This is a genomic window from Pyruvatibacter mobilis (assembly GCF_012848855.1).
In the GTDB taxonomy this organism is placed as follows: Bacteria; Pseudomonadota; Alphaproteobacteria; order CGMCC-115125; family CGMCC-115125; genus Pyruvatibacter; species Pyruvatibacter mobilis.
The window spans coordinates 342,843-456,452 of sequence record NZ_CP051630.1 but is presented as its reverse complement, the minus strand read 5'-3'; the positions used below and the strand labels follow the sequence as shown (position 1 = coordinate 456,452).

105 protein-coding genes, 1 tRNA gene, 1 other RNA gene and 1 pseudogene (2 of these 108 running past the window's edge) are annotated in these 113,610 nt (G+C 63.7%); 44 read left to right on the top strand and 64 right to left on the bottom strand.

Annotated features, from left to right (window positions below):
* A protein-coding gene (locus HG718_RS02120; RefSeq protein WP_160588733.1) for a phosphoserine transaminase crosses the window boundary here: on the bottom strand, nucleotides 1-979 show its 5' portion. The gene continues 215 nt to the left of window position 1, outside the view; the window shows 979 of its 1,194 coding nt (coding positions 1-979); the start codon lies at nucleotides 977-979; its stop codon lies off the left edge, out of view.
* 195 nt (nucleotides 980-1,174) lie between these two features.
* On the opposite strand from HG718_RS02120, the gene HG718_RS02115 reads away from it, so the two are divergent.
* The 3 genes from HG718_RS02115 to HG718_RS02105 all read left to right on the top strand — a co-directional run bounded on the left by HG718_RS02115 (nucleotide 1,175) and on the right by HG718_RS02105 (nucleotide 4,526).
* Complete coding sequence (locus HG718_RS02115) at nucleotides 1,175-1,669, top strand: DUF892 family protein (protein WP_160588734.1); 495 nt, start codon at nucleotides 1,175-1,177, stop codon at nucleotides 1,667-1,669.
* A 203-nt stretch (nucleotides 1,670-1,872) separates the two neighbouring features.
* A complete protein-coding gene (locus HG718_RS02110) occupies nucleotides 1,873-3,444 on the top strand; it encodes a sulfatase family protein (protein ID WP_160588735.1) in 1,572 nt (523 codons plus the stop codon).
* A gap of 131 nt (nucleotides 3,445-3,575) precedes the next feature.
* Entirely contained in the window at nucleotides 3,576-4,526 is a 951-nt protein-coding gene (locus HG718_RS02105) for a DMT family transporter (RefSeq protein ID WP_160588736.1), read from the top strand.
* Here HG718_RS02105 and HG718_RS02100 read toward each other — a convergent pair.
* The gene (locus tag HG718_RS02100) at nucleotides 4,519-5,115 is read right to left on the bottom strand and encodes a LysE family translocator (RefSeq protein WP_160588737.1); all 597 of its coding nucleotides are present in this window, start codon (nucleotides 5,113-5,115) and stop codon (nucleotides 4,519-4,521) included. The two genes, HG718_RS02105 and HG718_RS02100, sit on opposite strands and share 8 nt — an antisense overlap.
* Nucleotides 5,112-5,924: a PhzF family phenazine biosynthesis protein gene (locus HG718_RS02095; RefSeq protein WP_160588738.1), complete on the bottom strand. Its 813-nt coding sequence runs from the start codon at nucleotides 5,922-5,924 to the stop codon at nucleotides 5,112-5,114. The genes HG718_RS02100 and HG718_RS02095 overlap by 4 nt, the downstream gene beginning before the upstream one ends.
* Nucleotides 5,925-6,014: 90 nt before the next feature.
* Here HG718_RS02095 and HG718_RS02090 point away from each other — a divergent pair, with 90 nt between their 5' ends.
* A complete protein-coding gene (locus tag HG718_RS02090) occupies nucleotides 6,015-7,412 on the top strand; it encodes an aminotransferase-like domain-containing protein (protein ID WP_160588739.1) in 1,398 nt (465 codons plus the stop codon).
* Nucleotides 7,413-7,436: 24 nt separating this feature from the next.
* On the opposite strand, the gene thiD is transcribed toward HG718_RS02090, so the two are convergent.
* The 21 genes from thiD to HG718_RS01985 form a co-directional block, all read right to left on the bottom strand.
* Nucleotides 7,437-8,258 (bottom strand): bifunctional hydroxymethylpyrimidine kinase/phosphomethylpyrimidine kinase, encoded by an 822-nt coding sequence (thiD, locus tag HG718_RS02085; RefSeq protein WP_160588740.1) that lies wholly within the window; start codon nucleotides 8,256-8,258, stop codon nucleotides 7,437-7,439.
* On the bottom strand, nucleotides 8,255-9,601 hold the full coding sequence (gene glmM, locus HG718_RS02080; RefSeq protein WP_027844691.1) for a phosphoglucosamine mutase: 1,347 nt from the start codon (nucleotides 9,599-9,601) through the stop codon (nucleotides 8,255-8,257). The genes thiD and glmM overlap by 4 nt, the downstream gene beginning before the upstream one ends.
* 157 nt (nucleotides 9,602-9,758) lie before the next feature.
* Nucleotides 9,759-10,562, bottom strand: a complete 804-nt coding sequence (folP, locus tag HG718_RS02075) for a dihydropteroate synthase (RefSeq protein ID WP_160588741.1) — start codon at nucleotides 10,560-10,562, stop codon at nucleotides 9,759-9,761.
* Nucleotides 10,563-10,647: 85 nt separating this feature from the next.
* Nucleotides 10,648-12,579: an ATP-dependent zinc metalloprotease FtsH gene (ftsH, locus tag HG718_RS02070; protein ID WP_160588742.1), complete on the bottom strand. Its 1,932-nt coding sequence runs from the start codon at nucleotides 12,577-12,579 to the stop codon at nucleotides 10,648-10,650.
* A 174-nt stretch (nucleotides 12,580-12,753) separates the two neighbouring features.
* On the bottom strand, nucleotides 12,754-14,070 hold the full coding sequence (tilS, locus tag HG718_RS02065; protein WP_160588743.1) for a tRNA lysidine(34) synthetase TilS: 1,317 nt from the start codon (nucleotides 14,068-14,070) through the stop codon (nucleotides 12,754-12,756).
* Nucleotides 14,071-14,075: 5 nt separating this feature from the next.
* Entirely contained in the window at nucleotides 14,076-15,089 is a 1,014-nt protein-coding gene (gene ybgF / locus HG718_RS02060) for a tol-pal system protein YbgF (protein ID WP_160588744.1), read from the bottom strand.
* Nucleotides 15,090-15,261: 172 nt separating this feature from the next.
* Nucleotides 15,262-15,747 carry a peptidoglycan-associated lipoprotein Pal gene (pal, locus tag HG718_RS02055; RefSeq protein ID WP_160588811.1) on the bottom strand — a complete coding sequence of 162 codons (486 nt, stop codon included), beginning with the start codon at nucleotides 15,745-15,747 and terminating at the stop codon, nucleotides 15,262-15,264.
* 357 nt (nucleotides 15,748-16,104) lie between these two features.
* Nucleotides 16,105-17,409, bottom strand: coding sequence for a Tol-Pal system beta propeller repeat protein TolB (tolB, locus tag HG718_RS02050; RefSeq protein ID WP_244617795.1), 1,305 nt, complete (start codon nucleotides 17,407-17,409; stop codon nucleotides 16,105-16,107).
* Between the two features lie 72 nt (nucleotides 17,410-17,481).
* Nucleotides 17,482-18,405 carry a cell envelope integrity TolA family protein gene (locus tag HG718_RS02045; RefSeq protein WP_160588746.1) on the bottom strand — a complete coding sequence of 308 codons (924 nt, stop codon included), beginning with the start codon at nucleotides 18,403-18,405 and terminating at the stop codon, nucleotides 17,482-17,484.
* 10 nt (nucleotides 18,406-18,415) lie between these two features.
* Nucleotides 18,416-18,889 (bottom strand): protein TolR, encoded by a 474-nt coding sequence (gene tolR, locus HG718_RS02040; protein WP_160588747.1) that lies wholly within the window; start codon nucleotides 18,887-18,889, stop codon nucleotides 18,416-18,418.
* A 2-nt stretch (nucleotides 18,890-18,891) separates the two neighbouring features.
* Nucleotides 18,892-19,614 carry a protein TolQ gene (gene tolQ / locus HG718_RS02035; RefSeq protein WP_027841023.1) on the bottom strand — a complete coding sequence of 241 codons (723 nt, stop codon included), beginning with the start codon at nucleotides 19,612-19,614 and terminating at the stop codon, nucleotides 18,892-18,894.
* 216 nt (nucleotides 19,615-19,830) lie between these two features.
* The gene (gene ybgC, locus HG718_RS02030; RefSeq protein ID WP_027841022.1) at nucleotides 19,831-20,289 is read right to left on the bottom strand and encodes a tol-pal system-associated acyl-CoA thioesterase; all 459 of its coding nucleotides are present in this window, start codon (nucleotides 20,287-20,289) and stop codon (nucleotides 19,831-19,833) included.
* The gene (ruvB, locus tag HG718_RS02025; RefSeq protein WP_160588748.1) at nucleotides 20,282-21,316 is read right to left on the bottom strand and encodes a Holliday junction branch migration DNA helicase RuvB; all 1,035 of its coding nucleotides are present in this window, start codon (nucleotides 21,314-21,316) and stop codon (nucleotides 20,282-20,284) included. Before ruvB ends, ybgC begins: the two co-directional genes overlap by 8 nt.
* A 22-nt stretch (nucleotides 21,317-21,338) precedes the next feature.
* Complete coding sequence (gene ruvA, locus HG718_RS02020) at nucleotides 21,339-21,974, bottom strand: Holliday junction branch migration protein RuvA (RefSeq protein WP_160588749.1); 636 nt, start codon at nucleotides 21,972-21,974, stop codon at nucleotides 21,339-21,341.
* Nucleotides 21,971-22,516 (bottom strand): crossover junction endodeoxyribonuclease RuvC, encoded by a 546-nt coding sequence (ruvC, locus tag HG718_RS02015; RefSeq protein WP_160588750.1) that lies wholly within the window; start codon nucleotides 22,514-22,516, stop codon nucleotides 21,971-21,973. Before ruvC ends, ruvA begins: the two co-directional genes overlap by 4 nt.
* A gap of 49 nt (nucleotides 22,517-22,565) precedes the next feature.
* The gene (locus tag HG718_RS02010) at nucleotides 22,566-23,312 is read right to left on the bottom strand and encodes a YebC/PmpR family DNA-binding transcriptional regulator (protein WP_027841018.1); all 747 of its coding nucleotides are present in this window, start codon (nucleotides 23,310-23,312) and stop codon (nucleotides 22,566-22,568) included.
* Between the two features lie 84 nt (nucleotides 23,313-23,396).
* Nucleotides 23,397-24,224, bottom strand: coding sequence for a TIGR00282 family metallophosphoesterase (locus HG718_RS02005; RefSeq protein WP_160588751.1), 828 nt, complete (start codon nucleotides 24,222-24,224; stop codon nucleotides 23,397-23,399).
* Between the two features lie 40 nt (nucleotides 24,225-24,264).
* A complete protein-coding gene (locus tag HG718_RS02000; RefSeq protein ID WP_160588752.1) occupies nucleotides 24,265-24,867 on the bottom strand; it encodes a 5-formyltetrahydrofolate cyclo-ligase in 603 nt (200 codons plus the stop codon).
* Between the two features lie 30 nt (nucleotides 24,868-24,897).
* A non-coding RNA gene (gene ssrS, locus HG718_RS01995) (6S RNA) lies at nucleotides 24,898-25,055 on the bottom strand.
* A 17-nt stretch (nucleotides 25,056-25,072) separates the two neighbouring features.
* The gene (locus HG718_RS01990) at nucleotides 25,073-25,432 is read right to left on the bottom strand and encodes a cell division protein ZapA (RefSeq protein ID WP_027841015.1); all 360 of its coding nucleotides are present in this window, start codon (nucleotides 25,430-25,432) and stop codon (nucleotides 25,073-25,075) included.
* Between the two features lie 10 nt (nucleotides 25,433-25,442).
* Nucleotides 25,443-25,706, bottom strand: a complete 264-nt coding sequence (locus HG718_RS01985) for a DUF4164 family protein (RefSeq protein ID WP_027841014.1) — start codon at nucleotides 25,704-25,706, stop codon at nucleotides 25,443-25,445.
* A 384-nt stretch (nucleotides 25,707-26,090) separates the two neighbouring features.
* On the opposite strand from HG718_RS01985, the gene tkt reads away from it, so the two are divergent.
* From tkt to HG718_RS01920, 13 genes are all read left to right on the top strand, one after another.
* The gene (tkt, locus tag HG718_RS01980; RefSeq protein ID WP_160588753.1) at nucleotides 26,091-28,130 is read left to right on the top strand and encodes a transketolase; all 2,040 of its coding nucleotides are present in this window, start codon (nucleotides 26,091-26,093) and stop codon (nucleotides 28,128-28,130) included.
* Between the two features lie 315 nt (nucleotides 28,131-28,445).
* A complete protein-coding gene (gene gap, locus HG718_RS01975) occupies nucleotides 28,446-29,453 on the top strand; it encodes a type I glyceraldehyde-3-phosphate dehydrogenase (protein ID WP_160588754.1) in 1,008 nt (335 codons plus the stop codon).
* 105 nt (nucleotides 29,454-29,558) lie between these two features.
* A complete protein-coding gene (locus tag HG718_RS01970; RefSeq protein ID WP_160588755.1) occupies nucleotides 29,559-30,776 on the top strand; it encodes a phosphoglycerate kinase in 1,218 nt (405 codons plus the stop codon).
* A gap of 45 nt (nucleotides 30,777-30,821) precedes the next feature.
* A complete protein-coding gene (locus HG718_RS01965) occupies nucleotides 30,822-31,856 on the top strand; it encodes a class I fructose-bisphosphate aldolase (RefSeq protein ID WP_160588756.1) in 1,035 nt (344 codons plus the stop codon).
* Nucleotides 31,849-32,523 carry a thiamine phosphate synthase gene (gene thiE, locus HG718_RS01960; RefSeq protein ID WP_160588813.1) on the top strand — a complete coding sequence of 225 codons (675 nt, stop codon included), beginning with the start codon at nucleotides 31,849-31,851 and terminating at the stop codon, nucleotides 32,521-32,523. The genes HG718_RS01965 and thiE overlap by 8 nt, the downstream gene beginning before the upstream one ends.
* Nucleotides 32,524-32,575: 52 nt before the next feature.
* Nucleotides 32,576-33,676 (top strand): SEL1-like repeat protein, encoded by a 1,101-nt coding sequence (locus HG718_RS01955; RefSeq protein ID WP_160588757.1) that lies wholly within the window; start codon nucleotides 32,576-32,578, stop codon nucleotides 33,674-33,676.
* A gap of 164 nt (nucleotides 33,677-33,840) precedes the next feature.
* Nucleotides 33,841-34,407, top strand: coding sequence for an elongation factor P (efp, locus tag HG718_RS01950; RefSeq protein WP_027841007.1), 567 nt, complete (start codon nucleotides 33,841-33,843; stop codon nucleotides 34,405-34,407).
* A 71-nt stretch (nucleotides 34,408-34,478) separates the two neighbouring features.
* Nucleotides 34,479-35,285: an inositol monophosphatase family protein gene (locus tag HG718_RS01945; RefSeq protein ID WP_160588758.1), complete on the top strand. Its 807-nt coding sequence runs from the start codon at nucleotides 34,479-34,481 to the stop codon at nucleotides 35,283-35,285.
* A gap of 145 nt (nucleotides 35,286-35,430) precedes the next feature.
* On the top strand, nucleotides 35,431-36,294 hold the full coding sequence (locus tag HG718_RS15680) for an OmpA family protein (protein ID WP_160588759.1): 864 nt from the start codon (nucleotides 35,431-35,433) through the stop codon (nucleotides 36,292-36,294).
* A gap of 148 nt (nucleotides 36,295-36,442) precedes the next feature.
* A complete protein-coding gene (locus HG718_RS01935) occupies nucleotides 36,443-37,429 on the top strand; it encodes a hypothetical protein (protein ID WP_027841004.1) in 987 nt (328 codons plus the stop codon).
* A gap of 3 nt (nucleotides 37,430-37,432) precedes the next feature.
* Nucleotides 37,433-38,449 (top strand): peptidoglycan -binding protein, encoded by a 1,017-nt coding sequence (locus HG718_RS01930; RefSeq protein ID WP_027841003.1) that lies wholly within the window; start codon nucleotides 37,433-37,435, stop codon nucleotides 38,447-38,449.
* A gap of 91 nt (nucleotides 38,450-38,540) precedes the next feature.
* Nucleotides 38,541-39,179, top strand: a complete 639-nt coding sequence (locus tag HG718_RS01925; RefSeq protein ID WP_160588760.1) for a TetR/AcrR family transcriptional regulator — start codon at nucleotides 38,541-38,543, stop codon at nucleotides 39,177-39,179.
* On the top strand, nucleotides 39,176-40,336 hold the full coding sequence (locus HG718_RS01920) for an alpha/beta fold hydrolase (protein WP_160588761.1): 1,161 nt from the start codon (nucleotides 39,176-39,178) through the stop codon (nucleotides 40,334-40,336). The genes HG718_RS01925 and HG718_RS01920 overlap by 4 nt, the downstream gene beginning before the upstream one ends.
* A 2-nt stretch (nucleotides 40,337-40,338) precedes the next feature.
* Here HG718_RS01920 and HG718_RS01915 read toward each other — a convergent pair whose 3' ends face one another.
* The 3 genes from HG718_RS01915 to HG718_RS01905 all read right to left on the bottom strand — a co-directional run bounded on the left by HG718_RS01915 (nucleotide 40,339) and on the right by HG718_RS01905 (nucleotide 44,514).
* Nucleotides 40,339-41,379, bottom strand: coding sequence for a strictosidine synthase family protein (locus HG718_RS01915; protein WP_160588762.1), 1,041 nt, complete (start codon nucleotides 41,377-41,379; stop codon nucleotides 40,339-40,341).
* An 87-nt stretch (nucleotides 41,380-41,466) separates the two neighbouring features.
* Entirely contained in the window at nucleotides 41,467-42,600 is a 1,134-nt protein-coding gene (locus tag HG718_RS01910) for an SMP-30/gluconolactonase/LRE family protein (RefSeq protein WP_160588763.1), read from the bottom strand.
* 51 nt (nucleotides 42,601-42,651) lie between these two features.
* Nucleotides 42,652-44,514, bottom strand: coding sequence for an ABC transporter transmembrane domain-containing protein (locus HG718_RS01905; RefSeq protein ID WP_244617796.1), 1,863 nt, complete (start codon nucleotides 44,512-44,514; stop codon nucleotides 42,652-42,654).
* 280 nt (nucleotides 44,515-44,794) lie between these two features.
* Here HG718_RS01905 and rpmE point away from each other — a divergent pair, with 280 nt between their 5' ends.
* Nucleotides 44,795-45,013 (top strand): 50S ribosomal protein L31, encoded by a 219-nt coding sequence (rpmE, locus tag HG718_RS01900; RefSeq protein WP_027840999.1) that lies wholly within the window; start codon nucleotides 44,795-44,797, stop codon nucleotides 45,011-45,013.
* 99 nt (nucleotides 45,014-45,112) lie between these two features.
* On the opposite strand, the gene rcdA is transcribed toward rpmE, so the two are convergent.
* Nucleotides 45,113-45,676 (bottom strand): protease adaptor protein RcdA, encoded by a 564-nt coding sequence (gene rcdA / locus HG718_RS01895; protein WP_160588764.1) that lies wholly within the window; start codon nucleotides 45,674-45,676, stop codon nucleotides 45,113-45,115.
* Nucleotides 45,677-46,118: 442 nt separating this feature from the next.
* A complete protein-coding gene (locus HG718_RS01890; protein ID WP_027840998.1) occupies nucleotides 46,119-46,307 on the bottom strand; it encodes a DUF1192 domain-containing protein in 189 nt (62 codons plus the stop codon).
* Between the two features lie 91 nt (nucleotides 46,308-46,398).
* On the opposite strand from HG718_RS01890, the gene HG718_RS01885 reads away from it, so the two are divergent.
* A complete protein-coding gene (locus tag HG718_RS01885; protein ID WP_160588765.1) occupies nucleotides 46,399-47,400 on the top strand; it encodes an NAD(P)H-quinone oxidoreductase in 1,002 nt (333 codons plus the stop codon).
* Between the two features lie 224 nt (nucleotides 47,401-47,624).
* The gene (locus HG718_RS01880; protein ID WP_160588766.1) at nucleotides 47,625-48,404 is read left to right on the top strand and encodes a DUF1013 domain-containing protein; all 780 of its coding nucleotides are present in this window, start codon (nucleotides 47,625-47,627) and stop codon (nucleotides 48,402-48,404) included.
* Nucleotides 48,405-48,426: 22 nt separating this feature from the next.
* On the opposite strand, the gene HG718_RS01875 is transcribed toward HG718_RS01880, so the two are convergent.
* Together HG718_RS01875 and HG718_RS01870 are read right to left on the bottom strand one after the other, a co-directional pair.
* Nucleotides 48,427-49,215: an SDR family NAD(P)-dependent oxidoreductase gene (locus HG718_RS01875; protein ID WP_160588767.1), complete on the bottom strand. Its 789-nt coding sequence runs from the start codon at nucleotides 49,213-49,215 to the stop codon at nucleotides 48,427-48,429.
* Between the two features lie 68 nt (nucleotides 49,216-49,283).
* On the bottom strand, nucleotides 49,284-51,197 hold the full coding sequence (locus HG718_RS01870) for a propionyl-CoA synthetase (RefSeq protein WP_160588768.1): 1,914 nt from the start codon (nucleotides 51,195-51,197) through the stop codon (nucleotides 49,284-49,286).
* A 147-nt stretch (nucleotides 51,198-51,344) separates the two neighbouring features.
* On the opposite strand from HG718_RS01870, the gene HG718_RS01865 reads away from it, so the two are divergent.
* Nucleotides 51,345-52,103: a sulfite exporter TauE/SafE family protein gene (locus tag HG718_RS01865; protein WP_160588769.1), complete on the top strand. Its 759-nt coding sequence runs from the start codon at nucleotides 51,345-51,347 to the stop codon at nucleotides 52,101-52,103.
* 63 nt (nucleotides 52,104-52,166) lie between these two features.
* Here HG718_RS01865 and HG718_RS01860 read toward each other — a convergent pair whose 3' ends face one another.
* The 3 genes from HG718_RS01860 to HG718_RS01850 all read right to left on the bottom strand — a co-directional run bounded on the left by HG718_RS01860 (nucleotide 52,167) and on the right by HG718_RS01850 (nucleotide 54,239).
* Nucleotides 52,167-52,682 (bottom strand): MarR family winged helix-turn-helix transcriptional regulator, encoded by a 516-nt coding sequence (locus tag HG718_RS01860; RefSeq protein WP_160588770.1) that lies wholly within the window; start codon nucleotides 52,680-52,682, stop codon nucleotides 52,167-52,169.
* Nucleotides 52,683-52,700: 18 nt separating this feature from the next.
* A complete protein-coding gene (locus HG718_RS01855) occupies nucleotides 52,701-53,861 on the bottom strand; it encodes an Acg family FMN-binding oxidoreductase (RefSeq protein WP_160588771.1) in 1,161 nt (386 codons plus the stop codon).
* 195 nt (nucleotides 53,862-54,056) lie between these two features.
* Complete coding sequence (locus HG718_RS01850) at nucleotides 54,057-54,239, bottom strand: YdcH family protein (RefSeq protein WP_027840991.1); 183 nt, start codon at nucleotides 54,237-54,239, stop codon at nucleotides 54,057-54,059.
* A 221-nt stretch (nucleotides 54,240-54,460) separates the two neighbouring features.
* Here HG718_RS01850 and HG718_RS01845 point away from each other — a divergent pair, with 221 nt between their 5' ends.
* A complete protein-coding gene (locus HG718_RS01845) occupies nucleotides 54,461-54,688 on the top strand; it encodes a YdcH family protein (RefSeq protein WP_027840990.1) in 228 nt (75 codons plus the stop codon).
* A gap of 19 nt (nucleotides 54,689-54,707) precedes the next feature.
* Here the strand turns inward: HG718_RS01845 and HG718_RS01840 are convergent, their stop codons facing one another.
* Nucleotides 54,708-55,361 carry a GGDEF domain-containing protein gene (locus tag HG718_RS01840; RefSeq protein WP_244624772.1) on the bottom strand — a complete coding sequence of 218 codons (654 nt, stop codon included), beginning with the start codon at nucleotides 55,359-55,361 and terminating at the stop codon, nucleotides 54,708-54,710.
* Between the two features lie 457 nt (nucleotides 55,362-55,818).
* Between HG718_RS01840 and purE the strand changes: the two genes are divergently transcribed.
* The 3 genes from purE to HG718_RS01825 all read left to right on the top strand — a co-directional run bounded on the left by purE (nucleotide 55,819) and on the right by HG718_RS01825 (nucleotide 57,880).
* The gene (gene purE, locus HG718_RS01835) at nucleotides 55,819-56,322 is read left to right on the top strand and encodes a 5-(carboxyamino)imidazole ribonucleotide mutase (protein ID WP_170080176.1); all 504 of its coding nucleotides are present in this window, start codon (nucleotides 55,819-55,821) and stop codon (nucleotides 56,320-56,322) included.
* Nucleotides 56,323-56,324: 2 nt separating this feature from the next.
* Entirely contained in the window at nucleotides 56,325-57,401 is a 1,077-nt protein-coding gene (locus HG718_RS01830) for a 5-(carboxyamino)imidazole ribonucleotide synthase (RefSeq protein ID WP_160588773.1), read from the top strand.
* Between the two features lie 131 nt (nucleotides 57,402-57,532).
* Nucleotides 57,533-57,880, top strand: a complete 348-nt coding sequence (locus tag HG718_RS01825) for a hypothetical protein (RefSeq protein ID WP_160588774.1) — start codon at nucleotides 57,533-57,535, stop codon at nucleotides 57,878-57,880.
* A 6-nt stretch (nucleotides 57,881-57,886) separates the two neighbouring features.
* Here HG718_RS01825 and HG718_RS01820 read toward each other — a convergent pair whose 3' ends face one another.
* Together HG718_RS01820 and def are read right to left on the bottom strand one after the other, a co-directional pair.
* Nucleotides 57,887-58,585 carry a COQ9 family protein gene (locus HG718_RS01820; protein WP_160588775.1) on the bottom strand — a complete coding sequence of 233 codons (699 nt, stop codon included), beginning with the start codon at nucleotides 58,583-58,585 and terminating at the stop codon, nucleotides 57,887-57,889.
* Nucleotides 58,585-59,169 carry a peptide deformylase gene (gene def, locus HG718_RS01815; RefSeq protein WP_160588776.1) on the bottom strand — a complete coding sequence of 195 codons (585 nt, stop codon included), beginning with the start codon at nucleotides 59,167-59,169 and terminating at the stop codon, nucleotides 58,585-58,587. The genes HG718_RS01820 and def overlap by 1 nt, the downstream gene beginning before the upstream one ends.
* A gap of 264 nt (nucleotides 59,170-59,433) precedes the next feature.
* Between def and rpsU the strand changes: the two genes are divergently transcribed.
* Nucleotides 59,434-59,661, top strand: a complete 228-nt coding sequence (gene rpsU / locus HG718_RS01810) for a 30S ribosomal protein S21 (RefSeq protein WP_027840983.1) — start codon at nucleotides 59,434-59,436, stop codon at nucleotides 59,659-59,661.
* 168 nt (nucleotides 59,662-59,829) lie between these two features.
* Here rpsU and HG718_RS01805 read toward each other — a convergent pair whose 3' ends face one another.
* The 8 genes from HG718_RS01805 to HG718_RS15675 all read right to left on the bottom strand — a co-directional run bounded on the left by HG718_RS01805 (nucleotide 59,830) and on the right by HG718_RS15675 (nucleotide 67,989).
* A complete protein-coding gene (locus tag HG718_RS01805; RefSeq protein ID WP_160588777.1) occupies nucleotides 59,830-61,236 on the bottom strand; it encodes an NAD(P)(+) transhydrogenase (Re/Si-specific) subunit beta in 1,407 nt (468 codons plus the stop codon).
* Between the two features lie 14 nt (nucleotides 61,237-61,250).
* Complete coding sequence (locus tag HG718_RS01800) at nucleotides 61,251-61,652, bottom strand: NAD(P) transhydrogenase subunit alpha part 2 (protein WP_373868324.1); 402 nt, start codon at nucleotides 61,650-61,652, stop codon at nucleotides 61,251-61,253.
* Nucleotides 61,568-62,698 carry a Re/Si-specific NAD(P)(+) transhydrogenase subunit alpha gene (locus HG718_RS01795; protein ID WP_160588778.1) on the bottom strand — a complete coding sequence of 377 codons (1,131 nt, stop codon included), beginning with the start codon at nucleotides 62,696-62,698 and terminating at the stop codon, nucleotides 61,568-61,570. The genes HG718_RS01800 and HG718_RS01795 overlap by 85 nt, the downstream gene beginning before the upstream one ends.
* Nucleotides 62,699-62,858: 160 nt before the next feature.
* A complete protein-coding gene (locus tag HG718_RS01790; RefSeq protein WP_244617797.1) occupies nucleotides 62,859-63,020 on the bottom strand; it encodes an aa3-type cytochrome c oxidase subunit IV in 162 nt (53 codons plus the stop codon).
* Between the two features lie 96 nt (nucleotides 63,021-63,116).
* A complete protein-coding gene (locus tag HG718_RS01785; RefSeq protein WP_160588779.1) occupies nucleotides 63,117-63,617 on the bottom strand; it encodes a PaaI family thioesterase in 501 nt (166 codons plus the stop codon).
* Nucleotides 63,618-63,660: 43 nt separating this feature from the next.
* Nucleotides 63,661-65,019: an ABC1 kinase family protein gene (locus tag HG718_RS01780; RefSeq protein ID WP_160588780.1), complete on the bottom strand. Its 1,359-nt coding sequence runs from the start codon at nucleotides 65,017-65,019 to the stop codon at nucleotides 63,661-63,663.
* A gap of 3 nt (nucleotides 65,020-65,022) precedes the next feature.
* Nucleotides 65,023-66,879, bottom strand: a complete 1,857-nt coding sequence (locus HG718_RS01775) for a M3 family oligoendopeptidase (protein ID WP_160588781.1) — start codon at nucleotides 66,877-66,879, stop codon at nucleotides 65,023-65,025.
* 237 nt (nucleotides 66,880-67,116) lie between these two features.
* A complete protein-coding gene (locus HG718_RS15675) occupies nucleotides 67,117-67,989 on the bottom strand; it encodes an OmpA family protein (RefSeq protein WP_280179197.1) in 873 nt (290 codons plus the stop codon).
* 477 nt (nucleotides 67,990-68,466) lie between these two features.
* Between HG718_RS15675 and HG718_RS01765 the strand changes: the two genes are divergently transcribed.
* On the top strand, nucleotides 68,467-70,032 hold the full coding sequence (locus HG718_RS01765; RefSeq protein ID WP_027842270.1) for a sigma-54-dependent transcriptional regulator: 1,566 nt from the start codon (nucleotides 68,467-68,469) through the stop codon (nucleotides 70,030-70,032).
* A gap of 29 nt (nucleotides 70,033-70,061) precedes the next feature.
* Here the strand turns inward: HG718_RS01765 and HG718_RS01760 are convergent, their stop codons facing one another.
* The 4 genes from HG718_RS01760 to HG718_RS01745 form a co-directional block, all read right to left on the bottom strand.
* Nucleotides 70,062-70,310: a DUF2312 domain-containing protein gene (locus HG718_RS01760; RefSeq protein WP_027842269.1), complete on the bottom strand. Its 249-nt coding sequence runs from the start codon at nucleotides 70,308-70,310 to the stop codon at nucleotides 70,062-70,064.
* Nucleotides 70,311-70,453: 143 nt separating this feature from the next.
* A complete protein-coding gene (locus HG718_RS01755) occupies nucleotides 70,454-70,753 on the bottom strand; it encodes a DUF1244 domain-containing protein (protein WP_160588782.1) in 300 nt (99 codons plus the stop codon).
* Nucleotides 70,754-70,812: 59 nt separating this feature from the next.
* Nucleotides 70,813-71,949, bottom strand: coding sequence for a carboxylate-amine ligase (locus HG718_RS01750; RefSeq protein ID WP_160588783.1), 1,137 nt, complete (start codon nucleotides 71,947-71,949; stop codon nucleotides 70,813-70,815).
* 21 nt (nucleotides 71,950-71,970) lie between these two features.
* A complete protein-coding gene (locus HG718_RS01745) occupies nucleotides 71,971-72,789 on the bottom strand; it encodes an N-formylglutamate amidohydrolase (protein WP_160588784.1) in 819 nt (272 codons plus the stop codon).
* 173 nt (nucleotides 72,790-72,962) lie between these two features.
* Between HG718_RS01745 and HG718_RS01740 the strand changes: the two genes are divergently transcribed.
* Together HG718_RS01740 and pyk are read left to right on the top strand one after the other, a co-directional pair.
* A complete protein-coding gene (locus HG718_RS01740; RefSeq protein WP_244617798.1) occupies nucleotides 72,963-73,457 on the top strand; it encodes a DUF1036 domain-containing protein in 495 nt (164 codons plus the stop codon).
* 4 nt (nucleotides 73,458-73,461) lie between these two features.
* Nucleotides 73,462-74,922 (top strand): pyruvate kinase, encoded by a 1,461-nt coding sequence (gene pyk / locus HG718_RS01735; RefSeq protein ID WP_160588786.1) that lies wholly within the window; start codon nucleotides 73,462-73,464, stop codon nucleotides 74,920-74,922.
* Here the strand turns inward: pyk and HG718_RS01730 are convergent.
* From HG718_RS01730 to ykgO, 5 genes are all read right to left on the bottom strand, one after another.
* Nucleotides 74,919-75,926 (bottom strand): alpha/beta fold hydrolase, encoded by a 1,008-nt coding sequence (locus tag HG718_RS01730; RefSeq protein WP_160588787.1) that lies wholly within the window; start codon nucleotides 75,924-75,926, stop codon nucleotides 74,919-74,921. The two genes, pyk and HG718_RS01730, sit on opposite strands and share 4 nt — an antisense overlap.
* A 62-nt stretch (nucleotides 75,927-75,988) precedes the next feature.
* A complete protein-coding gene (locus HG718_RS01725) occupies nucleotides 75,989-76,570 on the bottom strand; it encodes a tetratricopeptide repeat protein (RefSeq protein WP_160588788.1) in 582 nt (193 codons plus the stop codon).
* A 97-nt stretch (nucleotides 76,571-76,667) separates the two neighbouring features.
* Nucleotides 76,668-77,723 (bottom strand): saccharopine dehydrogenase family protein, encoded by a 1,056-nt coding sequence (locus HG718_RS01720; RefSeq protein WP_160588789.1) that lies wholly within the window; start codon nucleotides 77,721-77,723, stop codon nucleotides 76,668-76,670.
* Nucleotides 77,724-77,892: 169 nt separating this feature from the next.
* Nucleotides 77,893-78,537 carry an HAD family hydrolase gene (locus HG718_RS01715; protein WP_160588790.1) on the bottom strand — a complete coding sequence of 215 codons (645 nt, stop codon included), beginning with the start codon at nucleotides 78,535-78,537 and terminating at the stop codon, nucleotides 77,893-77,895.
* A gap of 38 nt (nucleotides 78,538-78,575) precedes the next feature.
* Nucleotides 78,576-78,701 (bottom strand): type B 50S ribosomal protein L36, encoded by a 126-nt coding sequence (ykgO, locus tag HG718_RS01710; protein WP_027842262.1) that lies wholly within the window; start codon nucleotides 78,699-78,701, stop codon nucleotides 78,576-78,578.
* Nucleotides 78,702-79,049: 348 nt separating this feature from the next.
* On the opposite strand from ykgO, the gene HG718_RS01705 reads away from it, so the two are divergent.
* Entirely contained in the window at nucleotides 79,050-80,075 is a 1,026-nt protein-coding gene (locus tag HG718_RS01705; protein ID WP_160588791.1) for an alpha/beta fold hydrolase, read from the top strand.
* Nucleotides 80,076-80,104: 29 nt separating this feature from the next.
* Here the strand turns inward: HG718_RS01705 and HG718_RS01700 are convergent, their stop codons facing one another.
* Nucleotides 80,105-81,421: an MFS transporter gene (locus HG718_RS01700; RefSeq protein ID WP_160588792.1), complete on the bottom strand. Its 1,317-nt coding sequence runs from the start codon at nucleotides 81,419-81,421 to the stop codon at nucleotides 80,105-80,107.
* Nucleotides 81,422-81,521: 100 nt separating this feature from the next.
* On the opposite strand from HG718_RS01700, the gene HG718_RS01695 reads away from it, so the two are divergent.
* Both HG718_RS01695 and HG718_RS01690 read left to right on the top strand, forming a co-directional pair.
* Nucleotides 81,522-82,253, top strand: a complete 732-nt coding sequence (locus tag HG718_RS01695; RefSeq protein ID WP_160588793.1) for an SDR family NAD(P)-dependent oxidoreductase — start codon at nucleotides 81,522-81,524, stop codon at nucleotides 82,251-82,253.
* Nucleotides 82,254-82,260: 7 nt separating this feature from the next.
* Nucleotides 82,261-83,793, top strand: a complete 1,533-nt coding sequence (locus HG718_RS01690) for a cryptochrome/photolyase family protein (RefSeq protein ID WP_244624770.1) — start codon at nucleotides 82,261-82,263, stop codon at nucleotides 83,791-83,793.
* Here the strand turns inward: HG718_RS01690 and HG718_RS01685 are convergent.
* On the bottom strand, nucleotides 83,790-83,933 hold the full coding sequence (locus HG718_RS01685; RefSeq protein ID WP_160588795.1) for a DUF2256 domain-containing protein: 144 nt from the start codon (nucleotides 83,931-83,933) through the stop codon (nucleotides 83,790-83,792). The two genes, HG718_RS01690 and HG718_RS01685, sit on opposite strands and share 4 nt — an antisense overlap.
* Nucleotides 83,934-84,143: 210 nt before the next feature.
* Here HG718_RS01685 and HG718_RS01680 point away from each other — a divergent pair, with 210 nt between their 5' ends.
* On the top strand, nucleotides 84,144-85,376 hold the full coding sequence (locus HG718_RS01680; protein WP_160588796.1) for an acyl-CoA dehydrogenase family protein: 1,233 nt from the start codon (nucleotides 84,144-84,146) through the stop codon (nucleotides 85,374-85,376).
* Nucleotides 85,377-85,424: 48 nt separating this feature from the next.
* Nucleotides 85,425-86,105: a nitroreductase gene (locus HG718_RS01675; protein WP_160588797.1), complete on the top strand. Its 681-nt coding sequence runs from the start codon at nucleotides 85,425-85,427 to the stop codon at nucleotides 86,103-86,105.
* Nucleotides 86,106-86,110: 5 nt separating this feature from the next.
* Here the strand turns inward: HG718_RS01675 and HG718_RS01670 are convergent, their stop codons facing one another.
* Complete coding sequence (locus HG718_RS01670) at nucleotides 86,111-86,482, bottom strand: hypothetical protein (RefSeq protein ID WP_160588798.1); 372 nt, start codon at nucleotides 86,480-86,482, stop codon at nucleotides 86,111-86,113.
* A 188-nt stretch (nucleotides 86,483-86,670) separates the two neighbouring features.
* Here HG718_RS01670 and HG718_RS01665 point away from each other — a divergent pair, with 188 nt between their 5' ends.
* Nucleotides 86,671-87,084 (top strand): Zn-ribbon domain-containing OB-fold protein, encoded by a 414-nt coding sequence (locus HG718_RS01665; protein WP_160588799.1) that lies wholly within the window; start codon nucleotides 86,671-86,673, stop codon nucleotides 87,082-87,084.
* Between the two features lie 14 nt (nucleotides 87,085-87,098).
* A complete protein-coding gene (locus HG718_RS01660) occupies nucleotides 87,099-88,244 on the top strand; it encodes a thiolase C-terminal domain-containing protein (protein WP_027842253.1) in 1,146 nt (381 codons plus the stop codon).
* A gap of 76 nt (nucleotides 88,245-88,320) precedes the next feature.
* Here the strand turns inward: HG718_RS01660 and arsM are convergent, their stop codons facing one another.
* Nucleotides 88,321-89,202 (bottom strand): arsenite methyltransferase, encoded by an 882-nt coding sequence (gene arsM, locus HG718_RS01655; RefSeq protein ID WP_160588800.1) that lies wholly within the window; start codon nucleotides 89,200-89,202, stop codon nucleotides 88,321-88,323.
* A 121-nt stretch (nucleotides 89,203-89,323) separates the two neighbouring features.
* On the opposite strand from arsM, the gene HG718_RS01650 reads away from it, so the two are divergent.
* Entirely contained in the window at nucleotides 89,324-89,935 is a 612-nt protein-coding gene (locus HG718_RS01650; RefSeq protein ID WP_160588801.1) for a glutathione S-transferase family protein, read from the top strand.
* Nucleotides 89,936-89,955: 20 nt separating this feature from the next.
* Here the strand turns inward: HG718_RS01650 and HG718_RS01645 are convergent, their stop codons facing one another.
* From HG718_RS01645 to HG718_RS01635, 3 genes are read right to left on the bottom strand one after another with little or no spacing between them, the layout of a single operon-like run.
* Nucleotides 89,956-91,266 carry an HlyD family type I secretion periplasmic adaptor subunit gene (locus tag HG718_RS01645; protein ID WP_160588802.1) on the bottom strand — a complete coding sequence of 437 codons (1,311 nt, stop codon included), beginning with the start codon at nucleotides 91,264-91,266 and terminating at the stop codon, nucleotides 89,956-89,958.
* Nucleotides 91,267-91,302: 36 nt separating this feature from the next.
* The gene (locus tag HG718_RS01640; protein ID WP_160588803.1) at nucleotides 91,303-93,459 is read right to left on the bottom strand and encodes a peptidase domain-containing ABC transporter; all 2,157 of its coding nucleotides are present in this window, start codon (nucleotides 93,457-93,459) and stop codon (nucleotides 91,303-91,305) included.
* On the bottom strand, nucleotides 93,456-95,234 hold the full coding sequence (locus HG718_RS01635; protein ID WP_160588804.1) for a peptidase domain-containing ABC transporter: 1,779 nt from the start codon (nucleotides 95,232-95,234) through the stop codon (nucleotides 93,456-93,458). Before HG718_RS01635 ends, HG718_RS01640 begins: the two co-directional genes overlap by 4 nt.
* A gap of 303 nt (nucleotides 95,235-95,537) precedes the next feature.
* Here HG718_RS01635 and HG718_RS01630 point away from each other — a divergent pair, with 303 nt between their 5' ends.
* Nucleotides 95,538-104,681, top strand: coding sequence for a cadherin domain-containing protein (locus HG718_RS01630; RefSeq protein ID WP_170080175.1), 9,144 nt, complete (start codon nucleotides 95,538-95,540; stop codon nucleotides 104,679-104,681).
* 73 nt (nucleotides 104,682-104,754) lie between these two features.
* Here the strand turns inward: HG718_RS01630 and HG718_RS01625 are convergent.
* Nucleotides 104,755-104,829, bottom strand: a tRNA-Val gene (locus HG718_RS01625).
* A 133-nt stretch (nucleotides 104,830-104,962) separates the two neighbouring features.
* Nucleotides 104,963-105,322 (bottom strand): cell cycle two-component system response regulator CpdR, encoded by a 360-nt coding sequence (gene cpdR, locus HG718_RS01620; RefSeq protein WP_027838972.1) that lies wholly within the window; start codon nucleotides 105,320-105,322, stop codon nucleotides 104,963-104,965.
* A 258-nt stretch (nucleotides 105,323-105,580) separates the two neighbouring features.
* Here cpdR and HG718_RS01615 point away from each other — a divergent pair, with 258 nt between their 5' ends.
* From HG718_RS01615 to HG718_RS01605, 3 genes are all read left to right on the top strand, one after another.
* Nucleotides 105,581-106,534, top strand: coding sequence for an N-formylglutamate amidohydrolase (locus HG718_RS01615; protein WP_160586756.1), 954 nt, complete (start codon nucleotides 105,581-105,583; stop codon nucleotides 106,532-106,534).
* A gap of 670 nt (nucleotides 106,535-107,204) precedes the next feature.
* Nucleotides 107,205-107,888: a lysozyme family protein gene (locus HG718_RS01610; RefSeq protein WP_160586755.1), complete on the top strand. Its 684-nt coding sequence runs from the start codon at nucleotides 107,205-107,207 to the stop codon at nucleotides 107,886-107,888.
* Nucleotides 107,889-108,109: 221 nt separating this feature from the next.
* On the top strand, nucleotides 108,110-109,702 hold the full coding sequence (locus tag HG718_RS01605) for an FMN-binding glutamate synthase family protein (RefSeq protein WP_160586754.1): 1,593 nt from the start codon (nucleotides 108,110-108,112) through the stop codon (nucleotides 109,700-109,702).
* Between the two features lie 27 nt (nucleotides 109,703-109,729).
* Here the strand turns inward: HG718_RS01605 and HG718_RS01600 are convergent, their stop codons facing one another.
* Nucleotides 109,730-110,623, bottom strand: a complete 894-nt coding sequence (locus tag HG718_RS01600) for a diacylglycerol/lipid kinase family protein (protein WP_160586753.1) — start codon at nucleotides 110,621-110,623, stop codon at nucleotides 109,730-109,732.
* A gap of 393 nt (nucleotides 110,624-111,016) precedes the next feature.
* Between HG718_RS01600 and HG718_RS15610 the strand changes: the two are divergent.
* From HG718_RS15610 to HG718_RS01585, 3 genes and pseudogenes are all read left to right on the top strand, one after another.
* Nucleotides 111,017-111,799: pseudogene (locus tag HG718_RS15610) on the top strand (UDP-2,3-diacylglucosamine diphosphatase); the annotation flags it as partial.
* A 227-nt stretch (nucleotides 111,800-112,026) separates the two neighbouring features.
* Nucleotides 112,027-113,184: a glycosyltransferase family 4 protein gene (locus tag HG718_RS01590; RefSeq protein WP_280521610.1), complete on the top strand. Its 1,158-nt coding sequence runs from the start codon at nucleotides 112,027-112,029 to the stop codon at nucleotides 113,182-113,184.
* Nucleotides 113,185-113,308: 124 nt separating this feature from the next.
* Nucleotides 113,309-113,610: the beginning of a YceI family protein gene (locus tag HG718_RS01585; RefSeq protein ID WP_205345622.1), read on the top strand. 355 nt of this gene lie beyond the right edge of the window; the window shows 302 of its 657 coding nt (coding positions 1-302); its start codon is at nucleotides 113,309-113,311; the stop codon falls past the right edge of the window.

The following is a 113,610-nucleotide window of genomic DNA, read 5'->3' as shown; positions in this document are numbered from 1 at the left end:
CATCCACGATGGTCAGGCACACCGACGTGTTGGAGCGGTTCGCCACATCCTTGCAGAGGAAATCCACCCACGGGGTTTCTTCCACCCACTTGGTGAGAGCAGCCATGTTGGCGTCGGCGCGGGCCATCAGGCCCTTCAGACCGCCGATCGACTTCGACCATTCCAGCGCATCGATATAGTCCTCGACACACAGCATGGACGGCGTGTTGATGGTCTCGCCCTTGAAGATGCCGTCGATCAGCTTGCCGCCCTTGGTGAGGCGGAAGATCTTCGGCATCGGCCAGGCAGGGGTGTAGCTCTCAAGCCGTTCCACCGCCCGCGGGCTCAGGATCAGCATGCCGTGCGCCGCTTCGCCGCCCAGCACCTTCTGCCAGGAATAGGTCACGACATCGAGCTTGGCCCAGTCGAGATCCTGCGCGAAGGCCGCAGAGGTTGCGTCACAGATGGTGAGGCCTTCCCGGTCAGCGGCAATCCAGTCCGCGTTCGGCACACGCACACCGGAGGTGGTGCCGTTCCAGGTGAAGACGACATCATGCGTGGGGTCGACCTGGCTCAGATCCGGCAGCTCGCCGTAGCCCGCCTCGATCTTGCGGGCATCGTCCAGCTTCAGCTGCTTGATGACATCCGTCACCCAGCCGGAGCCGAAGCTTTCCCACGCCAGCATGTCCACCGGACGCGCGCCCAGCAGCGACCACATGGCCATCTCGACAGCACCCGTATCGGACGCCGGCACGATGCCGATCTTGTAGTCGTCGGGAATGCCCAGCACCTCGCGCGTCAGCTCGATCGCGTAAGCGAGCTTGGCCTTGCCCGGCTTGGACCGGTGCGAGCGCCCGAGGCATGCATCTTCGAGGTTGGAAAGGGTCCAGCCGGGGCGCTTTGCGCAGGGGCCGGACGAGAAATTCGGGTTTGCCGGACGAATGCCCGGCTTGTTGGCCGCTGCCGCTGCAGGCGCGCCGCCATTGGTAGTATCTGCCATGGTGTATCTCCCTCCTTGCAGAGGGTCGCGCTTCGTTGGGGAAGCGTGGCCCGCGCCGTACATAGGCGAGCCCCCCTCAAAGGTCAAATGAAGCTTTTGCCGTGCCTACCGGGCCGTTAACTGCCTGCCCGTCGGAACATGTCCGCCCGCCCCCGGTTACTCCCCCAGGCTCACACCAACCGGAAGGAGCACATCATGGCTTTTGCCAGCCTCAAGGACGTCTATATCCACCAGCTGCAGGACCTCTACAGCGCCAACAAGCAGGCGCGGCTTACCACCCAGAAGCTCGCCGCCGCCGCCAAGGATCCTGAACTTCAGAAAGCCCTCGAAGCCGGTGTTATCGGCATCGAAAACGGCATGACCGCCCTCGACGCCATGATCAAGGGTCACGGCGAGTCCCCCACTGCCGAGTTCTGCAAGGGCATGGAAGGCATCGTGAAGGAAGCCCAGGCCCACGCCCTGGATGCCGACTTCACCAATGACGAGGTGCAGGACGCCGTCATCATCACCCAGTATCAGCGCATGGTGCACTACGCGCTTGCCGGCTATGGCTGCGTCAAGACCTTCGCCAAGCGTCTGGGCCATGACGAAGAAGCCCGCGCCCTCGAGGACTGCCTCAAGGAAACCCGCTCCGGCGACCTCACCATGAGCGAACTCGCCATGGGCGGCATCAACAAGAAGGCCGCCTGACCCGCGGGCCCCTGAGGCCACCGACCTGACAAGACCAGCCCGCGGCCGCCCCAAGCGACCGCGGGCTTTTTCCATCGACATCAAATTAATGACACGCATTGTTTCCTTCGGTGGCATGCGCCATTCTCCCGGAAAACCAACAAGAGCCCGGCCGCCCGCAACGCGGGTGGCCCCAGCACACGCTTCCAGGGAGATACCACCGGATGGGACGCAAGATCCTTCTCATCACCACCGACCAGATGCGCTACGACGCGCTGGGCTGCACCGGCGGCAAGGTCGCGCGCACCCCGCGACTTGATGCGCTGGCGCAGTCGGGCATCAACTTCACCCGGGCACACAACCAGTCGGTGGTCTGCATGCCCGCCCGCGCCACCATCGTCACCGGCCAATACCCGGCCTCCCATGGTGTCTGGATGAATGGTGTCGCCCTGCCGGAAGACGCGCCTTCCGTCGCCCATGTGCTGGGCACCGCCGGTTACAAGACCGCCCTGATCGGCAAGGCCCATTTCGAACCCTGGATGGCACCGCCCGGCTTCTATGAAAACGAGATGGCCCGCCGCGGCGAAACCGGTCCCCATCGCGGTTTTGACCGCATGGAACTGGCCAACCACTTCATGACCGGCAACTTCCACTACGACCAATGGATGCAGAAAGAGCACAAGGATCAGATAGGCGGCTTCTACCCCATCGTGTCCGAGACCGGGCAGCAGAACCATATCGGCGGCGCGGATACCGGTGCCATCCAGTGCTGGGTCAACGACATGCCGCGCGAGCTCTACCACACCGACTGGGTGGCCGACCGCGTCATCGCCTTCCTTGATAGTCTGGATACGGAAGAAGACTGGTTCATCTGGATGAGCTTCCCCGATCCGCACCACCCCTGGGATCCGCCCGCATCCGAACTCGGCCGCGTTGACTGGCGCGACCTCGACCTGCCCGAACTCTACGCAGGCAGCCACGAGGAACGCGCCGAACTGCTTGAGCGTAAACCCCGCCACTGGCAAGGCGCCTGGGACGGCAGCCTGCGGACCAATTTCGAGTTCCCGCCCAATTTCCGCCCCTGCGATCTCACCGACGATCAGGTGCGCGAGATCAACGCCATGAACCACATCGAAAACGAGCTGATCGACGAGGCCTGCGGCCGCGTCTTCGATCACATCAGCGCCCGTGGCTGGGACGGCGACACGGACATCTTCTTCACCACCGATCACGGCGAGATGCAGGGCGATTTCGGCCTCATGTTCAAGGGCGCCTTTCATGTGGACGCCCTCATGCGCCTGCCCTTCCTCTGGCGCCCGGCCCCCGACCACGACACCGGCCCGGAAGCCGGCACTCCCCGCGCGGTGCCCAATCCCGTGGGCCATGTGGACCTCGCCCCCACCTTCTGTGCCCTGGCAGGCCTCGACGTGCCGGAATGGATGGAGGGTGCCCCCCTTCCGGCATCCTCCGCCGAAGCGGACGACCAGTCACGCGAGACCGTGCTCACCGGCTGGGACAGCGTGCACCGCAATTCCGGTGACCGGGACAAGGCCGAACACACCCTCGCCCTGCGCACTATCAGCACCCGCACCCATGTGCTGACTGCCTACCGGCCCGGCTCCATCTATGACGGCACCGAGGGCGAGCTCTACGATCTTGAGGACGACCCCTTGCAGCGTATCAACCGCTGGGATGACCCCGCCTGCGCCGCCATCCGCAAGGAATTGATGACCGCCCTGCTGGATGAATGGCCACAGGAGCCGGATGAACGCCTACCCCGCGTCGGCCCTGCTTGAGGAGCATGCCGTCACTGGCAGCAAGATGATTTGATCTTTTGCGCGGTTGACTTGACCCGCTGCGCGCGCGACATCGCGCCCATGCTTCAACGGCCCGCATATCGCTGCCCGCACCGCCCGGCGGTCTCACCTTGAGCGCCCCCCGCAGCACCGCTGCCTGGGTCGATCTCGGCCTGCTTACCTTGTGCTGGGCGTCGGGCTTCACCTTCACGGCCATCGCCCTTGAAGGCTTTGCGCCGCAATGGGTGGTGGTATTCCGCCAGCTTGTCGCCACGCTGGTGCTGATCCCGCTGGCCTTTGCCTTCGGCCGTATCGCGCCCATCCCGCGCCGCATGTGGCTGTGGCTCATCGCCCTCGCCATCATGGGCGACATGGCGCCCTTCTATGTCATCAGCTGGGGACAGCAGGAGGTTGAATCCGGTCTCGCCTCGATCCTCGTCACCACCATGCCGCTGATGACCCTGGCCCTTGCCCATGTCTTCGTGCCCGGCGAACGCATGACGCCGCGCCGCCTCGCGGGCTTCGTTATCGGTCTCAGCGGCGTGGCCCTCATTGTCGGCCCCGAAGCGCTCCTTGATGTCGGCGTCAGTGACATCGAGATCCTGTCCCAGCTGGCGATCCTGCTGGGCGCGGTCATGTTCGCGGCAAACGCCATCATCGCCCGCAACATGCCGCAGATGGATGTCTGGCAGCGGGCCATGATGGTCAACGGCCTGTCCTGCCTCATCGCCTTTCCGCTGGCCCTGTCGCTGATGCCCCTCCACGAGGCGCCGTCGCTTGATGCCCTGCCCGGCTGGTGGCCCATCTTCGGCGTCGTCGGCACCGGCATCTTTGCCAGCGGCCTCGCCACGGTGATCTATTTCCGCCTGATCGACGAGGCAGGTCCCACCTTCATGTCGATCACCAATTACCTGGTGCCGCCGGTGGCCCTCATTGCCGGCATCGTGCTGCTTGATGAAAGCCCCAACATGTGGGCGTTCGCGGGCCTCGTCCTCATCCTGGCCGGCATCGCCGTGGCCGAACTCCGCCGTGCGCCCAAGCACGCAGCCGGGCCCGCACCCCAGGACACGGACATCAGCTGAGCAGCATCGGCACGCCGACCGAGGCCACCATGGCCACCGCCAGCCCCCGCCGCAGCACTGCCGCATAGCGCGCCTGCGTCAGCCAGTGGCGCAGCACATCTCCGCCCAGCGTCCAGCTCGTGGTGCAGAAGACCATCACCAGCGCCAGCGTCACACCCGTCATCACCGCCTGCAGGCCATAGGCCATGCCCGGCGCCGTGAAACTCGCGAAGGCCGTCACATTCATCACATAGGCCTTGGGGTTGATCGGGTGCAGCACCGCCCCCGCCCAGAACGACGGCTGCGCAGCCTCCGTACGGCCGCTTCCTGTCATCCCGGCAAGCTGCCAGGCCAGCCAGCAGATGTAGAAGAAGCCCGCAAGCTGCAGCACCCGGTAGATGACAGGCTCCGCCTGCAGCAGGGCACCGACACCGAGCCCCACCAGTGCCGTCACCGCCAGCCCGCCGGCCCAGATTCCCATGAGATAGCGCTGTGACCGGCGGAACCCCACCGTCGCCCCCATTGTCATCAGGCTGAGATTGGCAGGCCCCGGCGTCCCCGCCACCACAAGCCCGAATAGGGCCGCAGCGCCCAGCAGGTCCCAGTTCACGACCGCGGCCCCAGCGTGATGGTGCCGTCGAGATAATCCGCACACATACCTTCCAGCACCACGCGCTCCCCTTCGAGGCGGCACCACACAGTCCCGCCCCGCGGGGAAATCTGCCGCGCAACCAGCTCGGGCTTCTTCAGCTTCTTCGCCCAGTACGGCACGGAGTCGCAATGCGCAGAGCCGGTCACATGATCCTCATTGATGCCGTGAGCCGGGGCAAAGAAGCGCGACACGAAATCAAATCCGGACCCGTCATCCCCCGGCGCCGTCGCGATCAGCCCCTGGTTGCGCGGCCCCAGGCAACGCGCCAGCGGCTCAAATGCCGGGTTAAGCCGTGCCACATCGGCAGCGCTGTCGAACACCGCAATGAGATTGGTACCGGTGAAGACCATGCGGGGCTGCACACCGATCATCGCCCCCAGATCCTTGGGCGCGGGCATGGGGCGCGAGGGCCTTGCCGGAAAATCCATCGCGTAGCGGCCCTCTCGGCCTCGCGTCACCGTCAGCGTGCCCGACCGCGTTTCGAACGACACCGCCTCCCGCTCCGGCGCAAGCCGGCTCAGGATCACATGCGCGGTCGCCAGTGTCGCATGGCCGCACAGATCGACTTCGACCGTGGGGGTGAACCAGCGCAAGCCGTATCCCTCGCCTTCCTGCACGAAGAACGCCGTCTCGGCCAGATTGTTCTCCGCCGCGATCGCCAGCATCTGGTCTTCGCTCAGCCAAGCATCAAGCGGCACCACCGCCGCCGGGTTTCCCTCGAACGGCCGCGCCGCAAACGCATCAACCTGAAAAAGCCTGAACTCCATGACCCGAGCACCCCTTGTTGAAACCGCTTCTATCTGGTGTCCCGGCAATCTATAACCAAATTGCACCCATTCAATTGTTATATTGACACCATGACATTGTTCCCGGCCCATCTCATTCCCCCGTCCGGCCCGCGCTATGTCGCCATTGCGGATGCCATCGAAGCAGCCGTCACCTCAGGGGACCTCCGGCAGGGAGACCGCCTGCCGGCGCACAGGCCCCTTGCCTTCGATCTCGGCGTCACCGTCGGCACCATCAGCCGCGCCTATGAGCTGGCCGCCCGCCGGGGCCTTGTCGAAGGCAGTGTCGGCCGCGGCACCTTCGTGCGCGGCATCGCGGATCCCGGCAGGCAGACGCGCGGGGCGGGCTCGGCTGAGTTTTCCGCGATGCGGGATGTGGGGCTGATCCCCATGCGCACCAACCTGCCCGCCCCCGTCGGCCACAACGGCGCCGTGGCAGCCGCCATGGAAACGCTCCTGCGCGATCCTGCCTTCCGCACCCGCATCGCCGATTATGAAGAACCGGCAGGCTCGGCCTCCCAGCGGGCCGCAATGACATCCTGGCTGTCACTGGACGGGTTTACTCCGGACACGGACAGGCTCGTGCTCACCGCCGGTGCCCAGCAGGCACTCGCCACCGCCATCGCCGTCGCCACAGACCCGGGCGACCTGATCCTCACCGAGGCGCTGACCTACAGGATCATTGCCAGCCAGTGTCAGCTCATGGGCCGCCGCCTCCGCCCTGTGGCCATCGACGGCGAAGGTCTCGTCCCCGATGCACTGGAGGAAGCCGCCCGCACCCACCGCGCCCGCGCCGTCTTCCTGATCCCCACCCTGCACAACCCCACAGGCGCGATCATGGGTGCTGCCCGCCGCAGGGCCATTGCCTCAATCGCCGAGGACCATGACCTTATGATTCTGGAAGACGATACCTACGGCGTATTCACCGATGCGCAATTGCCGATCACGGCCCTGCTCCCAGACCGCAGCTTCTACGTATCCAGCCTGTCGAAATCCGTCGCCCCCGGCCTGCGCATCGGCGCGATGCTGTGCCCGCCGCGCCATGCCGCCCGCGCCCGCGCCGCCCAGCACGCGCTAGGCCAGGGCCTTCCGCCGATGACCGCGGAGTGCGCGCGCCACCTGATCGAAACCGGCGAAGCCCACGACCTGCTGACCCGCCAGAAAGTGGAAATCCGTAAACGGAACAAAATGGCGGCGGACCTCCTCCGCCCATGGCTGCCGGACATCCATCCCCACAGCGCCCATCTCTGGCTGCCGGTGCCGGAGGTTTGGCGCGTGCATGATTTCGTGGAAGCGGCACGCATGCGCGGCGTTGCCATCGCCGCGGACGAGGACTTCGCCATCACCGCCCCGTCGGGCAGAAGGCATGTCCGCATAACCCTCGGCCCGCCCGCCGACATGGCCGAATGCCGCCGCGGCATCAGCATCGTTAAGGATCTTCTGGAGGAAGGGCCGCTCAGCGCCGCCTGATACGCCGCAGCCGCCAAGTGCCGATCAGTCCGTGTCGCGCAGCACCCAGCCATGGTCCAGCGGCCCCGCTCCCTTGCCGATCTTCGGCGCATGGGCGATGGCCATGTGCACATAGTCCCGTGCGGCATCCACTGCGTCGGCAATCTCGCGCCCCTGTCCCAGCAGCGTGGCGATCGCACTGGCCAGCGTGCAACCCGTGCCATGGGTGGATGTGGTCGCAATGCGCGGACTGGTAAAGGTGCGGATCTCCGTCGTCGTCGCCAGCACGTCCACCACCATGTCGCCGCCCAGGTCGCCGCCCGTTACCAGCACGCATTCAGGGCCCGCACTCAGCAGCGCCCGCGCGGCTTCGCGCATGTCCCCGGCCGTCCGCACCGGCATGTCTGCCAGCACCGCGGCCTCATGCACATTGGGCGTCGCCAGGAAGGCAAGCGGCAGCAGCCGTTCGCGCAGGGCGGTTTCCGCGTCCTGCCGCAACAGCCGGTCGCCGGACGTTGCGACCATCACCGGGTCCACCACCAGCGGCGGCACATCCCCCAGCGCGTCGATCGCCTCTGCCACTGTCTCGATGATCTCGGCGGAATGCAGCATGCCGGTCTTCAGCGCATCCGCGCCGATATCCGCCAGCACCACGTCCATCTGTCGCCGCACGAGGTCGGCAGGCAGACCTTCCACGCCGTGAACGCCTGTAGTGTCCTGCACCGTGATGGCGGTGATCGCCGTCGCCGCATAGCCCCCAAGGGCCGTCACTGTCTTGATGTCAGCCTGGATGCCCGCCCCGCCGCCGGAATCGGAGCCGGCAATGATCAGGACGCGCGCAGGCGTTGAAGGGGTAAGCCGGGTCACCCCGCGCGGGCCTCGATGACGGTGCAGATGTCGTTGACCACCCGGGTCACCAGCGCCTCATCGTCGCCCTCGGCCATCACCCGGATCAGCGGCTCGGTGCCGGACTTGCGGATCACCAGACGCCCCGAATTGCCCAGCGCCTGTGTGCCGGTCTCAATGGCGTCCTTCACCTCGTCGTCTTCCAGCGGCGCCCCGTCGCGGAAACGCACATTGCGCAGCAGCTGCGGCAGCGGGTCAAACAGGCGGCAGATCTCGCTCAGCGGCTTTTCTGTTTCCGCCATCACCGCCAACACTTGCAGCGCTGCGATGAGACCATCCCCCGTGGTGGCGAAATCCGACAACACCACATGCCCGGACTGTTCGCCGCCGAGATTGAACCCATGCGCCCGCATATGTTCCACCACATAGCGGTCGCCCACCTTGGTGCGCGCCAGCTTCAGACCCTGGCCTTCGAGATAACGTTCCAGGCCGAGATTGCTCATTACCGTGGCCACGATGCCGCCACCCTGCAGCATGTCCTTGCCGGACCAGGACGTGGCAATGGCCGCCATCACCTGGTCGCCATCCACCACTTCACCATGCTCATCGACGATGATCACGCGATCCGCATCGCCATCAAGCGCAATACCGATATCCGCCCGCAATTCGCGCACCTTGCCCGCCATCATGTCGGTGGAGGTGGAGCCGCAGCCTTCATTGATGTTTGTGCCGTTCGGGTCAACGCCGACAGAAAACACTTCCGCGCCAAGTTCCCACAGCGCCGTGGGGGCCACCTTGTAGGCTGCGCCGTGGGCGCAATCGACAACAATGCGGATGCCTTCAAGGCTGAGGCGGCGCGGGAAAGTGCGCTTGGCAAATTCGATATAGCGGGCCTGCGCGTCCTCGATGCGCTTGGCCCGGCCGATGCGCGACGGTGCGGCCAGCCCGTCCGTCAGGCCATTGTCCATGTGGTGCTCGATTTCCTGCTCCACCTCGTCGGAGAGCTTGAAACCGTCCGGCCCGAACAGCTTGATGCCGTTGTCGCCATAGCTGTTGTGCGAGGCCGAGATCATCACACCCAGATCCGCCCGCAGCGAGCGCGTCAGCATGGCAACAGCCGGCGTCGGCAGCGGACCGAACTGGAACACGTCCATGCCCACCGACGTAAATCCCGCCACCAGCGCATTCTCGATCATGTAGCCGGACAGGCGCGTATCCTTGCCGATCACCACCCGATGGCGGTGCTCCCCACGCGTGAACACGCGGCCCGCCGCCATGCCCACTTTCAGGGCGGTCGCCGCCGTCATCGGTTCCTGGTTGGCCCGGCCACGAATGCCGTCCGTGCCGAAATACTTACGTGACATGTCGTCCCCCGCACGCTCTGAGGCACTCAGGCCGCCTCATCGCGGCGCACTATAGCCGCTGTGCTTGATAAGAAAGTTAACGAATGTTTTCAGCGTGTTACCGGTTAATGCCCTGATCCGCCACCCCCAATGCCATGCGCCGGGGGCATGGCCGGGCTCACTCAGCCTCAAGCGCCGCCATCACCGCCAGGGCATCCCGCAGCGCGCCGGGCGCATGGGTGCGGATGAACACCGCTCCCTGTCGCGTCGCGTGCAGCTCAGCAGCCAGAGTCGCCGGGCCGATATCAGCCACATCCCGCCCCGTCATCGCCCGCAAAAAGCTCTTGCGGGAGACGGAAATCAGCACCGGCAGGCCGTACCGCTCCTCAAGCTTGGCCATCTCGCGCAGCACGGTCAGCGACACATCCGGGTCAGTCCCGAGGAAGAACCCCATCCCCGGATCAAGAATGAGCCGGTCCCGCGCCACCCCTGCCTGCGTCAGCGCCGCGACACGCTCATCGAAGAAGTCAAACAGCCGCCCCCAGATCTCACCGGCCGGTACATCCTGCCGCCGCGCCCGTCCCCGCCCCTGCACCCCGTGCATGACGATCAGCCGCGCATCTGATGCTGCAAGCCGGGGATAGATATCGGCATGCGGAAACCCCTGGATGTCATTGAGATAGGCCACCCCCTGCTCCAGCGCCCAGAGATGCACGTCCGGTTCGAAACTGTCGATCGATACGGGGATACCCGCCCGCACCAGGTCAGGCACCACGGCCTCAAGACGGCGTATCTCTTCCGCAGCGCCTACGTCCTGAGAGTCCGGGTGGCTCGACGCTGCCCCCACATCAAGCCCGTCCGCACCGTCCGCCATCAGCGCCCGCCCATGCGCCAGTGCCGCGGCAGGGTCGAGATAGCGCCCGCCATCGGAAAAGGAATCCGCGGTGATGTTGAGAATGCCGAGAAGCACAGGCGTCGTCATGGAAGGGTCCGGATAATCAAAAGGCCCGGGAGCATATCGCTTCCGGGCCTCATGACCACTCATGTGTTTTGAAAAGACGCGCCCGTCAGGTGCCCTGCGGCTCGGCCCCCGGCGGTACGGAGCCCGGCTCGCTGGAGTGGCGGCGGCCCGCCGTCGGCACGGAGGACGTTGTCCCCTGCTCCGGCGTCGTGTCGTCATCCTCATCGCGCGTCGGCTTCTGGCCGTTGAGCAGTGCCTTGATCTCGTCGCCCGAGAGCGTCTCATATTCAAGCAGCCCCTGCCCGATGATTTCCAGCTGGTCACGCTTCTCGGTGAGAATGCGCGTGGCCTCTTCGTGGCCTTCCTTCACCAGCCGTGTCACCTCGGCATCAATCCGCCGGGCCGTCTCTTCGGACATGTTCTGGTTGCGCGCCACGGAGTGCCCCAGGAACACTTCTTCCTGGTTCTCGCCGAAGGCCAGCGGGCCCAGATCATCCGACATGCCCCAGCGGGTCACCATGTTGCGGGCAAGTTTGGTGGCCTGCTCGATGTCCGAGCCGGCACCGGCCGTCACCGCGTCATGGCCGAACACCACTTCCTCGGCCACGCGGCCACCCATCAGTATCGCCATGCGCGACGCCATTTCCTGGCGGCTCATCGACAGCTTGTCGCTTTCCGGCAGCTGCATCACCATGCCCAGCGCCCGGCCACGCGGAATGATCGTCGCCTTGTGGATCGGGTCGGTGGACGGCACGTTGAGCGCCACAAGTGCGTGGCCGCCTTCGTGATAGGCGGTCAGCTTCTTCTCGTCGTCGGACATCACCATGGTGCGGCGCTCGGCGCCCATCATCACCTTGTCCTTGGCGTCCTCGAACTCGGCCATGGTCACCAGCCGTTTGGCGCGGCGGGCAGCCAGCAGCGCCGCCTCATTGACCAGATTGGCAAGGTCCGCACCGGAAAAGCCCGGCGTACCGCGCGCAATCGTCTTCGGGTTCACATCCGGCGCCAGCGGCACCTTGCGCATATGCACCTTGAGGATCTTCTCGCGGCCCATGATGTCCGGGTTCGGCACCACCACCTGGCGGTCGAAACGGCCCGGACGCAGCAGCGCCGGGTCCAGCACGTCCGGACGGTTGGTAGCGGCAATCAGGATGATGCCTTCATTGGCCTCAAAGCCGTCCATCTCCACCAGCAGCTGGTTGAGGGTCTGCTCGCGCTCGTCATTGCCGCCGCCAAGGCCCGCGCCACGATGGCGGCCCACGGCGTCGATTTCATCGATGAAGATGATGCACGGTGCGTTCTTCTTCGCCTGCTCGAACATGTCGCGCACGCGGGACGCACCGACGCCGACGAACATTTCCACGAAGTCCGACCCGGAGATCGTGAAGAACGGCACATTGGCTTCACCCGCCACGGCACGCGCAATCAGCGTCTTACCGGTGCCCGGAGGGCCAACAAGCAGCGCACCCTTGGGGATGCGGCCGCCCAGGCGCTGGAACTTCTGCGGGTCCTTCAGGAACTCGACGATTTCCTGCAGGTCGTCCTTGGCTTCATCCACGCCTGCAACGTCATCGAACGTCACCCGGCCATGCCGCTCGGTCAGCAGCTTGGCCTTCGACTTGCCGAAGCCCATGGCCTTGCCGCCGCCGCCCTGCATCTGACGCATGAAGAAAATCCACACCGCGATCAGCAGCAGCATCGGGAACCACGACACCAGCACGCTCAGCAGCGTCGGAGAATCCGAATTGCTCGGCCGGGCAGAAATTGTCACACCGCGCTCATAGAGGCGTTCGGTCACATTGGCATTCGGCGGCGCATAGGTAGAGAAGGTCCGGCCATCGGAGTAGGAGCCGGTAATCTTCTCGCCCTGGATCGTCACTTCCGACACCGCCCCGGAATCAGCCTCGGCGAGAAGCTGCGAGAAGGAAATCTCACTGCTGCCACCGGCCTGCTGCGTGGGCGTCTGGAAGAGGTTGAACAGCGCGACCAGCAGGAGAGCAATGATGGCCCAGAGCGCGAAGTTGCGGAAATTGTTCACGGGAAGCTTTGTCCTATTCAGCGCGCCCGGGCACAACTCGCCCTGGCGCTGCAGGTTTCTGGCTATCAGTCAGCATAGTGAAACATAGGCAGCCAATAAAGGATTACCAGTCATTAGAGCTATTCCAATCACGGTTAACCCCCTTTGATCATCAAGGGTTTAGCCCTGTTCCAATCAGGGCTTGGCCTGCCCCGTGGCAATTGGTCCCGCAGCCAGTCCGGCCCGCGCAGGCGCAACGAACAAGGCTCGGGCCGACAGCGCCCCTGCCTCATCCGGTTGAAAAAAACCGGGGATATCCACCAATTCACCCTCCCGGTAGAGCGCCGGCAGGCTGCCGCCGACCATCGCGGGAAGCTGAGGAATCCCGGGCTGATGGCGGATATCCCGCCAGTTTGCCGCGCCCAGCGCCGCTACATGCAGGGAGTCCGCCGCTGCTGCGTCATCCACACTGACTGAAAACCGCCCGTCCCAGTCAAACCGCCCGTCGCGCGTGCCGGCAGGTCCTGCCAGCGCCCGCCCCTCGCGGCACACCAGAACCTCCGCCCCCCGGGCCTGAAACCGCAAGCCCCCGAGCGTCGCCCCCTTGAACCCTGCCTCACGCAGCCGCGCCAGCAGCGATGTCGTATGCGCAAGCCGCGGGCGATAGACCCCGCCGCCGACCCCCCGCACCAGCGCCGCCAGGGCCCTGAGCCCGATATCCTCCGGCACGTCACAGAAGGCCGCCCGGTCCATCACCGCGTGGCCGGTGCCAAAGAAACGGACATTGGCCTTCACATGCGCCCGCATCCACCCATCCAGCGCATCCCGCGCAATTGCCAGCCGCCCGGCCGTTTCCGCAAGCCGCGCCGCCGTCATCCCCTCGGCTGCCAGCGCAGGCATCAGCCGCCGCATCCGCACCCGCGCGTGATGCGTGTCGTCATTTGACGGGTCCTGGATGAAGTCCTGCCCGCGCTCTGCCAGAAAGACCCGCAAGTCCTCCCGCGAGGTCGCAAGCAGCGGCCGCAGGATACGCAAGCCCTCACGGGTCACGTCCCGTGCCATCGACGCCAGCCCGTCCACGCCGCTGCCGCGGCCCAGCCGCAGCAGGAAAGTCTCCGCCTGGTCATCACGGCTATGGGCAACCAGCAGCGCTGCTACCCCTCGTTCACGGCACCATGCGCCCATCAGCCGGTAGCGCAGTCGCCGCGCCCAGGCCTGGATATCCGCAGCCGGCGCGGGCGCGTCAGACGCAAGAATATAGTGTGGAACCCCGAGCGCCGCACACCATGCGGCGACCTGAAGCGCTTCCTCCGCGGCTTCCGGCCTGATGCCATGATCCACCGTCAGCGCCGTCACCTCACGGCCCGTCTGCCGCCCGTGCTCCGCCGCTAGGTGCAGCAGGGCCATCGAGTCCGGCCCGCCGGACACCGCCACCGCAAGCGGCGCCCCGTCCGGCAGATCAACACCCGCCAGAAGCGCCTCGGCTGAGGGAACTGTACCCGCCCCGCGCACCGCCGTCAGACGCAGCCCGCGCGCGAGCGCTCCTGCTCGGCCCGTGCCTTCACGCTCTGCGGTGCATTGGGAAATGTCCGCGGCACCTCAGCCAGGGTGAGGCAGGCATCCTGCGTCTGCCCCAGCGCTGCCAGGGTAATGCCCAGCTTCAGCAGGCTGTCCGGCGCCTTGGGGCTGGACGCATATTGCTGATAGCCGGTGAGAAAGGCCCGCGCGGCATCCTGGTACTGCTCGCGCACATAATAGGTCTCCCCCAGCCAGTATTGGGCATTCCCGGCAAGATTCGTGTCGCCATACTGCTCAAGGAACTGGGAGAATGCCGTTTCCGCCGCCGCATAATCCCGCTGCCGGAGGAAGCTCATGGCATATTTATACGCCTGATCCGGCCCGCCCTCCGGCAGACCGGTCGACGGCGTTGCAAGCTGGCGCGGCGCCGCCCCGGACGTGGAGGCCGCAGCACCGGCTGACACCGCACCCAGCGTCCCGATGCTCGCCTGCTGGGCCGCGCTTAACGGCTTTTCAGTCGGCGGCGGCGTCAGCTGCGGTGTCTGCGTCTGAGCGGCAGCCTGCGGTGCCTGGCTCACTTGCCGCGACCCGCCGCCCGTCCCCTCCAGTTCGCGAAGACGATAATCCGTGTCCGCACGAAAATTCTCCAGCTGCTGGTTTGCCTGCCGCACCTCGAACTGCAGCCGCTCCACCTGCCCGGTCATGTCGCGCAGCGATTGCTCGATCTGGTCAAGCCGCAGGGAAATCCGTGCCGCATCCGTCGCGTTCAAAGACGCACCACTCGGCGCCTGCCCTGCACCGGACGCCAGGCTCTGGGCCTGCCCGCCACCCTGATAGACCGACCGCTGCACATCCTGCAGGTCCCGCTCCAGCCGCAGCAGGCGGTCATAGAGCGCCCGCGTATCGGTAACCGATTGCTGCGCTGCCACGGGCCCCGCGGTCAGCACGCTACCGACGGCAATCGCAGGCAAAAGCCCCGCGGCAAGAAGGAGAACAATGCGGAATTTCGGCATGACGGGTCTCACGGAAGGCAGAAAAGCGGAACGGAAAATATCCCGACAAGCTTGTCGAAATTGAGGCCCGGCGCAAGCACCACCGGCGCGCGCTGAACCACACGGCAAACGAAAAGGGGCGCGCATCCGCCAAGGATGCACGCCCCGTTCCGTTGTCAGGATCGCAGGTGGCTTACGAGCCTGCGCCCTGCGTCACCACGCTCACCGCGCGGCGGTTCTGGGCCCAGCAGCTCTCATCGGAGCAAAGCGCCACCGGGCGCTCCTTGCCGAAGGAGATGGTCTGGACGCGCGACGGCGCGACACCGAGGCTCACCAGGTAGTCCTTGGCCGAGTTGGCGCGGCGGGCGCCCAGCGCAAGGTTGTATTCACGCGTGCCGCGCTCATCCGCATGGCCTTCCAGCGTCACCCGCACATTCGGGTACTGGTTCAGCCAGGCAGCCTGACGCTGCAGCGTGGCGCGGGCATCGGCCCGCAGCGACGACTGGTCAGTGTCGAAGAAGACGCGGTCACCGACATTCACCACCAGGTCCTGCTGCGAACCCGGGGTCGGCCCGGCCGGCGCGGCGGGAGCCGGAGCGGTGGTGGCCTGCACGGTCGGCTGCTCCGGATCGGAGCTGCACGCGGCCAGTGCCAGGGCGGCGAGGCCGGCCAGCGCCATCTTCACGGCGCGGCCCGAAAAGCCAAAGGAAGCGCCCTTGGCCGTCCCCTCGAAAGTCATTGTCCGCGAACGGATCAACGCAGTGGTCATATCAAAAAGTCTCCTGCCAACGCGGGCCGATATAGCCCAACAATCTGGTTGCACCCCGGACCGCAAACCCAAGAACAGGAATGGACTGCGTTCCAAACTTTGCCGCCACCTGCCGCAGCATGTGGCTCGTCCCGCTGTTCTCCGGAACAAGCCTAACCGCGGAATGTGACGAAGGTTTCCAATCATTTCGCCCCGGATGGGACAGATACGCCGGAAACACCCCTAAATGCCCTTGGATCCCAAGGCTGGACGGTAGCCGCAACCACCCTAGCGGATCAAGGGAGACCAAGCCGGGTCCGAGCCGAATCCCGGCGTCGGAACCTGCCTTTCGTTGTAGCCGGTGAGATCCACCGACCAAAGCGACGGCCCGCCCCGCTCCCCCGGTGTCTCGCGGAAGAACATGAGCACGCGGCCATTGGGCGCCCAGGTGGGCCCCTCATTGTGATAGCCCTCGGTCAGAATGCGCTCGCCGGTGCCGTCCGGGCGCATGACCCCGATGAGGAAGCGGCCCTTATACTGCTTGGTGAACGCGATCAGATCTCCGCGCGGCGACCAGATCGGCGTGGAATAGCGTCCCTCGCCGAAACTGATGCGGCGGACATTCGAGCCATCCGCATTCATCACATAAATCTGCTGCGTGCCGCCCCGGTCGCTTTCAAAGGTGATTTCACGCCCCGCCGGCCCGTAGGAGGGCGACGTATCGATCGACGGGGAGTTGGTCAGCCGCCGCGTCGCCCGCGTGCGCAGGTCGAGCTCATAGATATTGGCATTGCCGCCGCGCTGCAGGCTCATGATCACCTTGTCGCCATCCGGCGAGAAGCGCGGCGCGAAGGTCATGCCCGGAAACTCGCCCACCACTTCCTGCTGGCGCGTCTCGATATTGTAGAGATAGACTCGCGGGCTGCCCCCCGCATAGGAGAGGTACGTGATCTCCTGATTGGTCGGAGAGAAGCGCGGCGTCAGGACCAGCGAACTGCCATTGGTCAGGAAGCGCGGATTGTGCCCGTCCTGGTCCATCAGGGTCAGCCGCTTCACCCGCTGGCCCTTCTGGCCTGCTTCCGACACGAACACGATGCGCGTATCGAAATAGCCGGTCTCGCCCGTCAGCCGCTCATAAATGGCGTCAGAAATGATGTGCGACACCCGCCGCCAATTGTCCGGCTTGGTGAAGTACTGCAGGCCGATCAACTGCTCTTCGCCAAACACGTCCCACAGCCGGAACTCGACACGCAGCCGACCGTCCGCTTCCTGGGTCACACCGCCCGTCAGCAGCGCCTGGGCATCAAGAATGCGCCAGTCACCGAAGCGCGGCGCCGTGTTGGGGTCAGAAATCTTTTCGATGAAGGCCGCTTCGCTGATCGGCCGGAACAGGCCCGAGCGCTCGAGATTGGCGCGGATCACACCGGCCATCTTGTCACCCGTTTCAGCGGCCGCCTCATCGCTGCCGACGAAGTCGGTCACCGCCAGTGGCAGCGGCTCGATATTGCCTTGCGTGATGTCGATCTTCAGCTGCGCCAGCGCCGCCCCGGGCATCATCAGCACAGCCAGCACGATAACAGGCACCCACCCCATAAAACGCGTCCCCCGACGTTCCGTGTTGCCAGCGATCATATCCGTCTCCCGGATCATTCGGTTAGATTGACCTTAGCCGCCGAACATGCGGCTGGGGTCAAACGTCAATTCGATTTCGCGCCAGGACGAATACTTTTCTACCGGCAGACGGTAAGGCGCACAGCGCCGAACCGCGCGCAGCGCCGCATCCTGGGCAGCCCGCTGATACGAGGACGGCACCAGCGGTCCGCCCTTCACCTGCGGGGGACGCGCCAGGGAACCGTCCGGGTTCAGCCATATCAGCATGGTGACCACCAAATCAGCCGCATTTGTGGCACCGACCGGCGGTGACCAGCACTGGCTGATCTGTTGCCGGATTGCATCAAGCTCTGAGATCGTCAGCGATGTCTGCGCCCCGATGCGCGGCTGCTGCGGGGTTTCCGGTGCAGGCTGCGGCCGCTGGGGGGCGGGCTTGCGCTCTTCCGGCAGCTTGTCGAGCAGGGCGGCGATGCGGCCGGGATCAAAAGCTGGCTTGCGCTCCTGCACCACGGGCTTGGGTGGCGTGGGGCGCAGGCGCGGCGCAGGCGGTGCGGGCGGCGCCACATTCACTTTTTCTTCCGGCTCCGGCTCAGGCTCAGGCGCAGGTTCGGGCTCAGGCGCGGGAACGGGCTCAGGCTCAGGAGCCGGAGCGGGTTCAGGCTCGGGGGCCGGTGCCGGGGTGGGTTTAGGCGCCGGCGCAGGCTCCGGCTCGGAGACGGGTTCGGGTTCCGGCTGCGGCTCGGGCTCCGGCTCCGGTGCATCCTGCGGCTCCGGTTCGGGCTCAGGTTCCGGCGGGGCCGGTTGAGCTTCAGGTTCCGGCTCCCGGGTGATGCGGGTGAATTCATCGATCTCGACGATCTCGATCGGAATGGGCTGTGCCACATCGACGGGCGCAAGCGACGGCGCAGGCAGGCCCACAATCGCGATCACCACGAGTGCCACATGCAACAGACCGGAGATGAGAACGCCGCCGCGCATCTGCTCCCGGTTACCTCTTGTCCGCGCTGTCAGGTGCGCTCTGTTCGGTCACCATGCCGATGCGCCGGAAACCAGCCGACGACAGCGTGCCCATCACCTGCATGATGTCGCCATAGGCCACGTTCTTGTCGCCGCGCACATAGACGCGCTCTTCGTAGCCGCCCTTGGCGATGGCAAGCAGGCGCGACGACAGCTCGTCGATCTCGACCACGGTTTCCTGCAGATAGATTTCCCCATCCGCGTTCACCGTCACCGTCAGCGGCTCCGTGTCTTCCTGGAGCGGTTGCGACTTCGTCTGCGGCAGATCGATGGGCACCCCCACCGTCAGCAACGGGGCGGCCACCATGAAGACGATGAGCAGCACCAGCATCACGTCCACAAAGGGCGTGACATTGATTTCGCTCATCGGCGCGCGCGGACGGCGGCTGCGGCGGCGTGATGAGCCTCCGCCGCCCCCCGCCGGCTTCATCGGACCGGCTGCCATGGTCAGGCTCCTTCGCGGGTTTCGTCGATCTGACGGGACAGGATGGCGGAGAACTCGTCCGCAAACCCGTCAAGCCGCGTCGCGTAGCGGTTCAGCGAGGTGGAAAAGGCGTTGTAGGCGATCACCGCCGGAATGGCGGCCAAAAGGCCAAGCCCCGTGGCGAACAGCGCTTCGGCAATGCCCGGCGCCACCACGGCAAGGTTCGTGTCGCGCGTCGCGGCAATCGCCTGGAAGGAGTTCATGATACCCCACACCGTGCCGAACAGCCCGATGAAGGGCGCCGTGGCACCAACAGTGGCCAGAAACAGAAGCCCCCGCTCCAGCCGCGCCGTTTCCCGTGCGATCGAGACGGTCATCACCCGGTCGATACGTTCCTGCAGCCCGTGAATGGCCCGCGAACCGATTTCAGCCGACCGCCGCCACTCCCGCATCGCCGCCACGAAAAGCGTCGACATCGGGTGGTCAGGCCGGTGGCCCATATTCTGGTAGATGTCCTCAAGCGACTGGCCCGACCAGAACACCTGCTCGAAGCGCTCGGCCTTACGGTTGACGGTCCGCAGCCGGCCCCATTTCTCGAAGATGATCGCCCAGCTCCAGATCGATGCCGCGAACAGCCCGATCATCACCGCCTTGACCACGATATCCGCCCGCAGAAACAGGCTTATCAGTGAAAAATCCGTCTCGGCGACCTGCGCCGCCGCGTTGGTGATGAGATCCGGCTCCATCGTCACCCCGTCCTGGTCTTGGGTTCGTGTCCTGTTCGCCGCCTCAGGGGCAGCGATTTTCGCCCGCGGCAGAGCTGCCGCGCGGCACAAAGATATTCAGCCGGAAAGTCACGGCATCCCGCCCTTTCCGCCTTGTTCCCGTGATTTTGTGTCGAAACTGCGGCGTGTGCCGCCGCAACGAAGCGCCCCGAAACAGATTGGTCCACATCCAGCGTGTTAACCAACATAGGCGGCAAGCGCGTCGCGCACAAATGCCGGAATTCTGCGGGCCCGGCCCGCTCCATCCAGCACTGCGACTTCCACCTGCGCCTCGAACAGCAACGTCTCCCCGCGCCACACGCTCTGCGCCGCCCGGATGCGCGCGCCCCTCAGTTCCGTGAACCGGGTGCGCACCTCCAGCGCATCATCCAGCCGCGCCGGCGCGTGAAACCGGATGTCCATCTGCCGCACGGCAAAAGCCGTTGAATCCTCGGCATCCATCATCCGCCGGTGGTCCAGCCCCGCGCAGCGCAGCACATCCGTGCGCGCCCGCTCGATGAAGCGCAGATAATTCGCGTGATAGACGATGCCGGACGCATCCGTATCCTCGTAATAGACCCGCACCGGCATCACATGCAGCCCGTCATCGCTCAGGCTGCCCGCCGGGCCCAGCTCGTCCGCCACCCGATCACTCATCTTCAAAAAGCCGCGTCTGAACGCCCTCGAACGTCGCCGGTATGCTCAGTCCCAGATGCTCGAAGGCGGCACCGGTCAGCAGACGCCCGCGCGGCGTCCGCTGCACGAAGCCCTGCTGAATGAGATAGGGCTCAATCACTTCCTCGATCGCGTCCCGCGCTTCCGACAGGGCAGCGGCGATCGTTTCCACGCCCACCGGGCCGCCGCCGAACTTCAGCGCCACGGTCCGCAGATAGCGGTGATCGAGGCTATCAAGCCCGCGATTGTCCACTTCAAGCCGGTTCAGCGCCTTGTCAGCGGTCACGGCGTTGATCTCGGTCGCCCCCGCCACCGCCGCGAAATCACGGACCCGCCGCAAAAGCCGCCCCGCCACCCGCGGCGTCCCGCGCGACCGGCGCGCGATCTCGAGTGCCCCGTCGCGCGTCAGCGGCGCATCCAGGATCGTTGCCGCCCGGCTCACGATCTTCTCAAGCTCGTCGTCGGTATAAAATTCAAGCCGCACCGGAATGCCGAACCGGTCCCTTAGCGGCGTGGTCAGAAGCCCGGCCCGCGTCGTCGCGCCCACCAGCGTGAAAGGCGCAAGGTCGATCTTCACCGACCGCGCCGCCGGTCCCTCGCCGATGATCAGATCAAGCTCGAAATCCTCCATCGCCGGATAAAGAATTTCTTCCACCGCCGGAGACAGACGGTGAATCTCGTCAATGAACAGCACATCCCGCGGTTCGAGATTGGTCAGAAGCGCCGCCAGATCCCCCGCCTTGGCGATCACAGGCCCCGAGGTGGAACGGAAATTGACGCCCAGCTCCCGCGCCACGATCTGCGCCATCGTCGTCTTGCCCAGGCCCGGCGGGCCTGACAGCAGCACATGATCCATCGCTTCATCGCGCGCCCGCGCCGCCTGGATGAAGACAGACAGGTTCTCCTTCGCCCGCGCCTGGCCGACAAAAGCATCCAGCGCCCCGGGACGGATATTCTGGTCCGCCCCGTCCTCGGCCTGGAAATCCGCATGCACCACGCGGTCCGACATCACTTTCCCTTACCTGGCCGGATCACCCGGCCAATTCCTTCAGCCCCATGCGGATCAATTGCTCCGCCCCCGGAGCATCGTCTCCCGCCTTGGTCACAGCCCGCGACACAGCCTGCGCCGCCTGCGCCTGAGCATAGCCGAGATTGACCAGTGCCGAGATAGCGTCCGCTTCGGCGGTGTTGGGGGCCATATCCGGTACGGCAGATGCCTCCTCGCCCGCATCACCCCCGCCGGCCTGGCTGGCCATGGCAAGGGATGCAGGCACCTTGTCCTTGAGTTCGGCCACGATGCGCTCACCCACCTTGGGGCCCACGCCCTGCGCCGTCGCAATGGCCTTGGCGTCCTTGAACGCAATCGCCCGCGCCAGTGCCTGCGGATCAAGCGCCGTCAGAATCGCCAGCGCCGCCTTGGCGCCCACCCGCTGAACGCTGAGCAGCAGCCTGAACCATTCACGCTCCGCTTCAGTCGCAAAGCCGAACAGGCGCAGCTGGTCTTCCCGCACATAGGTTTCGATATGGAGGATGGCAGCCTCCCCAGGCCTGCCGATCTGCCGCAATGTGGTCCCCGAGCATGACGCCAGATAGCACACACCGCCCACGTCGATCAGCGCCCAGTCGAGCCCTGTCTCGTCCACCACACCCTTGAGCTTGCCGATCATGCCCGCCCACCTGCAATGGCAGACGCCACCCGCGCGGCCCCGGCGCTGCCATGGGCGTGGGTGATCGCCACCGCCAGGGCATCCACGGAATGCTCCGAATGCGGATCACATGACGGCAACAGCATCGTTACCATGGTCATCATCTGCCGCTTGTCCGCATGTCCCGCGCCCACGACGGATTTCTTGATGTGGTTGGGCGCATATTCCGCAACCTCCAGCCCCGCCTGCGCGGCTGCGAGGATCGCCACCCCGCGCGCCTGGCCAAGCTTCAGCGTCGCCTGCCCGTCGCGATTGACGAAAACGCTTTCGATGGCTGCTTCCTGCGGGTTGAATTCGCGGATGACGGCCTCCAGCCCGCAATGAATGGCCAACAGGCGCTCAGCCAGACTGTCACGGGCCTGCGAGGTCACCGTACCGTTTGCCACATGCGACAGCCGCGAGCCCTCGACATCCACGACACCCCAGCCCGTGGCCCGCAGGCCCGGATCAAGGCCCAGCAGACGCCGCCGGTGGCCGGAAGTTGTGGGGATGGAAGATGCCATCAAGCCTGCCCTGCCTTCCAAGCAGGCCGCCCTCTGGGGGACCGGTGCCTCAGCTTGTCAGGCTCTCAAGAACCGAATCGGAAATCTCAAAGTTGGCATAGGTTTGCTGAACATCATCATTGTCGTCCAGCGCATCCAGGAGTTTCAGCAGCGTTGAGGCTGCATCCTGATCCACATCCAGCACATTCTGGGGCTTCCACACCAGCGCCGCCTTGCGCGGCTCACCCAGCTGCGCTTCCAGCGCTGTCGACACTTCATTGAGCGCGTCAGCCGCACAGATGATCTCGTGGATGTCATCATCCGACGTCACATCATCGGCACCTGCTTCGATCGCGGCCTCGAACACCGCGTCTGCATCCGCGACGTCAGCGGCATACTCAATCCGCCCCACCTGGTCGAACATGAAGGACACCGACCCCGTTTCACCCAGATTGCCGCCATTCTTTGAAAAGGCAGCACGGACTTCGCCGGCCGTGCGGTTGCGGTTGTCGGTCAGCGCCTCGACGATGATGCCGACGCCGCCGGGGCCGAACCCCTCATACCGGACATTCTCGAAATTCGCGTCGTCACCGCCCTGGCTCTTCTTGATAGCGCGCTCGATATTGTCCTTGGGCATGTTTTCCGCCCGCGCCGCCTGGATGGCGCCGCGCAGGCGCGGGTTCATGGCCGGGTCCGGCATGCCCAGCTTCGCGGCCACGGTGATTTCGCGCGCCAGCTTGGCAAAAATCTTCGACCGCTTCGCGTCCTGCGCGCCCTTGCGGTACATGATGTTCTTAAATTGTGAGTGGCCGGCCATGGGCTCAAGCTCCAGCTGCGTCAGTCATGTCAGGTGAGTGACCGGGGTTATAGAGAATTCCGACCCGAAAAAGCTAGACCGGGCCTACTCCGCCGCCATCAACCCCGGCATCGTCTGCTTCAGCCGCCCGCCAAGCCTGATCGGCTCAACGCGGGTCGCAAGGCCGGTCGCATCGTCCGTCTCCACGAACACACCGCACACGGTCGCATCCCCGTCCGCGGGCTGAAAACGCCCGGAAGAGATCTTGGTGGTGAACCGGTTCAGCGGCTCATCCTTCTGCATGCCGATCACGCTGTCATAGTCGCCACACATTCCTGCATCGGTCTGATACGCCGTCCCGCCGGGCAACAACTGCGCGTCCGCCGTCGGAATATGGCTGTGCGTCCCCACCACCAGCGACGCCCGGCCATCACAGAAATGGCCCATCGCCATCTTCTCGGAAGTTGCTTCCGCATGCATGTCGACGATCACCGCATCCGCCACATCGCCCAGCGGCGCAGCCGCCAGTTCCCGTTCCACGGTGGCAAACGGATCATCCAGCGCATCCATGAACACGCGTCCCAGCACATTCACCAGCAACACACGCCGTCCGCCCCGCGCCTCGAACAGCCCGGCCCCGCGCCCCGGCGTGCCGGAAGGATAATTCGCCGGCCGCAGCAGCCGTTGCTCGCGCTCGATGAACACCAGTGCTTCCCGCTGGTCCCAGGAGTGATTCCCGCCGGAGATCACATCCGCCCCGGCGTCCAGTATCTCGGTGGCGATCTTTTCCGTAATGCCGAACCCGCCGGCGGAGTTCTCGCCGTTCACCACCACGAAATCGAGATCAAGATCGGCACGCAGCCGCGGCAGGGCATCCACAACGGCTTCCCGGCCGGCCCGGCCCACCACGTCACCCAGAAACATCAGTCGCATCAGGACAATTTCCTACTCGCCGACAAGGCCGCTCTCCAAACTACCGTGTCCGGATGACCCGCCTTTCGGTCACAACAAAATCCATCACCGCGTCATGCGGCTCGCGCGCCAGCCTGTCCCCCAGCTGCGCGTCATAGGCAATGCCGACAATGGTCGGCCGTCTGCCGCGCCGCAGGGCCTCAAGCGTCCGGTCATAAAACCCGCCGCCATAGCCCAGCCGCGCACCCTGTCTATCAAACCACACGCCCGGTACCAGCACCAAGCTGGGCGTCACCAGCCGCGCCCCCGCCCCCGGTGCCGGAATACCATATGCCCCCGCCGTCAGCGGCTCGCCGGGCAGCCAGCGGCGAAACAGCAATGGCGCGTTGCGGGCCGCCACCTCAGGCAGGCACAGCCCGTGCCCCATCGCCTTCAGGGCCAGCATCAGAGGCAACGGGTCAGCCTCCGCCCGCACGGGCCAGTAGCCCGCTGCCATCTCGAATGGCCGCAGCGGCACCGCATCCAGCACGTGACGCGCAATCCGGTCACCCGCCGCCTGTCCCAGCCGCCGCGCCTCGCGCTGGCGCACCAGCCCCGCGTGACGCCGCAGCTCAGCCTTGCTGACGGGCTGTGCACCGGCTGTCGGAAAGGAGGGCTCGGTCATTCCGGAGGACTTCGAGGAAGAAGGATACAAGGTAGGGCCGCCTTGGCCGCTGGAGCGGAGATCCCCGGGAACCTACATAAGTAGGTGGGCGCCGTGATGCCCCAGCCCACGGGCCGAGGCAGGGACAGCTCCCTAGGAGACCGTAAGGCCCCGAGCAATATGGCTCCTGGCGCACCAGGCAGCCCTGATCTTGTAGCCGTCTTACTTAGGAAGCCTCAAGGCGTCCGGCAATGTCTTCAAGGCGGCGGGCGGCTGCTTCCAGCACCTCGGCCACCTGGTTTTCCGCGTCCTGGCTCTTGGTCGCAGCTCCCACGCGGTCCTGCTTGAGCGTGGCCACCTCGTCCTTCAGGGCCTGCACCTCGCCCAGCGCCTCGGACAATTCATCCGCCACCAGAAGTCCCGCCATCAGCATCAGCCGCTGGTCGCCCACCTGCCCCACGCCCTGGGCCAATGTGGTCACGTGCTTGTCCAGATAGGCGGCGAGCCCTTCCAGGTGCTCTTCCTCGCCATCGTCACAGGCCAGCGTGTAGCTGCGGCCATTGATCTTCACGGTTACCTGCGGCATCGGCGCGTTCCTATGGCTCCAGCACGGCGCGGATGCCGGCAATGGCTTCTTCCAGCCGGGTCGATACATCACCGGCAGTCTCGTCCAGCTGCCTGGCCTGCGACTTCACCTGGTCCAGCTCGTCGGCCAGCCGCGAGCGGTCCTCGCGCAGCGCTGCGATCTCCCGCTCCGCGGAAGATGCGTTCTGGGACTTGATGCTGCGCCGGTTGATTCCCGCTTCCAGCTGATCGAGAGCGGCGGAGAACCGCTCCATGGCTGAATCAAGCTTGCTCATATGTCAGAGGCCGATCCCGACTCGTAGGAGATACTGAATGAAATACACCGATTAAGGCTGCCGCGCCCCGCCCCGCGAGCGCGGCGAATATGCAACAGGTTTGTGACATAACGTATGCACCGCGCTCAAGGCTGGTCAACGCCACATGAATCCTCGCGCACGGGGTGCCATGGGCATGTTGACGTTGCAAGACCACCTCGTCATTCTCCCGGCCCAATTCGACAGGGTCGCTGAGCTTAGGGACCAGCGCCCCTGCACCTGAACCGATTTGCTTCCCGGCAGACTGGCGTAAGACCGGCATGGGGAGATTTTGAGGCAGCCGTGACATGCGCTTTCAACAGGGGCGCTCACGGGACCAAGGGCAACCCCAAGGGTAACCACGCAATGAGCACAGCAGCAGACACCGCCTCCGCCGGGGCGGACAAACCCGTTTCCACATCTTCAGCCGCCAATGCCGACCACGCGATGATGGCCAACGCCATCCGCGCCCTGGCCATGGATGCGGTCGAGAACGCCAAGTCGGGCCATCCCGGCATGCCCATGGGCATGGCCGACGTGGCCACCGTCCTGTTCACCCGCTTCATGAAGTTCTGCCCGCGTGATCCCAACTGGGCCGACCGTGACCGCTTCGTGCTCTCTGCCGGTCATGGCTCCATGCTGATCTACAGCCTGCTGCATCTCCTCGGCTATGAGGACATGACGATCGACCAGATCAGGAATTTCCGCCAGATGGGCTCCCTCACGCCGGGTCACCCGGAAGTGGATCACACCCCCGGCGTCGAGATGACCACCGGCCCGCTTGGTCAGGGCATCTCCACCTCCGTTGGCATGGCACTGGCCGAGCGCATGCTCAATGCGCGTTTCGGCGACGACCTGGTGAACCACTTCACCTATGTCATCGCCTCCGATGGCGACCTGATGGAAGGCATCAGCCACGAGGCCATTTCCCTGGCCGGCCACCTCAAGCTGTCGCGCATGATCGTCCTGTTCGACGACAATGGCATCACCATCGACGGTGCACTGGACCTGTCTGAATCGGGCGATCAACTCGCCCGTTTCGAAGCCGCCGGCTGGGATACCACCCGCATCGACGGCCATGATCCGGATGCCATCGCCGCTGCCATCGAGCACGCGCAGACAACCGACAAGCCCTCGCTCATCGCCTGCAAGACCAGGATCGGCTTCGGCGCCCCCACCAAGGAAGGCACATCCGGCTCCCACGGCGCCCCGCTCGGTGCCGAGGAGATTGAAGGCACCCGTAAGGCCCTCGGCTGGTCAGCCGCCCCCTTCGAGATCCCGCAGAACGTGCTCGACGCCTGGCGCGTCGCCGGCCTGCGCGCCAGCAAGGCCCGCACTGCCTGGGCCGAGCGCCTGGACGCCGCCCCCGAAGCCCAGCGCCGTGAATTCGAGCGCACCATGGCCGGCTCCCTGCCAAACGAACTGCACGCCGCAGTCAACAAGCTGAAGCGCGCCTTCAGTGACGACAAGCCGTCGGTGGCCACCCGCAAGGCCTCCGAGAATGTGCTCAACGGCCTGGCCGATGTGGTACCGGAGCTGGTAGGCGGCTCCGCCGACCTGACGGGCTCCAACAACACCCGCGCCAAGTCGCAGAAATCCGTCACCGCAGACGATTTCTCCGGCTCCTATATCCATTACGGCATCCGCGAGCACGGCATGGCCGCCGCCATGAACGGCATGGCGCTGCACAAGGGCCTCATTCCCTATGGCGGCACCTTCCTGGTGTTCTCCGACTATTGCCGCCCCTCGGTCCGCCTGTCGGCCCTGATGGAGCGCCGCGCGATCTACGTGTTCAGCCACGATTCGATCGGCCTCGGGGAAGACGGTCCCACCCACCAGCCGGTGGAACACATGGCCGCCCTGCGCGCCATCCCCAATCTCAACGTGTTCCGCCCGGCGGATGCTGTCGAGACCGCAGAAGCCTGGGAACTGGCTCTCAAGGCGCTTGATCGCCCGAGCGTCATCGCCCTGACCCGCCAGAACCTGCCGACCGTGCGCACCAAGCACACCGACGAGAACCTCTCCGCCCGCGGCGGCTACGAGCTCTCCCCGGCCGATGGCGACGCCAAAGCCACCCTCTTCGCTACTGGGTCGGAAGTGGAGATCGCCCTGGCCGCCCAGAAGCAGCTGCAGGCCGAAGGCGTTTCCACCCGCGTGGTGTCGATGCCGTGCCTGGACCTCTTCCTCGAGCAGCCCGCCGCCTACCGGGAGGACATCATCCGCCCCAACACCGTGCGCGTGGCCGTGGAAGCGGGCATCGAGCAGGGCTGGGGCCGCCTCATCGGCGACAGCGGCGGCTTCGTCGGCATGACGGGCTTCGGTGCCAGCGCTCCTTACAAGCAGCTCTATGAGCATTTCGGCATCACGCCGGACGCCGTGGCCCAGGCCGTCCGCGAACGTCTCTAGGACACCCGGCCCGGGGCGGTCTCAAGGCCGCCCCGCATGGCCATCCCAGGGGACACAGCGCAAGGCTGTCCCTGCGGCAATCGGGGAGGGAAAGCGGCACCCGCATCCCTCCCCTATTAACGCTCACTCCCGAAAAATCACCCCGGGCGGTTTGGCGCGCCGGGATTCCTGTCAAGTGGTCCTTTTCACCCGCCGGACCATTCGCTATACCCACGCCCAATCCCGCGCGGAACCAAGCTCCATCACTGGTCAGGCTTCTGGCCCGGCACCTGGATCAGCGCGGCATTCCGCACTCCGTTGAAAGGTGAAAGCATTATGTCCGTGAAGGTCGCGATTAATGGGTTTGGCCGCATTGGCCGTCTGGTTCTCCGGGGCATCATCGAGTCCGGCCGCACGGATATCGAAGTGGTGGCCATCAACGACCTCGGTTCCGCCGAAGCCAACGCCCACCTGCTGCAGTTCGACACCGTCCACGGCCGCTTCCCCGCCGAAGTGACCAACACGGACTCCTCCATCTCCATCAACGGCAAGGAAATCAAGGTCACCGCCGAGCGTGATCCGGCCAAGCTGCCGTGGGGCGATTTGGGCGTCGACATTGCGCTGGAATGCACCGGCATCTTCGCCGACAAGGAAAAGGCCTCCGCGCACCTGACCGCCGGTGCCAAGCGCGTCCTGGTCTCCGCCCCCGCCTCCGGTGCCGACCTCACGGTCGTCTACGGCGTCAACCACCAGGACCTGAAGGCCGAGTACACTGTTGTGTCCAACGCGTCGTGCACCACCAACTGCCTGGCCCCGGTCGCCAAGGTGCTGGACGACACCTTCGGCCTCGAGCGCGGCTACATGACCACGGTGCACGCCTATACGGGTGACCAGCCGACGCTCGATACCCTGCACAAGGACCTGCACCGCGCCCGCGCCGCTGCCAGCAACATCATCCCGACCTCGACCGGTGCCGCCAAGGCCGTCGGCCTCGTGCTGCCGCAGCTCGCCGGCAAGCTCGACGGCACCGCCGTGCGCGTGCCCACCCCCAACGTGTCGATGATCGACCTCGTCTTCACCGCCAACAAGGACCTGTCGGTGGACGCCATCAACGACGCCATGAAGGCAGCGGCCTCCGGCCCGCTCAAGGGTGTGCTGGCCGTCAACGACCGCAAGCTCGTGTCCATGGACTTCAACCACGACCCGGCATCCTCGACCTTCGACCTGACCCAGACCCAGGTCATCGAAGGCAAGATGGGCCGCGTCCTGTCCTGGTACGATAATGAGTGGGGCTTTGCGAACCGCATGTCCGACACCGCGGTCGCGATGGCAAAGCTCATCTGATACCGGCAACGACTACCAGGGGCGGAAGCTGACAAGGCTTCCGCCCCTCTCTGATCCAGACACCCAGAACCACCCCCAAGACCCTCGGAAATTCAGGACCGTGCCATGAGTGAAAAGACGTCGTTTGCAACCCTCGATGATCTTTTCGCCAGCCAGGATGTCACCGGCAAGCGCGTGCTGATGCGCGCCGACCTGAACGTGCCGGTCAAGGATGGCGCCGTCAGCGACGCCACCCGCATCGAACGTATTGTACCGACGATCCGCGACCTCACAGGCAAGGGCGCGATCGTGGTGCTGCTGTCCCATTTCGGCCGCCCCAAGGGCGAACGGAACCCGGAATTCTCCCTCAAGCCCGTAGCCCCCGCCGTCGCTGAAGAAGCCGGTCTTGATGTAGCGTTCGCGGATGACTGCATCGGCCAGTCCGCCGCCGACGTGATCGCCGCCGCAAAGCCCGGCAGCGTCGTGCTTCTGGAAAACACCCGCTTCCACAAGGGCGAGACCGACAATGACGGCGCCTTCGCCGACGAAATCGCCAAGCTGGGCGATATCTACGTCAACGACGCCTTCTCTGCTGCCCACCGCGCCCATGCCTCAACCGAAGCCATCGCTCACCGCCTGCCTGCCTATGCAGGCCGCGCCATGCAGGCCGAGCTGACCGCCCTGGGCCAGGCGCTTGCCACGCCGGAGAAGCCCGTGGTGGCCATTGTCGGTGGCGCCAAGATCTCCACCAAGCTCGACCTTCTCGGCAATCTGGTCAGCAAGGTGGATTACCTCGTCATCGGCGGCGGCATGGCCAACACCTTCCTCGCCGCCCAGGGCATCGACGTGAAAGCCTCCCTCTGCGAACACGACCTCGGCGATACCGCGCGCGACATTCTGGCAAAGGCTGAGACCGCCGGCTGCCAGGTGCTGCTGCCGCGTGACGTTGTCGTGGCCGAGGAGTTCAAGGCCATGGCGCCCTGCAAGACCGTGCCTGCCACCGAAGTGCCCGACGGCCACATGATTCTGGACGTCGGCACCGATACCATCGCAGACTTGGCCGCCCGCTTCGAAGCCGCAAAGACTGCTGTCTGGAACGGCCCGCTGGGCGCCTTTGAGATCGCGCCGTTCGACAACGGCACCAACGCCGCCGCGCGCCATGTGGGCATGCTGACCAAGATGGGTCAGCTCACCTCCGTCGCCGGTGGTGGCGACACGGTGGCCGCCCTAAACAATGCGGGCGCCGCTGACGACTTTTCCTACGTGTCCACCGCGGGTGGCGCCTTTCTCGAATGGCTCGAGGGCAAGGCACTGCCGGGCGTGGAGGCTCTCAGCCGCGCCTGAACCCGCGGCACCCAGACTGGCGATGTATGAGGGGACTGCCCAGCCATGACCGAAACACTCCACGACATCGCGCAGAAGATGGTCGCCACCGGCAAGGGCATCCTTGCCGCCGACGAAAGCACCGGCACCATCAAGAAGCGCTTTGACTCGATCAACACAACCTCGACCGAGGACAGCCGCCGCGACTATCGCGAAATGCTGTTCCGCACCGACGAGGCGATGCACAACTACATTTCCGGCGTGATCCTCTACGACGAGACAATCCGCCAGAAGGCCCAGGACGGCACCCCACTCGTCGAGCTCATCAAGGCCGCAGGCTCAGTACCGGGCATCAAGGTCGATGCAGGTGCCAAGGACCTGGCAGGCAGCCCCGGCGAAAAGGTGACCGAAGGCCTCGACGGCCTGCGCGAGCGCTTTGCCGAATATCACGACCTCGGCGCCCGCTTCGCCAAGTGGCGCGCGGTGATCGACATCTCCCGTGGCGGCGATACCTCCATGCCGTCCCACAACTGCATCCACGCCAATGCCCACGCCTTGGCCCGCTACGCGGCGCTGGCCCAGGAGCGCGGCATCGTTCCGATCGTTGAGCCGGAAGTGCTGATGGACGGCGATCACGACATCGCCCGCTGCGAGGAAGTGACGACCTGGGCCCTCAAGGAGCTTTATCAGGAACTCTACTTCGCCGGCGTCGATCTCGAAGGCACCGTGCTCAAGCCCAACATGATCATCTCCGGCAAGCTCTGCCCCACTCAGGCCAGCGTCGCGGAAGTGGCCGAGCGCACCGTCAAGGTGCTGAAAGCCTGTGTCCCGTCGGCAGTGCCCGGCATCGTCTTTCTGTCGGGCGGCCAGTCCGATGTCGATGCAACGGCCCATCTCAATGCCATGAATGCCGGCTATGATCTTCCGTGGAACCTGTCCTTCTCCTATGGCCGCGCGCTGCAGGCAGCGCCCCTGGCCGCATGGGGCGGCGACAACAACAACTGGTCCAAGGCGCAGGCGGCCTTCCTGCACCGCGCCCGGATGAACGGCCTCGCCGCCACCGGCAACTGGACCGAACAGGTGGAGAAAGAAGCTGCCTAGCGCCTCCAATTGCCGCCTTTATCTGATCACGCCGCCGCGTCTTGATGACGTGGCGGCGTTTTCGCGCGTGTTCGAAGCAGCGCTCAAGGCCGGTGACGTCGCCTGCGTCCAGCTTCGTCTCAAGGATGTGCCCGACGACGAGGTGATTGAAGCCGCCACGGCCCTCATCCCCATCGCGCACGACTATGACGTGGCATTCCTCATCAATGATCGGCCCGACATCGCAAAAAAGGTGGGGGCCGATGGCGTGCATATCGGTCAGGACGACGCCCCCTATTCAGAGGCCCGCAAGCTGCTGGGCCCGGATGCCATCATCGGCGTCACCTGCCATGACAGCCGCCACCTGGCGATGAAGGCCGGCGAGCAAGGGGCGGACTACGTGGCCTTCGGCGCGTTCTACGACACCGCCACCAAGCAGGCCCCGACCCGGGCAACGCCGGAAATCCTCTCCTGGTGGCAGCAGCTCTTCGAAGTGCCCTGTGTCGCCATCGGCGGCATCAATGTCGAAAACGCAGCGCCCCTCGTCGCGGCGGGCGCGGATTTCCTTGCGGTCTCATCTGGCGTATGGTCCTACCCCTCGGACGAAGGGGGTCCGGCCCAAGCCGTCAAGGCGATCAATGAGGTGATCGCCGCGACGCCGATGTCGCTTCTGGAGTTCGATGCGTAAACCAACGCCGATAGTCACCCCCCCTTTCCCACGCTTCCGCCTGCAGACCCGCATGATGCCCGTCATTGCCGGGGCCCTGCTCGCCGCAGCCGTGCTTCCGGCCAGGGCGGAGACGCCTCCTGACATCGCACCGCCCGCAACCGAGCGCGGCGTCAAGACCGTGTCGCCGGAAGTGGCCAACGCCGTCGACGCCCTCAAACAGGGCGAGCCGGCCCGCGCCGCAGCCTTTCTCCGCACCGCCGCAGAAAACGGCGACCCCGCCGCCCAGGCCCTGCTGGGCCAGCTCTATGCCGACGGAAACGGAGTTGAGCGCGACCTGTTCGAGGCAGGCCGGTGGCTCCGCGCAGCCGCCGCCAATGGTGAACCCACAGGGGCCTATGCCCTGGCAACCCTCACCGATGACGGCACCCTTACCCCGCCGGGCATGGACCCCGCCAACCGGGAAGCGCGCGACAGCGAGGCCACCCGCCTCTACCTTGCCGCCGCCAATCACGGCTCGGTCCCCGGGCAGATCGAAACCGGTCTGCGCTATGTCCGCGGCGTCGGCACGGCACAGAACCTGACAGAAGCCGCACGATGGTTCGGCGAAGCGGCGGACGCCGGCAGCCCGGACGCGCAATTCAATCTTGGGGCCCTGCACGCCTCAGGTGCTCTGAATGACGGCACGCCAGACCACGCCACCGCCCGCACATGGTTCACCCGCGCTGCCGAGCTGGGCCATGCGGATGCGCAATACAATCTCGGCCTGATCGCCGCCCAGGGCCTTGGCGGCCCCGTGGACAATGCCGTCGCCGCCAAATGGTTCAAGCGCGCCGCCGACCAGGGTGTCGCCGATGCCCAATCCGGCCTCGCCTACCTCACCTATCAGGGTCTCGGCGTCCAGAAGGATGAGGCAAAGGCCGCAGAACTCTACGCAAAGGCAGCGGATCAGGGCCACCTCGTGGCGCAAAACCGCCTTGCCCGCCTCTACGTGATGGGCCGTGGCGTTGAGGCAGACATGGCAGAAGCCTGGAAATGGCACTCCCTGTCCACCCGCGCAGGCTTCGAGGACAAGGAACTCGACGCCCGCTTCGCCAAGCATCTGACCGCCGATGACCGCGCCACCGGAGATGCGCGCGTCGCCCAATGGCTCGACGGACGCGCCGCACGGTAGAAAGCGTCTTTCTAGCGTCTTTCGGGCTTCTTCACCTTTTAAAGCCCTGCCCCTTGCGCACAATGCGCCAGTGGTGCATGTGAGGCCGCCTGACGGGGCGCCCGCGATACCCAATCCCGCCCCCGTCCCCCAAGATCAAGAATCCGCATGAAGGCCCGCGAGACATGAAGATCAACGGTAACGAAATCCGCCCCGGCAACGTCATCGAGCACAAGGGTGGCCTCTGGGCCGCCGTGAAGGTGCAGAGCGTGAAACCGGGCAAGGGCGGCGCCTATGCCCAGGTCGAACTCAAGAATCTGATCGACGGCACCAAGCTGAACGAGCGCTTCCGCTCGTCAGAATCCGTCGAGCGCGTGCGGGTCGATACCAAGGACTTCCAGTTCCTGTTTCAGTCCGACGACATGCTGACCTTCATGGACAACGAGACCTACGAGCAGATCGAGCTCTCCGCCGAGTTCGTCGGCGAGCGCGCCGCCTTCCTTCAGGACGGCATGGCCGTGACCCTCGAGCTTTACGAGGACAAGCCGATCGGCATCAACCTGCCGGAGCAGGTGACCCTCGAAGTCACCGAGACCGAGCCCACCATCAAGGGCCAGACGGCGGCCTCCTCCTACAAGCCCGCCCTTCTTGAAAACGGCGTGCGCACCATGGTGCCGCCCTTCGTCGGCGTCGGCGAGAAGATTGTGGTCGACACCAACGAAGTCACCTATGTGAAGCGCGCCGAGTCGTAGGACACAGCCGACCAGCCTCACTCAAGTCCGCCCGCATACGACCCGCCCGAACGCCGCAAGCAGATCGCCCCATGCCCCTCAACAGTCCTGTCATCAACGTGATGGTCACGGCCGCCCGCAAGGCGGCCCGCAAACTCGCCCGCGATTTCGGCGAGGTTGAAAATCTCCAGGTGTCCCGCAAAGGCCCCGGCGATTTCGTGTCCGCCGCCGACCTCAGGGCCGAGAAGATCATCTTCGAGGAGCTGTCCAAGGCGCGGCCGGGCTACGGCTTTCTGATGGAGGAATCCGGCACGGTTGAAGGGCCGGACAAGACCCACCGCTGGATCATTGATCCGCTCGACGGCACCACCAATTTCCTGCACGGCATCCCCCACTTCGCGATTTCCATCGCCCTTGAGCGGGATGGCCAGCTGGTCAACGGCGTCATCTACAATCCGGTCACGGATGATCTGTTCGTCACCGAAAAGGGCAATGGCGCCTATCTGAATGATCGCCGCCTGCGCGTCGCCGCGCGCACCCGCCTCGACGACGCGGTGTTTGCCACCGGCATTCCCTTCAAGGGCCTGGACTGGCACGCCAAGTTCACCCGCGAGATCGATCACATCATGCCGCAGGTCGCGGGCATCCGCCGCTTCGGCGCAGCCTCCCTTGACCTGGCCTGGGTCGCAGCAGGCCGCTTCGACGGCTTTTGGGAACACGGCCTGCAGCCCTGGGACATCGCTGCGGGCGTGCTGATGGTCAAGGAGGCTGGCGGGTTTGTCAGCGACATCAACGGCGCTGACAAGAAGATGGATACCAACGGCATCATCGCCGCCAATGCCGACCTGCTGCCGCACCTGCAGGCAATGATCAAGAAGGCAGGCCGTGCCGCCGGCTGACGCGCGCCCGGCACACAGCCCCCGCAGGCTGCCGGGGCTTTACGCACGCCGCGCAACCGGTTAACCCCTTAGCACCATGATTTAAAGGAATGCCGCGCTCAGCGGGGCATTCTCCCCTCTTCAGGTGCTCTTGCGCGTGCCCGGCATGATCAGTTTTTTCTCCCGCACTCTTCTTCCCTGCCTGGCTGTCGCCCTGTCGCTTGCGGCAACTGCAGCGACCGCACAGAGCATTGACGGGGATGTCGACGTCAATCTTGATGCCCTCGGCCTGCGCGGCAGCCAGCCGGAACAGCCGCGCCTGATTCTGCGCTATCCGGGGTCGGACACGGCAACGCGGGAAGTCCCCACGCTGCGCTACCCGGACGTACCGGAGCCAAGCCCGCGCCCGACCCCACGCGCCGCCGCAAAGCCCAGGCCGGAACCGGACACCAACAAGGCGTCAGCCAAGCCTGCCCCGGCAAAGCCGGCCACGCAGCCCAAGGCTGCCGCCGCAGCGCCTGCAGCACCAAAGCCTGAAGCGACACCGGCTGTGAACCAGGCCGCCGCCACGCCGGCCGCCTCCTCCACCCCCGAACCGGCCCCTGCGCAGACGCTGGCTCCTGTTGAAACCAAGGCCCCGCCGACGGAAAGCGCCGCTTTGGCCGCACCGACCGCACCGCAGCCAGCCCCGGCGGCAGCACCCCCCCTGCCCCAGCCGGACCCGGCCATTGCCCGCATCCTGTTTGACCCCGGCAGTGTCGCCATTCTCGGCGAGGCCCGGTCGGAACTTGAGTCCATCGGCCAGTCCCTGCGTTATGACCGCCGCCGGATCGAGCTGCGCGCTTACGCGGGTGAGCCGGGCGACAAGGCCAGCGATGCGCGCCGCCAGTCCCTCCGCCGCGGCCTTGCGGTCCACGGCTATCTGATTGATCTGGGCATCGACAAGAGCCGCATCGACGTGCGGGCTCTGGGCGGGGTCACCGACACGGGCCCCGCCGACCGGGTGGACGTAACCTTCTCCGGCAGCTAATCCCCACCAATCACGCAAGCCACTGCCGTCACACTGCTGCCCCAAACCATGGCACACTGCGGGGCACGCGGACGGGGAGACCGTGCGCGGCACACAGCGAGGGGACCGGGCCTAAGACGCGCCCGGACTGTGGATCAGGAGACAACCCATGGCCAAAAGCGGCGCCGACACGCTCAGCCTCACTCAGCCGAGCAGGCACATCTCGCGCATGCTCACCTTTCTGGTGATCGTGGGCCTCGTGCTGGCGGTCCTCTGGCCACAGCTTCAGGAAGCCTTCCTGGCCAATGTCGCGCTTAACGGGCTGATTGCGGGCGTCCTTCTGATCGGTGTGCTCTACGCCTTCCGCCAGGTCATGGTCCTCAGCCCCGAGATCAAGTGGGTAAACGCCTTCCGCCGGGCCGACCCCGGCCTCACCCTGCCGCCGCCGCCCCGTCTGCTGGCACCGATGGCAACCCTCCTGGGCGAGCGCAAGGGCCGGGTCGCCATCTCCGCCCCTGCCATGCGGTCAATTCTCGATTCCATCGCCTCACGCCTTGATGAGGCCCGGGACATCTCCCGCTACATGATCGGCCTGCTGATCTTTCTCGGCCTGCTCGGCACCTTCTGGGGCCTGCTGGATACGGTCTCGTCCATCGCTGAAACCATCCGCACCCTGTCACCGGCCGGCGGCGGCGCGGGCGATGTCTTCGAGGAGTTGCGCGCAGGCCTTGAGGCGCCGCTTACCGGCATGGGCACGGCTTTCTCGTCCTCCCTGCTCGGCCTCGGTGGTTCCCTCATTGTCGGCTTCCTCGACCTGCAGGCCGGCCAGGCCCAGAACCGTTTCTACAACGAGCTTGAGGAATGGCTGTCCACCGTCACCCGGCTGGATGCGGCCGGCGGCGAGGAAAGTCCGCTGCTCGGTGAGCTGTCGCGCCGCCTTGATGAAATGCAGCGGGACCTCGGCTCTTCATCCGGTGAGCGCTCCGCCACCACGGCGTCCCTCATGGCCCTCACCGAGCGGCTGTCGATGCTGACCGACCAGATGCGCGCTGAAAGCGACCTCCTGAAACAGGTGGCCAGCAACCAGGCGGACCTCCGCCCTGTCCTTGAACAGATCGCCCAACTGGCCGCCCGCAACCAGCAGGACCGGAGCTAGACCATGGCGCTCGCCTCCCGCCGCCTGCGCCAGGGCAGCGCCGATTACTGGCCCGGCTTTGTCGATGCCATGGCCACGCTGCTGCTGGTCATCATCTTCCTGCTCTCCATCTTCATGCTGGCGCAGTTCTATCTGAGCCAGGCAATCACCGGCCGTGATGAGGCCCTGCAATCCATGCAGGCGCAAATCGCACAGCTGACGGACCTTCTGGCCCTCGAAAAAGGCCGCAGCGCCGACCTTGAAAGCTCCCTTGCGTCCCTCTCGGCCTCCCTGGCGACCGCGGAACAGGAAAACACCCGCCTGTCCGGCCTTCTGGCTGATGCCGAAGCCGGCGGTGAGGAAGCCGCAGGGCTTCGCGCGGCCCTGTCGGAACAGGAAGAGCTGACAGCGGAGGCCCAGGCGCAGGTCGAACTCTTCAACCAGCAATTGGCCGCGCTCCGCAGCCAGCTCGCGAGCCTCGAAGCAGCTCTCGAGGCCGCCGAAGCCAAGGATAAGGAAAGCCAGGCGCAGATCGCCGATCTGGGCCGCCGCCTCAACTCCGCCCTGGCCCAGAAGGTCCAGGAACTCGCCCGCGCCCGGTCAGAATTCTTCGGCCGCCTCCGGCAGGCCCTCGGCAACCGCGACGACATTCAGGTCGTCGGCGACCGCTTCGTCTTTCAGTCCGAGATCTTTTTCGATTCAGGCTCCGCGGCCCTCAACCCGGCCGGTGAAGCAGAACTCCGCAAGATCGCCACCGCCATCAAGGAAATCGCCAAGGACGTGCCGTCGGACATCAACTGGGTGCTGCGCATCGACGGCCATTCGGACAGCCAGCCGATCTCGACCCCGGAATTCCCCTCCAACTGGCACCTGTCCGCCGGCCGCGCCATCTCCGTGGTCCGCTTCCTCACCGATGAGGGCGTCGCCCCCAACCGGCTGCTGGCCGCAGGCTTCGGCGAGTATCAGCCTCTCGCCGCAGGCGAAAACCCGGACGCCCTGCGCCGCAACCGCCGCATCGAGTTCAAGCTAACAGAACGCTAGGACCTCCCACCCGTCATCAGCCGCACCGCGTCAGGCCCGAAACTAAAACAAACGTTTGATTTAATTTCGGGTTCTAGCGTACGCTCTGAGCATGAAAAAAGACACCAAGACCAGACTGCTGGACGCAGCTGAGCGGCTCTACGCGGCCAACGGCATCTCGGCGACATCAGTTCGACAGATCACCGACACGGCAAAGGCCAACGTGGCGGCTGTGAGCTTTCACTTCGGCGGCAAGTCGGGCCTTACCCGAGCCGTCTTCCTGCGACGCCTTGCACCACTCACCTCAGAACGCCTGGCAAGGCTCTACGCCCTGCAGCAGGGAGGACAACCCAGCCTTGCCCATTTGCTCGACGCGTTCATTGATCCACTCGTGGAACTGGCGCGCCAGGGCCCGGGCCCACAGCGCTTCCTCCAGCTCTTCGGCCGCACTCTCACCGATCCGACACCGGAAATCGGAGAGATATTTGCGACTGACCTGAGAGACTATTCCCTGGCCTTCTTCGGAGCACTGCACAACTGCCTGCCCCATCTCAGCGCGGCGGAAGCGTCCGTAAGACTGACATTCGTCATCGGCGCCCTGGGCCACGCTCTCAGCGATCCCGTCCGCCGCAACCTGTCGCGAGACATCCTCGCAGAGGACACCCCGATTCCGGACGACGCAATCGTCGCACAGCTCAAGACATTCGCAACCGCAGGCTTGAGCGCCCCAACGCTGGGAGACATCAAATGAAGGCCTTTCCAACGCGGTACTATGATCTGCACCCTGACGAAGCTCTGAACTACGCCCTCAACCGCTGGCTTCCCTACTGGAACCTCGAAGAGACACGCACGCTCTCATCCCAGATTTCAGGATATGACGACTGGGTGCCAGTCATGCTCGACGCCGCGAACAAGGCGCGCCCTGCCGGCGAGGGAGAAGCTACAGCGTTCTATTTTCGCGCCGCCGAGTTCTTCATGAGCTGGTCCGATGACAGGCGCCACAAATCCTATGAGGCCTATCTGGACAACTTTTACAAAGCCAATGCGTCCATCCCACACACACGTCATCAGGTCCCTTATGACGAGGGCGCCATGCCCGCCACCCTGCTGGGAGCAGAAACCCCAGCACGGGGCACACTGGTGATCCATGGTGGGTTCGACAGCTCGATGGAAGAGTTCTTCCACATGGCCGACGCACTGCGGCGCGATGGATATGACGTGATCCTATTTGACGGGCCGGGCCAGGGAGGTGCCCTTGCAGGGCACGGGCTGACGATGCCCCATGATTGGGAACGCCCGGTCGCAGCGGTGCTGGACCACTTTAAGATCGAATGCTGCGCCCTTATAGGCATATCTCTCGGCGGCTATCTCGCTTTGCGTGCTGCCGCCTTCGAACCGCGCATCTCCGGCGTCATTCAGTGTGACGTCATGGAGGACTTCCGGGAATGCATGTTGGCGCGGCTGCCCAATCGCATGCAGAAAATCGTGAACCGCCTATGCGAATGGCAGGCACGCACCCTGGTAAATGGCTTGTTCAGCCTCGCCGCACGCCGGGAACCATTCACCCGTTGGGCATTGGAACACGCATACAACGTGTCGGGCGCTCCAGATGCATATGCCCTTCTCAGCTGGATGGAGAACTTCAACACCCGAACCTTTTCACACCTGGTAACCCAGCCGGTTTTGACAATGGCTGGTACGGAAGACCATCTCGTCCCGTTCCACCAACTCAACAGGCAGGTTGAGCACCTGAAACGTGCGAGCTCCGTGACCGCACGTGTGTTTTCGCGCCAGGAACAGGCCCACAATCACTGCCAGGTTGGCAATCTCGGCTGCCTCATCGACGAGCTCCGGGCATGGCTTGCCCTTCATTACGCCCCGGTTCAACGGTCGAATTCAGCGGCCTGACCTCAAGTCTCCATCGGGCAGACAAGGACATGCCCCTGGAAGACAGCGCCGACCACAAGATGCCCCGCCCCCGCGGCCCCGACGCTCGAAGCTGAGATTGCACCGTCCAGATCAACGAACACGCTGGTCACGTCGCCGCTTGGCACATCAAGCCGCACTACTTCCGACGGCGCGACGGCGCCGGGGTCTTCCGCATGGGCCAGAAAATCGAAAATGCGCGGATGGCCGGCGATGAGCAGGGAGCCGTCTTCATCCACGTCGATATTGTCCGGGTTGGTGCCGACCTTGTGCGCCCGCACGAAGGTGAGATCACCGGAGACAGCATCGCGGTCATAGATGCTCACCTGCCGCCCGAGGACTTCCGCCACATACAGCGATGCCCCATCGGCACTCACATTGATGCCATTCGCATAGATCAGCTGGTCCGCAACCATCCGCCCGTCCGTGCCATCCCAATAGGCGACGCTGGTGAGCGGCAAACCGAAATAGGGCTCGACTGCGCGCACGAAACCGCCCATGCGCGCCCGGTCGTTGGACACGTAGAACTGCTCGGGCCCGACGCCCACCACATCATTGGGGAAATACATGGCGTCAAACGACACCGTGCGCACATGGCTCAGGACACCGCCATCACCGATATCGAATATCTCAACCGCATGACCGCCGGCTGCGGGGTGATTGATCGCGAACAGCCGGGCCGCCCCGTCCTCACCGCGCCACAGTGAAATCCCGTGCGGCCGGAAGTCGTCCGGCGCATCCTGTGAAACCAGCTGGGCTGATCCCATGGTGGCGAGGTCAAAGACATGAATGCCGCCGGACGGTTGTTCGGGCGACCTGCGGTCGGAAGCAGAAACGAAAACCAGGCCGGTCTGCCGGTCCACCTGCACATCTTCAGTGCCCGGCGCCACTTCAACACGGCTGCAGGTCTCCACCCGCTTTGCTTCAAGCGATGCAAACGCCCCGGACGCAGGCACGACGACCCATAAGAGCCGCCCGGCCGCCGCCAGCAGCAACAGAACGAAAATCAGCAGAATGCCGCGCATAACCAAGTCCCCCCATGCTCTTCCCCCGGAAGATGACGGCGAGACCATAGCTAAAGGCGTGGCCCGTGTCAGATGCTGTGAGCGGATCTATTCGGCGTCCGGCGCGGGCGTCGCAGGCGCCGCGGTAACAGAACCGCCCATCTCGCACACCAGCACCGCAGGGTCGAACACGGCACCGATCACCAGCCGCTGCCTGTAGGTCGCCCCGACTGAAGACGCAGACAGCTCCGCTCCCTTGTCGAGATAGGCCGTGGAGCCGACACCCCCGCCACCGTCATTCTCACGCACCACCACGATGTGGCTCGGGCTGAGATTGGCAGGGTCAGACGCATGGTCGAGGAAAGTCGCAAGCTTGGGGTGCGCGCCGATCCACAGCGCCCCGTCCCTGGCCACGTCGATATTATCAAGGCCGGTTCCCAGGAAGACCCGGTCCGTCTCCTCAAGGTCACCCGTGGCAACGTCGCGGGCGTAGATCCGGAGCCTGCGCCCCAGCGTCTCCGTCACATAGACCTTGCCGCCATCATTCGAGACCGCCACGCCATTGGCCAGCGCAAGCCCATCGGCCACCGTCCTCGTCGTCTCGCCGTCATGATAGGCAACGCTCGTAATCTCCGAGGCAAAGAGCGCAGCCATGGTCCGGCCGTCCTGGCTCGGACGGTCATGGTCATTGGTCACGTAGAACGCGTCATGAGATACCGCCGCCACATCATTGGGCGACATGATGAGCGGGTCCGTCACGGTCTTGCGGTGGGTCAGCACATTGTCCGCACCAAGATCGAAGATCTCGACCGTGTGCTCGCTGCCGCCCGGATGGTTGACCACCATCAGTGTGCGGCGCCCGTCGTCCCCCTTGAACAGCGAAATGCCGTGCGGGCGGAACCGGTCAGGCAGGATCGGCGTGATCGGCCGCATGAACAGCCCCTCAGCCGGCGCATTGAGATCCATGATGTAGATGCCGCCGCGCACGGCACCGGCACCCGGGTCATCACTCGCCGCAAGGCGGCGGTCATAGGCCGAGATATAGGCAATGCCGCGCTCACGGTCGATCGCGATATCCTCCGGCCCCGGAACACCCTGCACCCTTGTGCAGCTCTCACCGGTGAAGTAGCGGTTGATGGACGTGAACTCGCCCATCCAGGTCATGGTCCGCACGTAAAACACGCTGGCGATCACCACCACGAGGCCGGCAACAATCAGCAAGATTTTCAGTGTCCGGCTCATGCCCGGCTCCCCTCTCCTCAAGTCCCAATCAGGATGCGCCCGTTCGGGGCGTCATCCGGCCTTATGGCCGGCAGCGGCAATGGCCGCAGTCTCTTCCGTTTCCGGGGTAGTCATATCCGCCGCATCCGGCAGCCTGTCCACATCAAATTGCAGTTTTGCCAGGCGGCCATAAAGCCCGCCCTCCTGCACCAGCGATGCATGGGTGCCCTGGGCCACAATGCCGCCCTTGTCCATCACGATGATCCGGTCTGCCTTTGTCACTGTCGCCAGCCGGTGCGCGATCACCAGCACCGTACGCCCGGCCATCAGGCGCTCCAGCGCGTCCTGCACCAGCGCTTCGCTCTCTGAATCAAGCGCACTCGTTGCTTCGTCAAGCAGCAGGATGGGTGCATCCCGCAACAGCGCCCGGGCAATCACCAGCCGCTGGCGCTGCCCGCCGGAAAGCGTAACCCCTCGCTCCCCAAGCAGCGTGTCGTAGCCATCCGGCATCTGCGAAATGAATTCATGCGCGTGGGCCGCCTCGGCAGCCGCCCTGATGTCAGCCTCGCTGGCATCAGGCCGCCCATAGGCGATGTTCTCCCGCACCGATGTGCCGAACACCACGGTCTCCTGAGGCACAAAGGCAATCCGGCGGCGGAAATCATCCGGGTCCGCATCCTTGAGGTCGACGCCGTCAACGCACACGCGCCCTGCCTGCGGATCATAGAACCGCAGCAGGAGCTGGAAGACGGTGCTCTTGCCCGCCCCCGACGGGCCCACAAGCGCCACCGTTTCCCCCGGCGCCACATCAAGCGAGAACCGGTCGAGTGCGGAAGCCTCCGGCCGCAGTGGATACCGGAAATCCACACCCTCAAACCGCACTTCGCCACGCGGCGGCACAGGCAATGCCACCGGCTGCGCCCGCACGGCAATCTCGGAACGGGCAAACAGCAACTCCGACAGCCGCTCCGCCGCCCCCGCCGCCATCTGGAACTCGCCCCACACTTCGCTCAGAGCCGCCAGGCTGGTCGCACAGATCACCGCATAGATGACGAACTGGCTCAGCGTGCCGCCGGTCATGTCACCGGCAATCACCGCCCGCGCGCCCATCCACAGCACGCCCACAATGCTTGCAAAGGCCAGGGTAATAATGATCGCCGTCATGAAGGCCCGGGCCGTCACATGCTTGCGCGCAGCCACATAGGCGCGCTCGACAACGCCCCGGTAGCGCTGCCGGTCATGGCCTTCATGATTGAAGCTCTGCACCACCTTGATCGCCTGCAGCGCCTCCGACGCAAAGGCGCCTGTATCCGCAAGGCGGTCCTGGGAGGCGCGGGACAGCCCGCGCACCAGCCGTCCGAAACCGATCAGCGGCAGTACGATCAGCGGAACCGCCAAAAGCACCATGGCGCTCAGATCCGGCGCCGTCAGCGCCGCCATCACGGCAGCCCCCAGAAACAGGAACGTATTGCGCAGAGCCACCGACAAGCTCGACGTCAGCACCACCCGCACAAGCGTCGTATCCGCCGTCAGCCGCGACAGGATCTCGCCCGTCCTGACCGTCTCGAAGAACTGGGGCGACAACATCAGCAGATTGCCGAAAACGCCGGTACGCAGATCAGCCGTCACCCGCTCACCCAGCCGCGTCACGAAGAAGTAGCGCGTGGCGGACGCAACCCCCATGGCAACCGCCAGGATCATCAGCAGCAGGAATGCATCATCCACCGAACTGGCATTGTCGGCTGAAAACCCGTCATCCAGCATCACACGGACGCCCATGGGGATGGCCAGGGTAGCAACCGTCGCGGCCACCAGCGCGATCAATGCACCGGCCAATTGGCCCGGATAACGCAGCAGCAGCGGCATCAGCGACACCAGCGGTCGCAGGCCCCGGCCCCGCGGCCGGCTTTCGGGAGTGGCAGACAGATCGCTCAAAAGGCGCTCCCCAGGGCAGTAGAGTAGCAGTGACGCGGCATCAAACGGACCGCAGACCGGCAGCGGTGCCGCCGGAGAGGAGGCGCAGTCTTATCAAAGACCCACCCCGGGCAACATGGGGCCGCAGGCCGCAACCGGCAACAAAATGGCCACCCTATTGCTTTTCCCTGCCTGAGCCGGTATATCGCCCGTCTTCAAGAGACATGTCGGACGTGCCGCGACGGGCAAGATCGAGGCCCTGGCGCGGATTTTTGAGACACTTCTAAGAGAGATCAGGGCCATGAAGGCAGATATCCATCCGGACTACCACATGATCACCGTCGTCATGAACGACGGCACCGAGTACCAGACCCGTTCGACCTATGGTCAGGAAGGCGACAAGCTGGTGCTGGACATTGATCCGTCGACCCATCCGGCCTGGACCGGCGGCGAGCAGCGCCTGCTGGACCGCGGCGGCCGCCTGTCGCGCTTCAAGGACAAGTTCAAGGGCTTCGTTTAAGCCCGGGCACCTGCCCCATCGGGGCAGCAGCAGCCACACAGACAAAAGGCCGGTGCGTCACTGCACCGGCCTTTTTCGTGTTCCGATTGTCGGAGTGGGTCAGTGGAGCTGCCCGTCCAGGCGCATCTGGCGGAACGCGCTTTCGATCTTGGAGAGCTGCCGGGCCACCGCCGTCTTCGGTTCGGTTTCCGACGCATCGCCGTGCATCATCTTGTCCAGCCGGTCGATGCGGGCATAAAGCCGGCGCGACTGCGAAATCATGTCAGCCAGCTCCGCCGGAAGCTCATCCGCGCCCTCGATCGGCCGGGCGTAGCAAAGTTCCTTGGCCCCCAGGCGGTACTTGTCGGAGGCAGCCTCTGCCACCGTCATCTCGCCGCGCGCCACCGCACGCTGCACCAGCAGCCAGGACGCAACCTGCATCAGCCGCGTCGTCAGGCGCATGCTTTCAGCCGCATAGGCCAGCGCACCCTTGCGCGACAATGTCTTTGAATGGTCCCGGCCCGGGCCGTCGAGATAGGACGCAGCCTCCTCGACCATTCCCATGCCGTCCTTGAACATCTGCTCGAACTGTGCTGACCCGGCGAAGCTGCGCACGGAAAACTCCTGCCCTGCCTCGATATCGCCGCCCGCAACGCCGCCGAAGGTGTCGTCAACCGTGCCCATGAAAAGCCCCACTGTCTCGTTCTTAAACCCGTTTCGGCACATCCCGTCAGCGGAACGCGCCCATGCCGGTGGAATTTCAAGAACGATGCCAGTCCGCCCCCAAAGCGTCTGGCAAACCCCAAGACATCCAGGGGCCGAAGCCTAGGGCAGAACGGCCCTGACCGCAAAAATTGGGAAAAAGGCAGAAAAAAAGAGCCGCGAGAGAGCGCGGCTCTTGGAGTTCAACAGGGAGGCGTCAAATGGGTATGGCGGCAGCCACCCCAAAACCCGGGCAAACCGGATTACGCAAATACACTGTACGAATCGGACACTAACAAATGGTTAACGCCTGTTAATCCTGTTCCGGTCATTTCAGGCGTTCCGGCCCCGTCCAGTGTCATTTCGGGTCAAACCAGTCCCGCAGCCGTCCCGTTTCCCACAAATGGCGCAAGGCAGAGGGGTCTCATCCCTTGCCGAACACAGCTTCGGCTGCGGACTTGCTGTCCTGCTTCTGCGCAATGACGGCCCGCACGCGCTCAATCTCGGCTTCAAGCGCCCCGATGCGGGCTTCAAGCTCACCAACGGACAGGTCCTCGATCTCGGCCTTCGACAGGCTCAGGATCGCTTCCGGCGCCACGTCATCCTCATCCATCATCGGCCTCCCGTCTTGAACGCTCCGGCAACCCTTGCCAGTTTCCAGTCACCAGGAAATTGCATTCCCAGAACAATAAGGCATCCAGACCATGAGCACATACCCCGCCACCATGTCCGCCGTCGAAATCTCCGAGTTCGGCGGGCCGGAGGTCCTCAAGCTCGTGGAACGGCCCACGCCCGAGCCCGGCCAGGGCGAAGTGCTGATCAAGGTTGCCGCCGCCGGGGTTAATCGCGGCGACTGTGTCCAGCGCATCGGCTTTTACCCGGCCCCTCCCGGCGCGTCCGACCTGCCGGGCCTCGAGGTCTCCGGCACAATTGTCGCCACCGGACCGGGCGCCAGCCTGTGGAAGGAAGGAGACGAGGTCTGCGCCCTCATGGCCGGCGGCGGCTATGCCGCCTACGCCACAGTCCATGAAGGCAGCGTCCTGCCCCGCCCCGCCAATGTCTCCCTCGTGGAAGCCGCCGCACTGCCGGAGACCGTTCTCACAGTATGGACCAATGTCTTCGAGGACGGGCAGCTGCGGCCGGGCGAGACCCTGCTGGTCCATGGCGGGTCCTCCGGCATCGGCACCACCCTCATCCAGCTTGCCGCCACCCTTGGCGTGAAGGTGCTCGCCACCGCCGGCAGTGCGGACAAGTGCAAGGCCTGTGAAGAGCTCGGCGCTGCACGCGCCATCAACTACCGCGAGGAGGATTTCGTTGAGGTGGTGAAGGAGGAGACCGGCGGCAAGGGAGCCGACGTGATCCTCGACATGGTCGGCGGCGACTATGTGGCCCGCAACATCCAGGCCGCCGCCCGCATGGGCCGCATCGTCAACATCGCCTACATGTCCGGCTCCAAGGTCGAGGTCGACCTGCTCCCGGTCATGCTCAAGCGTCTCACCCTGCGCGGCTCGACCCTGCGTGCCCGCGATCTCAACGAGAAGGCCCGCCTGACCGCCGAAGTCCGCCTGCACGCCTGGCCGCTCGTGGAACAGGGCCGTGTCCGCCCGGTGGTCGACACCACATTCCCCCTCAAGGACGCAGCCAGGGCCCATGAGCGCATGGAAGGCTCCGGCCATATCGGCAAGATCCTTCTCACCATTGACTAGGCTGGCCCGGTAGCCCGGTGACCATCATTTGGGCACCGGGCTGCTAGCGGTTTGAAAAAACGGGACTTTCCACCGGGCGCCGAAGCGCCTATAAGAAGGCTAATCCCTTCAACCAATTGGATGATCAGGGGCTGCATGAGACCTATGCGGCGCGCAGCGCTCCCTTTTGCCTGTACCAGCACGGGCGCTGCTCCATCCACGCCCCAGCGAAGGATCAAACGGAAATGACTGCACCGCTTATGCCCAAGGCCACCGCCGTCTGGCTCGTGGACAACACCTCCCTCACCTTCGACCAGATCGCGGAGTTCTGCGGCCTGCATGCGCTCGAAGTGAAGGGCATTGCCGATGGCGATGTCGCCATGGGCATCAAGGGCCAGGACCCGGTCACTGCCGGCCAGCTGTCGCGCGACGAAATCAAGCGCGGCGAAGCGGATGCCGGCTACAAGCTGCAGATCTCCAAGCCCAAGCACGAGCTGCCGGAACCGAAGAAGACCGGCCGAAAGGGCCCGCGCTACACGCCGCTGTCGCGCCGGCAGGACCGCCCGGGCGCCATCGCCTGGCTCGTCCGCTACCATCCGGAACTCACCGACGGCCAGATCGGCAAGCTTGTGGGCACCACCAAGCCGACCATTCAGTCGATCCGCGACCGCAGCCACTGGAACATGGCCAACATCACGCCGGTCGATCCGGTGACCCTCGGCCTGTGCACCCAGCTTGAGCTCGATGCCGCCGTGCAGAAGGCCGCGCGCCGCCGTGAGCGCGAAGCCAAGAAGGCAGGCAAGTCCGTTGAGGATATGGGCACGCTGGCCCCCGCCACCCAGGCGCTGGCCGATGCCGCTGCCGGCAAAACCACCCTGTCTGACGATTTCGGCCAGGTCATGGATGACGACGACCGTCAGGACCGGGATCGCCGCGACGGGGCCAGCCCGGACGTGGACTCGGTCTTCTCCAGCCTCGGCGGCAGCTCCGTCGCCAACAACGAAGACGAAGACGACAAGTACTGAGCGGCAGCTCAGCCGAACATGGTCAGGTCTGGCTCTCGACCGTCAGGTTGAGGGCCAGCCTGCCGCCATCGGCATAAATGCACTGGCCGGTGATGTAGCTTGCGTCATCTGACGCCAGGAACGCCGCCACCCCGGCAATCTCGTCCGGTGACCCGATGCGGCCCATGGGCGTCCGGGACATCAGCCGCGCCCGCCCCTCATCATCAGCATTGACGGCCTTCAGCATGCCCGTGGACACCGATCCCGGGCCGATGGCATTCACCCGAACACCATAGCGCGCCAGCGCCACCGCCATCACGCGGGTAAGCTGGTTGATGCCGCCCTTGGCCACCACGTAAGGCACCTGGTCGGGGATAGCCACTTCGGCGTTGACCGACGACATGTTGATGATCACGCCGTTGCGGCCGTCCTCCTCGAATTGCCGCTTCATCTCCCGCGCCACCGCCTGCCCGGCCAGAAATGCCCCGGTGAGATTGACCCGCATCACCCGGTCGAAATCCGCTTCCGACAGCTCGAGAAAATCCGCTGCATGAACTGTCGCCGCGTTGTTCACCAGCACATCCACCCGCTCATAGGCTTCCAGTGTCGCTGCGACGAGATTGTGGATATCCAGGCGCTCCGCCACGTCACAGGCGACGAATTGCGCATTGCCGCCCGCATCGCGGATCACGTCCGCAGCCTCCGCACCAGCATCCTCGTCCACGTCGGCCAGCATCACGCGGGCGCCCTCGCGGGCATAGCGGGACGCGATGGCATACCCGATACCCCGCGCCGCGCCGGTCACGATGGCAACCTTGTCCCCCAGTTCCATGGCTTCGTCCTGTTCCGCCTCTTGGCATCCGCAGGCATCACCACGTGGTGACGCCTTTCTTGATGACCCTACTGATTTCGCCCTGACGCATATCCCCGCTCAGTCACCGCCGCGGTGATTTCATCGAGGATGGCCGGGTCGTCGATGGTGGCCGGCATCTTCCACTCTTCATTGTCGCAGATCTTGCTCATGGTCCCCCGCAGGATCTTGCCCGAGCGCGTCTTCGGCAGCCGCTTGACGACCACCACCGTCTTGAACGCCGCCACGGGGCCAATCTCATGCCGCACCAGCGCCACGCATTCCCGCTCGATTTCGTCCGCGGCCCGGTCAGCGCCGGCCTTCAGCACCACGAAGCCCAACGGCAACTGACCCTTGAGATCGTCGGCCACACCAATCACCGCACATTCGGCAACATCCTTGTGCGCGGCCAGCACTTCTTCCATGCCGCCCGTGGACAGCCGGTGACCCGCCACATTGATGATGTCATCCGTGCGCGCCATGATGAACAGGTAGCCGTCTTCATCCCTGAACCCCGCATCCGCCGTCTTGTAGTAGCCGGGGAACTCATCGAGATAGGCCTCGCGGAACCGCGCATCATTTTCCCAAAGGGTCGGCAGGCATCCCGGCGGCAGCGGCAGCTTGACGGCAATGGACCCCGTCTCCCCCGACGCAACCTCATGCCCCGCATCGTCCAGCACATGCACGTCGTAACCAGGCATGGGCACGGTGGGGGAGCCATGTTTGACCGGCAGCAGGCCCAGCCCCGCCGGATTTGCAGCAATGGCCCACCCCGTTTCCGTCTGCCACCAGTGGTCGATGACGGGCACGCCGAGTCTATCCTCCGCCCACTGAACAGTGGGCGGGTCCGCTCGCTCACCGGCGAGGAAGAGCATCTTGAACGCACTCAGGTCATACTTGCCGACAAGATCCCCGTCCGGGTCCTGCTGCTTGATCGCGCGGAACGCGGTCGGCGCAGTGAACAGCACCCTCACATCATAGTCCGAAATCATCCGCCAGAAGGCACCCGCGTCGGGAGTACCCACGGGCTTGCCTTCGTAGAGAACCGTCGTGCACCCGGCCAGGAGCGGCCCGTAAACGATGTAGGAATGGCCCACGACCCAGCCCACATCAGACGCCGCCCAGAAGACATCGCCCGCATCCACGCCATAAACGGCCTTCATCGACCAGTTAAGCGCAACCATGTGACCGCCATTGTCGCGCACGACACCCTTGGGCTGCCCGGTCGTCCCGGACGTATAGAGGATGTAAAGCGGGTCGGTCGCCTTCACGGATACGCAATCCGCCTTGCGCAGGGACGTGCGGGCCGTATCGATGCAGGCGGCCCAATCAAGGTCCCGCGCCGTCATCTCCGCCTGCTCCATCTCACGCTGCAGAACAAGACACCGGTCCGGCTTGTGCCCCGCCTGCGCGATGGCCTCATCAACCAGAGGCTTGTAGGCGACTACCCGTCCGGGCTCGATGCCGCAGGACGCAAGCAGAATGGCCTTCGGCTTTGCGTCATCAATGCGTGTCGCCAGTTCATGCGCCGCGAAACCGCCAAACACCACCGAATGAATGACCCCGATCCGCGCACAGGCCAGCATGGCCATCGCGGCTTCCGGGATCATCGGCATATAGATGATTGCCCGGTCGCCCGCTGAAAGGCCCATGTCCTCCAGCACGGCCGCCAGGGTAGCGACTTCGTCGCGAAGCTCCGCATACGTATAGGTCTTGCTGCTGCCGGTGACGGGGCTGTCATAGATCAGCGCGGGCTGGTCCCCGCGTCCGCCATCCACATGGCGGTCGAGGCAGTTATAGGCGGTGTTGCACATGGCACCCGCGAACCACTGGCCGTTCGGGTAAGTGCTCGTGTCCAGCACTGTGTCCCATTCCTTGTCCCAGGAAATCTCCTTCGCCTGGTCCGCCCAGAACCCCTCCGGGTCACGCCGCCATGCCTCATATGTCTCGTGATACTCACTCATCGCGGTTCGTCGTCTCCACCCGGTCCATTGCCTTGAATCACTCAGCGTCTTTGCGCTTTTTCCGCCGGTAGCCTATAGCGGCGGCACGTATTTTCCCACAGCCTGCCGGCATACCGGCCGCAGCTCCCCAAAGACGCAGCCGCTGACATGATCGAAGATCCCTGGTTCTACGCCGCCGCCATTCCTGCCGTGCTGATCGTCGGCATATCCAAGGGCGGGTTTGCAGCGGGATTCGGCATCCTGGGCGTGCCGCTCATGGCGTTGGTGATCTCGCCGCTTCAGGCAGCAGCGATCCTCCTGCCGATCCTGTTGCTGATGGATGTGGTGGGTCTCTGGGCCTATCGCCGCCAGTTCGACATGCCCAACCTCAGGATCCTCGTACCGGCCGCTGCCATCGGCATCCTGATCGGCTGGCTGACCGCGAGCCTGGTGCGCGAGGAGCACGTGGCGCTCATTGTCGGCATCGTCGCGCTGGCCTTCGCCGCGGATTTCTGGACCGGTCAGAAGCGTGAGGGGGCACCAGGGCGCTCGATCCCCAAGGGCGGCTTCTGGGGCATGGTGGCGGGCTTCACGAGCTTTGTAGCCCATGCGGGCGGGCCACCCTTCCAGGTCTACATGCTGCCGCAGCGGCTGGATAAAACCCTCTATGTGGGCACCAGCGTCGTTTTCTTCTGGGCGGTGAACCTCATCAAGGTGCCGCCATACCTGGCGCTGGGCCAGTTCGACACCACCAATCTCACAACGGCCCTCGTCCTGATGCCGCTGGCCCCCATCGGCATCATGCTCGGCGTGCGGCTCCACCACATGATCCCGGAAGAGCCCTTCTACCGGCTGTGCTATGCGGGTGTGACCCTCGTCGGCATCAAGCTCGTCTACGACGCAGTAAGCAGCATGATCGCCGGATAGGCAGGCAACCCTCGCAGGCTGCACGGTGCCCACGCGGATTTGCCTACGCGTCCTGAACAGATTTCAGATGTTGTACCGGGTGGCGATCTCGTCAGCGAGTTCGCGGCTGTTGTCCAGCTCCGACCGCACGTCCTGCAACACCGGAATGAGGTTGGCGAGAGACGCAAGGTCAAACCGCTGGGACAATTCCATCAGCAGCGGACCAAGACCGCCAATGGCCTGCTCCCGCATCACGCGGCCTTCATCGGTAATGTCGATTTTTTTCGACCGCCCGTCTTCCGGGTCACGCTCCGCCACGATGTAGCCCGCCTGGCTCAAGCGCTTCAGCGTATTGGTCATCGTCGCCCGGCTCACCTGGAAGGAACTTGCAAGCTGCGCCGGCGTACGCGGGCCGCCGAGACGGACGAAGTGATTGAGCACCGCGAACTGCGGAACCGTCATGCCGCGCGGCAACACACGCTCGAACGCATTGCGTGCGAGCTGGTCGATGATGCCGATCTCGTTGAAGAAGGTGAAGAGAACGGGATCGTCCGGATCATCGGACGGACTTATGTCGTGGGAAGTATCCTGCAAACTCATGGTACTCGGAAATAGACGTCATAAAATCAGCTTATGCTTCAGATCCCAGCGTGGACTGGGAGAAACAGCGGGCCCGTAGCCAACGCGCGCTAACATTTGCACGCGCCTGCCCCTTTGGCCAAGCATTTCATGCACATCATCCAGCTTGGCATGCATTTCTTTGTACTCCTGCAATGCCTGGCTGAGCGGATGCACGCAAATCCCTTGCTGCACTGCCGAAAGATTGATCCGTACCCAGTCACGTCCGGCCGCGATTTGTTCCGTTCTCGAATTATTTTGGGTACTGACGAAGACATACCCCATGGCCGAATGGATGATCCGCCGGTAGAGCTCAACCCCCTGTTGGTATGAACTAGAGGTCATATTCGAAAGGCTCTTACGCGTAAGAATCCCGGCATGGTTGAGTGCCTCGAGCAACGGCCCACCCATGTCGATGCCATCGGGAGACGCTTCAATCTCCGCCTTGCCGAAGCGCATCACCTCCACGCTCTCAAGATAAGTGCGGGGAGTCTCGACTTCGATCATGTGCGCCTGCCATGTCAGCTCACGCATGGCCGCAATTTCATCCGCGTGCTGAAGGGTTCCCACAGCAACCCCATCCCCGGCCACCGCTTCCAATTGCGCGAAAATTTCCCGCGCAACGGGTCGTGACGTATCGAACGCTTCCTTGGTTGACCGCCGGTCAAATAGATGGGCGAAGAGCGGATCAGGGGCCACATCCCCATCCCGCATGAGACGCACTCTGGCGACCGGCCGCCCGTCCAGCAGCGGTTCCGGCTCGCCGTCCGGGAACAGCTGGATGTCGGCCCGCAGCCCCTCCGCCGCCGCAGCCATGCGCATGATCTCGAGAAAACACCCCAGCCCGATGACGATCTGCCGGTTGAACGGATCTGTCTCCGGCAGCATGCGGTCCAGGTCATAAAGCAGCGTGAAGCCGTCATCCCCGTCCAACTGCACCATCCACGGCTGCATGTTGTGGGGATTCGGGGCGAGAATCGCATAAGAAAGCGCCCGCAACCGCGGATCGTCATAGGCTTGGCCGGCGGTCTCCCACGGGGCCAGGGCTTTGTCAGGACGGCGGGTCGCAACAAACGCAGCCCCGCCCCCGATGGCCGTTGCAGCCAGCACCAGCCCTGAGGTTCCGGCGATACGAAGAAATCTGCGGCGTGTCTGTGGCATCGGGCGCCCTCCATATAATTTGATATCCAATCATGTGGAGGAACGCCCAAACTAATTCAATATCAAATTACAAGACTCCACAGACAAAAAGCGCCAGACAGTGCCTGGCGCTTTTCCGGTCTTCTGACCTGCACGGCCTGCACTCCCTTTGGGCAGGAAGCAGGCTGCATCTGAATGTGGGGGTGTGGCTGGGTCTCAGGCGGCCCGGGTCAGGTCCGCTTCCAGCCGTTCGATTTCTTCCTTGAGGCGCAGTTTGCGCTTCTTCAGTTCCGCGATGGCAAGATCATCACCCGATGGGCTCAGGATCTCACGATCGATTTCCGCCTCTAATTGCCGGTGCCGCTCGTGAAGTTCGTGGATATGGACTTCAAGTGACATGCGTCAGGCCTCCCTTATCGGTGTTGACGGACTTGGAAGTCTGACTCCTTTTCACACCCCTGTTAAGGAAAATCGGCATCTCTTTTCCCCATGGTTTCCATGACCTTGCGGCCCCTTGGGCAGCGCGCTAGAAGGCGAATCCCGGATCGGCGGCTTTCCGTGCCGAACAGGCAGCGCAGCCCGGAATCGGATCACCGGCGACGCACAGCGCAAGAGGCGGCATGGCTGAGGATACTCCCGACGGCACTGACACGGATGAAGAAGGCCTGCGCGACAAGCTGGCCCGGCTGCGTCAGCAGCACCGCGATCTTGATGCCGCCATCGATGCCCTGGAAATGAGCGGGGCCGCAGACCCGCTGCGCATCCGCCGCCTGAAAAAGATGAAGCTCGCCATCAAGGACGAGATCGGCTTCATCGAGGACCAGCTCGTCCCCGACATCATCGCCTGAAGCCCGAGCCCTGCGTGGCTCAGCTGGAGCCTTCGCTGTCCTTGCGCCGCCGCTTGGCCTGGTACATGGCCTCATCCGCGCGCGCCAGCGCGGTCGCCGCATCCTCGCCGGGCTCAAAGGCCACAGCCCCCGGTGACACCGAAACGGGGATCTTCTTGTCCATGATCTCCAGCGGAGTATCCGCGATGAGATGCATCAGCCGCTCGGCCTTCTCCCGTGCATCTTCCTCATTGGCCTGCGCCAGGATCACGGCGAATTCATCACCGCCTATGCGGCCGACAATGTCGGATTCGCGAACATGCTCGACAAGCGTGCTTGCCACATATTCAAGCACCGCATCCCCCGCCGCATGGCCGTAGGTGTCATTCACCTGCTTGAAATTGTTGAGATCGATGAACACCACGCTCGCAGGCGTCTTGTAGCGTTCGGAGAACGAGATCATCCGCGACATCTCGCGCACGAATGCACGGCGGTTGAGCACCGGCACCAGCGAATCCGTATCGGCTTCCTGCTGCACCGCTTCCAGGCGGCCCTTCATGGTGGTCAGTTCCCGCCGCAGCGCGTCCACTTCCGACATCAACGTCATCAGCGCGTCGCGCACCTTCGGCGTCAATTCGGCCTCGGGGACGCCCATGATGGACGCCGTATCAGCGATCTGGCGTGTACCGGTCACGGAGCCGGCTGCGCCCGCAGCCGACGCCCGGGCCGCCGGGCTTGCTGCGCGAACGGACGAAACTGTGCCCGGCCGCCGCGGTCCTTGAACCTTCATGGTGCTCCCCGTCGCTTCAAGCCCTAACGGACCCCATCCTGGGTTCCGGGCACCATCACCCGGTTTCAGGTATTTGACGGCAAAAGTCTTGAAATTCTGCCTATTGCCACATGGTTTCTGTAGGCCAACAGCCTTAACAAACTATTGAAAATGACCAAAGTCCGCCACAACCCGGCCCAATCCGGGACAGAAGCAAAGACCCGCGGCACCTGAACCCGCCGCTTGCCATTGCGCCGCCCCTGCATATACTTCCGCGCTTTCCCGCCCGGGCCCGTCCCGGGCGCCTTGTTTTGGCGCCTTTCCACCTTGTCTGAAGGCGGTGAGCGCCGGATCGCCCCGGGAGCAGCTGAAACGGCCACTCATGAGCGACACCACCACTGAAAATGCCCCCGTCGTCGGCATCATCATGGGCAGCCGGTCCGACTGGCCGACCATGACCCATGCGGCCGAAGCACTGGATCAGCTCGGCGTTCCCTACGAGGCAAAGGTCGTGTCCGCGCACCGCACGCCCCAGCGGCTCTATGACTATGCCGCCAGCGCCAAATCGCGCGGCCTCAAGGTCATCATTGCCGGCGCAGGCGGGGCCGCACACCTGCCCGGCATGGCCGCCAGCATGACGCCGCTGCCGGTCTTGGGCGTGCCGGTGGAAAGCGCCGCCCTCAAGGGCCAGGATTCGCTGCTGTCGATCGTCCAGATGCCCGGCGGCATACCGGTCGGCACCCTGGCCATCGGCAAGGCCGGCGCCAGGAATGCGGGCCTGCTCGCGGCAGCCATTCTCGCAACGAGTGATGACGCCCTTGCCGCCCGGCTCGACGCCTTCCGCGCAGCCCAGACCGACGGCGTGCCCGAGGCAGTCGAAGACTGAGCATGGCGCCCCTCCCCCCCGGCAGCACCATCGGCATTCTCGGCGGCGGCCAGCTCGGCCGCATGCTCGCCATGGCCGGCGCCCGCCTCGGCCTAAAAAGCCACATCTACTGCCCCGACGCAGACAGCCCGGCCTTCCAGGTCGCCGATGGCCACACCATCGCAGCCTATGAAGATCAAGCAGCGCTTGAAGCCTTTGCCGCATCGGTCGATGCCGTCACCTATGAATTCGAAAATGTCCCGGCCACAACGGCGGAGATCCTCGCCCGCCACAAGCCGCTGCGCCCCGGTGCCCGCGCTCTGGCCGTGTCTCAGGACCGTCTGACCGAAAAGACCTTCATGCGCGATCTCGGCATCGCCACGGCCCCCTTCGCGGATGTGGCATCGCTTGAGGACCTCAAAGCGGCGCTCTCGGACATCGGCACGCCCTCGATCCTCAAGACCCGCCGCTTCGGCTATGACGGCAAGGGTCAGACGCGCATCGACACGGCAGACGACGCAGCTGCCGCCTGGCAGGCCGTCGGCGAGACGCCCTCAATCCTCGAAGGCTTTGTCGATTTCGAAGCCGAGATCTCCGTCATCGTCGCCCGCGACACCGATGGGCATGTGGCGGCCTATGACCCGGCCCGCAACGCCCACCGCAACCACATCCTCGACACGTCCACCGTCCCGTCCGGCTATGACGCCACGGTGGAGGCTGAAGCCCGCACCCTGGCTGAGAAGATCGCTACAGAGCTCGATTATGTCGGCGTGATGGGGGTCGAGCTGTTCGTCACATCCACGGCCCGCAAGCTGGTGGTCAACGAGATCGCCCCGCGCGTCCACAATTCCGGTCACTGGACGACGGAAGCCTGTGCCGTGAGCCAGTTCGAACAGCACATGCGGGCAGTGGCAGGCTGGCCGCTGGCCTCACCGGCCCGGCACTCCGATGCCGTGATGACAAACCTCATCGGCGACGACGTGACCGACTGGCTATCCCTGGCGCGCGAGCCGCAGGCGGGCCTGCATCTCTACGGCAAGGGCGACGCGCGCCCCGGCCGCAAGATGGGTCATATCACCCGCATTTCCCCCAAGGCCTGATCCAGCCTGTCCTGATTGACTGACCTCAGGGGTAATTGCTGCCCTTCCCTCCTGCGCCCATTCTCTGGCGCACGGCTTGATACCGACCCGTGCCATTTCCGGCCGGGCTGCCAACAAGAGGGAATGAACCCATGCAAGCTTTCCGGATCTATCTCGTCCTGCTGATCGTCGTGCTGTTCAGCTACACGGCCGTCGTCGCCGTCAATCACGGCCTCGGGCTCTATCAGATTTTCTTCGGCGACATTGCCGCCATGGGCTGGCCCGGCCAGTTCAACCTGGATTTTCTGATGTTCCTGACCCTGTCCGGCCTGTGGCTCGCCTGGCGGCACCACTTCTCACCGGGCGGCATCGTGCTGGGGATCATCGGCACCCTGTTCGGCATGGCCATTCTCGCGCCTTACCTGCTGTGGGCAAGCATCAAGGCCAATGGCGACATCAAGGTACTGTTTCTGGGCGAACAAAGGGCGGCGGCGTCCTGACCCCGCCTAGCGGCCCAGCGGATAGCGCAGCCGCGCCATGAGACCCAGAGGTGACGGCAAGGCGCTGAGGACTTTCTCCGCCTTGCCCTTCACCTTTTCGATCTGCATCACATCTTCGATGCGCCGGTCGAGAAAGGCCCAGGTCTTCTCGAAGCCGTCGGTATCATCACCGAACCAAACCGCGGCCGTGCTCGTGTAGACGCCCGAGAGAATGAGCCGCTTGGTGTAGAAATTGTAATCCGTGGACGTATCACCCGCTGCCCGCCAGATGGCGTCCACCGTGCCGTAAAGCGCCCGCGGTGCCGCGGTGCCCGATGTCGGCAGCGCCAGATATGCCGTCGCCCGCCGAAGCGCCTCGCGGTTGTGCTCATCCACTTCCAGCCGCGTCCGCACCGCGAAAGTGATGCGCTCCCGCACCTTCATCGCGGGCAGGTCATGCTTGGCAAGTTCCAGCGCCATGCGCCGGTCACCATCGGCAATGAAATAGCGGACGAGATCCACCGTCCCTCCCGGCAGCGCCAGCCGCGCCAACCCGGATTCGACACCGGCCTTCTTCGCAGCCTCGCGCATGCTTTTGCCGGTCCAGCCGTCAAACGGCACATCAGGCAGCGCGGCATCGAGAATCTGCGCACGCACGTCTTCGTAGTGATCTTCGGCACTCATGGGTTTCCTGGCCTTCTGCTGGCGGGGGGCAGATTTGGACATCAGGCAGTCTCCGCTTCCGACGGGCGGGCGCTGCCCCAATGGCGCGCCTCGGTCTCGAAAATCAGGTCCTGCAGATTATCCATCCGCTGGGGATAAAGAATTCCTTCCAGATGGTCACATTCATGGCAGGTCACGCGGGCATGAAAACCGCGCGCCTCCCTTTCTATACGGTCGCCACTGAGGTCCAGACCTGTGTAGCGGATATGGGTCGGCCGCGGCACCAATCCGCGCAGTCCGGGCACCGACAGGCACCCCTCCCACCCATAGGCCCGGTCCTCGGTCAGAACCTCGATCTCCGGATTGATCAGCACCGTCAGCGGAGCCGTGTGGTCAAAGGCTTCCTCAGCAGCACCGTCTTGGGCCTCCACCTCCACCGGCACCCGCTCAGGCGGCGCCTGAAAGACCACCACCCGCAACGGCACATGCACCTGCGGTGCGGCGAGCCCGGCCCCATTGGCATCAATCATGGTTTCCACCATGTCGGCCACAAGCTGGCGGATTTCCGGCCTCGTGGGATCGTCCACGGCCTTCGCCTTTTGCACCAGCACCGGGTGACCCATACGGGCAATCTTGAGAATGCTCATAGCTCCTATATGGACTGCCCTGAGCGCGCGGAAAACCCGTCACTTCTGCGACATAAGGTGGACAAGCCGGTGTTCATTTGGTACACACCGGCCCTCTGGAATGCCTGACGGCATATCCGGCCATGGTTTTTGCGCGCTTTGCCATGTGGGCAGAGCGCCGCGTTTTCCGCCGGAAACCGTCAAATCCAAACCGATTCATACCCATTTGCGCAGCTCAATCTGGCGCGCTGGGGTCAACTTTTTAGCTCGAAGGGAGCTGATTGCGTGCAAGTACTGGTCCGCGACAACAATGTTGATCAAGCCCTCCGGGCGCTCAAGAAGAAGCTTCAGCGCGAAGGTGTCTTCCGCGAGATGAAGCTGCGGAACTACTACGAAAAGCCGTCTGAGAAGCGTGCCCGCGAGAAGGCCGAGGCCGTCCGCCGCGCCCGCAAGCTGGCTCGCAAGCGCGCTCAGCGCGAAGGCCTTCTGCCGAAGAAGGGCCGCAAGCGCTAAATCGCGTTTCGCACCTACCGACACAGAAAAACGCCTCCGGTTTTCCGGGGGCGTTTTTTGTTGCGCCACGTGCCTGCCCCACGGACCTTGGACAAGCCATCAGCCAACAAAAAAGGCCGGAGCGCGCAATGGCTCCGGCCTTGATTGGGTGATGCTGCGGGGTGGCGCTTAGCCGAGACCCTTCACAATCTCTTCCACCATCTTCTTGGCGTCCGAGAACAGCATCATCGTGTTGTCGCGGAAGAACAACTCGTTCTCCACACCGGCATAGCCGGAACCCATGCCGCGCTTGATGAACAGCACCGTGCCCGCCTTTTCCACGTCGAGAATCGGCATCCCGAAAATCGGGCTGGCCGGATCCGTCTTCGCGGACGGGTTGGTCACATCATTGGCGCCGATCACGAAGGCAACGTCCGCCTGCGAGAACTCCGAGTTGATGTCCTCAAGCTCGAACACTTCGTCATACGGCACATTGGCTTCAGCCAGCAGCACGTTCATGTGCCCCGGCATGCGGCCGGCCACCGGGTGGATCGCGTACTTCACGTCCACACCTTCGGCCTTCAGCATGTCGGCCATTTCACGCAGCGCGTGCTGGGCCTGCGCCACGGCCATGCCATAGCCCGGCACGATGATGACGGTGCCGGCATTCTTCATGATGAAGGCAGCGTCATCAGCCGAGCCCTGCTTCACCGGACGGGTTTCGACCTCGCCGGAAGCAGTAGCCGTCTCGCCGCCAAAGCCGCCAAGGATCACCGAGATGAAGGAGCGGTTCATGCCCTTACACATGATGTAGGACAGGATCGCACCCGACGAACCAACAAGCGCACCGGTGATGATCAGCGCGGTGTTCTCCAGCGTGAAGCCCAGCGCCGCCGCGGCCCAGCCCGAATACGAGTTGAGCATCGACACCACCACCGGCATGTCCGCCCCGCCGATCGGGATGATCAGCAGGAAACCGATGACGAAGGAGAGCGCCGTGATGATCAGGAAGGCCTCGATCGTCTGGTTGGCCGGATCGATGCACAGCCACACCACACCACCAATAATGGCGGCAGCCAGCAGGATGTTGATCAGGTGACGGCCCGGCAGGATGATCGGCGCACCGGACATCGTGCCCTGCAGCTTGGCAAAGGCGATGACCGAGCCCGAGAAGGTGATGGCACCAATGGCCACACCCAGCCCCATCTCGATGATCGACGCCATCTTGATGTTGCCGGCCACACCGATGCCGAAGGCTTCCGGCGACATGAAAGCCGCCCAGGCGACAAGCACGGCGGCCAGACCAACCAGCGAGTGGAACGCGGCCACCAGCTGCGGCATCGCCGTCATGGCGATGCGGTTGGCGATGATGGCACCAATGCCGCCGCCGATGATCACGCCCACGGCGATGAAGGTCCACACGGTGGGATCGGTGATGTCCTGACGGATGAGGGTCGTCCCCACGGCAATGGCCATGCCGACCATGCCGAAGAGGTTACCCTGGCGGGACGTTTCGGGGCTTGAAAGCCCGCGAAGCGCCATGATGAAAAGCACGCCCGATGCAAGATAGGCGAGCGCTGCGAGGTTTGCAGACATGATTCAGCGGCCCCCTATTTCCGGTCTTTTTTCTTGTACATGGCCAGCATGCGCTGGGTGACGAGGAACCCGCCAAAGATGTTGACGCTCGCAAGCACCACACCGCCAAGTCCGAGCCAGCGCGACATGCCGGCGGTTTCGCTGCTGCCGAGATCGACAGCCACGGCGATGAGCGCACCAACGATGATCACCGACGACACGGCGTTGGTCACCGACATCAGCGGCGTATGCAGGGCAGGCGTCACGCTCCACACAACGTAGTAGCCGACGAAAATCGCGAGCACGAAAATCGAGAGCCGGAAGATAAAGGGATCGATAGCTGCGGCTTCCATTACGCGGCTCCTTCCTTGAGTGCCGGGTGCACCACCTGCCCATCCTTGGAGATGAGCGTGCCGGTGATGATTTCGTCTTCCCAGTCAATGGCCAGCGCACCCGTCTCTTTGTCGACGAGCGGCGTGATGAAGTTGAGCAGGTTCTTGGCGTAGAGGTTGGAGGCATCCACCGCCACGCGGCCCGGCACATTGCGGTAGCCGACGATCCTCACGCCGTCCACGTCAACGATCTCGCCCGGTTTGGAGAGCGGGCAGTTGCCCCCCTGCTCCACGGCGAGGTCAACGATCACCGAACCTGGCTTCATGCTGCGGACCATTTCTTCGGTCACCAGCACCGGTGCCGGACGGCCCGGGATCAGCGCGGTCGTGATCACGACGTCCTGCTTGGCGATGGTCTCCGCAACAAGCGCTGCCTGGCGCTTCTTGTAGTCCTCGCTCATTTCCTTGGCATAGCCGCCGGCCGTCTCGCCGGTGTCGCCTTCATCGGGCTCCACCATCACGAACTTGCCGCCCAGGCTTTCCACCTGCTCGGCCGCCGCCGCACGCACGTCGGTTGCCGACACGATGGCACCGAGGCGCTTGGCCGTGGCGATGGCCTGCAGGCCCGCCACACCGGCGCCCATCACGAAGACGCGGGCCGGCGGCACGGTGCCGGCAGCCGTCATCATCATCGGGAAGGCGCGGGTGAACAGTTCAGCCGCATCGATCACCGCCTTGTAACCGGCGAGGTTCGACTGCGACGAAAGCACGTCCATGGACTGCGCACGCGTGATGCGCGGCATGAATTCCATGGCAAACGACGTGATGCCGGCCTGCGCCAGCGCATCCACCGTTTCCTTGCTCTGATAGGGGTTCAGCATGGCGGCCAGAACGGCACCGCGCTTCATCTGGCTGATTTCTTCGGTCTCCGGACCGCGCACCTTGAAGACGATGTCGGCATCACCCAGCACATTGCTGCTGACCGTCGCACCGGCTTCCTGATACTGCGCATCCGGAATGGATGACTTGAGACCCGCACCGGTTTCGACCACCACGTCGAACCCCAGCTGGGTCAGCTTCTTCACCGTTTCCGGCGAGGCGGCAACGCGCGGTTCGTCGTCGCGCCGCTCCTTGGGAATAGCAAGCTTCATATTTCTCCGCCCTGTTGGATGGGGCTTTCGTTCAGCCCCGCTAGACCGCATGGCGGCTGCGGGACCCCTTGAGCCGTTTTTCAGGGCAGGAGAAATGATCATGTCCACCGTCCGCGCCCTGTCGGCCCGGCCGGCACCCCTGCCCCGGTTTTTTCTGCCGCTAGAGCAGGAAAATGCCCATGAAGACAAGGATCAGGACGACGGCAATCGTGCCGTACTTGGTGAGGGCCATGAAGCCATCCCACGTGCCCAGATGTTCCTCCGGGTCCATCTCCTTGCCCCAGCGCTCTACTTCAAAGGCTTCAACCTTGCCTTCAGACATGCGCGCAATCTCCTTCTTGGTGTTGCCAATTGCTAAGGATGCGTAAAGTTGACGCGGACTATAGGCGGCAAGCGCCCTCGCGGGCAAGCAGCCGTCTTACAACGCTTTTTGCGGTTTCGCTTGTACGTCCAGAGGTGATTGACCCGGCCGTTCCCCCAGCATTTTGAACAGCCCCGTGCCGGTCATGATGGTGCGCGCGCCTGCCATCTGGGGGCTGTTTCCACCCGTCCAGATATGGCCGCGTACGGTCACGAAATCGTCCTCGGTGCCGGTAATCACCGCGTTGCCCTGCACGAACTCGCCAAGCTGCGCCGACGAGACAAAATCAGTCACCAGCCGCACCGTCACCCAGAACCGGTGCAGCTCGTAGGTCACGACTGACCCGAAGGCCATGTCCGCAAAGGCCATCAGCATGCCGCCATGGCAGTTCTGGAAGCCGTTCGTGTGCTTGTCGGTAACGAGAAATCCTCGCGCCCAGGTACCGTCGGCGCTGAACCGCTGATAGATGGGCCCCACCTGGTTGCCGAAGCCGCCCCGCCAGGTCGTGACCTCGAAATCCGCCGGTACACCGGTTTCGGGTGCAACACTGTCAGGCATCTCATCTCTCTCGGCATGGCGTGGCATTGAGCCCCGCCGTGAATCAGGGCGCCAACTCTAGCCCATTTGCCTCGAGCGCTTCCAACTGCCGGGCAGCAAGATCCTCAATATTGAACTTGTCGATTTCAGCGTTGAACAGGTCGTGGAAATTCAACTCCGCGGCCAGATGCAGGAACACGCCCCCAAGCCCAACGGCCGCCCGGTCCATGAAGACGAACTCCTTGGGCGGCGTTACCGGGCCATGGGACTTGAGCGCTGCATGGACCTTCGCAGCCTCCTGCCGGCCATATTTGCCGGGCGAAATCCCGTCCGCGATCGTGCGCACCCGGTCGTCCAGCAACGGGCCGTAGATGAAGGTCGCCCAGATGTTGAGGATGTCCACAAGGTCGTTGGTGAGGTTCTCAAACCCCCAGCTCTCATAGGCAGCCACCACCCTGTCGCGGTCGTCGGTCTGCAGCCCCCGATAAAGCTCGACCACGCCGGCCACAAAGGCAGGCGGGAACTTCCGGATGCAGCCATAGTCCAGCAGATTGATGCCGTGGTCTTCCCGCACCGTGTAATTGCCGAGATGCGGGTCCCCATGGATTGCGCCGAAATGGCTGAACGGGTGCCACCACGCGCGAAACATTGCGCTGGCGATGTCATTGCGCACCTCAAGCGGCGCCTGCCGGAAATCAAGCAGCGGCGCACCGTCGAGCCAGGTCATGGTCAGCAGCCGTTTGGTCGACAGATCATCAATCACCTCAGGCACACGAATGGTGGCATCATCAGCCAGCATGTCCTGGTAGAGCCCGATATGCCGCGCCTCAAGCGTGTAATCCAGTTCCTCCCGCAGCCGCGCACCGATCTCATTGGCCATCTGCCGTGTATCGATGAACCCGTCCACCCGCCGCTGAATGGCGAAAACCACTTCCAGCTGGGTGAGGTCGGCTTCAACGGCCGACTGCATGTCCGGATATTGCAGCTTGCAAGCCACCGGCACACCATCATGGGTCACCGCCCGATGCACCTGCCCCAGCGAGGCCGCCGCCGCTGCATCGCGCTCGAACGAGCCGAACTTCTTCTGCCATCCAGCGCCGAGCTCCGAGGCCATGCGCCGCTTCACGAACGGCCATCCCATGGGCGGCGCATTTGCCTGAAGCTGCGCAAGCTCCATGGCATAGTCTTCCGGCAGCACATCGGGGATCGTGGCCAGCATCTGGGCCACTTTCATGATCGGCCCCTTCATGCCGCCAAGCGCGTCCTTCAGCTCCGCTGCGACCTTGGCATCATCGATCTCGAGCCCGAATAGCCGCGCACCGGCCATCTTCGCGGCAATGCCACCGACACCCCCGCCGACGCGGGCATAGCGCCGCGCCCGGCCGCTGAGTCTGTTTTCTTCCGTCTTCGGACCATCTGCCATGGATCAGGCCACCAGCCCTTCAAGCTCGTCTATCAGTCCCTCGATGACCGACAGCCCACCCGCCCAGAATGCCGGGTCCCGCGCATCAAGGCCGAAGGGCGCAAGAAGGTCCGAGTGATGCTTGGTGCCGCCCGCCCGCAACATGTCGAGATAGGCCTCGGCAAACCCCACATGACCGCCCTCATAGACACGGTAGAGCGAGTTCACCAGGCAATCACCGAAAGCGTAGGCATAGACGTAGAACGGTGAATGAATGAAATGCGGGATGTAGCACCAGAAGGTCTCATATCCCTCATTGAGTGTGATGGCAGGGCCCAGGCTTTGCGTCTGCACGTCGAGCCAGATGCGGCCGAGATCCTCCGCAGTCAGTTCGCCCTCGCGGCGGGCAAGATGAACCTTGCGCTCGAACATATAAAACGCGGTCTGCCGCACGACCGTGTTGATCATGTCCTCGACCTTCGACGCCAGCATGGCGCGCCGCGCGGTCGCGTCCGGCGCCTGCTTGAGCAGGGCCTGGAAGGTGAGCATTTCGCCGAAGACCGACGCCGTCTCCGCAAGCGTCAGCGGCGTCTGAGACAACAACTGCCCCTGCGGTCCCGCCAGCACCTGGTGCACGCCATGGCCGAGCTCATGGGCAAGCGTCATCACATCCCGCAATTTGCCCTGGTAGTTGAGAAGGACGTAAGGGTGCGCGCTCGGGACCGTCGGATGCGAGAACGCACCCGGTGACTTCCCGGCGCGCAGCTGCGCATCGATCCACCCGGAGCCGAAGAAGCGCCCGGCGATGTCCGCCATGTCCGGAGCAAAGCCCCGATAGGCATCCAGCACGGTCCGCTGCGCCTCGTTCCAGCTCAGCCGCCTGTCATCACTGTCAGGCAGCGGAGCATTGCGGTCCCAGAAATTGAGGCGTTCCTGCCCCATCATCCGCGCCTTCAACGCGTAGTACCGATGGGACACGCTTTCGAATTTCGATTCGACCGCCGACGACAGGGCCGCCACGACCTCGGGTTCGACCTGGTTCGACAGGTGCCGCGACTGGGCAACATCCTCATATCCGCGCCAGCGGTCCTCGATTTCCTTGTCCTTGGCCAGCGTATTGGTGATCAGCGTGAAGGTGCCGATGGAGGCCTTGAAGGTTTCAGCCAGGGCCTTCCCGCCGGCCTCACGCGTGGCCGGGTCCTTGGAACTGAGCGTGTTCAGCGCCGGCTCGATTGCCAGCTTCTCGCCATCCAGCTCGAAGCGCAGACCCGCCATGGTTTCATCGAACAGGCGGTTCCATGCCGATGCGCCGGACACGCGCTTTTCAAGCAGCAGCTTCTCCAGATCATCCGTGAGCTGATAGGGCCGCCACGCCCGCGCCGCAGTCAGCCACGAGCGGTATCGGGCGAGGTCAGGATGCTGTCCATAGGCCCTCTCAAGCGCCTCTTCCTCGAGCCGGTTGATATCCAGGGTAAAGAACAGGATCGTGCTGCCGATTGCCGTCAGCTTCTCCTGCACATCGCCGTAGAACTTGGCATAGGCGGGCCGCGTCGTATCCGTTGCGTAGATGAGCCCCGCAAAAGAGGCGACCCGGCCCATGCGTTCATCGAGCGCCTCATAGGCCTTGATCGCTTCTGCCAGCAGTGCGCCGCCGGCCGGGTCCGGCAGCGCGTCAGCAATCCGGCCCGCATAGGCTTCCGCAAACCGGCCGGCTTCCGCCGCCGCCACGGCCAGATCGGCAAGCGCTGCTGCGCGGCCGGCAAATCCCCCCTCCGCTTCATCTTCAGCCCTAGCGGGATAGAGATCCGACAGGTCCCAGGCAGGAAGGTCTTCGCTGGTATCGGATGTCAGGGAGAGGGCGCCATCTGGAGAGGCAATCATGCAGGATACTCGAATGCTGTAAGTGGCCCGGTGAGGCCGGAATGGGCGGGCGATCAGCTGCCATCATGGCACGATGCCTGTGGCTAGATATTGGCGGTCACGCCGCTGCAATCAAATGTTCAATCGCCGCATCCGGCAGCACGGCTCCATCGGCGCAAAAGAAAAGGGCCCGGTGAAACACCGGGCCCTTCAATTCTCGTTGGGGCGACTGGTTCAGTCGCTCCTGACCTTGTCCGATTAGCGGACTTCGATCACAGCGCGGCGGTTGAGCGGCTCGCGCACACCGTCACCGGTCGGCACAGCCGGCTCGCTCTCACCAACGGCGCCGACATTGCCCACGGTCACGCCCTGAGAGGCGAGAGCATTGGCGACAGCATTGGCACGACGCTGGGACAGGCCCTGGTTGTAAGCAACCGAACCGGAGGTATCGGTGTGGCCCACAACGTTAACCGTCGGGTTGTTGAACTCCTTCGTGTAAGCAGCAACCTCGTCGATCACTGCCATGGCAGCGGAAGTGAGGTTGAACTTGTCGAAGCCGAAGTAGATCACGAAGTCCTGATCGGCCGCAGCGGCTTCACATTCTTCGATGGCTTCGTAGAAGGCGACCTTTTCAGAGGCAACGCGCGCCGGCTGCACCGGACCACCGCGACCGCCGAAGAAGGCACCGTCAACACCGAGTTCGTTATCGGAAGCCTGCTCGACCCAGCCGTCATAGTACCGCTGTGCCTTGGCGCAGGCGCAACCGCGGTCGTCACGACCGCCATTGTCCAGAGCCGTCATCAGGCGCGTGCGAGCTTCCTGAAGCTCCGTCAGCTCGCTGTCCAGGACCTTGCGGCCCCAGGGAACGTTGGCCGGATCAAACGGCTCAACCGGACCGCCGGCAAGCGCCGCGCGACCCTTTTCTGCAAACAGAACCGAGTGACGCCATTCGCAGTCTACATAGACTTCCGAAGTCGCACGATCCTGATACTCGGCCGCGAGGCACGAGTAGAAGTCGTCACCAGAAATTTCCTGGTCCAGGAAGCTTTCCACATGGAAAGTCCCACCGAGGCCGCAGCCTGCAAGACCAAAAAACGCCCCCACCGCAATAAGCCGGGATAGCATGTTCATCCCACTCTCCGTCATTCGAAATTTGCCTTCGCACCCCCCGAAACCGACGGGTGGCCGGGACCCGCCCGGGAACTACCAAGTCCGCGTATCCGCGACTCTCATCGCACACAGACCTGCACTGAGCAACCAAATTCCCGGCAGATAGTTCCCTTGAGCAACAGGAGTCACGTTTGCGCAACACCCCGGCAAACCGTCATTTTTTGTTTACCATAAGGCTCAATTTCCCTGTCTGGCACACTGCACGCCCCCATTTACCGCCAGCAATGCACCGGCTCTAAAAACCTCCTTAACCGGCGGCGGACCATAGTGCCCCTCATCGACGGCGCGGATCGCGCTGCCCGGGGCCATCGTTCGTAAAATGTTCCTTGCTCCCCGGCGCTTGAAGGTCAGGTGTCACCCACCCGGCCCGCAGGCGCGCCTGCCGTCCAGTGTATCTGCGTTCGCGCCTGTATCGGGCATTGGTTTCGGGGAGCCGGCATGGCCAAGACTATTCTCATTGTGGACGACGATCCGGCCCAGCTGCGGCTGATTTCCGCCGTTGTCGAGCGCGATGGCCACCGGATTCTCACCGCCTCCGGCGGCAATGAAGCCATCGCCACCCTTGAGGGAAACCGCGGCGGCGAGGTTGACCTCGTGGTGCTTGATCTCGTGATGCCCGAAACCGACGGCTGGGCAGTGCTTGAGCGCGTCCATTCCGGCCGCCCCGACCTTCCCTTCATCGTGCTCACCGGCCATGGCGGCATTGATACAGTGGTGAAGGCAATGCAGGCTGGCGCCCGTGATTTCGTGGTCAAGCCGGCAAGCCCCGAGCGGCTGCAGGTCTCCATCGCCAACGCCCTCAAGCTCGAGGCCCTCGGCAAGGAAATCACGCGCCTCAAGAAGCATTCGACCGGGCAGCTCACCTTCGACGACCTGATCGCCGCGAGCCCCGCCATGCGCAAGGTCGGCAAGATCGCCGAGCGCGCGGCCCAGTCTAACATCCCGATTCTCATCGAAGGCGAGTCGGGCGTCGGCAAGGAAATGATCGCCCGCGCCATTCAGGGCTCCAGCGATCGCGCCGGACGCCCCTTCGTCACCGTCAATTGCGGTGCCATTCCCGAAAACCTCGTGGAATCAATCCTCTTCGGCCACGAAAAGGGTGCCTTCACCGGCGCCACAGAGAAGCACGCCGGCAAGTTCCAGGAGGCCCATGGGGGCACGCTGTTCCTGGACGAAATCGGCGAACTGCCGCTCGAGATGCAGGTCAAGCTGCTGCGCGCCCTGCAGGAAGGTGAAGTCGACCCGGTCGGGGCCAAGAAGCCCGTCAAGGTGGATATCCGGCTGATTTCGGCCACCAATCGCGACCTCATCCAGGCCGTGCAGGACGGCACCTTCCGGGAAGACCTGTATTACCGCCTCAACGTGTTCCCCGTGGCGGTCCCGCCCCTGCGCGAACGCCGCGAGGACATCGCACCGCTCACGGACCATTTCATTGCCCGCTTCTCGACCGAGGAAGGCAAGCCCATCAGCGGTGTGGATGCGGATGCCCGCGCCCTGCTTGAGGGGTTCACCTGGCCGGGCAATGTCCGCCAGCTTGAAAACGCGGTCTTCCGCGCTGTCGTGCTGTGCGACAGTGGCGTGTTGAGCTTTGAGGATTTCCCGCAGATTGCGAGCCTCGCCGGCGCTCAGGCCCGGCCGAAACCGCGCCTGCCGGACATCCAGCCTGCCGTCCTCGGCGCCGACATGCCCGCCCCGGCCGGCCATGCGGTCGCCAGCCACGGGGCTGCCTATGCGGCCGCGCCTCAGGGGTCGCCCTTTGCGGATGCAGCAGCCCTTGGTGCCGTCCACAGCGATGACGCACCCTATGCCAGCCTGCCGGGGGATATCTCGGCGCTGGATGAAAGCGGCAACCTGAAAAAACTCGAGGACATCGAAGCCGACATGATCCGCCTGGCCATCGAAAAATACGAAGGCCATATGTCGGAAGTCGCCCGCCGCCTCGGCATTGGCCGGTCAACGCTGTACCGCAAGGTCCGCGATCTCGGCATCCAGGTACGCGACTAGGCTGTCAGCCTGGTCTGAAGACGGCCTGCTCAGACCTCGAGACCAAGCGCGTGGCGATACAGATCGATGATCGCCTCCTGCTCCTGGAACTCTGCCCGATCCAGCTTGCGCTCGCGCACCACGCGGCGCAGGGCCTTCACGTCATAGCCATTGCCCTTTGCCTCGGCATAGACGTCGCGGATGTCGGCCGCCAGTGCCGCCTTTTCCTCTTCGAGACGCTCAACACGCTCGACGATGGATTTGAGCTGGTCACGTGCAATGCCGCCGGTGTCCGCCATGGGAGTCCTCACGAAAGCTGGATGATGATGTCTAGGGCCCGGCCCCGACATGGCAATACCATGCGAGCCGGAAGGGCGCGGACATTAACCAACCTGCCCGCAGCCCTCAACCGCTTTCAGGTGACGGCGCGCCTGCCCCAGCGTCAGCCGTGCTGCTTGGACGCCTCGCTGAATGCCGCCTTCTGTTCTGCCGACGCTTCGGTCTGATATTTCGACTTCCACTCCGCATAGGGCATCCCGTAGACGTGCTCGCGGGCCGCGTCCTTGCTGACATCCACGCCCCGCGCTTCCGCTTCCTCCGCATACCAGCGCGACAGGCAATTGCGGCAGAAGCCCGCGAGGTTCATCAGATCGATGTTCTGCACATCGGTCCGCTCCTGAAGATGCGCCACCAGGCGGCGAAACGCGGCGGCTTCGAGGTCGGTTTGTGTAGTGTCAGCCATAACTAGCTCCAATCGATGAGATGCTGAACGGCGGCCGATACATCGGCCCGGAATAGGTGTCAGGATTTGACCTCATACATGGTGGCGTCGATCAGATAGTCCACCACCATCCGCAAGGCTTCATCATGATCCGCTCCTGCCGCGCGTGCCTCCTCGTAGGCCTGCCGCTGTGCCTGGGATGATGTGCCCCGGCGGGCAATCTGCGGCACATGGAGAAGTTCCTCGATGCAGCCAAGCTGGCTAGCTTCTTCCTTGAGCAGGCCAACCAGTTCATCAGCGAGATCGCCCATGGGCACCATCGTTCCCTTGCCGAAATCGGCAAGATCGCGCGTGGCGCCGTAACGCTGGGCCCGCCAGCGGTTTTCTTCGGTCAAAACGCGCGGATAGACCCGCCAGCGCTGGTTCTTCTCACGCAGCGTGAACAGCATCGACAACAGGCACTGATAGAGCGCAGACAACGCCACCGCGTCTTCCATCCGTGTACAGACATCTGCCACGCGAGCCTCGAGCGTCGGCCAGCGCACGGACGGCCGGATATCCCACCAGATCTTGCTCGCGTCCTCGATCGCGCCCACATCCGTCAGCCGCGATACAACGCGCTGATACTCCTGCCAGCTGTCAAAGGAATCCGGGATGCCGGTGCGCGGCAGGGCGTCGAACACCGTCAGCCTGTAAGAGGCCATGCCCGTGTCCTCCCCCTGCCAATAGGGAGAAGACGCCGACAGCGCCAGCATGTGCGGCAGGAAGTAGGTTACCTGGTTCATCAGGTCGATGCGCAGATCATCATCCTCGATGCCGCAATGAATATGCATGCCGCAGATCACCATGCGCCGCACTGCTGCTGCCAGGTCGCGCGCAATCTGGTCATAGCGCGCCTTCTGCGTGTGATGCTGCTCCGTCCAGCGGGCGAACGGGTGTGTGCTGGCCGCAATGAAGCCGTAGCCATAGCCTGAGACGACGTCCGCAACCGCGCCGCGCAGGCGTTTCAGTTCCTTCCGCACTTCTGCAGGCGTCGCACAGACCGATGTCCCGATCTCAACCTGGCTCTTGAGGAACTCGGGTGAGACCTGCATGCCGATAGCCTCGGACAAAGTGGGCATCAGGTCCGCGGGCGGCTCGGCCACCAGATCGCGACTCTCCCGATCCACCAGCAGATATTCTTCCTCAACCCCAAGCGTGAAGGCAGGACGGTTCATCCCCGGCGCCCCTTTCTGGCTCTAGCTGTCCGTAGTGGACCCGAAATGCTCCACCGCCGCCAGGTCCGGATGGGCGGCGAGCAGCTGCGCAATTATGGAGGCCAGCCGGCCGGCCCATTCCGCAGCCCCGTGATGGGTATCAATAAGGTCCTGACGGATTTCCACCAGCGCATGCGGGAGGCCGCGCTGGGTGCCGTTGCGGTACATCGTGTCGCCCTTCAGGCGCCCCACATAGGGCTCATTGTCGCCGATCACGAGCCCCTGCTCCTGCCGCAGCGCGCCGATGAGTGCGTGGGCCAGACGCGGATCCTTGTCCCAGAGAATGCCCGCATGCCAGGGCCGCGGCCTGCCGCGCCACACCGGCGTGAAACTGTGGATCGAGATGATGAGCGGCACCTCGCCGGATGCCGTGGCCGCGTCAATCACTCCGGCGATCGCATCCTGATAGGGCTGCCAGAAAGCAGCCCGCCGCGCGGCCACTTCCTCGGCGTCGACATCCCTGTTGCCCGGGATGACCGCGCCATCAGACAGTTTCATCACCAGTGTCGGATCATCCGCGCCCCGGTTGGGGTCGATCAGCAGGCGGGAAAACCCCGAAAGAACTGCCGGGCAGTCGAGCGCCTCGGCCAGCCGCCGCGTCACCTCCCCGGCCCCGATATCCCAGCCGATATGCCGGTCCAGCTCCGCCCGTGGCAGCCCCAGCGTGCCATAGGCCTCGGGAATGGCATTGGAGGCATGGTCGCACAGCAGGATCACATGCCCGCGCCCGGCCGGATTGACGAGTTCGAACGGACGGAACCCGTCCGCCATGCCGGGGGATGACGCAACAGCCTGAGACATGCCCCGACTATAAGGCCTCACCTGCCCTGTTCCAGAGAGCTAGCCTGCAAAATCGTCACAACCAACCGACTGACAGTCACCGTCCCCGATGGTAGATTGCCGTCTGATTTGTTTTTGAGGGATTGGGGGCCGACCGGTCCCTGCCCGCCCGCCCGATACACTGCCGCCCCGGCATGGGAGCCTGCCTTTTGCTGACAAGATATCCGGCCACTTTCCTGTTTGCAGCACTGGCAGGATTCACCGGCCTTACGGCCCTTGCATCACCGGCCTCCGCCAGCCTGGATGTGTGCAATGAGTCGGCAAGCCGCGTGGGCATCGCACTCGGCTATTACAAGGCGGATACATGGGTCTCCGAAGGCTGGTGGCACCTGGAAGGCGGCCAATGCGCGCCAGTCATCGAGAGTGATCTCAACGCCCGCTTCTACTACCTCTTCGCCATCGATTTTGACGCAGGCGGCGGCTGGTCCGGCTATTCCACCCTGTGTGTGGCCCCCGGCGAATTCACAATTCCCGGCCGCACGGACTGCGAAGCACGCGGCCACCACACGGCAGGCTTCATGGAAGTCGACACCCACAATTCGCCCAACTGGATCGTCCGGCTGGACGAAGCCACCCGCAAGCGCGACCCGCGCCCCAATCTGAGCAGCCTCATCGAGGGAGCCCGCTAGCCCCGTGCGTCATCGCAATGTCCGGATCCTCGCCACCCTCGGTCCCGCCTCCGATACCTACGAGCAGGTGTCAGCACTGCATGAGGCCGGCGCGGATGCCTTCCGCCTCAATATGAGCCATTCCGATCATGCCAATCTCGCCCGCCGGGTGCGCATGATCCGCGAGCTCGAGGCCAGCGCCGGTCGCCCCATCTCCATTCTCGTGGACCTGCAGGGCCCGAAACTGCGCGTAGGCGACATGGGCGAAGACGGGGTTGAGCTTGCCGACGGATCGAGCTTCGTCCTCGATCTCAGCAAGGCGCCGGGTGATACCAGCCGCGCCCCGCTGCCCCACCCGGAAATCTTCAAGGTCGCCGAACCGGGGCATCACCTGTTGCTGGACGATGGCAAGATCAATCTGCGGGTGGAGGAGAACTCCGCCGAGGAAATCGTCACCACCGTCGTCGCCGGCGGCCGGCTGACTTCGCGCAAGGGCGTCAACATCCCGGACGCTGTGCTGCCCATCCCCGCCCTCACCGCCAAGGATCACAGTGATCTCGAAGCGGCCCTCAATCTCGATGTGGACTGGATTGCACTGTCCTTCGTGCAGTCGGCGCAGGATGTCGCCGAATGCAAGAAGATCGCGCGCGGCCGTGCCGCCGTGATGGCAAAGATCGAAAAGCCCTCGGCTATCAAGGACCTGGACGCCATCCTCGAGATGGCCGACGGCCTCATGGTTGCCCGCGGCGATCTCGGTGTCGAATGCCCGGTGGAAACCGTGCCCGGCCTGCAGAAGCGCATCACCCGCGCCGCCCGCAAGGCAGGCAAGCCCGTGGTCGTGGCCACCCAGATGCTCGAGAGCATGATCGAAAACCCGGTGCCGACCCGCGCGGAAGTCTCCGACGTGGCCACCGCCGTCTTCGAAGGCGCGGATGCGGTCATGCTCTCTGCGGAATCCGCTGCGGGCAAACACCCCATCGATGCGGTTGCCGTGATGAACCGGATCGCGGAATCGGTCGAGACCGACCCCAACTATGCGCAGATCATCAACGCCCAGCGGTCCGAGCCCGAACCGACAGGTCCGGATGCCCTCAGCAATGCAGCGCGCAGCGTGGCCGAGACCCTCAATGCCGCCTGCATCATCTGTTACACCACATCCGGCTCCACAGGCCTCAGGGCGGCGCGCGAACGCAGCCGCCTGCCGGTGCTGGCACTGACACCCGAGCCGAAGACGGCCCGCCGCCTGTCCCTCGTCTGGGGCCTTGTCTGCGTCCTGACGGAGGATGCAAAAGACCTGGACGACATGGTTGAGCGCGCAGGCCGGATTGCCTTCCAGCAGGGCATGGCCCGGGTGGGTGACCGCATCGTCATCATGGCCGGCGTGCCGCTGGGGACGCCCGGTGCCACGAACATGCTGCGTGTCGCCTTTGTCGCTGAGAGGTCAGCCGACCAGCCCTTCTACGACCATTTGGCCAACGGCGATTAGTCCGCGGCGGCGACCTGAAGCGGTGCGCCCTTTTCCACAACCGTAATGCCGGACCGGGGTGCCTCGCCGCGGGCAAGCCGGCCAATCGCGTCCAGCACATGCTCAGGCGCCGCGTAATGCGGCATGTGACCCGTGCCGCGCAACCGGATCAATTCTGATCCCGCAATCGCCTCATGCAGCGGCACCGAGTGCAGCTTGAAGCTCACGGACCGGTCGCCGCCGCCGTGAATGATAATCGTCGGCACGTCAACGTCGCCATATCGCTCGGACTGGCGGGCCAGCGCCGCCTTCAGGTTTCGGACGTCCTGCGAATTGGCGGCAAAGGTGGTCGGCCTGAAAAGCAGGTCCAGCCCGATGGCATCCGCAAATCCCTCCGGCGCCTCGTCGGGCGCAAAATTGCCGACGACACCCGCACCCTTGAGCTGCTGCCCCACAGGAACCATCAGTGTACGGAGAAAGAACCCGCCGACCACAGGCGTGTGGACAAGATCATGATACCAGGCAACGCCGCCGGGCCACGGATGCGTCGCGCCTGACATGGGAACTAGACCGATGAGGTCATCCGGATAATCCAGCGCATAGGCCATGGCCACCGCACCGCCCCAGGAATGCCCCACGAGCACGTGCCGCCCGACACCCAGCTTGCGGACGGCGGCATTGATCAGCCGTGCCTGAACGGCCGGGTCATGGATGTCGTCGATGCCTGAGCGCTCGCTCCAGCCATGTCCCGGCCGGTCGAACGCAATGACCCGGTGGGTCCGCGCCAGATCATCCAATATGGAGTTGGCATAGTCGCGCATGTTACCGCTCGCCCCGTGCACCAGCACGACAGGCACGCCCTCTCCCTTGTCGACATAGTGCAGACGCGTGCCTTCAACCTCCACGAAGGCGCCGAGAGGCGGGTAGCGCTCTTCGGTCTGGTTCACGAACCACAGGGTGTAAGCGTAAAGGCCGCCGAATGCCGCCGCGAGCACGAGAAGCGTGATGCCCATGATACGTCCCATCTCCTGGGGTCTCCGGTGTGATGACAAATGTTTGGTGGCTTAGTGCCGGTCGCGTGGAAGTGCTAGATGCCCCGTCCCTCGACTTCCACCTCGAGCCGCTTGATGGCCTCATGCGCATCGTCGAGCTGCGGATTGATCGCGACAGCCTGCCGATAGGCGGTCAGGGCCGCGTCCTTTCTGTCCAGATCATCCATCATCACCGCAAGGCCCATCAGCGCCGCCCAATGGCGCGGCTCCCGGACAAGCACCTGAGAGATGTCGGAAATTGCCGCTTCATAGTCATCAATGACGTAATAAAGCGTCGCACGCTTGTTCCAGCCCTCCGGGTAATCCGGCGCCAGCTCCACCGCCATGGAAAACAGATCAAGCGCCACGGCATAGTCCTGTGACCGCAGCGCTTCCGTCCCCCGGGCCACCATGAGATCCACCGTGGCACTGCCGGACTTGAGCCAGAGCCGCCAGATCTCGTTCTCGATCAGGTCGGCTTCCGCCGGGCTCTCCGCTTCGGCCAGCTTGTCGAACAAGCCGTCGAGATCGGATGTGCCCTGCGCATGGGCACTGCCCGCTGCCAGCAGGGGCACGAGCAGTGCCACTGCCGGAAGCAGCCTCAAAGGCGCGAACAGTCGGGTCAACCAGAGTGCCATACTCAACTATATGACCCGGATTGCGGCCATGGCGAGGCCCTTCCACCACACGACTGCGTGACGGTCAGAAGCGGGCCCGGCCGCGCCCGGTCCGGTATCAGATGTTGAGATCTTCGCGCCGCACGCCGTCGAATTCTGTGATGAAATCCGCACCATAAGCGCGCGATGGTGTCTGGAAACCGGGCGTCATCTCGCCGGACGCAGCCCGCTGCGCAATCTCGAGACCCGTTTCTGCCGTCAGCGTGTAGCCCTCAGGCGTCTCCAGCCGGGACCGCATGACATTCCCAGCGCCGTCGGTCACTTCACCGATAAGGATTGCCTTTGCTGCGGCGCGTTCAGCGTCATTCGGCCCCTCGGGCAGCTTGTCGATCTGCTTTTTCAGGAAGCGTTGCACCGGCCCCGTCCCCATGACCCAGCGTGCCACGGACCCGAGTCCCGCCATCCGCTCCATGTCCTTGGAGGCCTCGAAATAGATGGTGATGTCCGGAATGTCAGTCGAGTGATAGGCGGTCGACACATCCCCCCACCCAACAGCGATGGAAGCGCTCTCGCCCTGCCCGTAGTCTATGGTGCGGCGCGGCGGCTTCTTGAGTGAAATAATCCGGCCGCCCCGCCGCACCCGCGTGCCTTCGCTGATGCTTTCAACCATCGTCTTGGCCGTGCCATGGGAGAGATTGGAAAGCCCTGCAATGCCCATCTCAAGGCGTTGCGCTTCCGGCATGCGGCGCTTCATGTGGGCGGCAAGGCAGTCGCTTGGCACGACATCAAAGCCCACGCCCGGCAGCACCATGATGCCGGCCTCGCGCGCGTCCTTGTCCCGCGCGGCACAGGCCTCGAACACGCCGATCTCACCGGTAATGTCCAGATAATGGGTCCGCGTCCGCAGGCACGCATCCAGCATCGGTTTGGACGTGGCTGAAAATGGTCCGGCGATATGCAGGACCGCATCAACGTCCTGCAATGCCTTGTCCAGTGCATTGGGCCGGTCGAGGGACACCGCGCACCATTCAAGCCCCAGAGGCTCAGCGACCTTCTGAAGTTTCTGGGCATTGCGCCCCGCCAGAACAGGCTTGAGGCCCTTTTCCGCTGCCACCCGTGCGGTCAGCTTGCCCGTATAGCCGGTGGCGCCATAGATCATGAATTTGCCGGACATGGTTCCCCTTCTCCCCATCTGCGAAGGCAACAACGTGCCGTGCCGCAGCGACATGCTGTGGAGCCCCGCCCTGCACCCGAACAGGATCAGCCCCTTGTTTGTGACGCGATGGTGACGATTCCCGCTCCGCGCGGCAAGCGCTCAAACCGGTCATATGCGTGGCTTCAGGCTAGAGCAGCCCAAGCCGTTCAAGATGCCCCTGCAAATGCCCTGCGGACAGGAACTGGTGGCCCACAAGACCGGCCTCGTCTGCCGCACGCGTATTGGTGGCCAGGTCGTCGACAAACAGCGCCTCGCCCGGTCCAACGCCGAACCGCGTCATGGCCAGCCGGTAGATGGCAGGGTCCGGCTTGGCGAGCTTCTCCTGGCCGGACACGACAATATCTCTGAAATGCCCCAGGAACCCGAAGACATCGTCCGCCCCGGACGGCGTCATTCCCTCAGCCATGCGAGGCGGCCATGTCTGGGCCGGCCAGTTGGTCAGCGCGAATACGGGCACATTGCGCGCCACCAGCGCGTCCAGCACGGAAACGGTTTCCGGTATCGGGCCCATGATGGCGCGGTCCCAGTGATGCGCCATGGCATCAAGAGCGTCGGTGTAGTGGGGATGGCTGTCGCGCCAGACCGCAAGTGTCTGCTCGAAGGGCGCGTCGCTGTCATGACAGGCCTTGTGCGCCTGCCAGAAGACATCCGCCATGAACGCCTCCATCACCCCATGGGTGGCGAAGTGCTCCTGGAAGATGAGGCGCGGGTTCCAATCAATCAGAACCCCGCCAAGATCGAAGATGACTGCTCTGACGCTTTGATCTGCCATGGTAGATCCCCGGCAGCCGCATCAGGGCCGGATCGGGTTCAGCCCTGACGCGCCTTGAAGCGCGGGTTCACCTTGTTGATCACGTAAAGGCGGCCCTTGCGGCGCACGATACGGCAGTTCTTGTCACGCTTGGCCAGCGACTTGAGAGAATTGCGAACTTTCATCGGTCTCGACCGTCATTCCTGTCGGCGTCGCCAGCCGCCGGAAAGTGGCGCGGGCTGCCCATAAAACACGGAAAGGCCGGGAGCTCGCCCGGCCAATTGGGCGCGGAATGTAGCAGTCCCCGCCCCCATGTCAACTTTAGATGTCGGGCCCGTCCGGCCCACTCCGCCGGGAGCCCGGACAACCACGCCGGGCGGCTCCCCGGAGTGCTTGCTTAAGTGCTCCGGGCCCGTAAATCCCATCTAGCCTTGCCCCCCGCGCTTCGGCTAATGGTGACGCCCAGTCATTTATGAATGTGTCCCCCAGGGCTGCGACCGCGCAGCCGGTATTGCAAAGAGTACATACGTCCCATGACCTATGAAGAGCGCCCCCAGAACAAGAACAAGCCCGAAGGCCCGCCCCAGAACGCCCCCCTGGAAGAGCCGCTCATCGAGATCACGGAGCGTCCGCTCTGGTACACCCGCGCCCTCGCCGCCCCGCATGAGAGCCGCTATGTGACCGTGGACGGCACCCCGATCCACTACCTGCTCTGGGGTGCCCCCGCACAGGGCGAAGCGCCCAAGCCCGGCATTGTTTTCGTGCATGGCAACGGCGCGCATGCCCGCTGGTTCGCCCATATTGCACCGTTCCTCACCCACGATTTCCAGGTCGCCTCGATGGATCTTGGCGGCATGGGCGAAAGCGGCTGGCGCCCGGACCGGTACACGCGCGAAAGCTATGCCAAGGAAATCTTCGCCGTCACCCAGGATGCCGCCATGGCCCCGGGTTATGTCGTGGGCCATTCATTCGGCGGCTTCGTGTCCCTCGTCGCAGGGTCGGAATATGGCGACAAGCTCGGCGGCCTTGTGCTTGTGGATTTCGGTGTCCGGCCGCCGGAAGACCATGAGGAATGGTTCGAAGACAATCCTCCGCCCCGCCCGACCCGTGTCTACCCGGATCTGGAGACAGCCTTGGCACGCTTCCGGCTTGCCCCGGATCAGCCACTGGCCAACCGGTTCATCTTCGACACCATCGCGCGTGAGAGCCTGCGCGAAGCAACGCCCGAGCCGGACGAGCTCGGCCGGACGGCAGGCGGTACCGGATGGACCTGGAAATTTGATCCCAAGATCTATTACGGGCTGACCCTTGGCCGCGATCTCAACGAGCGCTTCCACGACATGCCCTGCCGCAAGGCTGTGGTCATGGGCGGCCTGTCATGGAACGGGCAGCAGGAGGTGATGGACCACCACCGCAAGCTCGGCGGCCCGACAACACCCGTCTTCTCAATTCCCGAAGCCCGCCACCATGTGATGCTCGATCAGCCCCACGCCTTCACAATGGCCATCCACGGCCTGCTTGGTGCATGGGAAGCGGAGCGTCTGCGGGCCAGTCGCTGACACTAGGTCTCCTCCCTACAGCGGCGAGATCAGCCTTTCGGCACCGTGTGACCGTCGTGGTCATCATCGTCATCCACCCCGGAGCGCACGCTTGAAACCAGTGGATGCAGGACGATGAAGACACCCATGACGGCCATCAGGACCGCCGCCAGAATGAACGGCGCCTCCGGCATGATCTGGTAAAGCGGCAAGGCGATAAACGGGTTGACCACATGCCCCATGGCAGCCGTGGACCCGATGAAGCCGGCAATCGCTCCCTGCTCGTCCGGCTCGACGCTCAGGGACGCCGCAGCCGAAAGACCCGGCCGCAGCAGGCCGAACCCCAGCCCCGCCGCCACCAGTGCCATCACGAGCGTCGCGTAATTGCCGCCGGCGATCATAAGCGCGAAGGCAACCAGCATCACCACCGTGCCCGAGCGCAGCATCATCTGAACCGACAGGTTGAACCGTCGGATCAGGACAAGCTGCGCAAACAGCGTCGCCATGGCCATGGCCATCATCCCGATACCCACCATCTGGGCAGCATCCTCGACGCTCAAAGACAGCGTATCCTGGAAATAGAAGGCCGACACCTGAACGACGATGGATTGACCCATGGCCGTCAGCACACCGACGGTCAGGAACGGCCACACACGCGTATCCATGACCTTGAGGCGCTTCTTCTTGTCCTCGCGCTCCCGCGGCCGCGTGCGCTCCGGCAGCAGGAACCAGATCGCCAGCGCGCTGAGAAAGGCCAGCGACCCGACAGTGAAGAACGGCGCAAGCAGCCCGAACACGATCAGGGCCGCGGCCACGCCCGGCCCGATGACCGTCCCCATGCCGAAGGCAGCGCCGATCGTCGCAACGCCCGACGCGCGTTCCGCCCGCGTTGTCCGGTCCGCCACGTAGGCCTGCGCGGCGGGCATGGTGCCGGAGCCGAATGTCCCGAAAATCGCACGCACACCCACCAGCATGGGGAACAGCAGGGCGATGCTCACCATTCCGTTCATCCCCATCCAGATGAAGATGGCAAACCCGATGGTCGATACACCGAATCCCGCGAGACCGATGAGGATGACCTTCTTCCGGCCAATCACATCACTCGTTCGGCCCCAATAGGGGCTGGACAGCACCCAAAGCAGGGCCGACAGCGAAAAGATCGCGCCCACCTGTACTTCGGAAAGACCGAGATCACGCGCAATCGGCGGCAGAATGGCGAAAAACAGCGACTGCCCCATTCCAACGCACAACAGGCAAAAGAACAAAATCCCGAAGGCGCGCTTGCGCTCTTCGGGGCTGGTCTGCTGCAGACCTGGCAGGTCGTCGCCCTTGGGCGCGCCCGGATTCTTGTCGCTATTTGGGGTCATGTGCCTTGCCGAATGGGGCCAGATACATAGCTCACGTCAGGAGCACCGGTCCATACGGCGCTTTTGCATGGCATGGTTTCACAAAGCTGCAGGAGGCTGCATGAGCGCCCCCATCCTCATTTTCGGAGCAACCGGAGGCGTCGGCAGCGCCCTTGCCCGCAGGCTTGCCGAAGCGGGCCACAGCCTCGCCCTGAGCGGCCGCAACGAAGACGCCCTGCACAGCCTTGCGGATGATCTGGGCGCCACAGCCCATCCCGGCGACGTGCTGGACGATGACGCTCGCGCGGGCATCATCGATGCCGCCTGCAGCGATGACGGCGGCCTCGCGGGGCTTGCCTTCTGCGTCGGTTCGATAGACCTGAAACCCCTCAAGCGGGTCGGGGCGGACGACCTGCTGAATGCCTTCCGGCTCAATAGCGTGGCAGCCGCCCTCGCCGTGCAGCAGGCCGCCCCCGCCCTCAAGAATGCCAAGGGAAGCGTTGTCCTGTTCTCCACCATTGCGGTGCAGCAGGGTTTCCCGAACCACGCCATCGTCGCAAGCGCCAAGGGCGCTGTGGAAGGCCTCGGTCGGGCCCTCGCCGCGGATCTTGCACCGGACATCCGGGTCAATGTGGTGGCACCGAGCCTGATGAAAACCAACATGGCAGCGCCCATCGTCTCGTCGGACGCGATGGCCGAAGGCATTGCCAAGCTGCATCCGATCCCCCGCCTCGGCGAAGCTGCGGATGCGGCAAACCTTGCGGCCTTCCTGCTGTCGCCGGACAGCCCGTGGATCACCGGCCAGGTCATGCGCGTTGATGGCGGCCGAAGTCACCTGCGCACCAGAGGCTGACCCGCCCGTGACCACTATTCGCCTCATCCTCGGAGACCAGCTCAGCCCCGGCCTGTCGTCCCTCTGTGACATCGACAAGGACACCGACGTGGTGCTGATGGCCGAGGTGATGGCCGAATGCACCTATGTGAAGCACCACAAGAAGAAGATCGCCTTCGTCCTCTCCGCCATGCGTCACTTCGCAGACGAGCTCGAGGCCGACGGCGTGAACGTCGACTACATAAAGCTGAAAGACAGGGGCAATACCGGCACGCTGAAGGGTGAAGCCGAGCGCGCGCTGAAACGCCACAAGGCTGACAAGCTCATCGTCACCCGGCCAGGCGAGTATCGCCTGCAGGAAGACATGGAAAGCTGGTCTCAGGATCTGGGCATCGACGTGGAGTTCCGCGACGATGATCGCTTCATCGCAACCCTCGCCGAGTTCAACGACTGGGCGCAGGACCGCAAGGAATTGCGGATGGAGTATTTCTACCGCGAGATGCGCCGCAAGACCGGCTTTCTGATGACCGATGACGGCGAACCGGAAGGCGGCAAGTGGAACTACGACAAGGACAACCGCAAGTCCCTGCCGGACAAGATAGATTTCCCCGGCCCGTCTCAATTCACCCCCGACGACATCACCGAAGAGGTCCTCGATCTCGTTGAAGCGGAATTCGCCGACCATTTCGGAGATGCCCGCCCGTTCAGCTTCGCCGTCAAACGCCACCAGGCCGAGCATGCCCTGAAGCGCTTCATCGACCACGCCCTGCCCTGTTTCGGCGACTATCAGGACGCGATGACAAACCGCGATCCGCACCTCTTCCACTCCATCCTTGCGGCCTACATCAATGTCGGGTTGCTCGACCCCCACGCGGTGTGTGCGGCAGGGGAAAAAGCCTACGAGGCGGGCAACGCGCCCCTAAATGCGGTCGAAGGGTTCATCCGCCAGATCATCGGCTGGCGCGAATTCGTGCGCGGCGTCTACTGGCATGAAATGCCTGACTACAAGACCCGCAACATCCTGCGTGCCGACCGCCCGCTGCCTGATTTCTTCTGGACCGGCGACACCCGCATGGCCTGCATGGCACAGGCAATTGGCCAGACGAAACAGCATGCCTACGCGCACCACATCCAGCGCCTGATGGTAACAGGCAACTTCGCCCTCTTGGCCGGTCTCGATACCGATGAAGTCAATGACTGGTACATGTGCGTTTACGCCGACGCCTATGAATGGGTGGAGCTTCCCAACACCCATGGCATGGCGTTGTGGGCCGATGGCGGAATCCTCGGTTCCAAGCCTTATGCAGCAAGCGGCAAATACATCGAGCGCATGTCGGACCACTGCAAGGGCTGCGCTTACAACGTCAAGGAACAAGCCACAGAGGACGCCTGCCCCTTCAATGCCCTCTACTGGGATTTCATTGCCCGGCACGAACAACGCTTTGACGGCAACCACCGCATGGGGCTCGTCCTCAATTCCCTGCGCAAGATGGATGGTGGCAAGCTGACTGCGCTCCGCAAGCGGGCGGGAAACCTGCTTGAGGATCTCGATAGCCTTTAGGTCTTCGGCCGACGATCGCCCTTGCAGCGCTCCGAGCAATAGCGCACCGCATCCCAATCCCGCGCCCACTTCTTGCGCCAGGCAAAAGGCCGCCCGCAGGCAGCGCAGATCTTCGTCGGCAGGTCACCCTTCTTTCGCATGGCCGGAAAGATGGAACGGTAACCGCCGCTTCCAAGCCCCCAAACAAAGAAAATTCACGCCCCTGACGCAGCGACACGCGGCGTAAACAAACCAATCCCGCCGGACACCCCCTCACTTCCCCGCGATCCGGCAAGACGTGATGCGTCCGGACGGTTAGACTTTCCGCGAACAAAGACACCAACAAGAATTCACATCAGGGAGAAACCGCAATGGACCTTGCGCTGACCAAGGAGCACGACGCTTTTCGTGCCGAGGTGCGTGCCTTTCTGGCCGAAAATCTGGACGAGGACCTGAAGCGCGCCGGACGCCTGGGCACCAGCGTCTATGCCGACTACGACGTCACCATGCGCTGGCACAAGATACTCCACCGCAAGGGCTGGCTCGTCCCGTCCTGGCCGGAGGAATATGGCGGCACTGGGTGGGATCTTATGCGCCAATACATCTTCGCCTCAGAACTTTCGAAGGCCGGCGCGCCGTCTCTCTCCCCCATGGGTGTGGGCATGATCGGCCCGGCACTCATCGGCTATGGCACCCAGGAACAGAAGGAATTCTACCTGCCGCGGATCCGGTCCGGCGAAGACTTCTGGTGTCAGGGATATTCCGAACCCGGATCAGGCTCTGACCTGGCCTCCCTGCAAATGAAGGCCGAGGACAAAGGCGATCACTTCATCTGCTCCGGGTCGAAAATCTGGACCACCCACGCCAATTATGCCAACCGCATCTTCTGCCTGGTGCGCACTGACGGGTCCACCAAACCGCAGGAAGGCATCACTTTCGTGCTGATCGATATGGACCAGCCGGGCGTGAGCGTTGAGCCGCTTCTCATGCTTACCGGCGAGCACATCCAGAACCAGGTCTTCTTCGACAATGTGAAGGTGCCCAAGGAGAATGTGGTCGGCGAAATCCACAAGGGTTGGACCGTCGCCAAATATCTCCTGCAGTTCGAGCGCGGCAATGCCTATGCGCCGGGCCTCTATGCTCGCCTCAACCGCATCCGCGCAGGCGCCGCCGAAGAAGACCAGGGAACCGGCGCCAAGCTCATCGACGACCCGGCCTTTGCCGCTAAGCTGGCTGAAGCCGAAGTCCAGATCGCGGCCCTGGAATTCACCGAGCACCGCATCCTGTCATCGCTTGCCGCCGGCGACCCGCCCGGTGCGGAATCCTCCATGCTCAAGACACGCGGCACCGAAGTAAGCCAGCACCTGACCGAGCTCGGCATCGAGGCCGCCGGTTTCTATGGCATGCCCTTCCAGCCCCACTACACGGCACCCGGCGGGCCAGTGCCCCACGCGCCGCAAGCCGAGGGCAATCTGCCGCCGGTTGGCCCGGAACGCTGGGTGACAGCCGTGCCGAAATACTTCAACGACCGAGCCGGCTCGATCTATGCGGGCTCAAACGAGATCCAGCGCAACATCATGTCCAAAGCTGTGCTAGGCCTCTGAGCAATCGGATACCGACTGCCACTGGCCTGACCCGAGGACTTGACGACCATGCATGTAGACGACGCCATTCGCGAGCGCCGCTCCATTCGCGCGTTCAAATCCGATCCCGTGCCTCGCGCCCTGCTGGAAGACCTGCTGGAGATCGCCAGCCGCGCCCCCTCCGGCACCAATGTGCAGCCCTGGCATGTGCATGTGGTGATGGATGCCGCCCGTGACCGGCTCGTGGACCGCGTGATGGCCCACCGCGAAGCCCATCGCGCCGGAGGCGCACCGGATGCGTCCTCCGAATATCCCCGCGCCACCAAGCGCAAGGAGCCCTATGTCAGGCGCATGCGTACCCTGGGCAAGGAGATGTATGGCTTGCTTGGCATTCCGAAGGGCGACCAGGAGGCCAGTTGGCGTCAATGGGGCCGCAACTACGAGTTCTTCTCAGCGCCGGTCGGCCTCATCTTCACCATCGACAAGGATCTTGAATATAACAGCTGGCTCGACATCGGCATCATGTTGCAAACCGTGATGCTGGCTGCCAAGGCGCGTGGGCTCGACACCTGTGCGCAAGGTGCCTGGAATAATTTCTGGACCATCACCAAGGACGAGCTGAATATTCCTGATACGGAATATATCGTCTGCGGCATGTCGCTGGGCTACGCCAAGGAAGACGAACCGGTAAACACGCTCATCTCGGAGCGTGAACCGCTTTCAAACTTTGTGACCTTCCACGATGGCTGACAGGATTAGAAGCCCGACCGCTGAATGCTATTGGCGCGGAAGCGGAAGGCGCGGTCCGTCGCCAGCCCGCCAAGCGTCCGCCCGAAGGCCGCATCGCGCGACCGGCGGAACGCAATGTCGCCCTCCTGCCCGCCACGGCTGAAACCGCTGCCGCCGACCACCACAAACCCGCCGCCACCAGAGCAGCAAATGGCGCCGTAGCTGTTGCCGACACCGCCCGACAGGCTGCCCAGCTCCATCTGCCCGTTAAGGCTGCTCGTGTGAACAGGCTCTGCATCCGGCCAGATGATCACCTCGCTTTCCGCCTGCGCGGCAAGCGGCATGGCAATACCGCCAAGCAGGGCTGAGGCCAGGGCAACGCGACGGAAAAGAGACATCTCAATGGCCTTTCGGCAGGGGTGATTTCAACTCCTGCAACATAAGCACTCCGCGGCCCGTTTCCCAGTTTGACACAATGCATGGTTAACAAGTCGCGCCGCATTAACCTTTTGTTGTGTCTGCCGGCCCGCCCGCTATCCTCCCGCGCGAACCACACCCCAAGAGGAAACGCGTAAGGGAGAGTTCCATGTCGGCACCAAAACAGTTCCTGCCGCAGCCCACGCCGGAGACGGCGCATTTCTGGGAAGGCGCCAAGGCAGGCGAATTGCGCATCCAGCGCTGTTCATCCTGCGAAACCGCCTATTTCCCGCCTCGCCCCTTCTGTCCCGCATGCGGCTCGCGCGACGTGCAGGTGGAAAAAGCGTCCGGCAGGGCGACGCTATATTCCTACGTCATCAACCATCGTCCGCGTCCGGACTTTGGCGAGGAGCCGCACTCCATTGCCGTTGTGCAGCTGGAAGAAGGCCCCCGCATGATGACCAACATCGTCGGCTGCCCGCAGACGCCGGAAGCGCTTGAGCTCGATATGGCCCTTGAAGTCACCTTCGAGGACAAGTCAGACGACATCGCCCTGCCCAAGTTCAAACCCGCGTCCGCGTAACAGGAGCCAGACAGATGGGACAGAAAACAACAGCCATTGTCGGCGCCGCTGAAACCACCGACCTCGGCAAGATCCCGCATTTATCGGAGATCATGCTGCACGCGGACGCCGCCCTGAACGCCATGGAAGACGCAGGCCTCAAGCCCGGCGACATCGATGGCGTCGCCACCGCCGGAGAAAACCCCGGCACCCTGGCTTACTATCTCGGCATCACGCCCAAATGGGTCGACGGCACATCCGTCGGCGGCTGCTCCTTCATGCTGCATGTGCGCCACGCCATGGCGGCGATTGAAGCGGGCCTCTGCTCCACCGTGCTCATTACCCATGGCGAAAGCGGCAAGAGCCGCGTTGGCGTCAACCGCGGCGGCGGCCGCGGCCCCACCAGCCTCAACGGCCAGTTCGAGGTGCCCTACGGCGTCATGGGCCCGCCCTCCATGTTCACCATCCCGGTGCTGCGCTACCTGAAGGAAACCGGCACCACCATGGAGCAACTGGCGTCCGTTGCCGTTGTCCAGCGCGAATGGGCGGCGATGAACCCCCGCGCCTATATGAAGGATCCGATCAGCGTCGATGATGTGCTCAATTCACGCATGATCGCCTGGCCGTTCCGCCTGCTCATGTGCTGCCTTGTTACCGATGGCGGCGGCGCCCTCATCATCACATCAGCAGACCGCGCCAAGGACTTCCCCAACAAGCCGGTTTACATCCTCGGCACAGGTGAGAGCACCGAGACGCCGATGGTGAGCCAGATGGAGGATTTCACTACCTCCCGCGCCTTCCGGGTGGCCGGGCCCGAGGCCATGCGGTCGGCAGGCATCACCCACGCGGACGTGGATCATCTGATGATCTACGACGCCTTCGCCCACTTGCCGATCTATGGCCTTGAGGATCTCGGTTTCTGCGAACGCGGCGAAGCTGGCGCATTCATCGAAGCAGGCAACACCCGCCCCGGCGGCAAGCTGCCGCTCAACACCAATGGCGGCGGCCTCTCCTACATGCATTCGGGCATGTATGGCATGTACGCCCTGCAGGAAAGCGTCCGCCAGATGCGCGGCACAGCACCGGCGCAGGTGGACGGTGCTGAAATCTCCATGTGTCATGGCGTCGGCGGCATGTTCGCCGCTTCCGGCTCCATCGTCATGTCCAGTGTAGCGCCCTGACCTAACGCATAAGCACAAGAAAAGGCCGCAGCGGGGATGCCGCTGCGGCCTTTTTCATTGCGATCCGCAAAGCGCGTCAGGCGGCGGGCTTGGTCGCCTTTATGATGGCGCTGGCCGCATAGCTGTTGAGGTCTGTTTCCGTCAGCACCTGCCGCAACCCGCCATGCACATCCTGCGCAATTGCCTCGCTCGATCCGCAGCAGGAGGACGCCGCAGTTTCCGGCTCCGGCGTGCTGCAGCACGCAGCCTGCCCATCCACTTCACCATAGACATTGAGGTCAACATTCTTGTTGGCGACCACGATGTCCGTAAAGTCGGCCCTGGCCAGCATGTCCGCATAGACCTGTGCCGGCACAGCTCCACCGATGCAGCCCACATAGGCATCCAGGCTTTCCTTCAGCTGTGGCGGCAAGGCCTGCGTCAGCACGATGTCACTCACCGCCACGCGCCCGCCTGGCTTAAGGATGCGGAACACATCGTCAAACACCGCCTGCTTGTCCTCACACAGATTGATCACGCAGTTGGAGATGACGCAGTCGACGCTGGCATCGTCCACCGGCATCTGATGGATTTCACCAAGCCGGAACTCCGCATTCGCCGTGCCGGTCTTCTCGGCATTGCGCCGCGCCAGCGCAATCATGTCTTCAGTCATATCGATGCCGATGGCCCGGCCCCGCTCGCCCACGTCGCGTGCTGCCAGGAAGATGTCGATCCCCCCACCGGAACCGAGATCGACAACGGTTTCGCCCGGCTGCAGCCCTGCGGCATCAATCGGATTACCGCAGGACAATCCCAGATTGGCAGCATCCGGAATGTCGGCGAGGTCGGCCTGCGAATAGCCGAACTCATTGGCCACCTTGGCAGTCTGCTCGCGGTTCAGCGCCTCAGCGCCCCGCGCGGTGGAGCCATACTGGGCCTTGACCGCATCCTTCACCACATTCCCTGCCGAATTATCCATCTGACCGCCACTCCACATGTCAGGACCGGTATATCTGCAGGCAAACACCTGCTCTTGCGTCCACTTTTAAGCGCGCTAGGCTCCCGCTCAAACTCACAACTATGTCAGGGACATCGCCATCATGATCACGCTCTACCATGCCGCCAACACCCGCTCCCTGCGCGTGCTCTGGCTTCTCAACGAGCTCGGCCTCGAATTCGAATTGAAGACGCTGCCCTTCACCCCGGACGCATTGAAGGACCCGGCCTACCTCAAGCTCAACCCGTTCGGCCGCGTGCCCGCGCTGGTCGACGGCGACACCGGCCTCTTCGAGTCCGGCGCGATCCTCGAGTATCTTCTGGCGACATATGGCAAGGGCCGTCTGATGCCGGACACCGACAGCGCGCAATATGGCGTCTACCTGCAATGGTTCCATTTCGCTGAAGCCACGCTGATGCCCCCACTCTCGGCCATTGCTCAGCACACAGTCATTCGCCCTGAAGACGAACGCATCCCGGCCGTCGCGGAAGACGGTGCGAAGAAAGTTGCCGAGATGCTGGCGGTCATCGAAGACACGCTCAGCGACAAGCCCTATCTCCTCGGCGACAAATTCACGGCGGCTGACATCATGATGGGCTACAGCCTGCATCTGGCCAATCTGTTCGGCATCCTGCCCAATTTCCCGAACCTTACGGCCTATTGGACACGCCTGCAGGACCGCGACGCCTGCAAGGCGGCTCTGGCCACAACATAAGCGGTGCAGAAAAAAACGGCCTAGCGTTCTGAGAAGGCCGTATCAAGAGATCGGAAGACCGGCTTCAGCAGATAGCGCACGATCGACTTGGAGCCGGTCACGATCTCTGCAGTGACCACCATGCCCGGCAACACAAGATGCTTGTCGGTATCGCTGCCGACAAAATTCCGGTCCAGCGCGATGGTGGCGTGATAAAAATGCTCGCCCCGGTCGTTTTCAAAGGTGGACGCGGAAATCTTCGACACGCTGCCTTCGAGTTGACCAAAGCGCGCGGGGTCATAGGTGGTGATACGCACATGGGCGCGGTCGCCAATGGTGATGTGGCCTATGTCCTTTGGGTCCACCTCCACCTGCGCGACAAGCACGTCATCCACAGGGACGATTTCAAGCACCGGGTCACCCGGCCGCACCACATCCCCCACCGAATGAACGGTAATGCCCTTTACAAGGCCGCGGGCCGGGGCACGCACGGCGAGGCGCTTCACCCGGTCTTCAGCCTTGGCAATCTGGCTCTCCACTTCGACAAGTTCGCCCAGCGCCTGTGCCCGCTCGCGCTTGGCCTCATCCACAAGCCGCGCATTCAGCTCCGACAGGGCGCTGTTCGATTCCATCAGGGCCTGGGTAATTTCAGCCACGCGGCCCTGCGTTGAAATGAGTTCGCCGCGGGTCTGCTCGACACTGCGCTGGCTTTCAAGAAATGCGATGCGCGACACCAGGCCCTTTTCCGCAAGCCCGCGGCGCATCTCCATCTGCTCTTCCAGAATTTCCACCTGGATTTCCAGGTTCCCCACCCGCTTCTTCAGCGACGTGAGTTCAGCCTCACGCTGCGCAATGCGGCTTGTGGCAACCGCCCGCTGCTCTCCGCGCGACGCAGACTGAAGCCGCCAGGCTTCAAGCTGCTCTTCAGCGAGATGCGCATAGGCCGGCGCCACGTCGAATTCCGGGGCACGTTCTTCAATGAAGGCCTTCAACCGTTCAGCCGTCAGCGCAAGCGTTGCGGCCTTGACCTCAGCCTGGTCCAGATCCGCACCCAGCAGGGTCGGCTGGAACGTCACCAGCGTGTCCCCGGCTTCCACCAGCTCGCCATTGGAGACCAGAATGTCTCCGATGACCCCACCTTCCAGGTGCTTCACAGTAAGGACAGAGCCCGCAGGCTCTACCTGGCCTCCCGCAACGGCAAGCTCCCGCACCGTCGTAAGCGAAGCCCAGACGATGGCGAGACCGACGAAGACGCTGACGACCATCAGGATCAGGCTCGCAACGCGCGGTGCCTTGCCTTCTTCCAACGCCAGCGGCAGCGCCAGGAGTTTTTCATCCGGCGCACCCAGCAAGCGGCGTTTTATTCTGTGAAGCCCGAGTTTCACCCGTCAGCCCCCAAACAACTCAGCAAGGACCTGGTCCGGAGGCCCGTCCATCAGAACGCGCCCTTGGTCGATAACCACAACCCGGTCTGCAATCTTCATATGGGACGGGCGTTGAGTAACCATTAAAACGGATGAACGTCCTTTCAATTTCGCAAGTTTCTGGCGCAAAAGCTCGTCACCTTCGTCGTCAAGATTGTTTGCAGGCTCATCAAGAAGGTAAATGGGAGCGTCCTTCACATAGGCCCGGGCCAGGGCGAAACGCTGGCGCAGCCCGTCGGCAAGCCGGCGCTGGAACTGGTCCGTCATGCGCGTTTCGATACCCTCCGGCAGCGACGCGATGAAGTCCGTCAGGCCCGCTTCAGCGAAAGCCTTGTGAATGCGCTCTGTGCTTGCAGTCGGATCTGCCAGGCGCATGTTCTGGGCGATAGTCCCATGGAAGACCGCTGTCCGTTGCGGCACATAGCCAATGGCGTTGCGCAGATCGCCCTTGTCGAGCTGCCGCAGGTCGTTGCCGTCAATACCGACCGCACCCGCCTGCGGCATGTAAAGCGCCGAGCACACCTTGAGGATGGTTGATTTGCCCGACCCGCTCGACCCGGTAATGGCGATCATCTCACCTGGCTTTACCTTGAAGTCGACACCAACAAGCGCCGGCTCGGCCTTGGGCGTATAGCGGAAGCTGACCTTGCTGAAGGTGATCTGCCCCTTGAAGTCGCGATAGAAGGACGTGTGCTGATTGGGCGCCCGTTCCACCTGCAGGCGCATGAGCGCATTGACCTGCGACAGGGACTGCTTCACCTGCTCGATACGGTTAAGCCCCAGAAACGCCGCCTGGATCGGCGCCAGCAGGCGCCAAACCAGCGCCATGGTGCCGATGAGCGCACCGATGGTCATCATCTCTTCCATGACCATCAGCGTACCGACGGCCAGCGTCCCCACGCCGGCAGCCATCATCATCGATTGGCTGATCGTCTGAACGATGACCCCGAGATGGGATACCCCGTGATGGGCGGCAGCACTCTTGGCCGACAGGTCACGGAAGCGGTTGCGCCAGTGAAGCCCGTTGCCCGACTGGCGCACCACCCGGTGATTGTCGATTGCCTCGATCAGAAATGCCTGCCGTGCCGAGCGGGCATCACCCAGCCGTTGCACCCGGGCCTTGCTGAGCGGCCAGGAGACCAGCCCCAGCAACACGAACCCAAAGATCAGTGCTACCGGCACGAAGCCGATAACCCCGCCGATCATGAAAACGGCGACCAGAAAGAGAATGACGAACGGCATGTCCAGCGCCGCCGCTGCCAGGGGCCCGGTAAACACCTCGCGCACGGTCTCAAACTGCTTGAGCCGCGCGATCTGCGCCCCGATCGGCGCACGCTCCGTCATGCTGACGGGCATATGCATGAGTTTCTCGAACGCCGCCGCACCAATCAGCATGTCCAGCCGCGCGCCCACATAGGCAAGCATCTGCCCGCGCACCAGCCGCAAACCGACATCGGCTGCAAGCGCCAACAGCACACCGCCAAGGAAGAACCCAAGCGTCTCGGCCGAGCGCGTCGCAACCACCTTGTCATACACGCCCATGATGAAGAGCGGGACGATGACGGCGAAGAGATTGATCACGAAGGTCAGCGCCAACGCCTGCCAGATGACACCACGGAAACGTCCGATCACGTCCCCCAGCCAATTGGCCTGAGCCGCCTTCTCCTGTTCCTCAAGCGCGTCGCTCGCCTTGCGGACATAATAGGCCGTACCCAGCGTGGCGCTGGCCTCGACCTCCATGACATCACCAACCACTCCGTCGAGCACAGTGAGCATGTCGCCATTGCGCTCAAGCACGAGACCGGCCGTCTTGCCGTCTTGCGCGAACAGGCAGGGCAATAGCTCGCTGCGCAGATCAGCCAGGGTCGTGCGCTCGGGGACTGTCACATAATGAAGATTGGCAAGGACCATACGCAGGTCGTTGAGGTCCAGAGAATCCGCAAAGTGAGGCAGGGCTTCCGCCAGATGCCGTGCCTCGCCGCGCCAGCCAAGCGCGTTCAACAGCGGCACCAGGCAGGCACCCGTTGCAGAAGTAGGCTGGAAGCTCGATAGCCCGCCGCCATGCAGCAGCGTTTCAAGCCGCGATCCCGGGCGCGTGGATGACGCATGTGCGCTGCTCATGCGGCACCTCCTGCCTGGATGGGCTGGTCAGCGTCTGAAGACGACGCCGCAGCAGCCGCATCACCGTCGTCCGCCTGGGCGGGCGCCGGGCTGGCCTTGGGCGGCGCGAAGGAATGATTGAGACGGGCCTTGCCTTTGTGGATGGACACCACACGATCAGCCATGCGGATGAGGGAGGGCCGATGGCTGACGGCAACGATGGTCATCGTCCCCTTCAGCTTGGCAAGGGCATCCATCAATTGCGTATCCGCCTTGCGATCAAGGCCCGCATTCGCCTCATCGAACAGCAGCACGCGGGCATTCCGCGCCAGGGCCCGGGCGATGATGATCCGCTGCATCATGCCGCCGGGCAGTTCGTCCGACACACCCTGGCTGACTTCCGTGTCATAGCCCTGCGGCAACCGGTGAATGTCCTCTTCGAGCCCAATCATCCGCGCAGCCTCCCGCGCCTGGTCAATCGCATCACCTTCGCGGAACATGGTCAGGTTTTCGAGGATCGTGCCCTTGAACAGCGTTGCCACCGGCGGGACATAGGCAATGTCGAGCGCGAGATTGTCCCGCTCACCACCGGATGCATCATGTTCATCAATGGTGACATTGCCTGCCTCCGGCGCAAGCTCCCCCATGATGAGCTTGAGCAAGGTGGACTTTCCGTCCCCCTCCGGCCCCGTCAGCGCAAGCATCTCGCCCTGCTTGACGATCAGGCTGAACTTGTCGAGCAGCGCCTGCTCCTGGCCTGGATAACGGAAGGTCACATCGCGGAACGACACGACCCCCTTGAGCCCATCCAGATGCTGGGGTTCCTGCGCCGGCGCATGATCCATCTGTTGTAGCTCCGCCACCTGCGCCCTCGCGATGTCAAGGCTTTGGATCTGGGTCCATACACTCATGCCGCGGAGCAACGGCTGCAGCGCCCGGCCGCCAAGCAACGTGCAGGCCGCAAGACCACCAACCGACATGCTTCCGTCAATGACGAACAGGGCACCCACCGAAACGATGAGCACCATTGTCAGGTTCGAGATGACACCGCCAATCGTCTGGACCGCATTGCCCAGCACAATCGACTGGTAAGCCGATGCCGCACCCGTTGCCTGCAGACGCTCATAGCGCCGCTGCATCTGGGGCTCCATGGCCATGCTCTTGATGGTCTGGATTCCCGACAATGCCTCGATGATGAAGCTGTAGCGCCGGTCATCCAGCAGCGCCCTCTGGGCCTGCCTCTCCTTGAGAGCGCGACCCGCGAAGAAGGACGCGACAGCCAGGACACCGATCATAGCGACCGGCACGAGAACAACGGCACCACCGATCACGAAGATCAGCCCGAGAAACAGGACAAGAAACGGTAAGTCCACAAGCAGCAGCCGCGACTGGCCGCCGTAGAACTCGCGGAGAGTGTCGATGGCCTGCAGGCGGTCTAGATGCACACCTGGCGGTGCGCTCTCGATCTCCGTCGGGCTTGCGTAGAGGAAGCGCCCGACCAGCTCCGTCGCCGTCTGATGTTCGTATTGCGCAGCAGCCCAGCCAACTACATGGGCGCGCGCAATCTTCAGCGTAGCATCCAGTACCAGCACGACCGCAAGGCCGCCCAGCAGGAGCGCGAAGGTCCCAAGTGCCTCATTGGGAAGAATACGGTCATAGACTTGGAGAATGACCATCGGCAGGCCAAGCGCCAGCACGTTGATCGCAAGCGACGCAATCCAGACACCAGCGCCGAGTTTCGGCGGTGCGAGCACGTGATCCTGGTCACGCCGGTTCGCGGTCCGGGTTGCGGTCATTTAAGCGCTAATTCCAATTCGAGCTCGTCTAAAGACTGAATTGGTAAATCCCAAAATTTGCGACTTAGTTAATTCAAGTTTTATCGATCCCCGTTTTGCTCGATTTCTCAGACCACGGAAGGTCGTAAAATTGGTAATTCACCCGTATTGGGCGAGTGTCTCGCGCATTCGGCTTTACCACGTCTCTAAATCAAGACTTAACGCCTGACCGAACACACTTGTCGTAAGCGTGGGCGCGTGTATGCGCCCGACCCCACCGGCCCCAGAAAGCAAGGGCCGGCACAGCGGCAACAGGAGTTCGACATGGCTGAAGGTCAGACCCCCCGCGGTAACGAGACCCAGGGCCGGCCCGCCTCCCAGACACCGTCTACGGAGGACTTTCACCTCGACACGGCGCGCGCGGCAGCCCGCGACGATAATGCGGACCGTGTCCGTGATTATGGTCAGAGCGAAGTTCTTGCAGGTGAGAACGACCCGGCAAACGCCAACACGCACACAGGCACACGCCTCGACGGCACACCTGGCGTCGACACAGGCCTGACGGGCGCACCCGCCTCTCAGTCGCCTGGCCTCGCGCCGGCAGATGCCTCCGGTCAGCCTGCCGCTCCCTTCGGGACTCAGGCCTCTGATGCATCCGGCAACACAGGGTTTGCAGGCGAGGCAGGTCAGTCTGCCGCGACCCCTGTCCCGACACTGGATGACGCAACCCTCGACACCGCTCTTGAATCCGGTATCTCGTCCCTCGACGCACTCACGGATCGCATCGCACGCCTTGCGGATGCGCTCACCGATGACGCCACTTCGAGCGAGAACTCCGCGTCCGAGGCAGCATCGGCCGCGACAGACGTACCCGCCGCTCCGCCCCGACAGTCCGAAGTGCCGGAGGACGACGACAACATTGTCGTGTCCAACGAAATCATCAATCAGGCCCCGACCGATATCCTCCTTGACAATGCCGGGGTGCCTGAAAACGCTGCCCCCGGCACAGTCGTCGCGGTCCTGAGCGCCATCGACCCGGATTCCGGCGAAGTCTTCTCCTACGAAATCGTCGGCGGCTCGGAGATGTTCGAGATTGTCGGCAACGCAATCCTCGTGAAACCCGGCGCCGAGCTCGACCACGAAGCCCAGGCCAGCGTGAGCCTGCCCCTGCGCGTCACCGACAGCGCCGGCAACACCTATACCGAAACCGTTACCCTCGAGATCTTCGACGTCAACGAAGTCGCCACCGACATCGCCCTCGACAACACGTCAGTTGCTGAGAACGCGGCTGGTGCCGTGGTGGGGAATCTCACCACAACAGACCCCGACGCAGGTGATAGCCATACCTATGCCGTGTCCGATGACCGCTTCGAGGTCGTCGACGGCCAGCTCAAGCTGAAGGACGGCGTGAGCCTCGACCACGAGGCTGCCGACACCATTAGCCTCGACGTCACCACCACCGACGCAGGCGGCCTGTCACGCACCGAGACCTTCACCATCTCCGTCGGCGACGAGAATGAAGTCGCGACGGATATCGCCCTCGACAACACCTCCGTCGCCGAGAACGACGCAGGTGCCGTGGTGGGAACCCTCACCACGACCGACCCGGACGCGGGCGACACCCACACCTACGCCGTCTCTGACGACCGCTTCGAGGTCATCGACGGCCAGTTGAAGCTGAAGGATGGCGTCAGCCTCGACCACGAGGCGGCTGACACCATCAGCCTCGATGTCACCACCACCGACGCAGGCGGCCTGTCACGCACCGAGACCTTCACCATCTCGGTCGGCGATGAGAACGAAGTCGCGACGGATATCGCCCTCGACAACACCTCCGTCGCCGAGAACGCGGCAGGTGCCGTGGTGGGGAATCTCACCACAACAGACCCCGACGCAGGTGATAGCCATACCTATGCCGTGTCCGATGACCGCTTCGAGGTCGTCGACGGCCAGCTCAAGCTGAAGGACGGCGTCAGCCTCGACCATGAGGCGGCCGATACCATCAGCCTCGACGTCACCACCACTGACGCCGGCGGCCTGAGCCGCACCGAGACCTTCACCATCTCGGTCAGCGATGAGAACGAAGTCGCCACCGACATCGCCCTCGACAACACCTCCGTCGCCGAGAACGCCGCCGGTGCCGTCGTCGGTACGCTCACCACGACCGACCCGGATGCCGGCGATACCCACACCTATGCCGTTTCCGATGACCGCTTCGAGGTCGTCGACGGCCAGCTGAAGCTGAAGGACGGCGTCAGCCTCGACCACGAAGCTGCTGACACCATCAGCCTCGACGTCACAACCACCGACGCAGGCGGCCTGTCACGCACTGAGACCTTCACGATCTCCGTCAGCGATGAGAACGAGGTTGCCACCGATATCGCCCTCGACAACAGTTCCGTCGATGAGAACGCAGCCGGTGCGGTGGTAGGGAACTTCACCACGGTTGATCCGGACGCTGGCGACACGCACACCTACGCTGTCTCTGACGATCGCTTCGAGGTCGTCGACGGCCAGCTCAAGCTGAAGGACGGCGTCAGCCTCGACCACGAGGCGGCTGACACCATCAGCCTCGATGTCACCACCACCGACGCAGGTGGCCTGTCGCGCACCGAGACCTTCACCATCTCCGTCGGCGACGAGAACGAGGTCGCGACGGATATCGCCCTCGACAACACGTCAGTTGCCGAGAACGCCGCCGGTGCCGTGGTGGGGAATCTCACCACAACCGACCCGGACGCAGGCGACACCCACACCTACACCGTTTCCGATGACCGCTTCGAGGTCGTCGACGGCCAGCTCAAGCTGAAGGACGGCGTCAGCCTGGACCACGAGTCTGCCGACACCGTCAGCCTCGACGTCACCACTACCGACGCGGGCGGCCTGTCGCGCACTGAGACCTTCACCATCTCCGTCGGCGACGAGAACGAGGTCGCCACCGACATCGCCCTCGACAACACCTCCATCGCCGAGAACGCAGCCGGTGCCGTCGTCGGGAACCTGTCGACCACTGATCCGGACGTCGGCGATAGTCATACCTACGCCGTCTCTGACGACCGTTTCGAAATCGTCGACGGCCAGCTGAAGCTGAAAGGCGGCGTCAGCCTCGACCACGAGGCCGCAGATACCATCAGCCTCAACGTCACCACCACTGACGCCGGCGGCCTCAGCCGCACCGAAACCTTCACCATCTCGGTCGGCGATGAGAACGAAGTCGCGACGGATATCGCCCTCGACAATAATTCCGTCGCCGAGAACGCGGCTGGTGCCGTGGTGGGGAATCTCACCACGACCGACCCCGATGCAGGCGACACACACACCTACGCCGTCTCCGATGACCGCTTCGAGGTCGTCGACGGCCAGCTGAAGCTGAAGGACGGCGTCAGCCTCGACCACGAGGCCTCAGACACCATCAGCCTCAACGTCACAACCACCGACGCAGGCGGCCTCAGCCGTACCGAGACCTTCACCATTGCCGTCGGCGACGAGAACGAAGTCGCCACAGACATCGCCCTCGACAACAACTCTGTCGCCGAGAACGACGCAGGTGCCGTCGTCGGCAACCTGTCGACCACTGATCCGGACGCAGGCGATAGCCACACCTACACCGTCTCGGACGACCGCTTCGAGGTCGTCGATGGCCAGCTCAAGCTGAAGGATGGCGTCAGCCTCGACCACGAGTCTGCCGACACCATCAGCCTCGACGTCACGACGACAGACGCAGGCGGCCTGAGCCGCACCGAGACCTTCACCATCTCGGTGAGCGATGAGAACGAAGTCGCCACAGACATCGCCCTCGACAACAACTCTGTCGCCGAGAACGACGCAGGTGCCGTCGTCGGCAACCTGTCGACCACCGACCCGGACGCAGGCGATAGCCACACCTACACCGTCTCGGACGACCGCTTCGAGGTCGTCGACGGTCAGCTGAAGCTGAAGGACGGCGTCAGCCTCGACCATGAGGCGGCCGATACCATCAGCCTCGACGTCACCACCACTGACGCAGGCGGCCTGTCTCGTACCGAGACCTTCACCATCTCGGTCGGCGACGAGAACGAAGTTGCCACGGATATCGCCCTGGACAACAATTCCGTCGCCGAGAACGCGGCTGGTGCCGTGGTGGGGAATCTCACCACGACCGACCCCGATGCAGGCGACACCCACACCTACGCCGTGTCCGATGACCGTTTCGAAGTTGTCGACGGTCAGCTGAAGCTGAAGGACGGCGTCAGCCTCGACCATGAGGCGGCCGATACCATCAGCCTCGACGTCACCACCACTGACGCAGGCGGCCTGTCACGCACCGAGACCTTCACCATCTCCGTCGGCGATGAGAACGAAGTCGCGACGGATATCGCCCTCGACAACAATACGGTTGCGGAGAACGACGCCGGTGCCGTGGTCGGCACGCTCACTACGACCGATCCCGATGCAGGCGACACCCACACCTACGCCGTCTCCGATGACCGTTTCGAGGTCATCGATGGCCAGTTGAAGCTGAAGGATGGCGTGAGCCTCGACCACGAGTCTGCCGACACCGTCAGCCTCAACGTCACTACCACCGATGCAGGCGGCCTCAGCCGCACTGAGACCTTCACTATCTCCGTCGGCGATGAGAACGAAGTCGCCACGGATATCGCCCTCGACAACACCTCCGTCGCCGAGAACGCGGCTGGTGCCGTGGTGGGGAATCTCACCACGACCGACCCCGATGCAGGCGACACCCACACCTACGCCGTCTCCGATGACCGCTTCGAGGTCGTCGACGGCCAGCTGAAGCTGAAGGACGGCGTCAGCCTGGACCACGAGTCTGCCGACACCGTCAGCCTCGACGTCACCACCACCGATGCAGGCGGCCTGTCACGCACCGAGACCTTCACGATCTCCATCGGCGATGAGAACGAGGTCGCCACCGACATCGCCCTCGACAACACCTCGGTTGCCGAGAACGCAGCTGGCGCCGTGGTGGGTACGCTCACCACGACCGATCCGGACGCAGGCGACACCCACACTTACGCCGTTTCCGATGACCGCTTCGAGGTCGTCGACGGCCAGCTGAAGCTGAAGGACGGCGTCAGCCTGGACCACGAGGCGGCCGACACCATCAGCCTCGACGTCACCACCACCGATGCCGGCGGCCTGTCGCGCACCGAGACCTTCACCATCTCAGTCGACGACGAGAATGAAGTCGCCACGGACATCGCCCTCGACAACACTTCCGTCGCCGAGAACGCGGCTGGTGCCGTGGTGGGGAATCTCAGCACGACCGACCCGGACGCGGGCGACACCCACACCTACGCCGTCTCCGATGACCGTTTCGAGGTCGTCGACGGTCAGCTCAAGCTGAAGGACGGCGTCAGCCTCGACCACGAAGCGGCTGACACCATCAGCCTCGATGTCACGACGACCGACGCAGGTGGCCTGTCGCGCACCGAGACCTTCACCATCTCCGTTGACGACGAGAACGAGGTCGCCACGGATATCGCCCTCGACAACAATTCCGTCGCCGAGAACGCGGCAGGTGCCGTCGTCGGCAACCTGTCGACCACCGACCCGGACCCAGGTGATAGCCATACCTATGCCGTGTCCGATGACCGCTTCGAGGTCGTCGACGGCCAGCTGAAGCTGAAGGACGGCGTCAGCCTCGATCACGAGTCCGCAGACACCATCAGCCTCGACGTCACGACGACAGACGCGGGCGGCCTGAGCCGCACCGAGACCTTCACCATCTCGGTGGGCGATGAGAACGAAGTCGCCACCGACATCGCCCTGGATAACACCTCGATTGCCGAGAATGCGGCAGGTGCCGTCGTCGGCAACCTGTCGACCACCGACCCGGACGCAGGCGACACCCATACTTACGCCGTGTCCGATGACCGCTTCGAAGTTGTCGACGGTCAGCTGAAGCTGAAAGACGGCGTGAGCCTCGACCACGAGGCGGCCGACACCATCAGCCTCGACGTCACAACCACCGACGCGGGCGGCCTGTCGCGTACCGAGACCTTCACCATCTCGGTAGAAGACGTGAACGAAACGATTGTTGTAGGCAATGTCGATCTCGGCGCCACCAACGAGGACACATCCATTGTCATCACCCGCGCTGATCTTCTTGCCAATGCATCAGACGACAATCTCGGCCTCGCCGTCGTCGCCAATGTGACGGTCGATGCCTCGGCGGGCACGATCGTCGACAATGGCAATGGCACCTGGACCTTTACCCCGGCCGACGACTACTCAGCTGCAGATGTGAACATCACCTTCGATGTTCAGGATGGTCCGACAACGGTCCAGGGTACGGCCACAATCGATGTGACGGCTGACGCCGACGCACCGTCGCTCAGCCTGTCCCAGGGCTTCACCGCGACCTACTACAGCGAGGACTCGCATCTCGGCCGCCTTTCCGACGTTGACTGGGACGCCGCTCCGGCTGCCAGCGAGACAGTGACGAACATCGATTACCAGAATGGCAGAGGATCGTTCTGGGAAGGCGGTGACACAGACACCTTCGGCGTTAAGGTGGAAGGCAACATCACGGTCGACACCGGCGGTGACTACACCTTCTATCTCGGTGCGGATGATGGGGCGCAGCTCTACATCGATGGCGAACTGGTCATCGATCATGACAGCCTGCATTCATTCTCCACCCAGTCCGCAACCATCAGCCTTTCCGATGGTCCCCATGTGATCGAAGTCCGGTACTTCGAGAACACAGGCGATGCCGGCCTCAAGCTTGAATGGGATGGCCCTGACACATCCGGCCGCCAGCTGGTCACCGCCACCGAGAGCGCAGATACAATCACCGCTCCCATGGACGGGTTTGCCGCGCTCAGCATCGACGCAGCCCTGTCCGACACCGATGGGTCAGAAAGCCTGGCCCTTGCGGTCAGCGGCGTGCCTGTCGGCGTCACCATCACCGACGGAACCAACAGCTTCACAGCCACTGCCGGCAACACGGAAGCTGACGTGACCGGTTGGGATGTGGATGCCCTGCAGGTTGTCCCGCAGCCGGGTTTCACCGGCAGCTTTGACCTGACAGTCACGGCGACCGCAACCGAAGCCAGCAATGCGGACACCGCAAGTGTCAGCCAGGTGACGACCATCAATGTGGTCAGCACAAATGAGGCACCGACAGACATCACCCTCGACAATGCCTCCGTCATGGAAAACGCGGCAGGCGCTGTCATCGGCAATCTGGGCGTCGTGGATGCGGATGCAGGGGACACGCACACCTATGCCGTCTCCGACAACCGCTTCGAAGTGGTCGATGGCAAGCTGAAACTGAAGGACGGTGTCAGCCTGGACCACGAGGCCGGCGCGACTGTATCTCTCGACATCACGACGACGGACGCCGCCGGTGCGACCTACACGGAGACTTTCAGCATCGCCGTGGGCGATGTGGATGAAGTTGCCTCTGCCCCCACCCTGTCCCTCGGCAGCACATCCCGCACGGTCTTCTCGGAGGACTTCGAGGGCTGGTCAGGTACAGCCATTGACGGTAGCGGTGATCAGGTTGCCGCCCAGAATGGCTGGTCTTCAGATGCGTCCGTCGAGGTCCGCGATGAAGGTGAGGGAGGTAACGGCTCGCGCGCAGGGTCGATCGAACATATTGAGTTGAACAACGATCCGACCGACACCTATGAGGACGCCCCCAACATTGCCCGCTCCGTGGATACGGTCGATGGCGGCACCTATACGGTGACTTTCGACTACGCCCCGCGCCAGGGCTACGACGCGACGGTCAACCGCATGGAAGTCGTGTGGGACGGTCAGGTGGTGGCGACGATCTCTGCCGACGGCACCAATGACGGGGCGCTGAACTGGCAGTCTCACACACTCACGCTGACCGGCGACGGCAACCCCGCTGAAATCGAGTTCCGAGCGGCGGGAACAGATGTCGATTACGGCCGCGGGATGATGCTCGACAACATCAAGATGGCAGAAACGCTCGATGGCGCTGCCAGTGGCACAGAAGACGCGGCAATTGATTTGCCGGGTATTTCCGCAAGCCTCACGGACCTTGATGGCTCAGAGACCCTGGCTGTGACCATTTCGGCCCTGCCCGAAGGCGCAGTGCTTACGGATGGCAACAACACCTTTACGGCCACCGGCGGCAGCACGTCAGTGGATGTCAGCAACTGGGACCTGGACAGCGTCAGCGTGACACCGCCCTCGTCCTTCACAGGCACCATGACACTTGCCGTCAACGCAACGTCGACGGAGAGCGAAGGCGGCGCCACCTCAACGGTCACGGCACAATTGCCGGTTCACGTGGCAAGCGCACCGGCATCGGAAACCCTGTGGAGCGAAAACTTCTCCGGGCTGTCCAATGGCGCTACCGCGGACAATGGTGACACTTCATGGTCCACCGACACCGGGTTGTCGGACTACGGATCATCCACTGACCACGGCGTACAGAACGAAGCCTACGAGTTCTCACAGACAACCAACACGTCCGACGCCGACCAGTCTGTCTTGGTCTGGCGCAGTGAACCAATTGATGTGAGCGGCCGCACAGGCCTGACACTGAGCTTCGACCTGACTGCTACCGGCGGCATGGAATCATCGGGTTCGCACCACGATTTCTTCAGGGCATATGCCGTCGTCGACGGAGAACGGACCGAGCTCCTTGTCCAGGACGGCAAGGATGGAATGAACGGTACCGAGTCCTATAGCCTTACCGGTATTCCCGAAGGGGACAGGGTCACGATCGAGTTCGAGAGCAAGACAACGGACTCATCTGAGTACTATTCCCTCGACAACATTGCCCTCACCGCTGATGGCGACAACAACGCCACCTATCTTGGCCATGCCGGCACGCCGGACAATTGGGCGCCGGAAGATGTCATCTATGCATCCACCAGCGGGACCGAAAGCGGCACCCATGTGGATGACCTGCTGATTGGCGGCTCGGGCAACAACGAGCTCAACGGCAATGACGGCAATGACGAGATCCGCGGCTATAGCGGCAACGACACCATGCATGGCGGTTCGGGTCATGACAGCATGTATGGCGGCGATGGCGACGACACCATTCGCGGCAATGATGGCAACGACCTGCTTGTAGGCGGCGATGGCGCCGACCTCCTTGACGGCGGCACCGGTCACGACGTGCTGCTGGGCGGCGACGGTAACGACACCCTGCAGGCCGGCAGCGGCAACGACATCCTGCGCGGCGGTGCGGGCAATGACAGCATGGACGGCGGCAGCGGGGAGGATCTGTTCCTCTTCGGCATGGGAGACGGCAGCGATACCGCTGACGGCGGCACCGGCTGGACCGATACGATCCGCCTGGAAAATGCCGATGGCACGTCGCTGGAAGCATCCGACTGGACGATTTCCCTCGATACCGGCTCCATCAGCGCTCAGGATGACGACTCGCTCGACCTCTCGAGCGACGCAACCGGTGTCATCACCCTGTCCGACGGCAGCGAGATCAGCTTCGAAGGCATCGAGCGGATCGAGTGGTAGCGGGCTTCCGTCTGATGACGTCAAAACAAAAACGCCGGAGCAGATTGCTCCGGCGTTTTTTGCTTTCAGGAAATGGTGGGCGCGGCTGGGATTGAACCAGCGACCCCTACGATGTCAACGTAGTGCTCTCCCACTGAGCTACGCGCCCATTTCCCGGTGACAGACCCCCGGGCAAGGCCCACGATCCGTCAGGAGGGCGAACCATATATCGGGATTGCCCGGCGCGTGCAACTGCCGGGCGGCAAGAACCAGCCGAAAATGTGAAGTTTGCCTGACCTGCCTCAGGCGGCCAGCAGCCGGTCCACTTCCTGCACAAGCTCGCGCAGATGGAAGGGCTTGGACAGCACGCGGGCTTCCTTCGGTGCGTCCGATTCCGGATTGAGGGCAACACCCGCAAATCCGGTGATGAACATGATCTTCAGCGTCGGATCGAGCTCTGCGGCCCGCCGCGCCAGCTCGATGCCGTCCATTTCAGGCATCACGATGTCGGTCAGCAGCACGTCGAACACGTCACCAATGAGCTTTTCATGGGCAAGATCGCCACTTCCGTAGGAAATGACATCGTGCCCCGCCTTCTGCAGCGCATTCGCCAGAAAACGGCGCATGCTTTCATCATCTTCGGCCAGCAGAATACGCGCCATGGTGGTGAGCCCCCGAATTCCCGCTCAATTTCTTGTGCGATTCGGCACGAAACCAACGCCGACCGCTGTTGTTCGTTTATAGAAACCCATTGGTAAACGGAGGGTTAGCGGTTACTGCACGGCGGAAAGTCTGGTGAAAACACGGCCCAAAAACCGTGCAAAACCGCAACGCCGACCGCCCTTGACCGTGAAAACACCCCCCGCGCATTCTACCTATAGCTGATGCGACCCAATCGCATTGCATCCGGGAGCTCAAGAATGGCGCGACATCGCGGGGATGACAGGAAGGCTGGCGATGCGGCGAAGGCTGCCGCCCACAAGGACTTCACCCCGCCCTTCACTGTTGCCCGCCCGGAAACCCAGACCGTTCCCTTCGTCCTCAATTCACCCCATTCCGGCCGCATCTACCCGCAGGCCTTCCTGGCCGCCTCACGGCTGGATGCCCTGTCGATACGGCGGTCGGAAGACAGCTTTGTGGACGAAATATTTGCTGCAGCGCCGCGACTGGGGGCACCGCTTCTGCACGCCAATTTCCCGCGCGCTTATCTGGATACCAACCGCGAGCCCTATGAGCTCGACCCGGCCATGTTCCATGACACGCTGCCGCCGCACGCAAATACGCGCTCGGTCAGGGTGGCTGGCGGTCTGGGCACCATTGCACGGGTTGTGGCTGATTCCACTGAAATCTACCGGGCACCCCTCAGCTATGCGGAAGCAGACCACCGCATCCGCACCCTCTACATGCCCTATCATCAGGCCTTGTCGGAGCTCTTGGAAAACACCTTCCACCGCTTCGGCTGCGCCGTGCTGATCGATTGCCACTCCATGCCTTCCCTCGCAGGCCCCATCGAGGACGACCCCATGGCGCCGCGCGCCGACATCGTGCTGGGAGACCGCTATGGCGTGTCCGCCGCACCGGCGCTCACCGATGCTGCCGAGCGTATCCTCACGGATCTCGGATATGTGGTGACCCGCAACACACCCTATGCAGGCGGTTTCAACACCGAGCATTACGGTCGGCCCGCTCACGGACTCCACGCGCTCCAGATCGAGATCAACCGCGCGCTCTACATGGACGAGACACGGGTCACCCGTGGCCGGGGCATTCACAGGCTGACCCGTGACATGAGCGAGTTCGTCACCCGCCTTGCGCTGGTAGACCGGGCCTTCCTCGCACCAACAGTCCCGCCAACTGCCCTCTCCGCCGAGTAGAACGGCGCCGCCTGCGCGGCCGCCACTGCAGAAGCTCGGGCAATTCTCCCGGAAAACGCACAAAAAAAGGGGCCGTCTGAAAATCAGACGGCCCAAGTTCAGGGAGGAAACGCCCAGGAAGGGCAGCGGCAAGGCGGGCTGAGCGCTCGCGATGCCGCGTGCGAGTAAAGTGGCATTGCACCGCACAAATCTCAAGAGAAAAGGCCCCTCAGGCCCCCGCATTGATGCATAGCTGACGTGCGGTCACGCAATTCAGTGCATAGCTGCTGGACATAAATGCGAGGAAATCAGCCAGTTTCAAAATTTGCTGCGTCGCACAATTTCAAAACCGCATCGCACAACCGCCCATAACCATTTGTTTCGACACCTAATTTTCCTGGTAATACGCCATTAACCAATGGCGCGCATCCTTTTCATGAAAAGGTGGATCAGCCGACCCGAAAGTCGGCGCCAGGGAAGGTTGGGACAGGTGACAAAGCAAGCAGCAGGCAGGCGTGCCGGGCCGCGTGCACGGTCCGCCGCCAACCGTTCCGGGAAAGCTATCCGGCCCTGCACAACACTTGCAGCCGCTTTAGCTGTGTCGGCGCTCTGCGTGCTACCCACCACGGCACCAGCCGCAGGCGTTGCAAAAGAGAGCGACTGGGCCCTTTGCCGTGACGCCGCCCACAGGGTGGAAAAGGCTACGGACCTGCCCCACGCGCTGCTCCAGGCCATGAGCCTTGTCGAGACAGGCCGCCGAGGTCCTGACGGAGCGCACACTGCATGGCCGTGGACCATCAACGCCAATGGCCGTGGCTATCGTTTCGCCAACAAACAGGAAGCCATCTGGGCGGTCGAGCGTCTCAGGGCAAAAGGCATGCGTTCCATCGATGTAGGCTGCATGCAGGTGAATCTGCGCTATCATCCGCGCGCCTTTACAAGCCTGGACGAAGCCTTCGACCCGGCGGCCAACATGGCCTATGCCGCGGATTTCCTGGGCCGCCTCAAGGATCGCCACGGCAGCTGGCGCGCCGCCAGTGCCCGCTATCACAGCTACAATCCCAAGCTGCGCGAGAAATACGCCGCCCGTGTGGACAAGACGCTGATCAGTGAACGCCAGGCCATCGCGGCCCGCATGCCGGTCCCGGCCATGAAGCCGTCGCCCGCCCTGCCCGTCATGGAAGCCGGTGATCCCACAATCGTCACCGCGTCACTTGCTCCATCTGAACAGGTCACACAGGTTGACGCCGCCGCTCTGGGCCTGCGTCCCACGCTCATTCCAGGCCTGCGCCGCGGCATCGACGTGGCGGACCCGCAGCGCGAGCATCAGGAAGCACGTCTTGCCCTGCCGACCGGAGCCGTAACCACGCGCTGACACAGCGGGCCTCTGTGCCGGTGGCAACGACACCGGCAGGACGCTCTCACGAAACGGTAACACCAGGGTCACGTGGAATTGGCATCAATGTGCGCCCTGCCTGTCGGCCGGACCACCTAACATATCCACGCGCTCAACCTTCGCGCGGCGCTGGATAGACACCAGGCGCTGCCGGTACCGCCAACAGGCCGGTCAGCCCTGCGGCTTCTGGGATCAAGAACATGCAACAGTTTGTTTCTGCCCTGCAGATCACATCCGTCGCAGATGCGGTGGATCTTCTCTCGGCGCTCTTCGTCTTCGCCATAGGCGCCGGCGTATTGCTGGTCTTTGCGCTCTATGTCATCGACCGCACCCAGACAAAACATGCCATCCGCCGCAATTACCCGGTCATTGGCCGCCTGCGCTACCTGATGGAGGATCTGGGGAAATATTTCCGCCAGTACTTCTTTGCCGATGACCGCGCCGAACTGCCCTTCCCCCGCGCCCAGCGCGCCTGGGTCTATCGCGCCGCCAAGGGAGTGGATACCACAGTGCCTTTCGGTTCCACCCGCAGCCTCGCGCATGTGGGCACGAAGATTTTCGTCAACTGCCCCTTCCCGCAACTGGGTGACGCCACCGAACCGCCGGGCAACGTGACAGTCGGCCCCTATTGCCGCCATCCCTACACGACCGACAAATACTTCCACATTTCAGGCATGAGCTACGGCGCCATCTCCAAGCCGGCCGTCCAGGCCCTGTCACGCGGCGCCAAGCAGGCAGGCATCTGGATGAACACCGGCGAGGGCGCGCTATCGCCGTTTCACACCGAAGGCGGTGCAGATATCGTTTTCCAGATCGGTACCGCCAAATACGGCGTGCGCAACGATGACGGCAGCCTCAACGACGACAAGCTGCGCGCCATCGCCGAGCTCGATCAGGTCAAGATGTTCGAGATCAAGCTCAGCCAGGGGGCCAAGCCGGGCAAGGGCGGCATCCTGCCCGGTGAGAAGGTCACCCGCGAAATCGCCAGGATCCGCGGCATCAAGCAGGGCAAGGATTCGATCAGCCCCAATCGCCACCCTGAAATCAATTCGGTCGGCGAACTGCTCGACTTTATCGCCCATGTGCGTGAGGTCACCGGCAAACCCGTCGGCATCAAGATGGTGCTGGGGGCCTATGGCTGGTTGTCCGGCCTGTGTGAAGAGATCAACCGCCGCGGTCAGGAAAGCGCACCGGACTTCATCACGCTCGACAGTGCCGATGGCGGCACAGGCGCCGCGCCACAGCCGCTGATCGACTATATGGGCCTGCAGATCCAGGAGAGCCTGCCCACGCTGGTTGATGCGCTTCTGGTCTACGGCCTGCGTGACCGTATCAAGGTGGTCGCCTCCGGAAAGCTCACCACCCCCTCCGGCGTTGCCTGGGCCCTGTGCGCCGGCGCCGACTTCGTCACCTCGGCCCGCGGCTTCATGTTCGCGCTCGGCTGCATCCAGGCGCTTCAGTGCAACACCAATGAGTGTCCGTCCGGCGTCGCAACCCACAAGAAGCACCTGCAGCGCGGGTTGGTGGCCACTGATAAGGCCGAGCGGGTCTATCGCTACGCCACCACCATGCACAAGGAAGTCGGCATGGTCGCCCACTCCTGCGGCGTGGACGATCCGCGCATGCTCAAGCGTCATCATTGCCGCATCATGGGTGCCAACAGCCGCACCATCGGTCTGCATGAGATGTTCCCGCCCGGCGGCAGCTTCAAACCGGCGATCGACAAGCCAGACACCATCACCGATGGCAGCATGGGAACCCATCACGGCATGGACGACGTCGCCGCGCGCTAGCGCAAACAGCAGCAGACCGACAGAGACTTACGGCATCACCAGGCGGATCTGGGGCGCCTTGGAAACGTCCCAGCATTCCACGTCCACCGGCAGTGTCAGCATGTCATCCCCGTCCACCTGAACGGGATCGACCTCGTCCGGCCCGTCATCGGCAATATGGATCGAAGGCCCTCGCAACACATCAACGTTACGCGCGCGCTCGAGCCGCCCCAGCGCCAGAGCGATCATGGCCCAGACAAGACCAAGTCGACCACGCGCGGGAACGCAAAGGGTCACGAGACCCACATCTTCGAACCGGACGGAAGGTGCCAGCCTGAACTTGCCCGCGTAATGGCAGGCATTGGCCACGACCACCCAGCCACAAACAACGTCCCGCACCCCGTCACTGACACGCAGGCGTGGCCCTCCCGGAAATACAATCTGCCTCAGGCCGGCCCACACGAAAGCGAGCTTACCGAAGCGCCGCTTCATCACCGGGTTAATCGCGTGCACAAGCCGCCCGTCGAACCCGGCACCGACCCACAGCAGGAAGAAGCGCTTGTTGACGCGGCCGGCACCGATCGCGCGCGCCCGCCCCTCCAGGAGAAGCGCCCCAAGTTCGTCGCTTGACGTGGGCAACCCAATCTCGATGGCAAGCACATTCGCCGTGCCGATAGGGATCACCCCGAGCGGCAATTGACTGCCGACCAGCCCGTTCGCCACTTCGTTGATGGTGCCATCACCTCCGGCTGCCACCACGATGTCCGTTCCGCCGGCTTCCGCCGCCTCGCGCGCAAAGCGTTCGGCATCTCCAGGGCCGCCCGTTTCGCGTAGCGTGACGATCGCCCCGCGCCGGTTCATCGCTTCCACCACCTCAATGAGCTTCCGACGACGACGCCATCCGGCAACCGGATTGTAGATGAGCGTGACAGCACGCCGCACTGAGGAGCTTCGCCCCTGCGCAGGAAAACCGCCGTTTACCAATTTCTCAGCGTACAAAGGGTTCACCTCACCGTCACAAAACGTTCATTCCCCGCCGGGATAGTCCGCGCAAGTTGAGGCCGGGAGACCTTGATTCGATTGACCTTTTTCGATCCAGCGCAGATGTGCTTCGAAAAAATCAGAAAATCAAGTCCTCCGTACACGAATTGATTTGCACAACGAGTCGCGGCACAAATGACACTCACAGGCACGCTGACACGCAACGCGTCGGACGCTGGCAAGAACACCGGAAAGGGCGGCCAAGACCACCCGCTCCGCCCCAAGGGCTTCCGCGAACGCCTGAGCCATTTCGGGCTGCGCGGCCGGGGCCGCAAGCGCGTGAAGCGCAAGCATCTGATCGTCCGCCCACCCCGCAAGCACCGCACCCTCTTCATCTCCGATACGCATCTGGGCACGCCGGGCTGCAAGGCAGAATTGCTGGCGGACTTCCTGCGCCACAACGAGGCTGACACGCTCTATCTCGTCGGCGACATCATCGACGGCTGGCGCATCCGCCGTTCCTGGTACTGGAACGAGGCCCACAACCACGTCATCCAGGAAATCTTGCGCAAGGCGCGCAAAGGCACCCGCGTGATCTACGTGCCGGGCAATCACGACGAAGCCCTGCGCGACTATGTGGGCGTCACCCTTGCTGGCGTAGAAGTCATCAATGAGGACATTCACGAAGCCGCCAATGGCAAGCGCTACCTTGTCCTGCATGGTGATCAGTTCGACGGCGTCGTGCGCTATGCCAAGTGGCTCGCCCATGTGGGCGACTGGGCCTACAACGTGGCCCTCACCTGCTCCAGCATGCTGCACACCCTGCGCCGGTCACTCGGCCTCTCATACTGGTCGCTGTCCGCCTATCTGAAACACAAAGTGAAGAACGCGGTCGAGTACATCTCCAACTATGAGGATGCCGTTGCCCGGGAAGCACGCGATCGGGGTGTCGATGGCGTTGTCTGCGGTCACATCCACCACGCGGAAATGCGCGAAATGGATGGTGTCACCTACATGAACGACGGCGACTGGGTGGAAAGCTGCACAGCTCTTGCTGAAGACATGAACGGCACTTTCACCATCATCCACTGGACCCGTTTTGCCGCCGACCAGGAAGCCGAACGCATGGAGCGCGAAAAGGCGCTTGGTCTTGCCTCTGCATCCTCCTCTGCGTCCGCCTCGGATGACGAATTGCCCGTGGGAGAGCCCGAGTTGGCCACTGCGGCAGAAAACACCGTCATTGCCGCTTCGGTCGCCGACCGGGCACCCGACATCACCGCAGAAGATGATGACGAGGAAGTCGTGATCAGTGGCCATGTGCCGGTGGCAGCATCGGACATGCTCAAAGTCGCAGGCGGCGTTGCGTGAACAATCTGATGACATCGGACATGCCGCGCGTTGCCACGCTGCCGGACACAGCACCCCGCCACGGCGATGACGTTCATCTCGCCTTCGCAGAAACAGACAAGCCCCTGCGTGTGCTTGTCGTTACCGACGCATGGGAGCCCCAGGTCAACGGCGTGGTGCGCACCCTTCAGCAATTGGGCGAGGAACTCACCAAGCTCGGCCATGAAATCCGGTATGTAACGCCGCAGGACTTCGTCACCATTCCGGCGCCCACCTACCCGGAAATCCGCCTAGCGGTGTGGCCGTGGGGTTGGATGGGCAAGGTCATCCGCGATTTCGCACCCAGCGCCATTCATATCGCTACCGAGGGGCCCCTGGGCCTTGTTGCCCGCAATTACTGCGTGCGCCACAACCTGCCCTTCTCCACGTCATTCCACACGCGCTTTCCCGAATACATCAACGCCCGCTTCGGCACGCCCGTGTCGTGGGGGTACCGCTTCCTGCGCTGGTTCCATGGCCCCGCGACAACCATGATGGTCGCGACAAGATCTCTGCAGGAAGAAATGGTGCAGCGCCGCTTCCCCTCCACCGCCATCTGGTCACGCGGGGTGGATGTCGAGCTGTTCCGTCCCCGCCCTGACCTGAAGAAGGGTGACTTCCTCGATCTGCCCCGGCCGATCTGGCTCTATGTCGGCCGCGTGGCGGTGGAAAAAAACATTGAGGCGTTTCTTGATCTCGATTTGCCGGGCTCCAAGCTCGTGGTTGGCGGTGGCCCGCAGCTGGAAAGCCTGAAGGCGAAGCACACGGACGTGCATTTCGCCGGACCCAAATTCGGTAAAGAGCTGGCTGAGCACTACGCCGCCAGCGATTGCTTCGTCTTCCCCAGCAAGACCGATACGTTCGGCCTGGTCACTCTGGAAGCCCTGGCCTCCGGCACGCCTGTGGCCGCCTATCCGGTGCAGGGCCCGAAGGACGTGATCGGCGACGCGCCGGTGGGCTGCCTGCGGGATGACCTGGCCAGCGCCGCCCGCACGGCCGTCCGCATTTCGCCGGAGCGGGCCCGCGAATTTGCGCTCAAATATTCCTGGGAAGCCTGCACCCGTCAGTTCATCAGCAATCTGGCGATCCAGCGCCCGCCTACCCAGGACCGCCCGCGCCTGCTGCGCCGCTCATAACGCGGGCCTAACAGCATAGCCCCGGGCATTTCTCATATCGCTGGCCTCTTGCAGCGCGCGTGATACGCTCTCACATGAGAGGGGTTCACCCGTCATATTGCCCGCTATCAAGGGAGTTACCGAGATGCCGTCACGCCGTACAGCACGCGCCCTCGCCGCGACCGAGGAAAACCGCAGCCGCCCCCTGATGGTCGCCACAGGCGCACTCGCCGCCATCGCCCTTCTCTGGGCTCTGCTTGCCACGGCCGCACAGGCCGAAACGCCCCAGGGCGGCACCTATGTGATCGATGACACGCACGTGCATGCCAGCTTCAAGGTCAGCCATTTGGGCTTCTCCAGCACCATCGGCAATTTCGACACGGTATCCGGCGACATTGTCATCAATGCTGACGACCTCACCGCCAGCACGGTTAACGTCACCATCGA

What these genes read in the sequence shown, in the direction of transcription:
- HG718_RS01805 (WP_160588777.1), bottom strand. Translation starts at nt 61,236, where the DNA reads ATGTCTGCAAACCTCGCAGCGCTCGCCTATCTTGCATCGGGCGTGCTT.
- HG718_RS01675 (WP_160588797.1), top strand. Translation starts at nt 85,425, where the DNA reads ATGCATGTAGACGACGCCATTCGCGAGCGCCGCTCCATTCGCGCGTTC.
- HG718_RS02010 (WP_027841018.1), bottom strand. Translation starts at nt 23,312, where the DNA reads ATGGCCGGCCACTCACAATTTAAGAACATCATGTACCGCAAGGGCGCG.
- HG718_RS01745 (WP_160588784.1), bottom strand. Translation starts at nt 72,789, where the DNA reads ATGTCTCAGGCTGTTGCGTCATCCCCCGGCATGGCGGACGGGTTCCGT.
- HG718_RS01715 (WP_160588790.1), bottom strand. Translation starts at nt 78,537, where the DNA reads ATGGCAGATCAAAGCGTCAGAGCAGTCATCTTCGATCTTGGCGGGGTT.
- HG718_RS01795 (WP_160588778.1), bottom strand. Translation starts at nt 62,698, where the DNA reads ATGAAGCTTGCTATTCCCAAGGAGCGGCGCGACGACGAACCGCGCGTT.
- ybgF (WP_160588744.1), bottom strand. Translation starts at nt 15,089, where the DNA reads ATGCCGAAATTCCGCATTGTTCTCCTTCTTGCCGCGGGGCTTTTGCCT.
- HG718_RS01790 (WP_244617797.1), bottom strand. Translation starts at nt 63,020, where the DNA reads ATGTCTGAAGGCAAGGTTGAAGCCTTTGAAGTAGAGCGCTGGGGCAAG.
- HG718_RS01945 (WP_160588758.1), top strand. Translation starts at nt 34,479, where the DNA reads ATGCCCCTCAACAGTCCTGTCATCAACGTGATGGTCACGGCCGCCCGC.
- pal (WP_160588811.1), bottom strand. Translation starts at nt 15,747, where the DNA reads ATGGCGCTGGCCGGCCTCGCCGCCCTGGCACTGGCCGCGTGCAGCTCC.
- HG718_RS01750 (WP_160588783.1), bottom strand. Translation starts at nt 71,949, where the DNA reads ATGAACCGTCCTGCCTTCACGCTTGGGGTTGAGGAAGAATATCTGCTG.
- HG718_RS01885 (WP_160588765.1), top strand. Translation starts at nt 46,399, where the DNA reads ATGAGCACATACCCCGCCACCATGTCCGCCGTCGAAATCTCCGAGTTC.
- ruvA (WP_160588749.1), bottom strand. Translation starts at nt 21,974, where the DNA reads ATGATCGGCAAGCTCAAGGGTGTGGTGGACGAGACAGGGCTCGACTGG.
- HG718_RS01855 (WP_160588771.1), bottom strand. Translation starts at nt 53,861, where the DNA reads ATGCCACAGACACGCCGCAGATTTCTTCGTATCGCCGGAACCTCAGGG.
- HG718_RS02115 (WP_160588734.1), top strand. Translation starts at nt 1,175, where the DNA reads ATGGCTTTTGCCAGCCTCAAGGACGTCTATATCCACCAGCTGCAGGAC.
- HG718_RS01880 (WP_160588766.1), top strand. Translation starts at nt 47,625, where the DNA reads ATGACTGCACCGCTTATGCCCAAGGCCACCGCCGTCTGGCTCGTGGAC.
- HG718_RS01785 (WP_160588779.1), bottom strand. Translation starts at nt 63,617, where the DNA reads ATGCCTGACAGTGTTGCACCCGAAACCGGTGTACCGGCGGATTTCGAG.
- HG718_RS01730 (WP_160588787.1), bottom strand. Translation starts at nt 75,926, where the DNA reads ATGGGACGTATCATGGGCATCACGCTTCTCGTGCTCGCGGCGGCATTC.
- glmM (WP_027844691.1), bottom strand. Translation starts at nt 9,601, where the DNA reads ATGTCACGTAAGTATTTCGGCACGGACGGCATTCGTGGCCGGGCCAAC.
- HG718_RS01670 (WP_160588798.1), bottom strand. Translation starts at nt 86,482, where the DNA reads ATGTCTCTTTTCCGTCGCGTTGCCCTGGCCTCAGCCCTGCTTGGCGGT.
- HG718_RS01695 (WP_160588793.1), top strand. Translation starts at nt 81,522, where the DNA reads ATGAGCGCCCCCATCCTCATTTTCGGAGCAACCGGAGGCGTCGGCAGC.
- HG718_RS01765 (WP_027842270.1), top strand. Translation starts at nt 68,467, where the DNA reads ATGGCCAAGACTATTCTCATTGTGGACGACGATCCGGCCCAGCTGCGG.
- HG718_RS01725 (WP_160588788.1), bottom strand. Translation starts at nt 76,570, where the DNA reads ATGGCACTCTGGTTGACCCGACTGTTCGCGCCTTTGAGGCTGCTTCCG.
- HG718_RS01860 (WP_160588770.1), bottom strand. Translation starts at nt 52,682, where the DNA reads ATGAGTTTGCAGGATACTTCCCACGACATAAGTCCGTCCGATGATCCG.
- folP (WP_160588741.1), bottom strand. Translation starts at nt 10,562, where the DNA reads ATGACGACGCCTGTGCTTCTCGGCATTCTCAACATCACCGCGGATTCC.
- def (WP_160588776.1), bottom strand. Translation starts at nt 59,169, where the DNA reads ATGAGCATTCTCAAGATTGCCCGTATGGGTCACCCGGTGCTGGTGCAA.
- HG718_RS01930 (WP_027841003.1), top strand. Translation starts at nt 37,433, where the DNA reads ATGGCGCTCGCCTCCCGCCGCCTGCGCCAGGGCAGCGCCGATTACTGG.
- HG718_RS01985 (WP_027841014.1), bottom strand. Translation starts at nt 25,706, where the DNA reads ATGAGCAAGCTTGATTCAGCCATGGAGCGGTTCTCCGCCGCTCTCGAT.
- tolB (WP_244617795.1), bottom strand. Translation starts at nt 17,409, where the DNA reads ATGGGGTGGGTGCCTGTTATCGTGCTGGCTGTGCTGATGATGCCCGGG.
- HG718_RS01890 (WP_027840998.1), bottom strand. Translation starts at nt 46,307, where the DNA reads ATGGATGAGGATGACGTGGCGCCGGAAGCGATCCTGAGCCTGTCGAAG.
- HG718_RS01825 (WP_160588774.1), top strand. Translation starts at nt 57,533, where the DNA reads ATGCAAGCTTTCCGGATCTATCTCGTCCTGCTGATCGTCGTGCTGTTC.
- HG718_RS01830 (WP_160588773.1), top strand. Translation starts at nt 56,325, where the DNA reads ATGGCGCCCCTCCCCCCCGGCAGCACCATCGGCATTCTCGGCGGCGGC.
- HG718_RS01615 (WP_160586756.1), top strand. Translation starts at nt 105,581, where the DNA reads ATGGCGCGACATCGCGGGGATGACAGGAAGGCTGGCGATGCGGCGAAG.
- HG718_RS01935 (WP_027841004.1), top strand. Translation starts at nt 36,443, where the DNA reads ATGGCCAAAAGCGGCGCCGACACGCTCAGCCTCACTCAGCCGAGCAGG.
- HG718_RS02000 (WP_160588752.1), bottom strand. Translation starts at nt 24,867, where the DNA reads ATGACCGAGCCCTCCTTTCCGACAGCCGGTGCACAGCCCGTCAGCAAG.
- HG718_RS01685 (WP_160588795.1), bottom strand. Translation starts at nt 83,933, where the DNA reads ATGCGAAAGAAGGGTGACCTGCCGACGAAGATCTGCGCTGCCTGCGGG.
- ybgC (WP_027841022.1), bottom strand. Translation starts at nt 20,289, where the DNA reads ATGAGTGATCGGGTGGCGGACGAGCTGGGCCCGGCGGGCAGCCTGAGC.
- cpdR (WP_027838972.1), bottom strand. Translation starts at nt 105,322, where the DNA reads ATGGCGCGTATTCTGCTGGCCGAAGATGATGAAAGCATGCGCCGTTTT.
- HG718_RS01850 (WP_027840991.1), bottom strand. Translation starts at nt 54,239, where the DNA reads ATGTCACTTGAAGTCCATATCCACGAACTTCACGAGCGGCACCGGCAA.
- efp (WP_027841007.1), top strand. Translation starts at nt 33,841, where the DNA reads ATGAAGATCAACGGTAACGAAATCCGCCCCGGCAACGTCATCGAGCAC.
- HG718_RS01970 (WP_160588755.1), top strand. Translation starts at nt 29,559, where the DNA reads ATGAGTGAAAAGACGTCGTTTGCAACCCTCGATGATCTTTTCGCCAGC.
- tolR (WP_160588747.1), bottom strand. Translation starts at nt 18,889, where the DNA reads ATGGCAGCCGGTCCGATGAAGCCGGCGGGGGGCGGCGGAGGCTCATCA.
- HG718_RS01740 (WP_244617798.1), top strand. Translation starts at nt 72,963, where the DNA reads ATGGGAGCCTGCCTTTTGCTGACAAGATATCCGGCCACTTTCCTGTTT.
- HG718_RS01605 (WP_160586754.1), top strand. Translation starts at nt 108,110, where the DNA reads ATGCAACAGTTTGTTTCTGCCCTGCAGATCACATCCGTCGCAGATGCG.
- HG718_RS02095 (WP_160588738.1), bottom strand. Translation starts at nt 5,924, where the DNA reads ATGGAGTTCAGGCTTTTTCAGGTTGATGCGTTTGCGGCGCGGCCGTTC.
- gap (WP_160588754.1), top strand. Translation starts at nt 28,446, where the DNA reads ATGTCCGTGAAGGTCGCGATTAATGGGTTTGGCCGCATTGGCCGTCTG.
- HG718_RS15675 (WP_280179197.1), bottom strand. Translation starts at nt 67,989, where the DNA reads ATGAACATGCTATCCCGGCTTATTGCGGTGGGGGCGTTTTTTGGTCTT.
- HG718_RS01650 (WP_160588801.1), top strand. Translation starts at nt 89,324, where the DNA reads ATGATCACGCTCTACCATGCCGCCAACACCCGCTCCCTGCGCGTGCTC.
- ruvB (WP_160588748.1), bottom strand. Translation starts at nt 21,316, where the DNA reads ATGTCGGACCGCGTGGTGCATGCGGATTTCCAGGCCGAGGACGGGGCG.
- HG718_RS01705 (WP_160588791.1), top strand. Translation starts at nt 79,050, where the DNA reads ATGACCTATGAAGAGCGCCCCCAGAACAAGAACAAGCCCGAAGGCCCG.
- tolQ (WP_027841023.1), bottom strand. Translation starts at nt 19,614, where the DNA reads ATGGAGCCGGATCTCATCACCAACGCGGCGGCGCAGGTCGCCGAGACG.
- rcdA (WP_160588764.1), bottom strand. Translation starts at nt 45,676, where the DNA reads ATGGGCACGGTTGACGACACCTTCGGCGGCGTTGCGGGCGGCGATATC.
- HG718_RS01720 (WP_160588789.1), bottom strand. Translation starts at nt 77,723, where the DNA reads ATGTCCGGCAAATTCATGATCTATGGCGCCACCGGCTATACGGGCAAG.
- HG718_RS01925 (WP_160588760.1), top strand. Translation starts at nt 38,541, where the DNA reads ATGAAAAAAGACACCAAGACCAGACTGCTGGACGCAGCTGAGCGGCTC.
- HG718_RS01680 (WP_160588796.1), top strand. Translation starts at nt 84,144, where the DNA reads ATGGACCTTGCGCTGACCAAGGAGCACGACGCTTTTCGTGCCGAGGTG.
- HG718_RS01700 (WP_160588792.1), bottom strand. Translation starts at nt 81,421, where the DNA reads ATGACCCCAAATAGCGACAAGAATCCGGGCGCGCCCAAGGGCGACGAC.
- HG718_RS01965 (WP_160588756.1), top strand. Translation starts at nt 30,822, where the DNA reads ATGACCGAAACACTCCACGACATCGCGCAGAAGATGGTCGCCACCGGC.
- HG718_RS01955 (WP_160588757.1), top strand. Translation starts at nt 32,576, where the DNA reads ATGATGCCCGTCATTGCCGGGGCCCTGCTCGCCGCAGCCGTGCTTCCG.
- HG718_RS01660 (WP_027842253.1), top strand. Translation starts at nt 87,099, where the DNA reads ATGGGACAGAAAACAACAGCCATTGTCGGCGCCGCTGAAACCACCGAC.
- HG718_RS01915 (WP_160588762.1), bottom strand. Translation starts at nt 41,379, where the DNA reads ATGCGCGGCATTCTGCTGATTTTCGTTCTGTTGCTGCTGGCGGCGGCC.
- tkt (WP_160588753.1), top strand. Translation starts at nt 26,091, where the DNA reads ATGAGCACAGCAGCAGACACCGCCTCCGCCGGGGCGGACAAACCCGTT.
- HG718_RS15680 (WP_160588759.1), top strand. Translation starts at nt 35,431, where the DNA reads ATGATCAGTTTTTTCTCCCGCACTCTTCTTCCCTGCCTGGCTGTCGCC.
- ruvC (WP_160588750.1), bottom strand. Translation starts at nt 22,516, where the DNA reads ATGGCATCTTCCATCCCCACAACTTCCGGCCACCGGCGGCGTCTGCTG.
- HG718_RS02110 (WP_160588735.1), top strand. Translation starts at nt 1,873, where the DNA reads ATGGGACGCAAGATCCTTCTCATCACCACCGACCAGATGCGCTACGAC.
- HG718_RS01640 (WP_160588803.1), bottom strand. Translation starts at nt 93,459, where the DNA reads ATGAGCAGCGCACATGCGTCATCCACGCGCCCGGGATCGCGGCTTGAA.
- HG718_RS01780 (WP_160588780.1), bottom strand. Translation starts at nt 65,019, where the DNA reads ATGGCAGATGGTCCGAAGACGGAAGAAAACAGACTCAGCGGCCGGGCG.
- HG718_RS01870 (WP_160588768.1), bottom strand. Translation starts at nt 51,197, where the DNA reads ATGAGTGAGTATCACGAGACATATGAGGCATGGCGGCGTGACCCGGAG.
- arsM (WP_160588800.1), bottom strand. Translation starts at nt 89,202, where the DNA reads ATGGATAATTCGGCAGGGAATGTGGTGAAGGATGCGGTCAAGGCCCAG.
- HG718_RS01845 (WP_027840990.1), top strand. Translation starts at nt 54,461, where the DNA reads ATGGCTGAGGATACTCCCGACGGCACTGACACGGATGAAGAAGGCCTG.
- HG718_RS01760 (WP_027842269.1), bottom strand. Translation starts at nt 70,310, where the DNA reads ATGGCGGACACCGGCGGCATTGCACGTGACCAGCTCAAATCCATCGTC.
- HG718_RS01920 (WP_160588761.1), top strand. Translation starts at nt 39,176, where the DNA reads ATGAAGGCCTTTCCAACGCGGTACTATGATCTGCACCCTGACGAAGCT.
- HG718_RS02045 (WP_160588746.1), bottom strand. Translation starts at nt 18,405, where the DNA reads ATGCGCGGCGGCGTTCTCATCTCCGGTCTGTTGCATGTGGCACTCGTG.
- HG718_RS02090 (WP_160588739.1), top strand. Translation starts at nt 6,015, where the DNA reads ATGACATTGTTCCCGGCCCATCTCATTCCCCCGTCCGGCCCGCGCTAT.
- HG718_RS01755 (WP_160588782.1), bottom strand. Translation starts at nt 70,753, where the DNA reads ATGGCTGACACTACACAAACCGACCTCGAAGCCGCCGCGTTTCGCCGC.
- HG718_RS02005 (WP_160588751.1), bottom strand. Translation starts at nt 24,224, where the DNA reads ATGCGACTGATGTTTCTGGGTGACGTGGTGGGCCGGGCCGGCCGGGAA.
- HG718_RS01865 (WP_160588769.1), top strand. Translation starts at nt 51,345, where the DNA reads ATGATCGAAGATCCCTGGTTCTACGCCGCCGCCATTCCTGCCGTGCTG.
- ykgO (WP_027842262.1), bottom strand. Translation starts at nt 78,701, where the DNA reads ATGAAAGTTCGCAATTCTCTCAAGTCGCTGGCCAAGCGTGACAAGAAC.
- HG718_RS01665 (WP_160588799.1), top strand. Translation starts at nt 86,671, where the DNA reads ATGTCGGCACCAAAACAGTTCCTGCCGCAGCCCACGCCGGAGACGGCG.
- HG718_RS01990 (WP_027841015.1), bottom strand. Translation starts at nt 25,432, where the DNA reads ATGCCGCAGGTAACCGTGAAGATCAATGGCCGCAGCTACACGCTGGCC.
- HG718_RS01820 (WP_160588775.1), bottom strand. Translation starts at nt 58,585, where the DNA reads ATGTCCAAATCTGCCCCCCGCCAGCAGAAGGCCAGGAAACCCATGAGT.
- purE (WP_170080176.1), top strand. Translation starts at nt 55,819, where the DNA reads ATGAGCGACACCACCACTGAAAATGCCCCCGTCGTCGGCATCATCATG.
- HG718_RS01875 (WP_160588767.1), bottom strand. Translation starts at nt 49,215, where the DNA reads ATGGAACTGGGGGACAAGGTTGCCATCGTGACCGGCGCGGCGCGGGGT.
- HG718_RS01635 (WP_160588804.1), bottom strand. Translation starts at nt 95,234, where the DNA reads ATGACCGCAACCCGGACCGCGAACCGGCGTGACCAGGATCACGTGCTC.
- HG718_RS01910 (WP_160588763.1), bottom strand. Translation starts at nt 42,600, where the DNA reads ATGAGCCGGACACTGAAAATCTTGCTGATTGTTGCCGGCCTCGTGGTG.
- rpmE (WP_027840999.1), top strand. Translation starts at nt 44,795, where the DNA reads ATGAAGGCAGATATCCATCCGGACTACCACATGATCACCGTCGTCATG.
- HG718_RS01630 (WP_170080175.1), top strand. Translation starts at nt 95,538, where the DNA reads ATGGCTGAAGGTCAGACCCCCCGCGGTAACGAGACCCAGGGCCGGCCC.
- HG718_RS01775 (WP_160588781.1), bottom strand. Translation starts at nt 66,879, where the DNA reads ATGATTGCCTCTCCAGATGGCGCCCTCTCCCTGACATCCGATACCAGC.